The sequence below is a fragment of the Breznakia pachnodae genome, assembly GCF_030814225.1.
GTDB classification, from domain to species: domain Bacteria; phylum Bacillota_I; class Bacilli_A; order Erysipelotrichales; family Erysipelotrichaceae; genus Breznakia; species Breznakia pachnodae.
On sequence record NZ_JAUSUR010000006.1, the window covers coordinates 1 to 115,343 of the forward strand.

General features: G+C 33.4%; 98 protein-coding genes, 1 riboswitch and 1 other annotated feature (1 of these 100 running past the window's edge). Of the genes, 11 read left to right on the plus strand and 87 right to left on the minus strand.

Annotated features, from left to right (window positions below; all coding sequences use genetic code 11):
- Nucleotides 1–253: 253 nt before the first annotated feature.
- Nucleotides 254–700 (minus strand): Spx/MgsR family RNA polymerase-binding regulatory protein, encoded by a 447-nt coding sequence (locus J2S15_RS14635; RefSeq protein WP_307409621.1) that lies wholly within the window; start codon nt 698–700, stop codon nt 254–256.
- A gap of 208 nt (nt 701–908) precedes the next feature.
- Nucleotides 909–1,107 (plus strand) — a binding site (T-box leader).
- Between the two features lie 52 nt (nt 1,108–1,159).
- Between J2S15_RS14635 and trpS the strand changes: the two genes are divergently transcribed.
- The gene (gene trpS / locus J2S15_RS14640) at nt 1,160–2,149 is read left to right on the plus strand and encodes a tryptophan--tRNA ligase (RefSeq protein ID WP_307409623.1); all 990 of its coding nucleotides are present in this window, start codon (nt 1,160–1,162) and stop codon (nt 2,147–2,149) included.
- A gap of 21 nt (nt 2,150–2,170) precedes the next feature.
- On the opposite strand, the gene J2S15_RS14645 is transcribed toward trpS, so the two are convergent.
- The 12 genes from J2S15_RS14645 to J2S15_RS14700 all read right to left on the minus strand — a co-directional run bounded on the left by J2S15_RS14645 (nt 2,171) and on the right by J2S15_RS14700 (nt 12,343).
- Nucleotides 2,171–2,878: a DNA/RNA nuclease SfsA gene (locus tag J2S15_RS14645; RefSeq protein WP_307409625.1), complete on the minus strand. Its 708-nt coding sequence runs from the start codon at nt 2,876–2,878 to the stop codon at nt 2,171–2,173.
- A 56-nt stretch (nt 2,879–2,934) separates the two neighbouring features.
- Complete coding sequence (locus tag J2S15_RS14650; protein ID WP_307409627.1) at nt 2,935–3,738, minus strand: undecaprenyl-diphosphate phosphatase; 804 nt, start codon at nt 3,736–3,738, stop codon at nt 2,935–2,937.
- Between the two features lies 1 nt (nt 3,739).
- Nucleotides 3,740–5,053: a UDP-N-acetylmuramoyl-L-alanine--D-glutamate ligase gene (gene murD, locus J2S15_RS14655; RefSeq protein WP_307409629.1), complete on the minus strand. Its 1,314-nt coding sequence runs from the start codon at nt 5,051–5,053 to the stop codon at nt 3,740–3,742.
- A gap of 1 nt (nt 5,054) precedes the next feature.
- Nucleotides 5,055–6,017 (minus strand): phospho-N-acetylmuramoyl-pentapeptide-transferase, encoded by a 963-nt coding sequence (mraY, locus tag J2S15_RS14660; RefSeq protein WP_307409630.1) that lies wholly within the window; start codon nt 6,015–6,017, stop codon nt 5,055–5,057.
- A gap of 44 nt (nt 6,018–6,061) precedes the next feature.
- Nucleotides 6,062–8,290 carry a penicillin-binding protein gene (locus J2S15_RS14665; RefSeq protein WP_307409632.1) on the minus strand — a complete coding sequence of 743 codons (2,229 nt, stop codon included), beginning with the start codon at nt 8,288–8,290 and terminating at the stop codon, nt 6,062–6,064.
- Nucleotides 8,291–8,299: 9 nt separating this feature from the next.
- Entirely contained in the window at nt 8,300–8,599 is a 300-nt protein-coding gene (locus J2S15_RS14670; RefSeq protein ID WP_307409634.1) for a cell division protein FtsL, read from the minus strand.
- 6 nt (nt 8,600–8,605) lie between these two features.
- Nucleotides 8,606–9,538, minus strand: coding sequence for a 16S rRNA (cytosine(1402)-N(4))-methyltransferase RsmH (gene rsmH, locus J2S15_RS14675; protein ID WP_307409637.1), 933 nt, complete (start codon nt 9,536–9,538; stop codon nt 8,606–8,608).
- The gene (gene mraZ, locus J2S15_RS14680; protein WP_307409639.1) at nt 9,538–9,993 is read right to left on the minus strand and encodes a division/cell wall cluster transcriptional repressor MraZ; all 456 of its coding nucleotides are present in this window, start codon (nt 9,991–9,993) and stop codon (nt 9,538–9,540) included. The genes rsmH and mraZ overlap by 1 nt, the downstream gene beginning before the upstream one ends.
- A 164-nt stretch (nt 9,994–10,157) precedes the next feature.
- Nucleotides 10,158–10,499: a DUF6054 family protein gene (locus J2S15_RS14685; protein ID WP_307409641.1), complete on the minus strand. Its 342-nt coding sequence runs from the start codon at nt 10,497–10,499 to the stop codon at nt 10,158–10,160.
- A 66-nt stretch (nt 10,500–10,565) separates the two neighbouring features.
- Entirely contained in the window at nt 10,566–10,733 is a 168-nt protein-coding gene (rpmF, locus tag J2S15_RS14690; protein WP_307409643.1) for a 50S ribosomal protein L32, read from the minus strand.
- 11 nt (nt 10,734–10,744) lie between these two features.
- Nucleotides 10,745–11,266 carry a YceD family protein gene (locus tag J2S15_RS14695; RefSeq protein WP_307410091.1) on the minus strand — a complete coding sequence of 174 codons (522 nt, stop codon included), beginning with the start codon at nt 11,264–11,266 and terminating at the stop codon, nt 10,745–10,747.
- A 165-nt stretch (nt 11,267–11,431) separates the two neighbouring features.
- Entirely contained in the window at nt 11,432–12,343 is a 912-nt protein-coding gene (locus J2S15_RS14700) for a nucleotidyltransferase family protein (RefSeq protein ID WP_307409646.1), read from the minus strand.
- A gap of 72 nt (nt 12,344–12,415) precedes the next feature.
- Here J2S15_RS14700 and J2S15_RS14705 point away from each other — a divergent pair, with 72 nt between their 5' ends.
- A complete protein-coding gene (locus J2S15_RS14705) occupies nt 12,416–13,525 on the plus strand; it encodes a tRNA(Met) cytidine acetate ligase (protein WP_307409648.1) in 1,110 nt (369 codons plus the stop codon).
- Here J2S15_RS14705 and J2S15_RS14710 read toward each other — a convergent pair.
- The 3 genes from J2S15_RS14710 to J2S15_RS14720 form a co-directional block, all read right to left on the minus strand.
- Nucleotides 13,522–14,010: a GNAT family N-acetyltransferase gene (locus J2S15_RS14710; protein ID WP_307409650.1), complete on the minus strand. Its 489-nt coding sequence runs from the start codon at nt 14,008–14,010 to the stop codon at nt 13,522–13,524. The genes J2S15_RS14705 and J2S15_RS14710 overlap by 4 nt on opposite strands.
- A gap of 61 nt (nt 14,011–14,071) precedes the next feature.
- Nucleotides 14,072–14,410, minus strand: coding sequence for a nuclear transport factor 2 family protein (locus tag J2S15_RS14715; protein WP_307409653.1), 339 nt, complete (start codon nt 14,408–14,410; stop codon nt 14,072–14,074).
- Between the two features lie 115 nt (nt 14,411–14,525).
- Complete coding sequence (locus J2S15_RS14720) at nt 14,526–15,248, minus strand: YebC/PmpR family DNA-binding transcriptional regulator (protein ID WP_307409655.1); 723 nt, start codon at nt 15,246–15,248, stop codon at nt 14,526–14,528.
- 138 nt (nt 15,249–15,386) lie between these two features.
- On the opposite strand from J2S15_RS14720, the gene J2S15_RS14725 reads away from it, so the two are divergent.
- Nucleotides 15,387–16,457: a hypothetical protein gene (locus J2S15_RS14725; RefSeq protein ID WP_307409657.1), complete on the plus strand. Its 1,071-nt coding sequence runs from the start codon at nt 15,387–15,389 to the stop codon at nt 16,455–16,457.
- A 47-nt stretch (nt 16,458–16,504) separates the two neighbouring features.
- On the opposite strand, the gene nagA is transcribed toward J2S15_RS14725, so the two are convergent.
- From nagA to J2S15_RS14745, 4 genes are read right to left on the minus strand one after another with little or no spacing between them, the layout of a single operon-like run.
- Entirely contained in the window at nt 16,505–17,674 is a 1,170-nt protein-coding gene (gene nagA, locus J2S15_RS14730; RefSeq protein WP_307409659.1) for an N-acetylglucosamine-6-phosphate deacetylase, read from the minus strand.
- A 12-nt stretch (nt 17,675–17,686) separates the two neighbouring features.
- Complete coding sequence (gene uvrC / locus J2S15_RS14735; RefSeq protein WP_442319968.1) at nt 17,687–19,435, minus strand: excinuclease ABC subunit UvrC; 1,749 nt, start codon at nt 19,433–19,435, stop codon at nt 17,687–17,689.
- A gap of 8 nt (nt 19,436–19,443) precedes the next feature.
- A complete protein-coding gene (locus J2S15_RS14740; RefSeq protein ID WP_307409663.1) occupies nt 19,444–21,753 on the minus strand; it encodes an endonuclease MutS2 in 2,310 nt (769 codons plus the stop codon).
- Nucleotides 21,754–21,763: 10 nt separating this feature from the next.
- Nucleotides 21,764–22,366 (minus strand): CvpA family protein, encoded by a 603-nt coding sequence (locus J2S15_RS14745; RefSeq protein ID WP_307409665.1) that lies wholly within the window; start codon nt 22,364–22,366, stop codon nt 21,764–21,766.
- Between the two features lie 89 nt (nt 22,367–22,455).
- Between J2S15_RS14745 and rnhC the strand changes: the two genes are divergently transcribed.
- Nucleotides 22,456–23,361 carry a ribonuclease HIII gene (gene rnhC / locus J2S15_RS14750; RefSeq protein ID WP_307409667.1) on the plus strand — a complete coding sequence of 302 codons (906 nt, stop codon included), beginning with the start codon at nt 22,456–22,458 and terminating at the stop codon, nt 23,359–23,361.
- Between the two features lie 220 nt (nt 23,362–23,581).
- Here the strand turns inward: rnhC and J2S15_RS14755 are convergent, their stop codons facing one another.
- Both J2S15_RS14755 and J2S15_RS14760 read right to left on the minus strand, forming a co-directional pair.
- Complete coding sequence (locus J2S15_RS14755) at nt 23,582–24,616, minus strand: hypothetical protein (protein WP_307409669.1); 1,035 nt, start codon at nt 24,614–24,616, stop codon at nt 23,582–23,584.
- A 14-nt stretch (nt 24,617–24,630) separates the two neighbouring features.
- Entirely contained in the window at nt 24,631–28,194 is a 3,564-nt protein-coding gene (locus tag J2S15_RS14760) for a dockerin type I repeat-containing protein (RefSeq protein WP_307409671.1), read from the minus strand.
- 469 nt (nt 28,195–28,663) lie between these two features.
- On the opposite strand from J2S15_RS14760, the gene J2S15_RS14765 reads away from it, so the two are divergent.
- Nucleotides 28,664–29,650, plus strand: a complete 987-nt coding sequence (locus J2S15_RS14765; RefSeq protein WP_307409674.1) for a tyrosine-type recombinase/integrase — start codon at nt 28,664–28,666, stop codon at nt 29,648–29,650.
- On the opposite strand, the gene J2S15_RS14770 is transcribed toward J2S15_RS14765, so the two are convergent.
- The 15 genes from J2S15_RS14770 to J2S15_RS14840 all read right to left on the minus strand — a co-directional run bounded on the left by J2S15_RS14770 (nt 29,647) and on the right by J2S15_RS14840 (nt 47,933).
- Nucleotides 29,647–29,970 (minus strand): nitrous oxide-stimulated promoter family protein, encoded by a 324-nt coding sequence (locus J2S15_RS14770; protein WP_307409676.1) that lies wholly within the window; start codon nt 29,968–29,970, stop codon nt 29,647–29,649. The genes J2S15_RS14765 and J2S15_RS14770 overlap by 4 nt on opposite strands.
- Entirely contained in the window at nt 29,967–31,622 is a 1,656-nt protein-coding gene (locus J2S15_RS14775; RefSeq protein ID WP_307409677.1) for an amino acid ABC transporter ATP-binding/permease protein, read from the minus strand. The genes J2S15_RS14770 and J2S15_RS14775 overlap by 4 nt, the downstream gene beginning before the upstream one ends.
- A complete protein-coding gene (locus J2S15_RS14780; RefSeq protein ID WP_307409679.1) occupies nt 31,615–33,354 on the minus strand; it encodes an ABC transporter ATP-binding protein/permease in 1,740 nt (579 codons plus the stop codon). Before J2S15_RS14780 ends, J2S15_RS14775 begins: the two co-directional genes overlap by 8 nt.
- Nucleotides 33,344–33,733 (minus strand): YbaN family protein, encoded by a 390-nt coding sequence (locus tag J2S15_RS14785; RefSeq protein WP_307409681.1) that lies wholly within the window; start codon nt 33,731–33,733, stop codon nt 33,344–33,346. The genes J2S15_RS14780 and J2S15_RS14785 overlap by 11 nt, the downstream gene beginning before the upstream one ends.
- 90 nt (nt 33,734–33,823) lie before the next feature.
- Nucleotides 33,824–34,603 (minus strand): ABC transporter ATP-binding protein, encoded by a 780-nt coding sequence (locus J2S15_RS14790; protein ID WP_307409683.1) that lies wholly within the window; start codon nt 34,601–34,603, stop codon nt 33,824–33,826.
- Entirely contained in the window at nt 34,593–35,588 is a 996-nt protein-coding gene (locus J2S15_RS14795) for a FecCD family ABC transporter permease (protein WP_307409685.1), read from the minus strand. Before J2S15_RS14795 ends, J2S15_RS14790 begins: the two co-directional genes overlap by 11 nt.
- Complete coding sequence (gene isdE / locus J2S15_RS14800) at nt 35,575–36,429, minus strand: heme ABC transporter substrate-binding protein IsdE (RefSeq protein ID WP_307409687.1); 855 nt, start codon at nt 36,427–36,429, stop codon at nt 35,575–35,577. Before isdE ends, J2S15_RS14795 begins: the two co-directional genes overlap by 14 nt.
- Entirely contained in the window at nt 36,426–37,319 is an 894-nt protein-coding gene (locus tag J2S15_RS14805) for a heme-binding Shp domain-containing protein (protein ID WP_307409689.1), read from the minus strand. The genes isdE and J2S15_RS14805 overlap by 4 nt, the downstream gene beginning before the upstream one ends.
- Nucleotides 37,291–39,255: an NEAT domain-containing protein gene (locus J2S15_RS14810; RefSeq protein WP_307409691.1), complete on the minus strand. Its 1,965-nt coding sequence runs from the start codon at nt 39,253–39,255 to the stop codon at nt 37,291–37,293. The genes J2S15_RS14805 and J2S15_RS14810 overlap by 29 nt, the downstream gene beginning before the upstream one ends.
- Before the next feature lie 174 nt (nt 39,256–39,429).
- A complete protein-coding gene (locus J2S15_RS14815; protein WP_307409693.1) occupies nt 39,430–41,160 on the minus strand; it encodes an ABC transporter ATP-binding protein in 1,731 nt (576 codons plus the stop codon).
- Nucleotides 41,153–42,907: an ABC transporter ATP-binding protein gene (locus J2S15_RS14820; RefSeq protein WP_307409695.1), complete on the minus strand. Its 1,755-nt coding sequence runs from the start codon at nt 42,905–42,907 to the stop codon at nt 41,153–41,155. The genes J2S15_RS14815 and J2S15_RS14820 overlap by 8 nt, the downstream gene beginning before the upstream one ends.
- Nucleotides 42,908–42,962: 55 nt before the next feature.
- A complete protein-coding gene (locus J2S15_RS14825; protein ID WP_307409697.1) occupies nt 42,963–43,574 on the minus strand; it encodes a TetR/AcrR family transcriptional regulator in 612 nt (203 codons plus the stop codon).
- A gap of 122 nt (nt 43,575–43,696) precedes the next feature.
- The gene (locus J2S15_RS14830; protein ID WP_307409698.1) at nt 43,697–46,636 is read right to left on the minus strand and encodes a glycoside hydrolase family 3 N-terminal domain-containing protein; all 2,940 of its coding nucleotides are present in this window, start codon (nt 46,634–46,636) and stop codon (nt 43,697–43,699) included.
- Between the two features lie 363 nt (nt 46,637–46,999).
- Nucleotides 47,000–47,476 (minus strand): hypothetical protein, encoded by a 477-nt coding sequence (locus J2S15_RS14835; RefSeq protein WP_307409700.1) that lies wholly within the window; start codon nt 47,474–47,476, stop codon nt 47,000–47,002.
- A gap of 25 nt (nt 47,477–47,501) precedes the next feature.
- Nucleotides 47,502–47,933: a hypothetical protein gene (locus tag J2S15_RS14840; RefSeq protein WP_307409702.1), complete on the minus strand. Its 432-nt coding sequence runs from the start codon at nt 47,931–47,933 to the stop codon at nt 47,502–47,504.
- A gap of 38 nt (nt 47,934–47,971) precedes the next feature.
- Nucleotides 47,972–48,146, minus strand: a riboswitch (cobalamin riboswitch).
- A gap of 111 nt (nt 48,147–48,257) precedes the next feature.
- Between J2S15_RS14840 and J2S15_RS14845 the strand changes: the two genes are divergently transcribed.
- Nucleotides 48,258–48,956 carry a pirin family protein gene (locus J2S15_RS14845; protein WP_307409704.1) on the plus strand — a complete coding sequence of 233 codons (699 nt, stop codon included), beginning with the start codon at nt 48,258–48,260 and terminating at the stop codon, nt 48,954–48,956.
- Between the two features lie 32 nt (nt 48,957–48,988).
- Here J2S15_RS14845 and J2S15_RS14850 read toward each other — a convergent pair whose 3' ends face one another.
- The 6 genes from J2S15_RS14850 to J2S15_RS14875 form a co-directional block, all read right to left on the minus strand.
- Nucleotides 48,989–49,369: a MerR family transcriptional regulator gene (locus J2S15_RS14850; RefSeq protein WP_307409706.1), complete on the minus strand. Its 381-nt coding sequence runs from the start codon at nt 49,367–49,369 to the stop codon at nt 48,989–48,991.
- Nucleotides 49,370–49,371: 2 nt separating this feature from the next.
- Nucleotides 49,372–49,950 carry a histidine phosphatase family protein gene (locus J2S15_RS14855; RefSeq protein WP_307409708.1) on the minus strand — a complete coding sequence of 193 codons (579 nt, stop codon included), beginning with the start codon at nt 49,948–49,950 and terminating at the stop codon, nt 49,372–49,374.
- Between the two features lie 89 nt (nt 49,951–50,039).
- Nucleotides 50,040–52,010 (minus strand): BglG family transcription antiterminator, encoded by a 1,971-nt coding sequence (locus tag J2S15_RS14860; RefSeq protein WP_307409709.1) that lies wholly within the window; start codon nt 52,008–52,010, stop codon nt 50,040–50,042.
- Between the two features lie 70 nt (nt 52,011–52,080).
- Nucleotides 52,081–53,127: a PTS fructose transporter subunit IIC gene (locus tag J2S15_RS14865; protein ID WP_307409712.1), complete on the minus strand. Its 1,047-nt coding sequence runs from the start codon at nt 53,125–53,127 to the stop codon at nt 52,081–52,083.
- A 19-nt stretch (nt 53,128–53,146) separates the two neighbouring features.
- Nucleotides 53,147–53,455, minus strand: coding sequence for a PTS fructose transporter subunit IIB (locus J2S15_RS14870; RefSeq protein ID WP_307409714.1), 309 nt, complete (start codon nt 53,453–53,455; stop codon nt 53,147–53,149).
- Nucleotides 53,456–53,473: 18 nt separating this feature from the next.
- Complete coding sequence (locus J2S15_RS14875) at nt 53,474–53,911, minus strand: PTS sugar transporter subunit IIA (protein WP_307409716.1); 438 nt, start codon at nt 53,909–53,911, stop codon at nt 53,474–53,476.
- Nucleotides 53,912–54,159: 248 nt separating this feature from the next.
- On the opposite strand from J2S15_RS14875, the gene J2S15_RS14880 reads away from it, so the two are divergent.
- On the plus strand, nt 54,160–55,239 hold the full coding sequence (locus J2S15_RS14880; protein ID WP_307409718.1) for an NAD(P)H-dependent amine dehydrogenase family protein: 1,080 nt from the start codon (nt 54,160–54,162) through the stop codon (nt 55,237–55,239).
- Nucleotides 55,240–55,362: 123 nt separating this feature from the next.
- Nucleotides 55,363–56,532 carry an iron-containing alcohol dehydrogenase gene (locus tag J2S15_RS14885; protein ID WP_307409720.1) on the plus strand — a complete coding sequence of 390 codons (1,170 nt, stop codon included), beginning with the start codon at nt 55,363–55,365 and terminating at the stop codon, nt 56,530–56,532.
- A gap of 211 nt (nt 56,533–56,743) precedes the next feature.
- Here the strand turns inward: J2S15_RS14885 and J2S15_RS20390 are convergent, their stop codons facing one another.
- The 10 genes from J2S15_RS20390 to J2S15_RS14930 form a co-directional block, all read right to left on the minus strand.
- Nucleotides 56,744–56,926, minus strand: coding sequence for a DUF2461 family protein (locus J2S15_RS20390; protein WP_307410093.1), 183 nt, complete (start codon nt 56,924–56,926; stop codon nt 56,744–56,746).
- Nucleotides 56,927–56,990: 64 nt separating this feature from the next.
- Nucleotides 56,991–57,065 (minus strand): DUF2461 family protein, encoded by a 75-nt coding sequence (locus J2S15_RS20340; RefSeq protein WP_370872566.1) that lies wholly within the window; start codon nt 57,063–57,065, stop codon nt 56,991–56,993.
- 181 nt (nt 57,066–57,246) lie between these two features.
- A complete protein-coding gene (gene rhaD / locus J2S15_RS14895) occupies nt 57,247–58,026 on the minus strand; it encodes a rhamnulose-1-phosphate aldolase (protein WP_307409722.1) in 780 nt (259 codons plus the stop codon).
- Between the two features lie 40 nt (nt 58,027–58,066).
- Nucleotides 58,067–59,389, minus strand: a complete 1,323-nt coding sequence (gene rpoN, locus J2S15_RS14900) for an RNA polymerase factor sigma-54 (RefSeq protein ID WP_307409724.1) — start codon at nt 59,387–59,389, stop codon at nt 58,067–58,069.
- Between the two features lie 36 nt (nt 59,390–59,425).
- Nucleotides 59,426–60,460, minus strand: coding sequence for a zinc-dependent alcohol dehydrogenase (locus J2S15_RS14905; RefSeq protein WP_307409726.1), 1,035 nt, complete (start codon nt 60,458–60,460; stop codon nt 59,426–59,428).
- A complete protein-coding gene (gene dhaL, locus J2S15_RS14910) occupies nt 60,460–61,116 on the minus strand; it encodes a dihydroxyacetone kinase subunit DhaL (protein ID WP_307409728.1) in 657 nt (218 codons plus the stop codon). The genes J2S15_RS14905 and dhaL overlap by 1 nt, the downstream gene beginning before the upstream one ends.
- Nucleotides 61,117–61,119: 3 nt before the next feature.
- A complete protein-coding gene (gene dhaK, locus J2S15_RS14915; RefSeq protein WP_307409730.1) occupies nt 61,120–62,106 on the minus strand; it encodes a dihydroxyacetone kinase subunit DhaK in 987 nt (328 codons plus the stop codon).
- Complete coding sequence (locus J2S15_RS14920) at nt 62,087–62,317, minus strand: hypothetical protein (RefSeq protein WP_307409732.1); 231 nt, start codon at nt 62,315–62,317, stop codon at nt 62,087–62,089. The genes dhaK and J2S15_RS14920 overlap by 20 nt, the downstream gene beginning before the upstream one ends.
- Nucleotides 62,318–62,347: 30 nt before the next feature.
- A complete protein-coding gene (locus tag J2S15_RS14925) occupies nt 62,348–63,700 on the minus strand; it encodes a PTS galactitol transporter subunit IIC (RefSeq protein ID WP_307409734.1) in 1,353 nt (450 codons plus the stop codon).
- Nucleotides 63,701–63,712: 12 nt separating this feature from the next.
- On the minus strand, nt 63,713–64,003 hold the full coding sequence (locus tag J2S15_RS14930) for a PTS sugar transporter subunit IIB (protein ID WP_307409736.1): 291 nt from the start codon (nt 64,001–64,003) through the stop codon (nt 63,713–63,715).
- 262 nt (nt 64,004–64,265) lie between these two features.
- On the opposite strand from J2S15_RS14930, the gene J2S15_RS14935 reads away from it, so the two are divergent.
- Nucleotides 64,266–64,748 carry a PTS sugar transporter subunit IIA gene (locus J2S15_RS14935; protein WP_307409738.1) on the plus strand — a complete coding sequence of 161 codons (483 nt, stop codon included), beginning with the start codon at nt 64,266–64,268 and terminating at the stop codon, nt 64,746–64,748.
- A gap of 18 nt (nt 64,749–64,766) precedes the next feature.
- Nucleotides 64,767–67,565 (plus strand): sigma 54-interacting transcriptional regulator, encoded by a 2,799-nt coding sequence (locus J2S15_RS14940; protein ID WP_307409740.1) that lies wholly within the window; start codon nt 64,767–64,769, stop codon nt 67,563–67,565.
- A gap of 31 nt (nt 67,566–67,596) precedes the next feature.
- Here J2S15_RS14940 and J2S15_RS14945 read toward each other — a convergent pair whose 3' ends face one another.
- The 19 genes from J2S15_RS14945 to J2S15_RS15035 form a co-directional block, all read right to left on the minus strand.
- Nucleotides 67,597–68,478, minus strand: coding sequence for a hypothetical protein (locus tag J2S15_RS14945; protein WP_307409742.1), 882 nt, complete (start codon nt 68,476–68,478; stop codon nt 67,597–67,599).
- 17 nt (nt 68,479–68,495) lie between these two features.
- A complete protein-coding gene (locus J2S15_RS14950) occupies nt 68,496–69,041 on the minus strand; it encodes a DNA-3-methyladenine glycosylase I (RefSeq protein WP_307409744.1) in 546 nt (181 codons plus the stop codon).
- The gene (locus J2S15_RS14955) at nt 69,038–69,451 is read right to left on the minus strand and encodes a hypothetical protein (RefSeq protein WP_307409747.1); all 414 of its coding nucleotides are present in this window, start codon (nt 69,449–69,451) and stop codon (nt 69,038–69,040) included. The genes J2S15_RS14950 and J2S15_RS14955 overlap by 4 nt, the downstream gene beginning before the upstream one ends.
- Before the next feature lie 36 nt (nt 69,452–69,487).
- Nucleotides 69,488–70,048 (minus strand): YdeI/OmpD-associated family protein, encoded by a 561-nt coding sequence (locus J2S15_RS14960; protein ID WP_307409749.1) that lies wholly within the window; start codon nt 70,046–70,048, stop codon nt 69,488–69,490.
- Nucleotides 70,049–70,243: 195 nt separating this feature from the next.
- Nucleotides 70,244–70,567 (minus strand): DUF3916 domain-containing protein, encoded by a 324-nt coding sequence (locus J2S15_RS14965; RefSeq protein ID WP_307409750.1) that lies wholly within the window; start codon nt 70,565–70,567, stop codon nt 70,244–70,246.
- Nucleotides 70,568–70,844: 277 nt separating this feature from the next.
- Complete coding sequence (locus tag J2S15_RS14970) at nt 70,845–74,234, minus strand: DUF7927 domain-containing protein (RefSeq protein ID WP_307409752.1); 3,390 nt, start codon at nt 74,232–74,234, stop codon at nt 70,845–70,847.
- A 233-nt stretch (nt 74,235–74,467) separates the two neighbouring features.
- Nucleotides 74,468–75,169, minus strand: coding sequence for a hypothetical protein (locus J2S15_RS14975; RefSeq protein ID WP_307409754.1), 702 nt, complete (start codon nt 75,167–75,169; stop codon nt 74,468–74,470).
- Nucleotides 75,170–75,185: 16 nt separating this feature from the next.
- Nucleotides 75,186–76,463, minus strand: coding sequence for an RNA polymerase sigma factor (locus J2S15_RS14980; RefSeq protein ID WP_307409756.1), 1,278 nt, complete (start codon nt 76,461–76,463; stop codon nt 75,186–75,188).
- 394 nt (nt 76,464–76,857) lie between these two features.
- Complete coding sequence (locus tag J2S15_RS14985) at nt 76,858–78,276, minus strand: glycoside hydrolase family 1 protein (RefSeq protein ID WP_307409759.1); 1,419 nt, start codon at nt 78,274–78,276, stop codon at nt 76,858–76,860.
- A 16-nt stretch (nt 78,277–78,292) separates the two neighbouring features.
- The gene (locus tag J2S15_RS14990) at nt 78,293–79,669 is read right to left on the minus strand and encodes a M24 family metallopeptidase (RefSeq protein WP_307409761.1); all 1,377 of its coding nucleotides are present in this window, start codon (nt 79,667–79,669) and stop codon (nt 78,293–78,295) included.
- Between the two features lie 11 nt (nt 79,670–79,680).
- The gene (locus J2S15_RS14995; protein ID WP_307409762.1) at nt 79,681–81,129 is read right to left on the minus strand and encodes a M81 family metallopeptidase; all 1,449 of its coding nucleotides are present in this window, start codon (nt 81,127–81,129) and stop codon (nt 79,681–79,683) included.
- An 18-nt stretch (nt 81,130–81,147) separates the two neighbouring features.
- On the minus strand, nt 81,148–82,590 hold the full coding sequence (locus tag J2S15_RS15000; protein WP_307409764.1) for a M81 family metallopeptidase: 1,443 nt from the start codon (nt 82,588–82,590) through the stop codon (nt 81,148–81,150).
- A 68-nt stretch (nt 82,591–82,658) separates the two neighbouring features.
- Nucleotides 82,659–84,092: a PTS transporter subunit EIIC gene (locus J2S15_RS15005; protein WP_307409766.1), complete on the minus strand. Its 1,434-nt coding sequence runs from the start codon at nt 84,090–84,092 to the stop codon at nt 82,659–82,661.
- A gap of 265 nt (nt 84,093–84,357) precedes the next feature.
- The gene (locus tag J2S15_RS15010) at nt 84,358–85,191 is read right to left on the minus strand and encodes a PRD domain-containing protein (protein ID WP_307409768.1); all 834 of its coding nucleotides are present in this window, start codon (nt 85,189–85,191) and stop codon (nt 84,358–84,360) included.
- 20 nt (nt 85,192–85,211) lie between these two features.
- Nucleotides 85,212–85,658, minus strand: coding sequence for a PTS sugar transporter subunit IIA (locus J2S15_RS15015; protein ID WP_307409770.1), 447 nt, complete (start codon nt 85,656–85,658; stop codon nt 85,212–85,214).
- 180 nt (nt 85,659–85,838) lie between these two features.
- On the minus strand, nt 85,839–86,258 hold the full coding sequence (locus J2S15_RS15020) for a GNAT family N-acetyltransferase (protein ID WP_307409772.1): 420 nt from the start codon (nt 86,256–86,258) through the stop codon (nt 85,839–85,841).
- A gap of 56 nt (nt 86,259–86,314) precedes the next feature.
- The gene (locus J2S15_RS15025; protein ID WP_307409774.1) at nt 86,315–86,704 is read right to left on the minus strand and encodes a hypothetical protein; all 390 of its coding nucleotides are present in this window, start codon (nt 86,702–86,704) and stop codon (nt 86,315–86,317) included.
- A 115-nt stretch (nt 86,705–86,819) separates the two neighbouring features.
- A complete protein-coding gene (locus J2S15_RS15030) occupies nt 86,820–87,323 on the minus strand; it encodes a VOC family protein (protein ID WP_307409776.1) in 504 nt (167 codons plus the stop codon).
- A gap of 126 nt (nt 87,324–87,449) precedes the next feature.
- Nucleotides 87,450–87,872, minus strand: coding sequence for a hypothetical protein (locus tag J2S15_RS15035; RefSeq protein WP_307409778.1), 423 nt, complete (start codon nt 87,870–87,872; stop codon nt 87,450–87,452).
- 998 nt (nt 87,873–88,870) lie between these two features.
- Between J2S15_RS15035 and J2S15_RS15040 the strand changes: the two genes are divergently transcribed.
- The gene (locus J2S15_RS15040) at nt 88,871–89,905 is read left to right on the plus strand and encodes a hypothetical protein (protein ID WP_307409780.1); all 1,035 of its coding nucleotides are present in this window, start codon (nt 88,871–88,873) and stop codon (nt 89,903–89,905) included.
- Between the two features lie 302 nt (nt 89,906–90,207).
- Here J2S15_RS15040 and rlmD read toward each other — a convergent pair whose 3' ends face one another.
- The 15 genes from rlmD to J2S15_RS15115 all read right to left on the minus strand — a co-directional run.
- On the minus strand, nt 90,208–91,560 hold the full coding sequence (rlmD, locus tag J2S15_RS15045; protein WP_307409782.1) for a 23S rRNA (uracil(1939)-C(5))-methyltransferase RlmD: 1,353 nt from the start codon (nt 91,558–91,560) through the stop codon (nt 90,208–90,210).
- Nucleotides 91,535–92,152: an HAD family hydrolase gene (locus tag J2S15_RS15050; protein WP_307409784.1), complete on the minus strand. Its 618-nt coding sequence runs from the start codon at nt 92,150–92,152 to the stop codon at nt 91,535–91,537. The genes rlmD and J2S15_RS15050 overlap by 26 nt, the downstream gene beginning before the upstream one ends.
- 41 nt (nt 92,153–92,193) lie before the next feature.
- Nucleotides 92,194–92,778 (minus strand): TMEM175 family protein, encoded by a 585-nt coding sequence (locus tag J2S15_RS15055; RefSeq protein WP_307409786.1) that lies wholly within the window; start codon nt 92,776–92,778, stop codon nt 92,194–92,196.
- 91 nt (nt 92,779–92,869) lie between these two features.
- On the minus strand, nt 92,870–93,754 hold the full coding sequence (locus J2S15_RS15060) for an ROK family protein (RefSeq protein ID WP_307409788.1): 885 nt from the start codon (nt 93,752–93,754) through the stop codon (nt 92,870–92,872).
- 83 nt (nt 93,755–93,837) lie between these two features.
- Nucleotides 93,838–94,875, minus strand: coding sequence for a tyrosine-protein phosphatase (locus J2S15_RS15065; protein WP_307409790.1), 1,038 nt, complete (start codon nt 94,873–94,875; stop codon nt 93,838–93,840).
- 23 nt (nt 94,876–94,898) lie between these two features.
- On the minus strand, nt 94,899–96,197 hold the full coding sequence (locus J2S15_RS15070) for a PTS sugar transporter subunit IIC (protein WP_307409792.1): 1,299 nt from the start codon (nt 96,195–96,197) through the stop codon (nt 94,899–94,901).
- Nucleotides 96,198–96,213: 16 nt separating this feature from the next.
- Entirely contained in the window at nt 96,214–96,510 is a 297-nt protein-coding gene (locus J2S15_RS15075) for a PTS sugar transporter subunit IIB (RefSeq protein WP_307409794.1), read from the minus strand.
- Complete coding sequence (locus J2S15_RS15080; protein ID WP_307409796.1) at nt 96,510–96,839, minus strand: PTS lactose/cellobiose transporter subunit IIA; 330 nt, start codon at nt 96,837–96,839, stop codon at nt 96,510–96,512. Before J2S15_RS15080 ends, J2S15_RS15075 begins: the two co-directional genes overlap by 1 nt.
- Before the next feature lie 10 nt (nt 96,840–96,849).
- Entirely contained in the window at nt 96,850–98,757 is a 1,908-nt protein-coding gene (locus J2S15_RS15085; protein ID WP_307409799.1) for a BglG family transcription antiterminator, read from the minus strand.
- Between the two features lie 237 nt (nt 98,758–98,994).
- Complete coding sequence (locus J2S15_RS15090; protein ID WP_307409801.1) at nt 98,995–104,850, minus strand: alpha-N-acetylglucosaminidase TIM-barrel domain-containing protein; 5,856 nt, start codon at nt 104,848–104,850, stop codon at nt 98,995–98,997.
- Nucleotides 104,851–105,016: 166 nt separating this feature from the next.
- A complete protein-coding gene (locus J2S15_RS15095; RefSeq protein ID WP_307409803.1) occupies nt 105,017–106,531 on the minus strand; it encodes a response regulator transcription factor in 1,515 nt (504 codons plus the stop codon).
- Nucleotides 106,532–108,007 carry a histidine kinase gene (locus J2S15_RS15100; RefSeq protein ID WP_307409806.1) on the minus strand — a complete coding sequence of 492 codons (1,476 nt, stop codon included), beginning with the start codon at nt 108,005–108,007 and terminating at the stop codon, nt 106,532–106,534.
- Complete coding sequence (locus tag J2S15_RS15105) at nt 107,982–108,932, minus strand: substrate-binding domain-containing protein (protein WP_307409808.1); 951 nt, start codon at nt 108,930–108,932, stop codon at nt 107,982–107,984. The genes J2S15_RS15100 and J2S15_RS15105 overlap by 26 nt, the downstream gene beginning before the upstream one ends.
- 255 nt (nt 108,933–109,187) lie before the next feature.
- Entirely contained in the window at nt 109,188–111,836 is a 2,649-nt protein-coding gene (locus J2S15_RS15110; protein WP_307409810.1) for a prolyl oligopeptidase family serine peptidase, read from the minus strand.
- Nucleotides 111,837–112,032: 196 nt separating this feature from the next.
- A protein-coding gene (locus tag J2S15_RS15115) for an alpha-N-acetylglucosaminidase TIM-barrel domain-containing protein (RefSeq protein ID WP_307409813.1) crosses the window boundary here: on the minus strand, nt 112,033–115,343 show its 3' portion. The gene runs 2,173 nt beyond the window's last position; only the last 3,311 of its 5,484 coding nucleotides appear in the window; its start codon lies off the right edge, out of view; its stop codon occupies nt 112,033–112,035.

Genomic DNA, 115,343 nt, shown 5'->3' on the forward strand with positions numbered 1-115,343 from the left:
TCAAAGATCTACCTTGCACTGTTTTTCGACCAATGTCTTCCAACCGTGCCTGTTTATAATACCAAATCTTTACACCTTATGTCAACACTTTTTTTCATCTTTTTTATTTTCTTTTTTAAGACGTTTCTTAGCACTAACCTTCCAGTGGAAATCCTATTTATAATATCACATTCATAAAAATAATAAAAGGGTTATTTGCGAATTTTTTCACTTTTTTTCAAAAAAATAAAAAAGCGCCTAATTAAGCGCTTATTTATGCTGTTTTTTCGGTTGTTTCTTTCCTTAAAGAACCACATATTGGATAGTTCGGACATGATGGATTACAAGACTTATCTGCAAGTTCCCTTAATTCCTTAGGAACAAATGCTGTAATTTCATCATCGTCATACCCTACTAAGAAGTTATCTTTATTAATAATGATAGGTCGTTTCATAACCGAAGGGTTCGATTGAATGAAACTCACTACTTCTTTAATTGGCATATCCTCTAAATCCTTACCAAGTTCTTTAAACGGTTTTGACCGTGTACTTATAATATCTTCTGTACCATTTTCACTTCTGCTAAGTAAATACTTAATTTCATCTTCTTTTAATATAGTAGAGAAAATATTCTTTTCCACAAAATCTAAGTTCCTGTCTTTCAACCATTGTTTGGCTTTACGACAAGAAGCACAACCAGGTGAAGAATATAATATAATCATAAGACCCCTCGCTTTCCTTAAAGCATGATTCTATTATATATGATTTGTCAAATAAAGGAAACACACAAACACGAGAAAGTCCTTACATATTTTCATATAGGAATATATCAAATAAAATATACACCTTCCATTCCTTATATATAATGTCTTTCCCTTATATACATTTAATCTCTTTGCCTTTTATAAAGTTTGCGTTATAATATAAACTATAAAAGCAAAGAAGTAATAATAGTAAATATAGTAACTATGAAATCCAGAAATCTGTTGGTGGATGCAAAACAGACATAACCTATATTGAATTGGAATTATGGAGCTGACAAGATTGTCCGGTACATGCCGTTATTATGAAGTGACTCAGTTTGAGTAAGTCGGGTGGTACCGCGTTTGTTTTAATAAGCGTCCCAACATTATATATATTATATATGTTGGGGCTTTTTTATTTTCTAGGAGGAACGATATATGAAAAAATGCTTAAGTGGAATCAAACCAACAGGAAGATTAACATTAGGAAATTACATTGGCGCAATTCGTCAGTTTGTACAATTACAAGATGAATATGAAATGTATATCTTTATTGCAAATCTTCATGCAATTACAGAATTGCAGAATTCAAAAGATTTAAAACAGAATACCAAAGATTTAATTGCCCTTTATCTGGCATGTGGTCTTGACCCAGAAAAAGTTACATTATTCTTGCAAAGCGATGTACACGAACATGCGGAGCTTGGCTGGGTAATGACATGTAACTCTTATATGGGTGAATTAAGCAGAATGACACAATATAAGGATAAGCAACAGAAACAGGAAAAGAACATTACAGCTGGATTATTTACATACCCTGCTTTAATGGCTGCTGATATCTTATTATATGATGCAGATGTTGTTCCTGTAGGTGTGGATCAAAAGCAACACGTTGAGTTGTGTCGTAATCTTGCACAGCGTTTCAACAACGCTTTTGGCGAAACCTTCGTAGTGCCTGAACCAGTAGTACCAAAAGTAGGGGCTAAAATTATGGCACTACAAGACCCTACAAAGAAGATGTCAAAATCTGATGGCAATCCAAAGAGTTGTATTGACTTGTTAGATGAACCAGCAGTTGCACGCAAGAAGATTATGTCCGCTGTGACGGATTCTGTTGGTGTGATTCAATTTGACCCAGAAAACCAACCTGGCATTGCTAACTTACTTACAATTGAAAGTTCACTTACTGGTAAATCAATTGAAGAACTAGTAGCAGAATTTGATGGTAAGGGTTATGGCGATTTGAAAAAAGCTGTCGGGGAAACCGTGTTTAACTTCTTAACTGACTTACAGGCAAAATACAAAGAAATCGTTGCTAGTGACTTAATTCAAAAAACAGTAACTGATGGTGCTCAGAAAGCTAGTTATGTAGCAAGAAAGAAAGTAACCAAAGTAAAAAGAAAATTAGGTCTGGAATTATACAGATAGAGAATGCTATAACAGCATTCTCTATTTTTTATTATAGTTAAGTAAATAAACACCTTTTTCATCAATTCTAAAGTTAGCAATCCAAAACTGTACACCATTTTGTTTGGCATTATCTATAGAGTGAAGTACTTCTTCCCTTCTTGTGCTGTATACTCCAGGGAGAAACCCTTCACACTCATACATAAAGCAAGTAAGGATAACTGCACCTTTCCCTTTGCCAGCAACTTCACTCAATTGATTCATCTGCTTCAGTAATCTCTCGACTGAATTGAATGTGTTTCTCTTTTCATCTGATAACACTAATGATATCAATGGCATCTTCACTTCTAAATATGTATTATCAATCAAGAAATCAATTCTTGAATCTCCCAACATCTGTTCTCTCTTTATATGATTCTTGGTAATCATTTCAGAAAACAAATTTCTTCTTATACATATATCAACAATATCATTCATTCTATTCTGATTAATACCCAACCAAGTTTTATCCTTAGTAATAGCAATGGCTTCTACTGTATAGTTTGTCTTTCTATTTATATTATCTGAAACAGATAATAAACAAGGTAGATTTTCCAACACTATATTCCCCACTCTTCCAGTAGTAGGTATATGACAATCAATCAATTCATTATTGATTAACACTTCTACAATAAACCGATTTTTACGTTTAACTAAAATTGCCTCTGTTAGTGGTTTATCAAAAGTGATTACATTTACTTCATTTTTCATAAATCCATCTTACCATAAATATCATTGCAAATAAAAATACTGGATTGCTCCAGTACTTAAATGAATAATGTAATGATAATAATAATTCCTAAGATAATACGGTAGTAACCAAAAATCTTGAAATCGTGTTTGCGAATGTAACTTAATAAGAAACGAATCGCAATAATTGAAACAACAAATGATACAAACGTTCCAACTAATAACCAAATTACTTGAGTCATTGAGAAATTCAAACCAAACTTAATCAGTTTTAATAAACTGGCTCCTGCCATTACTGGTACTGCCAAGAAGAATGAAAATTCACTTGATACGGTACGTGAACATCCTAGGATTGTTCCTCCAATAATAGTAGAACCCGAACGTGATGTTCCTGGTACTAACGCAAGGACTTGGAAACATCCAATTCCTAATGCTGTTTTATAATCTAAATCTTCTAATCTTGAAATACGAACACGACGTTTCGTATTCTCTAATATAATAAATGCAATCCCATATACAATTAATGCAATCGCAATAACTAAGGTACCACTTAATACATCTTCTACAAGATCATCAAATAACACTCCAATGATTCCTGCTGGGATACATCCAATAATGATCTTTCCCCACAAGTTCCATGTTTCTTTTTTATTACTGATTGATTTGGTAGATAAGAATGGATTTAATCGTTTGAAATATAATACACATACTGCCAGGATCGAACCAAACTGTATAACTACTTTAAATACTTCGAAAAACTTTGGATCTCCTAGTGACAGAATTTGTTCAAATATAATTAAATGTCCTGTACTACTAATTGGTAACCATTCAGTAATACCCTGAATAATCCCAAGTACGATTACTTTTAATATTTCAATCATCTTATCTTCCTCCGTTTAAATATGAATATACATATTCTTTAAAGATTTTTCCTCTTTGTTCATATGATGTAAACTGATCATAACTTGCACAAGCTGGAGATAATAATATTACATCACCAGGCTTTGCCAATTGAACTGCTTTATCAAATGCTTCTTCCATTGTATCAAGTTCTTCAACATGACTAAAGATATTTTTAAATTCTTTTTTAGTTTCTCCAAAACTAAAGCAACACTTCACTCGATTATCATATGGCTTCAGAATATCAAATGATAACTTCTTATCATATCCTCCAGCTAATAAAATAATGTTTTTGTCAAAAGATTCTAATGCAGGAACAACTGCTTCTGCATTGGTTGCTTTGGAATCATTAAAGAAACGAATTCTATCTTTCTCACCTACATACTCTAATCGATGCTCAACCGATGTAAATTCATGCAGACCTATTTGTATCTCTTCTATAGAAACTCCAAGCAGATACGCCATACAGGCTGCTACCATCGAATTGGAGATATTGTGTTTACCAACCAATTTTAATGTCTTAATATCAAACAAATATGTATCTTTATAATATACAAGGTTATCTTTCAGATATAAATCTGCTTTTTTCTCTAAAGAATAATCAATAATTTTACAAGGAATATTCTTTGCATATTTCATGATTTCTTCATCATCTATATTTCTTAAAAAATAATCCTCTTGATCTGTATTCCTATAAATCTTCATTTTTGATTCATAATAAGCATCAAGATCTTTCATGTAATCCAAATGATCTGGTGCTAGATTTGTTACTACACTAACCTTTGGTTTAAATGATTCCATTCCTAATAACTGAAAGTTACTTAATTCCAACGCAATATTTGCATCCTCTTTTTCATGTTCCAATACAACTTCACTAAGAGGTATCCCAATATTTCCAGCAACATAAGAAGTTCCATGCTTTTTCAATAGTGCATATAATATAGAGACGGTTGTTGTTTTTCCATTCGTCCCAGTAATCGCTCCATAATGAAATTCTTTTGCGTACCAAGAAGCTACTTCAATTTCTGTATAAATCTTGCTTCCTTGTTTCACAAAATAATCAATAAAAGCAACTGTATATGGAATGCCTGGATTCTTTACAACAAACTCATAGTTTATTTCTTTTAAAGTATCAGGATGTCCTTCATCATATACTTTAACCCCAAGTGTTTCCAGTTCTTCTTTATTTGAAACAATACCAGAGTCTGTTAGATAAACTTCAAACCCTTTCTTTAGTAATAGTTTGCTAACTGCAGTTCCACTACGTGCACTACCAATGACAAGCACTGATTTCATCTTACATCACTCCAATCACATACCCAAGGATAGCCAATAATATTCCAATGATATAAAACATGATGACTACTTTTGTTTCCTTCATCCCACTCATTTCGAAGTGATGGTGAATCGGAGCCATCTTAAATACTCTTTTTCCTCTTGTTTTAAATGATATTACCTGAATCATTACTGATAATGTTTCAATCAAGAATAATCCACCAATAATAACAAGTAAGATTTCTTTCTTTAATACCAAAGCTACAGCTGCTAATAACCCACCTAAAGCAAGTGATCCAGTGTCACCCATAAAGATTTTAGCTGGATGCACATTAAAGCGCAGATAACCAAGTAATGATCCTAATACTGCAATTAATAACATTGCCAGTTCAATTTCATTATCAGTGATTGCAAATGCAATAAATGGCACAAGTGCAATACTAACTGTACCAGCACACAATCCATCCAATCCATCTGTTAAGTTCACTGCGTTACTTTCCGCAGTAAACATAATAAAGATTAATACAAAGTATAATGGTCCCAGTTCAATATATTCATCAATGATTGGAATCCATAGTGTTGTATCACCAACACTTTTATACATAAAGAAAAATAAAATCGCCAAGAAAGACTGCATTAAGAATTTTACTTTTGCTGGTAATCCATCATTCTTCTTTTTAACTACAATAATAAAATCATCAATAAATCCAATTAACGCATATCCTACATACGCCATAAGAACAATTAACATTTTCATATCTGTTAAAATCTTAGGACGCATAATACAACATAATAATACGGGAATCAGTACAAATACAATTCCACCCATCGTTGGTGTACCAGTTTTTTTCTGGTGAGAAGCAAGACCTTCTTCACGCTCTGTCTGCGAAAATTTAATTTTATGAAGATAAGGTATAAACACTGGCATGACGACCAGTGTAATTGCTAAACTTATACCAAATGACAATATGAGTGTAATATCCATATTAATTCCCCTTTTTTTGTAACGTTATAATACTACTCTAAATTCTATTTCAATTCAACTTCTAATTTCGAATCTTTGCCCAATACGGTGGATTCCCCAATGCTCTGGGTCTCTACTTTTCCACTGCCGTTATAGGTAACTTCTATACCTGCGAACTTCGCAAAGATAGCAACATCTTTCCTAGACCATCCACTCATATTTGGCATGGTGATATTTGTACCATCCGTCAATAGGAATACATTTTGTCCAGAAATGATTGTTGTATTTTCATCAGGAGATTGTGAAATAATACTGTTTCCATCTCCAATATAATTAACTTTTATATTATATCCTTCTAATTTTTGCTTTACATACTCAGTTGAGTGATTCACTAATGCTGGCATTTCATATTCAGCATAATCGGTTGTTGTTTCATTATTACTATTTGCTTGTTCATTTGCTGCATTATATTGATTCAATGAATTTAGCGCTTCCCTTACCACATCTTGAAAGTAAGATGTATCATAGTTTTTATATTGTTCAGATTCAAATGCATAATAAATAATGATTTGTGGATCATCAGCTGGTGCAGCTGCAAGAATCGAGTTAGTATAGTATTTTCCATACTTACCATCAGTAGATACCTCACCTGTACCTGTTTTCGCCATCATTGTAACATCTGTCATTTTGTAATGTTGCGCAGTACCATTAGGATCCGTAACAACACGTTCTAACAACCCCTGAAGTTCTTTTGCTGTTTCTGCACTAATTGGTTCTCCTACTTCTTCCGTTTGTCCTTGATACACTGTTTCCCCAGTATTTGGATCAACAATTTTTTCAACTACATAAGGTTTCAACATCGTTCCATCACCAAAAATGGCACTTGCTGCTTGCATCAATTGATATGTATTAATAGATGCACCTTGCCCAAATCCAAGTGTCGCTTTATCAATTGGGTACTCTGTATTCAAAGTACCTGCATTATCATCTACACCATACATGTCAACTTCATCAAATAATTTGAATTTATCTGTCAAATAACTAATTACAGTATCGACAGGAATTACATTAGAAATTAAAGAGATAATTGCAGAGTTTGTAGAATATATCAACCCTTCATCATAAGTAATAACCCCTCTATTTCTTTGCTCCGCATCATAGATAGGCGCATATGGTGAACCATCGTCCGCACCGATTCTTATAGGATTATTATTTTCATCAATCCCTATATAAGAAACTCCTGATTGGAATTCTGCCAATCCATCGTATAAACCCTCGTTCATAACTGCAGCATAAACAAACGCTTTCATAACAGACCCAACTTCAAATGTATGTGAACTAGGTAAATTCGCTTGGTTTGTCTCCATACCTTCACCTTCTTTTGTGTTCAAATCATAGGTTGGATAACCTGCCTGCGCCAGAATTTCTCCTGTCTTTGCATCCATAACTACCGCCCAAGCTTTAGTAGCATCATTTGTTTCCATTGTATTCTGCAAAGCTTTTTCCAGTGCTAACTGTGTATCTTTATCAAGTGTTAAATATACATCATTTCCATTCACTGGGCTACTAATAACTTTCTCTGTATTAGGCAAGCGATTATCATTTGCGTCCGTTTGATATACAATCTCTCCATTTGAACCAGTTAGTTCCTCATTGAATGTTGCCTCAAACCCTGATGCTCCTTCAAGATTTCCATCATCATCATACCTTGTATACCCAATTAACTGAGATGCAAATGTCCCTGAAGGATAAACTCTATTTGTGGATTTTGTAAATCCTAAACCAGGTAAATTTAATTCTTCAATTTGCTTTTTTTGATTAACAGATAAATTCTTTCCATACTTTCCTAACTCTGTTTGATAAGAACCTGCAGCTTTCGCATCATCTAATATTTTCTTAATGCCAGCAGCAGTGTCTGCAACCTTTGACTCATCTGTTTCAATGATAGCAGCCAACTGTTGACTAGTCGAATCAACATCAACTACATACACAGGAGTATCCCCTGCGTTTACACGTTCTTCACTAATATATGCATATAAATCATAGGACTCAATATCCTGTGCAATGATATCACCATTACGATCATAGATATAACCTCTATTCGCTATAACTGTTTGTTTAGTTTCCCCGGAACCCGCTTTTCTGCTTAGAATGTTTTCCCCACTTCGAAAGTGAACTCCTGTAACCATAGTAAAAAGGACATTCGTTACAACAAGTGCCACAGCAATGCCCATTACTATACCAATTCTATTAGATGTCTTAATTGACTTCTTTGGATTAATACGCTTCTTCATCTTATGCCTCTATTCTGTACCTGTTACTGAAACAATTTGCTCCTGTCTTACTGTCAAACCATGTTTTTCAGCAATCTCTAAAATTCGATCGCGACTATCTAATTGTTTTACTTCTAATGTTAAGTTTGCAACATCACTGTCAAGTAATTCAATGTCGTTTTCAATTTCACCTAATTGTGTTTGTTTCACAACGTTTTGAGAACGCAAGATGGTAACTGAACCAAAATAGCAAAGAATTGATATTACGAAAATTAGGGAAATAAGTCCCTCAATTCTTAATTTTCTTTTTTTCTTAACTATTTTAACCATACTTCGCTACCTTACCTTTCTCAATACTCGTAACTTGGCACTATGAGACCTTCTGTTCTCTGACAATTCTTCTTCATCCGCCAATATTGGTTTCCTTGTTATTTCTTCATAATCTTTCATTTCTATTTGATCAGGCAGAAGTGGTATTCTTTTATCTACTTTCTCCGCCCTTGAATACTTTTTAAATATGTCTTTCACAATACGATCTTCCAGTGAATGGAAGGTAATGACACTAACTCTTCCACCCACTGACAATCGTCTTATTCCAGCTTCTAGGACCATCTCTAACGCAGTAAGTTCATTGTTGACTTCAATACGTATTGCCTGGAAGGTTTTCTTCGCAGGATGTCCCTTTTTGTTCAGTACCTTTGCAGGTAATGCACTCTTTATAATTTCAACTAACTCAATCGTTGTTTCGATCGGTTTTGTTTCTCGGTATTTTTCAATCTTGCGAGCAATCTGCTTCGCAAACTTCTCTTCACCATAACGTGATATTACATATAACAATTGTTCAAATGGATATTCATTCACTAACTCATATGCACTGAACTCCTGTTCTTTGTTCATTCGCATATCCAGTCTGGCTTCATTTCGATAAGAGAATCCTCTATCGGCATCATCAAATTGTGGTGATGACACTCCAATATCCAGAAGCAATCCATCTATCTCTTGCACACCACGCGCATCAAGTTCTTTATCCAAGTCCTCAAACCCACTGTGGATTAATGTGAAGTTATCTCCAATTGCTTTTAATTTCTCAGTTGATTCATCTATTGCCTGCTGATCTTTATCAAATGCATATAGATGACCTTCTGGAATTCTTTTTAGTATTTCACTACTGTGACCTGCTCTACCTAGAGTTCCATCAACATAGATTCCATTCTGCTTGATATCCAATAACTCTATTGATTCTTCCAACAGGACTGAATAATGCTTCATTACAGTAAGAACTCTGTAAGTGATTCAGCAACTTCTTCAAAGTCATCACTGTGTTCATCGTTATATCCATCCCATTTTTCTTTTGACCAGATTTCAATGGTATTTCCTGTACCGATAACACAACACTCTTTAATTAAAGATGCTTCTTTAATCAGAACCGACGGAATCAAAATACGACCCTGACTATCAATTTCACATTCACTGGCTTTCGCCATCAGATTTCTACGATACAAACGTGCCTGACGATTTGTATTTGGAAGTAGTGCAAGTTGTTCAGAAAGTTTTGCCCATTGATCCATTGTATAGACGGTTAAACATCCATCCAGACCTTTAGCAACAATAATCTTTTCATCCAACTCTTCACGAAAACGAGCCGGGATAATGATACGGCCTTTTTTGTCGATATTATGCGCATATTCGCCAATGAAATTACGTAATGTCGCAACTTCAGCCATAAAAATCACCACTTTCTACCATTTTTCGCTACTTTTTACTACTTTCTACCACTATTATATATAAAATCAAGTCGTTTGCCTAGTGTTTTCAGCAAAAAATTTAAGAAAATAAAAAAAGACGATATAATCGCCTTTTCGTTTCAATATATTATTTGATTTATTTGTTAATCCACTTCTTTAAATCCTAGTGCTAATAACGTTCGTTCAGCATCATTTATAATATCGCTAACTGCCCCAAAAGAAATATTTAATATCCCTGTTCCAGCACCACCAGCAACTACAACTACATAAATCTGTTCCCCTTCTTTCACAATCGTATAGGTTGCAGAAGCAGTAGAGTTATTACGCATAAAGAATCGTTCAATCACAATTACTAATGTTTCCATTGTATCGCTCTTGCAATGAATAATTTCCTTCTCCCATGCATTATCAGTAAAGTACCTTTTTAATTCAATGAATAACGATTCTGAATCAGCACTGTTTATATTATATTTTCTTGACTCCATAACCATCCTCCTTTTCTTATTATTATCATACCACAAATAAAAAAAGCAGCGTCTATAGCTGCTTTCTTATTCAGTAATTTGTTTTCCGTTGTAATTACCACATTCACACATTCTGTGTGGACGAACGTATTCGCCACAAGCAGGACATTTTGTTAATGTTGGTCTTACTAGTTTATAGTGTGTTCTTCTTTTTGCTTTTCTATGCTTTGAACCACGTCTTTGTTGAACAGCCATAAATACCTCCTCTAATCTTCATCAATTTTAAACTCTTTTAGCTTAGCTAAACGAGGATCTACTTCATCTTTTTTTCTGCTTTGATAATCACTTTCTTTTATTACTTCCCATCCTTCACCTTTTGGATATTCCTTCAGTCCTTCTTTAACGACTTTTAATGGAACCTCCATCATGATTGTCTGGAAAATAATCGGCAAAAGTTCGACTACATCCCCTTTTGCTTCATGAACATCCTCATGATCATCTACTTTGCGAAATGCAAACAATTCTGTCGTCTCTGTTTCAAACGGATATACAACATCTTCGTTTGTTATTGCACAGGGTAGAATCATATCACCGCTAATCACTAAATCACAAGTAACCAAGTCACTTATTGATTCATAGCGAATCTTACCTTTGACGTTCACGTTTTTAAGGTCACGTAAGTGGTGATTTTTTTCAAATACCGTTTTTGGAAATGTAAGTTCTTCATCGAAAGATATTACATCCTTCTTCAAATTTAGTATTTCATTTTTTGACCATTTCAAGATCATCACCTCATTGCCTGCCTATTTATTATATTGAAAATGAATTGCAAAGTCAATAAAGAATCCATTAAATTCACGATATAAAAGCAGGTTCTTCCTATTCATAGAGATTTTATTTCCATTTTTCTTTCATACATATAGAAAGGTGTACTTTCATACACCTTTATCTGTCTATTTCCAAAGCGGAACTGGATACTTACCTTCATCAATTAATTTCTTGATTCCAGCTTGTACAACAGGCTTATCTTCCTGATATGTTACCCCATACCATTTGTCTTCACTTTGTAGTACTTGAACTTCAATTTTACTTTCACGCAACATCTTTCCAACTTCTTTTGGAATAAAGAATTCTGACTTCATTAAGTTTTTAGGAACTTCTGTTTCAAAGAACTTCACAAAGTCTTCTTTCATATATTGAATAAAGTTAGGTTTGAATCCCCACATGTTCATTGACACCAGACGGTTGTCAGCAAGTGGTAACCAAGTCATTCCTTCATCTTTACTATATTCAATTCCTTTTAAATGTTTTTCAATACGTGTCAGTTCATCTACGTTTGTCAGTTTCCCATCTTCAACTGTACACACACCACGAGCAACACTTCCGTTTTCACTTACTGTGTTTGCTAAGATGTAACCAACCATAGCATATTCGTTTTCATCTGTGCTGTTTACTAAGAAATCATGTAACTTTACAAATCCTTCTCTACCATAGTAATCATCAGCATTGATTACTGCGAATGGAGAATCGATAACATCTTCACAACATAACAAAGCATGTCCTGTTCCCCAAGGCTTTTCTCTACCTTCAGGAACTGAAAATCCTTCTGGAATACGATCGATGTCTTGGAATACATATTTCACTTCAAACTGTTTGCTAATTTTGTCTCCAATTGCTTCTTTAAAATCTTGTTCAATTTCTTTTTTAATAATAAATATTACTTCATTAAATCCGGCTTTAATTGCATCATAGACACTTAGTTCTAAAATAATCTCACCATTCGGTCCTATCTTATCAATTTGCTTTAAGCCACCGTAGCGGCTTCCCATACCTGCAGCCAATACTACTAAACTAGTTTTCTTCATACATACACCTCTCTTGTACTATTCTAGCATAAATTCGTTTCTATTTAAATCTATTTACAGTATAATAAAAACATGACAAGAAACATAAAAACAACAGGGATTGTGTGTGAGTATAATCCATTCCATAATGGACATATTTTACATATAAAAAAAACCAGAGAACTGACAGAACCGGATGTATTAATTTGTGTAATGAGTGGTAACTTTGTTCAGCGAGGCGAACCTGCGATTACAAATAAATGGGATCGTGCGACTGCTGCAATCAGACATGGAGTTGATTTGGTAGTAGAACTTCCTTTTATCTATGCAACGCAAAGTGCGGATGCATTTGCTCAAGGTTCAATTGAAACGCTAAAGTTACTGAAAGTAGATAACATTGTTTTCGGTAGTGAATCCAATAATATAAGGAAACTGGAAGAACTGCTTCATATTGATGATGATATCGCTTCTCTAAAAACGGAAGGCATCTCCAGTGCAAAGGCATATGAGCGTCTTTATGGCGAACTTCATCCCAATGATATTCTGGGACTTAACTATGTGAAACACGCACGTAACAACGATATAGAAGCTTATACCATACAACGAACAAACAGTTATCATAATCAAAACATGGAAGGCAGCATCAGTAGCGCTACAGCTATTCGTAATCAAATCTACAAGCATGAAGATTATGAGTATGGAACACCAATGAATAATTTAAATGATAACTTCAAAATGGAACATTACTATCCTTATATAAAGATGTTATTACTGACAACGCCAGCAAAAGAACTAAAAAAATCATTTCTAATGGATGAAGGAATTGAAAACAACTTAATAAAAAATTGTAAGATTGCAGACGCTTATGAAGAATTCTTAAATCTTTGTATTTCTAAACGATATACAAAATCAAGTATTCAAAGAACATTGGTTCATCTGATGAACCACACTTATAAGAATGATGCTGATTTTCTTCCTGAACTTAACCATGTTCGTATCCTAGCCTTTAATCAGAAAGGAAAAGATTACCTACATACATTAAAGGAAGATATTATTATTGCATCAAAGTTTAATCAGATACCTTCTCCATATAGAGAAATGGAATTAAAAGCAACGCAAGTATATTCATATCCGCTTTCTATTACCAAACAAAAAGAAATGGCTGCAACTGAGTTGCAACCACCTAGGTATATAAAAGACTAAACTAAATCAAACTTGTATAATGCCGTCAGGTATCCTTTACCTAAATCCACTATCTCCACAAGTTTAAATCCATTACGTTCATAATATGAACGTAATTTTTCTTTATGTTCACGAACATCCAGTTTCACACAAGACATCCCACGTTTTCTTCCAATATCTTTAAATGCATCTAATATGAAATCTGATGCCCCACTACCTCTTGCTTTATTAAGTACCATTACCTTATGAATATATAGTGCTTCTTTAGGTTTATCATTTAACCAATAAGTAGGATCATAATCAACTACACTAAAGCATCCAATTGCTTCATCATCTTTATAAACAATATAAAAATCTGAGATATCATAATCCTGAGACATGGTATCCCATGTTATTTCTTCGTCTTCCCATTGCTTTAATCCTTTTTCTGCTAACTCCTGTACCTTTAACTTATACAAAGTTTCAATACAAGAAATATCCTTATCCTGTGCTTGTTTTACAATCATATATTTACACTCCCAAAAGTATAAATATAATATCACAAACCAATATACCTAAACAAGATACTTATTCAAAAATAAACCATACATCTTGAATCAGATTATCTTTAAAGTAATAAATCGTTACGGCTTTGATCATCATCGTATCTGCTTCAGAGGTGAAAATTTGTTTATCAATTACCTTTTCTCCGATTGTTAATCTTTCTACTACATCTGAGTACAATTTTGGATAATCAAACTTTTCATTATAAAACGCTCTAATATTCTCCCTGCCCTCCATCAGTATTCTTCCTGTATCCAGACTATGAATCTTCACATCTGGCGCGAACGCAGAGACAAGTGCATCTACATCGTGACGGTTGTAATCATCAACATGATTTGAAATAAAGGTTTCTAAATCTACCATATGCATATCCTCCTTGATATTTATATTATATCAAAATTGTATAAATATAAAATAAGAAGTTTGTTAAATTTTCGTTTCTTTTCCAAAGAAAAAAGAGAAACCTTTACAGCTCCTCTTATAAATTCTCTACATTATGATATACATTTTGCACATCATCAACATCATCCAACAAGTTTAGAAGACGTTCAAATAAATCTTTATCATCTCCATCCAATGTTACATACTCATTTGGAATCATTGTAAGTTCCAACACATCAAATGTTACATCTGGAATTAATTTTTCAATTTCTTCTTTTGCTTTATTTAAATCTTGTGGTGCAGTTGTAATTGACATGTGGTCTTCTTCAACTTCAATTTCTTTTACATCAACATCAGCCATCAGCAGTGCTTCTAACATTGCATCTTCATCTGTATACGCAATTACAATTTGTCCAACACTTTCGTAGTTGAATGAAACTGATCCACTTACACCAATTTTAGCTTTTGATTTATTAAACGCTCCACGTAAGTCAGCAATTGTACGATTTGAGTTATCAGTTAAACATTCAATAACAACAGTAGCGTTTCCACCACTTCCAAATCCTTCATAAGTAGCACTCTGATAGTTTTCACCAGATCCGCCTTTTGCTTTTTCTATCGCTCTTTTAATTACATCTGCAGGAACTTGATTCGCTTTCGCTCTTTCAATTGTTTTCTTCAGATTAACATTCATCTCAGGATCCGGTTCACCACTTTTTGCAGCTACATAGATCTCTTTACCATATCTTGAATATACTTTTGCTTTAGCATTGGCTGTTTTCGCCATACTTGCTTTACGCACCTCAAATGCACGTCCCATATTTATCACCATCCAAATCCTTGTTTATTATACCAAAGAATAAAACATCCTACAATAATTATTCGAAACAGTTCTTCTTGTTGTGTCAGTATACAAAATAAGTTATGATATTTTTAAAGAGAAAGATTGAGGTGCAGTATGAGTTATTGCGAATATTGTAAGTGTAAAGTAAATGATGATGAAAAAGTGTGTTCACAGTGTGGAGCACCTGTTAAACATGATGAGAAAAACAAAACAACCAACTATTCAGCATTTGTACGTATGCATTCCACAACTAACAAAAGTAACGTAACCAGCACAGTTCAAAAGAAAACAGCTACGCCTAAACAAAGCCGAGCATTAACTTTTATCATTGTCATTATCATTATAAGTTTCGCTATGGTTTCGCTAATATCCAGTCAACAAAACAGCAGTAGCAAAACAACTAATTCTTCCTCTAATAATTTCAGCGATAAAAAACCCGAACGTTCTGATCACGAAGTAAACACTTTTTTCGAAGAAAGTGGCTATGTTGGCAGATATAAAATAAACAGTGATGGATCGAGTATATTTATTTACCAAAATGAAAAGGAAGCTACTTTCTATGGGTTATTTGAGACTAATAGCGATTCTTTTAGCGATACCTATGTAGCTGTTTACTTTTATGGTAACATTGAAGATTTCTCTACATCTTATATATTTGATATAAAAGATTCCGCAGAAAATAACTATACTGATGAAAAAGAAAACTGTAGTTTTGATATGAATGCTAATGCTGATTCCTATCTTAACTACAATACTGATAAAGTTAGTAGAGATAATTTAAAATCAAAACTTACAAATTGGTTATCAGACGAAAATATAAAAAGAAGACAAATTAGATCTACATTACATTTGTCAAAAGGCAACGAAAAAAGATCTATTAATTTGATTACATCTGCTCTTGACGAGAATGGTTATCAAACACAAATAACTAATGATTCTACTGTTGTTGTAACCAGTCCTCATGGAACTACTTTCACAATGTTATTGGATCCTTATGGTGCAACTAAAAGAATTCTTTATTCAAATACTGAAAAGAATATAAATAAGCAATATATATACTCCAGAAACAAAAAGAGTGAAGTTAACAAGGAAGCTGTAGCTGTAGCTAAGGAAGACGACTTCTTATGGATATGTTCTTCGGGTTACAAATACGGCAGTTACTACTACTTCATGCATCATGAATAAGAAAAGCAATTTAGTGATTTTATTATCTCACTAAATTGCTTTTTTCTTTAAAACACTTTTTTACCTTGAACATAAGTCATCTGATTATAATAGTCTTTATTCATAACACAGATATCAGCATCCTTACCTACTTCTAGTGTTCCTTTTACTTTATTTACTTTCGCTACTTTAGAAGGATTCACACTTGCCATTTGGACTAGCTCCTGTACGCTACAACCAGTCACTTCAGCCATCGTACGAACAATATAATCCAAACCAACAGCTGAACCAGCGCGTCTTCCTGTTTCTATTACCGTTACACTGTTTCCTTCTTTTATACAATGTTTACCACTAAATGTAAATTCACCATCTGGCAATCCTTTTCCTAACATTGCATCAGTTATTAAGACAATATTATCTGCGCCTTTACAACGATACGTCATAAGAATTACTTCAGGATCCACATGGAATCCATCAGCAATTAATTCTGCATATGCATCCTTATTAATAAATGCAGATGTTACAACACCCGGTTGACGATGCAGATGTTGAGACATAGCATTATATAAATGCGTAAATCCAACTGCTCCATGTTGGAATGCTTTTGTTGCTGTTTTACTATCGGCAGCACTATGGCCAATCATCATTGCAATATTACGTTTGGTACCATATTCAATAAACTCCATCATTCCATCTAACTCAGGTGCAATTGTCATAATCTTAATTCGGTTATCTGATGCTTCAATCATTTCATCTAATTCTTTATAAGAAGGAGCGCGTAAATGCTCTTCTACCATAATTGCTTTATACTCTCTACTTAAGTATGGACCTTCTGCATGAAGTCCCAGAAAATGAGCACCATCTACACAGTCTTCGACTTTTGCATATACATTCAGTACTTTTATCATTTCTTCATGAGACATTGTTGCTAATGATGCAACAAAACCAGTTACTCCATCTTTTGCTAGATTGCAAGAAGCCTGATTAATCGCTTCCTGAGATGCAATTTCAAAGTCTACCCCATCAGCACCATGAATATGAATATCAATTAGTCCAGGCATAATATAACTACCTTTTACATCTATAAACTCAACGTCCTTGTCCTGTTGGTAAACTTCAAACTTTGGATCGCCCTCTTTCATTACTTCAGCAATCACTTCACCATCAATTAATATTCCACCATCATATGCTGTTTTTCCGTCCACTACTACAACTCCATTGTATAAAAGTGTTTTCATAAGTACCTCCATTTAGTCTTCATGATGAATAACTTCTACAATACTTTGTGCAACCTTTAATGGTACAATTTCTGCAATTTCTTCAACACTTGCTTCTTTTAATCGTTTCATACTCTTAAAATGATTCCATACTTTACGTTTTCTAACGTTCCCCAATCCTGGAACTTCATCCAAGATTGATTTCGTTTGTGCTTTGGAACGTAATTTCTTATGATAGGTAATCGCAAAACGGTGAACCTCATCTTGCATCTGTGTTAGCAAAAAGAATAAAGGACTGTCTTTACGAATTGGAATAATATCACCATTGCGGTCCATTAAATTGCTTGTACGGTGACGATCATCCTTTACTAATCCACACAAGGTAATCTCAATTTCTAAAGCATCAAGAATTTCTCTTGCTGCATTGATTTGCGCCAAACCACCATCGACGACAAGTAAGTCATTCTCTGGTTTCTTTTCTTTTAATAGACGTAAGAAACGACGATAAATTACTTCTTTCATTGAATCAGTATCAGATACATACGTATCTAACTTATACATTCGATAATCTTTCTTTGATGGAACTCCATCTTTGAAGACAACCATACCTGAAACATTGAATGCCCCACTAATGTGTGAGTTATCATAAATTTCAATCGTATGAATTTCTTTTTTAAAGATTGAAGATAGTTCCTGCATTGCTTCCTGTTTACTGTCTTGTTTTCTTTTTACTAATTCAAATTTATCACGATGTGCTGTTTCCGCATTCTTCTCTACCAGTTCAACCAAGCGCAGTTTTTCTCCACGTTGTGGCTTTACTACCTTTGTATCCAGCACTTCACTTAAATCAGTTTTCACTTCCCTAGGAATCAATAATTCCTGAGGTAATGGATTCTTATTATAATATTGAAGAATAAAAGATATAAATGCATCTTCTTCATCTTCGTAAATTGGTGTAATTGATAAAGAACGTTCTAAAATTTTTCCATTTCTTAGAAAGAATCCCTGAATACATAAGTATCCTTTATCATAGTAATAGTTAAATACATCACGGTCTTTACGATCCTTAAACTCAACATGTTGGTTTGCGGCTACATGATGAATTGATTCAATCAACTGATGATATTCCTGCGCCTGCTCAAAATCAAGTTTATCACTTGCAGCCTGCATCTGTTGAGTCAATTGGCCAACTACTTTCTTTGTATCTCCTCGTAAGAAGCGTTTGATATCATTTGCCATCTTCTCGTAGATTGCAGGATCAATATCATTGATACAAGGTGCCAGACATTGTCCTAAGTGATAATACAGACACGCGCGATTTGGCATGTGCTTACATTTTCGCAGAGGATAAATTTTATTCAACAATCCTCTTGTCTGATGGGCAGCTCTTGCATCTGGGAATGGCCCAAAGTAATAAGCATTCTTATCCTTTATATTTCTAACGACTGTTAGTGTAGGCGCCCTACCTTTGGTTAATTTAATATATGGATAACTCTTATCATCCATAAACATAATATTGTATCTTGGCGTATACTCTTTAATCAGATTAATTTCCAGAAGGAGTGCTTCTTTTTCACTATCACAAACAATATATTCAAAGTCATCAATATTGCTTACTAACTTTGTTGTTTTATAGTCATGAGCACCACGAAAGTAGGAACGCACACGCGAGTTTAATCGCACTGCCTTCCCCACATAAATAATTGTTCCGTTTATATCCTTCATCAGATAACAACCTGGTTTTGCTGGTAACAGCTCCAGTTTGTCTTGAATCTTCTCCATATTTGCCACTAATTATTACCACCTTTTAATGTTACTACAGTTGCACCAACACCACCTTCATATCCTCCTCCAAGACGGAAATCCTTTACGTATTTCTGTTTCTTTAAGAATTCATGAATTGCAGAGCGAAGGGCTCCTGTACCACTACCATGGATGATTGTTACACTATACATCTTATGTAAGATTGCATTATCTAAATACTTCTGCACAACACTCAACGCTTCACTCACACGCATCCCAATCACATTACATTCCATCGTTGGTCTTGCAGTTGTTGTACTGGTAGAAACACTAGCTATCTTTTTCTTCTTTGGTCTTGTCATATGCGTTAAGTCACTAACTTTCACATTCATCCTCATACCATTTGTTGATATTGTTGCCTTGTTTCCTTTGATTGAGATAATCTCTCCCTGGTACTGTAATCCTTTTACTTTTACATAATCATTTACTTTAAATTCTTCTTCAATTATATCTTCTATTTCTTCTTCCTTTTGAACTTTCAGTTTTGAAAGCGTCTTGATATACTCATGTTCTTTTACTTCCTTCATTGAACGAAGTTCTTCAATCACTGTTTTCGCCTGTTCTCTGGCTTCTTCAATAATTTCATCAGCTTTATATCCTGCTTCTTTTAACTTACGCTCATATTCTTCCTGTTGTTTCTGTTCTTTTGTATGCAGTTTTTCTTGCTCTTGCTTCAATTGAACCTTTTCCTTTTGAAGATGATCCTGTTGTTCTAATAAACGCAAACGATCATTCTCCAGTTTTTCAATTAGTAAGCTTTGATCAGTTGTAGATTCTTCTTTTAACTGATATGCATACGTAAGAATTTCATCCTTTATATGATAACGCTTTGCAATTTCAAGTGCATTTGAATTGCCTGAAAATCCTTCCATATACTTATAGGTAGGAGTCATTGTTTCTAAATTAAATCCTACACTTGATAATAAAATACTATCTTGTGTCTTCGCATACTCTTTCACCTTTGAATAGTGAGTAGTTGCTACACTCATAATATCGTTCTTCTTTAGATAATCTAAAATTGCAATTGCCAGACATTCTCCTTCATTTGGATCAGTACCTGAACCAAGTTCATCCAGTAGTACTAATGAATGACTTGTTGCATGATCTAGAATATAAGATAACTTTGACAAGTGTGCTGAGAATGTAGATAGTGATTCTAGTATCGACTGGAAATCTCCTACATCAACATACACTTCATCAAACATTGGCAGAACTGCCTCTTCACAAGGCACTGGAAATCCACTCATACTCATAATCGTAAATAACCCGATTGTTTTTAAGGTAACTGTTTTCCCACCTGTATTAGATCCACTAATCAACAGATGTTGATATGGATCTTTAATTTCATATGTATTTGATACTACTTTTTCATCATCAATTAAAGGGTGTCTTGCATCCTTAAAATATAGATGTTTTTCATCCTTATTTAAAGATGTGTATACTGCTCCTTTTTGAAATGCCCATTTTGCTTGTGCAAAAAGAACATCCAACAAAGTTAGTGTTTCTAAGTTTGCGGCCATTTCATCTGTATGTGGAGCCAATGTGTTACATAACTCTCTTAGTATTTTTTCTACTTCATTTTTTTCATTTGCACGTAACGACTGTAAACGATTATTCAATACAAGCAATGCTTCAGGTTCAATATAAACTGCCTGACCACTTGCACTTTCATCATGAATAAATCCTTTCATCTTATGCTTATCTGCACTCTTAACAAGCAGTGTTGTACGATTGTTACGAGTCGCTGTAATATTATCCATTAAGATTCCACTGTACTGTGACATAATCTCACTTGTCTTCTTCGTGATTTCCTGTTCACAGTTACGAATATTTCTACGAATTGCTGCCAACTCAGGAGTTGCATCATCACGCACTTCATAACTTGCATTAATTTTCTTTTCAATTAATTCTTTTAATTTTCGATGATCACTTAAAGAGTCAATAAAGTCTGTAATAATTGGTGCATCAATTTCAATGCGTTTTTTATAGTTCAACATATTCTGATAACTTCCCATAAAGGTGGCTACATCATATAACTCTTGAGGTGTAATTACTTTCCCTCTGCCAATATCTTTGAACACACTATAAAAATCATGAATTCCCGCAAAAATCGGTGCTTCATGATGTTGAAACAATTTCAGTGCTTCTTTCCCTCTTTGTAAATCACGGTTTGCTTCTAAATACGCAAACTTTGGTAATTTCTCTACTATATCTTTTTGAGACAATGAAAAAGAACAATGCTTAGCAATGGTCGCTTTCACCTCATCAAAATCTAATCCTTCATACTTTTTTTCCATAATCTCTCCATTATAAATCTAGAAGTGAATCAAGATCAATTGGTTCTCCTTCTCTTATGCGATCAATATAATCAAAGGCCGATAATGCCGTACCAGCAATTGGGACATGCTGTTGAATCATATCTTTTATCGGTGTAATTCCACTGTTGTTCATTACTGCTTTTCCATTGCTAAAAATGGGACTAGCTAAAACAACAATCAAAACAATAACATATAAACATCCTTTTACCAAAGCTAATATACTTCCTAATACCTGGTTTAAAGTTCCTACCATTTTAATCTTGTTCATTTTACGAATCCAGACACGTAGTATCCGCAAAACTATATTGGTAATCAGAAACAACAATACAAACCAAATCACCCGATTTGCTAACGTTACAATCGTCTGATTTGCTATTGCAATACCAGTATCAATAACAGGTTTGTCAACTAAATAAAACTGACTTCCTAAGATATCTGATAAAAACCAAGCTACTAAAATACATATTAATAAGGAAGCGGTAATAATCGCTTCTAGTATCAATCCATTATGATATCCTTTCCACGCATAATAAACTAACATGGCTACAAAGAATATTGGTATAAAAATACTTAACTGCAAAGGAAATTCCATATGCCCACCTCTTTCTTTATTCTAAAGTAATTACTATGTTTATGCAACTTTGAAGATGAATTGTGATAAAATGATTGAGAGGTATTTTTATGACAATTACAAAAGTATATACAAGAGAAGAAATAAATAAATTATACCACTCTTTAGGGGCTGGTACGAAGTGTAAAACTCCACCTTATGCAATCTTTCAGATAAAAATGAGTGACTGTACAATTACTGCCTATGAATCCTTAAAAGTAGTATTCCAGGGAAATGGTGCAGAGTTCTACAGTGATATAGTCAAAGGAAAAGTAGCTACTAAGAAAACATCTTCTTCATCAAAGACTACAACTGCGAGTGTAAGTGAAGTATTTCCACAGGCAGGTAGTGATGAAGTAGGAACTGGGGATTACTTTGGACCAGTTGTTGTATGTGCAGCATATGTAGAAGAAAAAGATCGAGAACTGTTAATAAAATTAGGAATCAAAGATTCTAAACAAATCAAAGATCCAGAAATTTTAATGATTGCTCCTCAATTAATTGACCATTTAAAATATAGCATTCTGATTCTTGATAACTACAAATATAACCAAGTTCATGAAACAAACAATATGAATCAGATCAAAGCTAAATTACATAATCAGGCGTTTATCAATTTACAGAAGAAGTTTAATCTAAACCTTTCCACAATTTATGTGGATCAGTTTACACCTCCACCAAGTTACTTTCGTTATTTAAAAAATGAAAGCGAAGTAGTAAGAAATATTCATTTTGAAACCAAAGCTGAAGATAAATTTCTAAGTGTTGCCTGTGCATCTATTATTGCCCGTTATTATTTCTTAGATACATTAAAGAAAATGGATGAAAAGTATGACTTCACCTTCCCTAAAGGAGCAGGTGCTCATGTTGATGCAATTGCTAAACAGTTAGTAGAACAACATGGAAGAGATATATTATGGCAAGTTAGTAAATATCATTTTTCCAATACAGATCGAATCATAAACGAAGACGACTAAAATGAATCTAGTCGTCTTTCTTTTATAGCCCAGAAAAACTGCCGATTACTTATAATCAGCAGTTTTTCTAATACCCTCATTATAGTTGAGTATCCTTAATTTCACTGTGCACAAAGATTGATTACTTCATATTTTAATATTTGAAGGGCGGGAAAAATACGGAAGTACTTATCTATAGGGCGATATAGATGTTAGTGCTCTTTATGCACAATTTGTATTCTTATTTCTTTGAAAATCTAACTTTCTTTGTTGCTACAACTACACCTAGCATTGCGACTGCTAGTAATGATAATGCAGCTACGTTTGTTGTATCTCCTGTGTTTGGAGATGTAGATGCTTTTACTGTTGTATCTTTTTTACCAGTATCTGTTGTGTCAGCCGGTTTCGTTGGTTTAGTAGGTTCTACTGGATCTGTTGGATCAGTAGAGTCTGTAGATGGATTGCTCTTCACTACAGTTACAACTGCACTTGCTGATTTTGTTGTATCACTTACTGATGTTGCACTTACTGTTAGTGTTTCTGCTGTTTCATCTTCACCTACTGTTAGTTTTCCATCAGCATCAATTTTTGTATCTTCTGATGTCGCTCCACTAACTGCCCAAGTTACTCCAGCGTTTGTTGCATCATTTGCTACTGCTGCTGTGAATTGTTGTGTTTTACCAGCTTCTACTTTTGCTGTTGTTGGATCTACAGCTACACTTATTTCAGGTGTTGGTACAACTGGTTCTTCAAATCGTATAGTTGCTTCTGTAAAGTCAATTTCACTTGGCAACATTGGATTCCATGAACTATCATAGAATTCACTGTATACTCCTAATCCTAAATGTGTTAAATCTACATCTGTAAAGGTAAATCCTACTGTTGCAGATGTTGCAGTTCCTTCTGGTAATACATTTTTAAAGTTAAATGTAACTTCACATACTGCACCTGGATAGTTGATTTGTCCATGGTATTCTCTTGTTGTTCCTGTTGTTCCCCAGTCCGTCATAACCATGTTATTCGCTACTGGTGCTCCATCTAATGTCAGCAATGTTTCATCCCATGTGAACACTCCTGCTAAACCATTAATTTCTCCATCTGCTGTTGTAAATGTATATGTTACTGAGGTAGTATCTCCCCTTTGTGTTACTACTGTTTGTGTTCCTTCTGCAGTTCCTTTGTAAGTTGCTGCTGTTGTCGTTGCTGTTGTTGTTACTACAATTGCCATTACAACCATTACTAATGCAATTACTAATTTATTTAATTTTTTAAACATTATCTTCTCTCCTTTTAGTTACTTGGTTTTACTGCTTTAGAAATCATCTTTTGAATCACTGTTTTATCTGCAGTGTTAATTCTTCCATCGCCATTCATATCAGCTAAGAATTCTGTAAACTCATCATTGATTCCTAAATCATTCATATTTGGCGTTTTACTTGATGCATATTTTTGAATACGCATTGCATCTACTGTATTTATAATTCCATCTCTTGTAACATCACCTGGAACTACTACATAAATAGATGCAGTTGATGTATTATAAGCAGCTGTTAATTTTACTACTCCTGATTTTTTAGCAGTCACTTTATTTGAACCGTCTGCGATTGTTGCATAAGTGAAAGAATCTGAGAACCCTCCAGCACTTTCTACAGTCCATGTAACATTAGACAGTTCACTTGAAGTTAGTGTTGTACCATCTAATTCAATATTCAAATCGTAATAATTCTTATATCCAAATGGATACAAAATTGATGATTCACTTGTAGCACCTGTACGATAAATTACTACAATTCCATCGTCAGCACCAAAGTCATCTACTATTTTCAATTCCAGTGCTGCTGCACTTTCAACCACACCTTGGTATACAACGCTATCTAAATAATTGATAGTTGCAGTAATTGTTCCACTGGTATAATCATTCGCGCTATCACTACTCCATGCATATAGAGATGTATCTAATGCATCCCAACTGAATGTATATTCATTATCATGGAAACAACTAAGCAGAGGTACATTCATAGTATAGTCACCGTTTACATCAGTTGTTGCACGCATACGTTGAGTTCCATTGTCTTTTCCAACAATTGTTTCATTTGCTACATAAGTATCACTACCATCATAAATACCATTACTATTTGTATCTATAAATAGATTTCCACTTATTGTGTTATTTGCATATGGATAACCAATTCCTGGTAAGTCAATTACAGCATCTTTACCATTTACACTCACAATAGACGCTACTGCAGGAACTGAACTAGCTGTTGTCAGATCATTTGTGCTTAACCCTGTAGAAGCAGCATCTTTCCCTGCAAACGTAATCGCTCCATTATTATTGTCTACTAAGTATATAGCACTACCTGTGTAATCTGTTGTATCACTCACAACAGTCAATGGTTGTACTCCTGCAACTGCTGTAAATTCTTCATTTACTGAATCATACGTCAGTTCATTTGTAACTCTTTGACCACCTAACATTGAAGTATAAAAGTTATCTTCAATTGTTGCAGTTGGATCAACTGTATTTGCAAATGTTTCATAGTAACTTAATGTATCAGCTGCATCGTATTTCCCTGCACGACCTAGCACTGTATTTGCGTTTACAGTTGCATCACTTTCAATCTCCACTGTGAATGCTCCAGCTGCTGCATCACCAAGAGTTGCACTTGCTTTTGCACTATCTTTCACATACACAGCATTGTTACTTGCTTCACCAGCTACTTCAACCGCAAACCCTCCAGCCACACTACTTCCAGTCACCTGTTCTGCTGGTATAGCTGATGGATTTCGTATACTATCTGTATCTTCAGCGTGAGCACTCATTAATCCATCAATACGTACAATATTACCAGTTGCTTTTCCTACAGTAGTTAACCCACCAAAGAAACCTCCAACCATTGCTTTGTATTCTGCATTAACACTAATATCTCCACCGATATATACGAAATTATCTTTCACTGTTCGCTCACTAATGTTTGCTAACAATCCTGAACCATACGTCACATTACCACCATCTATATAAGAAAATCCATATGCTTCTGCAGAAGATGTTTCATCATCCGCAGCTGATGTTACTGTAATATCACCATGAAATTTAAGACTATTGTTTTCAGTAACCATCGATCTACCATAATATAATCCATAGAACTTCGCAGATCCATTTGCGCTTGTTACACTTATATCTCCATCAACTTCTACACTACTATTCTTGATAGTAGCTGGATAACTGATATCTCCAGTAGTCGTATTCACTGCATCCATAACGTAACTTCCATAGAAGTATGCCGCTCCCTTATTGGTATCTTGATCATTCTCAATGATCACATCTCCACCAATATAATAAGAATCATTATTTGAAGTGTTATTGATATTGTAGTTAAGGAAAATTGACGAAGTTGATGTATCAGCACCACTTGCCAGCTGTAAGCCACTTCGTTTCGAAACAACATCACCACTAATATTTACTGATATATTATCTGTAGAATATGTTTTAATAACTGGAGCTATCACACCAAGAACTACTGTTGATCCACCTCTACCTTGCGCTATTACATCTCCACCAACATTAACACTAATATCTTTATATTGAGGCGTAGTCATATCTCCAGCATAACTTGACCAGTCATTAGCACCAATCAGATGAACATTTCCACCTTCATCTACAGTTAATCCTGCACCACCTTCATCACCAATACGAGAAATTACGTCTCCACCAACATTCAATGTTGCGTTTTCAATTGATGATCCATGTGAGAAAAAGCCAAACACTCCATCATATACCAATCCATAACTAGAGCGAGACAATTCATAAGATTCAATATTTTCTTCAACATTTACTGTAATGTTTCTTACGTAATCCAATCCATTTCCTGGCTTAACCATAATATAATCTGCAAAACCCGAAACAACATTGGTTACATTATTAGGATTATTTGAAATAGCATAAATATTTTTTACATTGATTTCAACATTTTCTACACTCGTTCCACCTTGAATTGAGCGGGCAAAACCAACAACTGTAGATATCGTTCCTGCATCTGATTCTAAAGTATCTTTTGGTGTTCCAATCGTCCCTGCTGTAACTGAAATATTATTAACTGTTGTTTGTGTACCTGCTAACGCACCTACAGTATCTACAAATCCTGCAGCACGAACTCCAATAATCGATGCTCCTAATCCATGTGGATCTTTATTCGGTACAATATCATGATAGTTACCACTATCATCCTGTACTAGCACATGAATGTTATCCATTGATACCCCAGCTGCATCAATCGCAAATCCAGTTCCTTCAACATCCCCAGTATAATGTACTGTCAAATCTTTAAAGGTAATCGGAACTCGAGTATCATTAATACCATTGAAATAATGTTGTCCATTCAGTCTTGGAAATAATGACCTTGATGGTTCAGCGGTATCTACATTTACTTTAATTGTATAACCTCCACCATCAAAGCTTGATTGAAAACTTCCAATATAATACGGATTAGTTCCATATCCAACTGCAGGAACACAAATCGCTTTATCTAAATCAGAAGCATTAATATTCATATCTCTAGTTAAGATATATTCATTTCCTTCTTCAACTGCTTGTGTGTTCAAAAGAGTTATCAACTCTGTCTCATTATTAATATAGACAGGAGTTTCTCCTGCTCTGGACATTCTGCCCAGACCTTCATTTGGATCTAACTCTTTTCTTCCCTGATCTATATCGATTTCATCAATCGTCAGTTCATCAATTGTCTCATAGTTCCAATCTGTACTTTTTTCCTCCTCTCCTTTCACTGTAAGGTCCCCAGTAAAAATACAGGTTATCCCTAATAAAACAATCATAATTAGTTTTAATTTTTTCATAAATCCCTCCTGAAATTATGACTCCCTCTATGTACTAATCACACCTAATAGTCAGTAAAGGGATTGCTTCACTATTAAGTGTTTGGAAAGCATTTATTCAATCAAATTAATTTAAAAGAAAGATAATCCATGCTATACTTACAACGCATAAAATGTAGGTAGCATAGTAAGGTTCATAAATTATTTACATTTATGAATTGTTTTATTCAAAATACTGCAATTCTCCATTAAATATGCACAAAATGTTGTTTTGGCATATTGCTTTTTGCCTTTTTTGTGTGTATAATACACTCGTAAAGATATTTATTCTTTCAATCATAAGAAAAAGCAAAAATATATCATTAAATAAGTTCGTAAATGTAAATAATTTACGAACTTTTTTTGATTATTACGCAACTCCTTTTCACAGTTAGCTATAATAGAATGAATGAGTTATAAAAATATAACTCTAAATGAAGGGGGCTTAAAAATGAAAGAATCGATTAACAGAAACACAAATTATGTATTGTTTACTGAATATTGGTTAAAGAACTACAAGAAACTTCAACTGAAGGAAACAACGTATTCAATTTACCAGTATCGATGTGAGAAGTATGTATTTCCTTATTTTGATCGGTATAAAATAAAGGAAATCAATGTTTTTCATTTGCAGGAATTTGTAAATCATCTTTTAACACAGGGCAGAGAATTAAGTTCACAGACAATTTATGGAATTATTAACATTATGAAACAGTCACTGGAGTTCTGTAAGAGTATTGACATTATACCGAGCAATCCATGTGACAATGTAGTGATTCCCAAGCGGTTATATCGCAGAAAGGTTCTTGCGTTATCGTTTGAACAACAGCAACATTTAATCGAAGTATTACATCAGGGTTACAATGAAAAGAGTTTATGTGTAGAATTGGCTTTAGTTACAGGCATGAGAATTGGTGAGTTATGTGCATTAAAGTGGGAAAATGTCGATTTCATCAACAAAACAATTAAAGTAAGGGCAACAATTCAAAGAATAAAAACCAAGCATTCCACAAAAGTAATCGAGGTACTACCAAAGAATACAACTTCATATCGAAAGATACCAGTTACTGATGAATACTGTAAGCTTTTAAAAGATATAAAGCAGAAACAACAAAATTCACCTTATGTCTTTTCTAAAAATGCGCAGAAACCATTGGATGTAAGAACCATACAAAAGTATTTTAAAAAGGTATCGCAGAAAGCAGATATCTACAATGTAGGTTTTCACTCACTGCGGCATACGTTTGCGACAAGAGCATTAGAATCAGGGATGGATATTAAAACATTAAGTAGTTTATTAGGGCATAGTAATATCCAGACAACTTTGAACATTTATGTTCATACGCAAGACACCCAAAAGACAAAACAGATTGAACAACTGATGAATTATATACAGTTGTCACCATCTCAAATACAACAAAGGAGCGCTTCAAATTAGCGCTCCTTCTTATTTTTTATTGTATCCTTTACATGCGAAACCGCCAGTATCGGATGATGCAGTAACATTCTGGGTCCTGAAAACTTCATTACACTGCGAATCGCTTCACGTTTCTCTTTCTGATAACAATGCACCTTACAAGAGGAACAAAAAGTTTTTGTATCCTTAAATGGACATTTATCAATTCGCATTAGTGCATAATCAAGTAATTGTTTACAATCACTACACATTTCTTTCTGCTTATGATTTTTCTTACAATACAATTCAACCATAAACGTAATTGTTTTCTTTTCTTGCTTCGTTTTTGAATCTACACTCATGACGCCTTTACTGCCTTCACATCAATTACTTCATCAGCAATCTTCAGTGATGATGCGCGATGACTGACAAGCAGAACCGTTTTATCTTTCGTATGTTCTTTTACTGCTTTCATAATAATTGCTTCATTCAGACTATCCAGATTACTTGTTGGTTCATCCAACAATAATAAGTCTGTATCATGCAGAAACGCTCTTGCAATTCCCATACGTTGTTTCTGCCCACCTGACAATCTGGAACCAAGATTTCCTACATTCGTCTCATAACCTTCTTCTAACGTAGTTATAAACTCATGAATATTGGCTTTCTTACAAGCTTCAATAACTTCATCATCACTTGCTTCTGGTTTAGCTACCTTAATATTATTAAGAATTGTATCATTAAACAAATAGGTTTCCTGAGTTACATAACTTTCAATCTTACGAATTCCCGATGTACTCCATTCACGAATATCACTACCACTAATTGACACTGTTCCTTGTTGAGAATCAAAGAAGCGCATCAGCAATTTCAATAATGTTGATTTACCACTTCCACTCTTCCCTTTGATACCAATGATTTTATTCTTTGAGATTGAAAGACTAACATCTTTTAATACCGCTTCATCATCATAAGCAAACGTAACATTATCAACTGCAGCACCTTCATATGCTTTATTGACACCATCTTTTACTTCCTTAATTTGTGGTTCTTCTTCCAGTAAACTCAACACTCGCTCTCCACTTGCGAAGGTAACAACTAAGTTATTTGCAAGGTTAGATAATGCAGTAACTGGTCCAAATGAACTTGCCATTGCAACAGTTGCAATTAATACAACACCAAATGTTAGTTCTCCTTTTGTATATAACCAAGCAGATAAAGCAAACATTGAAAGCGTAAAGAACATAATCACAAAATCCGTTAATGCTTTTGATGTTCCTTCTGCTTTCTTTAGTTTCTTACTTACTTTATTATATTCCGTACTTTTATCAATCAGTTCTTCAATTCTTTCATTACTGCGTTGGAACTGCATAATTTCTTTCATACCATTTACACATTCCAAAACATAACTATTCAAAGAACCAAATTGCTCACGTTGTTCAAGTCCATCATCTTTTCCTACTTTCGAAGTATAGACAGGTAGAATCACTCCAACTACAATGTATGCAATTGCTGCTAATCCACCTAATAATGGATGAAAACTTGTAATATAGATAATCATAATAATTGAAACAATAATTGCAATTAATACTGGTGATATCGTATGAGCATAGAACACCTCTAACAACTCTACATCACTTGTAATCATTGAAACTAAGTTTCCTTTTTCTTTTGTTTCTAATTTTGCTGGTGCTAATTCACGCAACTTACGAAATACACGATCACGAATAATTGCCAATAACTTAAATGCAATATAGTGATTGGATGCCTGTTCTCCATAACGTAAGAATCCTCGCACTACACCACAAACTATTAAAATCGCAAACAATAACGTTAATCGTTCAGTATTAGAAGATAAAATATCTACAACTGCTTGTGCACCAAGTACACTAATCGAAATTGATGCTAAGAATCCCAGTACCCCTAAGATTACCGCAGCAAACATAACGAATATCATTGATTTTACTAAACCAATCAGACCCATTACAATCTTAATTCCACTTCTTCTACGCATGAGTTTCACCTCCTGTATAAGCTTCAAATGACATCTGTACATCATTCATTTCCTTATACAATCCAGATTGGCTATACAGTTGCTGATGGGTTCCCTGTTCAACAATCGCTCCATCTTTCATTACATAAATAATATCTGCATCATGAACATTTGCCAGACGATGAGAAATAAAGATAACAATTTTCTCTTTTGCAAGTTTGTGAATTACATTCACAATATCAAGTTCACTCTCTACATCAATATTTGAAGTAGCTTCATCAAATATATACACTGAAGAATCATGAAGAAGTGCACGAGCCAACGCCAGACGTTGTGCCTGACCTCCTGACAGGTTGCTTCCTTTTTCCATCAACTTTGTATGCAATCCATCCTGCGTTTTCAAATACTCCGACAGATTTACAATATCCAGTGCCTGCCACATTTCATCTTCGCTCGCTTTTGGATTTCCATCTAAAAGTGCAGAATACACCGTTCCTTTAAATAAATAATTATAGTCTTCTATTTTGGTAATTTGTTCATGCAGACTTGTGAAATCAATCGTATTCACTTCTTTACCATTTAATAAGATATTTCCTTTATACTCATCATACCCGCCAGTTAATAATGTTGATAATGTAGATTTACCACATCCGGATTCACCTACAAAAGCATATAATCCATTATCTTTAAACTCAACATTAATTCCTTTCAATACATCTTTCTTATCATCATAAGAATACACAAGTTCTTTCACTTCAACTGTTTTGATTTTATCATCTACATTATTTGTTCGCTTATCAGAAATTGGTGCATCTAAGAAACTAAATATTTTCTTGCTCGCTGCATTTCCATTCATTGCAATATGAAAGAACGAACCTAACAAACGTAATGGAATAAAAAATTCAGCTGATAACATAATCATCATAAATGTTTCACCAATTGTAATCTCATTATTATTGAATGCAATTAGCGAGAACACAATCCCTACAGCAGCTCCACCAAAGGCAACTAAGTCCATAATACTGATTGAGTTTAACTGCATTACCAATACCTTCATTGTTACTTTTCTAAAGTTCTCTGCTTCTTCATTCATTTTCTCTTGTTGTTCTTTATCGCTCTCATATATTTTTAGCGTAGTTAATCCACGAATATTATCTAAGAAGCGATCACCAAGATTTGCATACATTCCCCAGTACTTACTTAATAACTTCTTCGCAAACTTCTGTACCATCACAATTGACATTGGAATAATAGGTACACAGATAAACAATACAATTGCTGCCTTAAAACTAATTGTAGATAATACTATAAACAGTGTAAGTGGCGCTAATAAACTATAGAAGAACTGTGGCATATAGCGTCCAAAGTACGTTTCTAACTGATCAACACCTTCTACGGTTAACTGAACCAATTCAGCATTCTTTAGTTCTTTCTGATTCGTTCTATTTAGTAAAAATAACTTTTCAAATATTTGTTTTCTAAGATTCAACTTAATATCCTTTGATGCCAGATAAGACATTCTCGTCATTAACTTATCCATAACAAAACGAATAACTAAACATCCTGCTACAATTGCAAACGAAATTATAATTGTATCTTCTTTTAATACATCTGCATACAAGTCATTAAATATATTGGCAATAACCCCTATCAAGACAATCTGTGCCAACAAACTAATCCATTGGCACAGTACTTGATAATATATATATTTCTTGCTGTCAGCTGCACTTTGAAGCAACCGTTTATTTATCATAAACCGTTCCCTCTTCTCCTGCTTTAATTGTCTTGATTCTAAATATAAAATAATAATATTTAATGATCATCAAAACAATGATAGTTGCTCTTCCATAGATGTTATTCATCATGAAAAAGGCAATCATTAACATCGTACTGGCAAATGCCAGTAATGTCACTTTTGTCTTCAAAGTCATTGATCTGGTTTGAACAAAATCATGAATATGATTCTTATAGATACTTGTTCCCATAAACCAATCACGTGCTCTATCCGAACTACGAGTAAAGCAATATAAAGCTACCAATAAAAATGGTGTTGTTGGTAAGATTGGTAATACAATTCCAATACACCCGATAGCTGTCATAATCATTCCTAATACAAAGTAAACTACTTTCATAACTACCTCTCTTTTAGTTAGATTAAACTAACATATAAATGTTAACATTCACTAACTTTTGTGTCAATAATATAAAAATAAAATTCATTCTTATACTGTTAATACTACTTTTCTTCCTTCGTGTTCAAACAAAGCAAGTTTCTTTTGAAATGCAGATTCTAAATTCACATCATTGATTACACTTTCTGGTGTTCCCTGATGAATCTTATTGGAATCTTTTTCGAATAAGACAATTTCATCACTATAATGTACTGCCTGATTAATATCATGCAAAATCATAATAATTGTCTTTTGATATGTTTTATTTAATTCTTTGATTAACTTCAACACCTCAATCTGATAATGAATATCCAGATAGGTTGTTGGCTCATCAAATAAAATAATTTCGGTATCTTGAGCTAACGCCATTGCAATCCATACTCGTTGTTTTTGTCCTCCAGATAATTCAGAGAATCTTCGTTTCTTTAACGATAATAAATCACTGACCTGCAATGCCCATTCAATTTTTTCTAAATCTTCTTTAGAATTATTGGATTGTAATCCACGATGTGGAATCCGTCCATATCCAACAAGATCTTCTACACTAATATCGTCCGGTGCAGTATTTTGCTGGTGTACAATTGCAATCTTTTTCGCAAATTCCTTGCGACCATATTCACTATACCCTTGCCCATTTAGATACATCTCACCTTCATTCGGTGTCATGTGCTTATTAAGCAAATATAGTAAAGTTGTTTTTCCACATCCATTCGCTCCTAGAAAAGTAGTAATCTTCTTCTCTTTGATTGTGATTGTTAAATCATCAAGAACATATTCTTTATCATATTTAAAGCGAATATTCTTTATTTGTATTATATCTTTATTTTCCATACACATCATCACTCTTTTTCAATAAAATTATAAACAATGGTCCACCAACTAATGACATCAGTATCGCTGCAGATATCTCATACGGAGGCATAATTAATCTTCCAACTGTATCAGCCAACAAAAGTAGAAACGCTCCAAGTAACATGCTAAATGGAATCAGATGTTTATGGTTTGATCCTACACATAAGCGAGCAATATGTGGTGCAATTAATCCCAGAAATGAAATAACCCCTACAATCGCAGTGGAGATACTTGCCAGTAGTACAGAGATAAACATTAAGAAGATTCTTATTTTATTCACCTGTACCCCAAGTGATTGAATTGTTTTATCTTCTAATGCCATTAGATCACATGCCTTTACACTAAATAGTGACAATACGAATCCAATACAACTATAGAACACAATCATATTTACATCATTCCACGTTTTCAGTGTAATGTTTGCTTCCACAATACTAGCTACACCTGATTGTCCACTTCCAGAAAACAACTCAATTAATGCAGTGCAAACCGCATTAACAGCAATCCCTGTCAGAATCACTCGTAATGGTTTCATTCCTGATTTCCATGACAGAAGATATAAAATTACACTAGTAATCAGACCTCCAATAAAGGCAAAGATAGGAATCTGAAAATACATACCTGGAAATAAGGACGCAACAATCACTGTAGCCAGTGATGCTCCACTCGAGATTCCAATAATTGATGGATCCGCCAAAGGATTTCGTAATACTGCCTGAAGAATTACCCCGGCAACAGCTAGAGATGCACCCGCAAACATCGCAATAAAGACTCTTGGAAACCGTAAATCTACAATTGATGCAACATTGCGGTCATACTCCACAAACAATCCTTTAAATAATTCTATTGGTGTGACTTTAATTGAACCTGAATTGATTGCAATAAAGAATAAAGCAATCAGGGCAACTACAAGTAGTATCGTTAATAATTTCTTGTTTTTAATTAATCGCTTACTTGCTGCCATAGAATAATTCATCCAATACTTCTAATGCTTTCTGATAATTGAAATTTGCACTCATTCCAAAGTATTCATTATCTAAGTCATATACTTTGTTATTGGTTACTGCATCAAAATGCTGCCAAATTTCATTTGTAGAAAATTCTTCTTCAAACATTACCTGAACATCTTCTGGTTGTGCATGAGATGTTCTTAAAATAATATCCGGGCTCTTTTCCAACATATCTTCAACATTTACATTTATAAAATCTTCTTCACTTTCCCCTGTATAAACATTCTTTCCACCTGCTAATTCTACCAAACTACCTACATAACTATTTTCAGTTGCGACAACATAGGAACCAGGCAATCCCATAAGGATCAGAACACGTGGCCCTTCCCTATCTCCATTCTTTTCCTGATAGTCCTCCATATAAGTTTTGAAGTCATCTACCAATACTTGAGCTTCCTCTTCTTTTCCAATCAGTGCTCCCAATTCTTCAATTGATTTATACATTCCAGTAACACTTTTCAGGTTCATGAATGCTGCATCAATTTTTGAATTACTGTAACGTTCTTTTAAATCACCTTCTAAACTATTTGGTGATAAAATCAATGTCGGATTTAAAGTTGATATAATTTCCATATCTGGATTCATAGGCATTCCCACTTCATCCACTCCATCATATCGCTCTGGTAGTGTATATGTTTCTGATGTTGGAACCCCAACAACAGTATCCACTCCTAACTCATCTAAGATCTCTGCTATCGCTACTGAAGTAGTAACTATTCTTTCTTCACTTTGTTCTTCTTGACTGACGCATCCTGTGGTGAAAAGCAAGGCTGCCACTATTAACAACTTTTTCATTTTGCACCTCTAAACTTCTTTATATAAACAAAATAACCCAAACCAGCCAGACACACGACACCACCAAGAATAATTCCCCATGGCATACTACTACCGTTGCTTGTCTTTTCTTTCTTTTGATTTTCATAAATCGTCAAACCTTCAGCCTTTTCATATAATTCATCAAATGAACGAATCGAAATATCTTCAAGTTCTTTTTCTTCATCTTTTACTTCCGTTTCTGCATCAGCTGTTGTATTTTCAGCAGTTTGATTTTCAGCAGTTGAAGCATTACCACTAGTATCTTGTGTAACCTGTTGCTGTTGTGTTTGATCACTGGCTGTTGACTGAGATACCATTAACGCATTAAAAACACCGGTTCCTGGTGTCATCGATCCTGTATTTAGCTTTATAAAAAACTGGACTTCTCTTCCCATTGCATCAACATATAAAATAGGACTGATATATAAATCTACAGATACAACTTCAATACGATAATGATTAACTGTATCACCATCCATAGTACTTGTTCCTGTAACTGTTGCTGGTGCATATTGATATCCACCACCTGCAGAAGTTTGGATATTCATACTAACACTTGAAATGTTTGACATCTGTCCAATCCCAATTGTCACATATGTTTTCCCATTGACTTGTTCTACTAAAGCATATGTATCTACAATACTTGCACACATACTTTCTCCTAAACTGATATTAGAACCACCATCAGCAGTTTGTCCTGTTTCAGGATTCACATATGCTGTTGTTCGTGATACTAAATACGCTCCATCCTCTACTGCATATAAAGGTTTTGAGTGCAATGCTAATACACTGATTAGCATCACACCCAAAAGAGATATTTTTAAACAAGTCTTAAGAAACTTATTGTTTTTTTGCTCTAGCAGTAACATACATACCTGCCATTCCTGCCATTACTAGCATTGCTAATAGTAATGCAGAATTTGTAGTATCACCTGCTGCAACTGATGCAGATTGATTTGTTGCTGCTGGTGTTTTTGTATTACTTGTAGTTCCTGTGTTTCCTGTGTTACCAGAATCATCTGTAGCTCCAGGAGCAACACTTAAGTCTGTATCATCAGAAACTTTTTCCATTGCAGTGTAATCAATTTTTAGTCTTGCTGCAATATCTTGGTTCCCCATAAGTGCAACTTGTGGATTTACTAACACATCAAGATATTCATTCATGTGAGGAAGTACAAATGAGAAGCTTGTTGGATTTCCATCAGCATCTTTTGTTTCCACAACTGCATTTGTATAACTTCTTGCTAAACTAACAATTTTCAACTCCTGCAATGATGCAATGATTGTTCCAAATTGCATTTCCTGTGTATACATGTACATTGTAGCTTCACCATCTTCTACAACGATTCTTGCAGTTGGTAATACTGCTGAAGCGGCCATTGAAGCTTGATCTGCAGTAGCATGCCATAAAGCAACTGGCACTTCGTATACACCATCTTTTAATACATCAGCTTCAACAACAACTAATCCATCAATTGCTTCTTGTAAAGCAACAACTTGTGCATCAATCTCTGCTTGTGTAGAGTTTGCATTTGCTGAAACTGTTTCTGCAGCTGTAATAGCAGCCATTAATGTAGCAAAACTTTCTTCTGTGTATTCGCTTGAATCATATGCTTTAGCAGAACCAATTAATGCATTTAATTCTGTAAAGTCTAACACAGTAACTGCGCTATCCCATTCGATTTGAAGTTTTTGTCCAACTTCATGTCCATCTGGGAACATTGTTAAGAAATATGAAGGTGTTGGAACTGGCATGTAAGCCATTAATAATTCTTCTACTACTGTTCCTTCTTTGATTTCAATTGGGAACGTTACTGAAGTCGGGAATCCTTCTTCATCTAAGTCTCCATATAATGCTTCAAGATATACACCATCAGCATTCATAATTTTAAATGATTTCAAATATGCAGTTAAACCTGATTTACCTGCAGTTTTCGTTTGCAATGTCATAAGTGTTACACCGTTTGAATATGTTTCAACTACTCCTGTATATTCAACCCATGCATCTTCTTCCGTTGAAGCTACACTTGATGAGCTTAATTGAACAACATCTACTTCTTGTCTTTTTACTAACGTTGCACCTTCAGTAGAAGTGATACCAACTAACCCGCTAATCGCTTCTTGAAGCAATGTTGTTTGTTCATTTACTTCTGCTTGCGTTGCATCTGCATTTGCAAGTACAGTATTTGCATTTGTAATTGCAGTTTGTAATGCAGCATAACTTGCAGATGTATAATTAGCTTTATCATAACCATTAGCAGTAGTAACCAATGAAGTTAAAGTTGATTTGTTTGTTTCAATCAAATCTCCGTAATTAACTCGTACAATTGCAGTAGATGTTCTTCCTGAAGTTTCTAAAGATACATAGATATCTGTTTGGTTCTTTTCAGGAACTTTAAATTTAACAACTTCTGGTTTAGCTTCTGATGTAAAACTAGGAATAAATGTTGAAATAACCTCTGTATCCTTTGCATTAGCTACATCTGATGAAGCATCCTTATTTTCAAAATAAGAAACTTTATCTGTAACAGCTGGATAAGACATAATTACCGTTTCCTGAAAAGTAAGATATAAATACCACTCTCCGTTTTCAACTTTCAATTTTGCATCCGATTTCAATACATCAGCTGACATTGATAAATTTTCAGGGGCTGTCGCATTATATAACCCTACAGTTACATCGTATTCCCCTTCAGCGATTGTACCGGTATCATCAGCAGATACTTCTGTGGATGGTACTAATGTAGCCATCATAGCGAATGCTATCAACACATAGAATAATCTTCTCATTTTATTCATTCTCATGTTTCCTCCTTGAATAAATATTTGTTAGTTTAGACTAACATTTAAAGATTAACATATCATTTCACACAATTCAACCATAAGTTTGTTAAAGTTAACTTTTGTTATAATCACTTATAAAGAAGATATAAAAAGAGGAAAACTTTTATTATTTCTCCTCTTAATTCTATTTATGTATTATAGTTTCCAACCAATTGCTTGTTCTCTAACCTTGATGAAATCTGAATATATTCCTTTATTCTTCATCAATTCATCATGAGTTCCTCGCTGCACAATATGACCTTCATCCAGTACTAAAATCTGGTTTGCATTCTGTACTGTTTTCAATCTATGAGCAATCATAATGATTGTTTTATTTTTCGTTAATTCTTCAATTGCCATTTGTAATCTACTTTCATTTTCCGGATCAACATTTGCTGTTGCTTCATCCAAAATAATAATTGGTGCATCTTTTAAAATTGCACGTGCAATTGAGATTCTTTGTTTTTCTCCACCAGATACAGTAGCTCCACCCTCTCCAATGATTGTATCGTATCCTTCAGGTAACGCTTCAATAAAGTCATGACAGCAAGCTTTTTTAGCTGCTTCAATCACTTCTTCTTTAGTTGCATCTGGTTTACCAAAACGAATATTGTTAATTATTGAATCATTAAACAGATATACATTTTGGAACACCATACTGATATTAGCTAATAAACTATCTAAGGTGTATTTTTTCACATCATGTCCACCAATTGTAATTGATCCTTCATTCACATCCCAGAAACGAGCAATCAGATTACATAGTGTCGTTTTTCCACTTCCTGATGGTCCAACAATTGCTGTTGTTGTTTTCTCTGGAATAATAAAGCTTTCTTTTTGAATAATTACTTTATTGCCATATGCAAACTGTACATCTTTTCCTTCAATAGTAAATGATGTAGGCGTAATATCTTTACCATCAATATCGATTGTTGGACTTTGGTTGATTTCTTCAATCTTATCCATTCCGATATCAATTGAACGAAGTAATGCAGACATACTTCCCGCCTGCTCAATTTTAGAAAATACTAAGAATGATGCTACCATCATTAACATACAATTTTCTAATGTCATACTTCCATTCAAGTAAAATAATAAAGATGAAATGATGATAACTACACTTACAAATTTTAATACAGTAGACTGAACAAACATAAAAGGAATAAAAGCGAATTCCATGCTTACATTTTGATTCTCACAATGTTCAATTGCCCGATCAATTGTTTTGTTTGCATCATTGACTAAGTCGAATGCTCTAACAACCCCCATTCCTTGAACATATTCTAGAATTGCACCAACTAAACTGCGTTGTGCTTCTACCCGAATTGGTGAAGCTTTTGATGATTTCTTCTGCATCATCCTATTCACACATAAGAATAATAATACTCCTAATACTATGATAACACTCATACGCCAGTCCACAAATAAAATCATAATTGTAATAATTCCACCATGAATAAACCCATGCATTGTATTTTCCATAACCCTTGGTGCAATATTCTGCAGATCTTCCATCGTGTTGGTTAAGGTTGCTGTAATGGAACCTAAACTGTTGGCATTGAAGTAACCCATTGGCATATACTTCATACGTTCTCCAATTTCAATACGTTTGTCTGAACACATGTCAAAACTTGCTTCAATGTCATTCATTCTTGAGTTATGACCAAAGATGATAACTCCTACTATACTTACCAACATAATTCCTAAAGAAGTCCATACCGTTGTCATCGTAACTTCATTACGCACAACCGCTTGTAATACGATTGATAAGGCAACTAATTGTAAGGCTTGGAAGAACGAACTAATTACATTAACAAGCAAGGCTCTTTGTAAACGTTGTTTTTGTTTTCCTGCAAATGCAAAGAATTTTTTAATAGTACTAAACATTTGAAACCTCCTTATCCTTACTTTGAATGTGTGATAACCACATTGATTTATATAATTCATCACTCTTCAGTAATTCATCATGAGTTCCCTGTGCATGAATGTTTCCATTATCGACTACCACAATCTTATCTGAATCGGTAATTGTTGATAAACGATGAGCAATTACGATTAATGTTTTTCCATCAACCAATTTAGCCACTGCTCTTTGAATTACTGCTTCATTTTCTGGATCTGTATATGCTGTTGCTTCATCCAAAATAACAATCGGTGTATTTCTTAGCATTGCTCTGGCAATCGTAATTCGCTGACGTTCTCCACCTGACAAATGTCCTCCTGCTCCACCAACTATGGTTTGATAACCTTGTTCTAACGACATAATAAATTCATGACATCCTGAATCTTTGGCAATTTGAACAACTTCCTCATCACTTGCATCAGGATTTCCCATACGAATATTATTCATAATCGTATCATCAAATAAATAGTTATCTTGTGATACATAGGTCATTACATGGGAAAATTGTTTTAACGAAATATCTTTGATATCTTTATCACCAATTGATATAGAACCTGATGACACATCCCATAAGGATGCAATCAGCTTAGCAATGGTTGATTTCCCTCCACCACTTGGCCCAACAAAAGCAGTAACTGTATTCTTAGGAATTTCTAAGTTGATACCATGCAATACCTCACTATCACCATAACTGAAATGTACATCTTTTAATGAAATATCATAATCTGAAATTGTCGTTTCCTTTTCTGGACGAATTAGTTCAGGTTGATCAATTACTTCACAGATGTCTTTGACAATAGCTCCTATTTTTGCTAAATCATCAGTGTATCCCATTGCTGCTAATAATGGTCCCATAATACCAAGCGATAAGATCATAATCATAATAAATGAAGCTGATGTTAATGAGCCAGTCATGTAGAAGTAAGCACCTACTGGAAGTACTCCAACTAATACTGCTGGCCAGATTGCCATTCCCATTGCGAAATAAATTTGAACACTTCGCATCCAGTTAATTGAATAATTTGAATACGCGCGAACCACAGTTGTGAATCGTTTATAAGAAGTTGCTGACTGATTAAACGCTTTGATTACTTCAATCCCATTGATATACTCAACCGTTACTGCACTCATCTCTTTTTCTTTTTCAATCATACCTGCGTATTTTTCACCATATCCATTCATCATTCCCATATAACAGATGAATCCTACGGGTAAGGTAATTAGTGATACTAATGCCATACGCCAGTCAATCACAAACAAGTATATAACAATTGCAATTGGTACCAAGAAGTTAGATGTCATCTCTGGTACGACGTGAGCCAGTGTTGGTTCAATACTGTCAATCTTTTCAACCGTTGTATCTTTAAATTTTCCTGATGGTGTATCTAATATATACCCAAGAGGAACATTTGAAAGTTTCTTTACTACCTGGTAACGAATTACTGATATAACAGCGAATGTTGCCTTGTGCGAAATATAGGTTGATACATTATGAAATAATGATTTCCCTAGATATCCTACTCCAGCAATTAAACACTGTGTTACATAAAATGATACTTCTTTATTTCCATCCAATAATGCAACTAACATCTTGGAAACCATGAAGTATGGAATCAGTCCACATGCAACACCAATAATTGCAATGATAACTGATAATACATATCTTCCTTGAAATCCCTTTGTAAATTCCATCAATCTTGAAAATGATGAAGTTTCCTTTTCTCTATCCATATTGCCTCCTTAATTTGTTAGATAAAGCTAACTTGTTTCGTATTTTTAATGGGACTTATAGTCCCATAATTTCTTTCCATCCTGCGTAGAAAAACCGGCTTAAATCTCGTGTGTATACTTCTGCTTCTTCCTGTGTCATATCCCGTCTGACAATCTCAAACAGTGCATGGAAGAATGCATAGTTCATACTGTTCATAAGTTTCGTATCTGCTTCTTGTACTGGTTTACCTACATCTTTCATTGATTCAAAGAAACGCATCGTATATTTATACTCAATTTCCATTAACTGATCAATGTAGTCCTCATAACCAGAACCCTCACAATCATTAATAATAAGTTTAAATGCATCGAAATGTTCATAAATGTATTTAATATACCACATCATATGGTCTGTAGTATAATCTTCCATCGCTGAAGTTTTTTCATTTGGATTACTTTCATCAAACGTTTTCTGGTGCTCCTCATAACGATCTTTCAGATACATTACTGGCTCATCTACTAATGCTTCAAAGAGTTCTCTTTTCCCTTTAAAATATCCATAGAATGCACCTGTGGTAACACCTGCATTTTTAACAATTGTACGCAGAGAAGCATCACGAAAACCTTTCTTTAAAAACTCCTGTTTTCCCGATTCTAAAATACGTGTATAAGTTGTTTTATCAGTCATACAACCTCCTTATAACAGTGTTATATAACACTGTTATAATGCAATATTTTTATAGGAAAGTCAATAGCAACCGTGAAAAAAACCTATACGACATATTGCGTATAGGTTTGTAATATAAAGATTTATAGCATTCTTCTTTTCTTAAGGACAAGTCCTCCAGAAACGACAATTAATGCAAGAATTGATAGAATTGCAAGTCCACTAACATCTGTAGTGTCACCTGAATTCACTCCTGATCCTGCTGTTGCTGGTGCTGAAGTAACTGCTTTTTCAACACTACCAGTAACACTTACTGTAGCTGTTTCATCTTTTGATGTTGCTGTAAATGTAATTGTGTAATCTCCACCTGTTTCCCCTGCATCTTTTAGCGCTGCTAAGTTTGCTGCATCTACACTAATTGTGATGTCATCAGACTGTGCTGCTTTTGCTAATGAAGTAGTTGTCCAAGCTGCACTTACGTTTGCTTTTTCAATTAATAACTTGTCAGTTGCATCTTTTGCTTCTGCGTTTGTTAATTTAAAATTATCTGCTGTAATTGTAAGTGTTTTAATTTCTGTAGTTGGACGATTTGGATTGTATGTATCTACTCTTTCATCATCAATGATTCCAGACCAGTTAAGCCCAAATGCAAAGTCATAAGTATTCCCTTCACTGTCTTTATAGCATTCTAAATCATGTGCAACATCTTCATAGTTTGCTTCTACAGTATCCATGTTTGCAGGCATTTGCATTGGTAATAAACCATTTGGTTCATGACTACCATTGATTACTTCATAAACTGCCTTTTCACTTACTGAATAGTAAACTAAGATTGCATCTACATCTTCTTCAAACTCTTCAACAATTACGTTTGTACTAACGTTAATTGCTACAACTACAGGAATATCTTTTCCTGTTGCTTCAACTGCTGCTACAGCATTTTGTAGAGCTGTTAAGTCATATGCATTTGAAATATTTGAAGTAGCACCATAGTATGATCTGTTTTCTTGTGTTCCATCAGCATTTTTGTCCCCTGCAATTGATGTTGTTCTAACATTTTCACCATCTGCAGTATATGGACCATATTGTAATGATAATGGGTAATAAGATTTTGTACCATCTTCATTAATGATTTGTCCTGCTCTTGAGAAGTTTGATCCATTGTCCGGACTTCTCATTCCAACAATTACTTTATCCACACCAGTTAAATCCGGAGTAACATAGATTTCTTTTCCATTTGCATCCGTACTCTTTGTATCTGTAATCACTGTTCCATAGGTAGCTCTAGCAGTGTCAAGGTCCATTGTTGGTCCCCAAGTTGCATCACTTCCACCAAATAATGAAGTTGTTGCTTCAGTATACGTATATGGAATATATACTGTCATTTCACTTGGTTGTTTTTCATTTGAAGCAGCATCCTGAATTGTGTTATCAGCATTTTTTACCATTACAACTGAATCTAATTGTGCGCTGTATCCATCAGCCATTTTTTCTTCACTACCAGCGATTGCTTTTGATTCATCTAAATCAACATAAGGATTTTCAAATAATCCAAGTTGCATTGTTAATGTAATCAAACGTCTTCCACTTGTAGCGAATCTCTCTCTTGCCCAATCTTCACCTTTATTTTCAACCATCATTTCATAAGCACTATCTACTTCTGGTGTTTCCAGATTCACAATTGGTTTCGCATCATTGTTTCCACCAAACATATCTGTACCAGCCATTAGAATTTCATAATGACGTTGAGCTGAAGTTAATCCTTCTGCTCCCCATGCCATACCCATGAAACCACTTGGAGAACTTGTTACTCCCCAATCCGTACATACAACGCCATCATATCCATATGTATCTCTAATAATTGACATTTTTGAATAGTTATACGCAGAACCTACCATTTCACCCATAATTGAGTTACCATCTGATCCAATTCCGATTGAGTATGATGTCATAATCGCTGCTGCTTCATCTGTTCCACCAGTTAAATCAAGAGCTGATTGAAATGGTTTTAAATGTTCATCAAAGTTGTCACCAGGATAAACAGCATATTTACCAGAATCCATGTGTGACTCACGTCCACCTTCTCCTGCTCCATCTCCAGGGAAATGCTTAATCATTGTACTGATTGAACTACTTCCCCAACCAGAATCGCTACCATCAGCAGCATATGTTGATTGTGAACCATCTACATACGCTTGAGCCATATCACTTGATAATTGTGTATCTTCACCAAATGTACCACCATTACGTAGCCATCTTGGGTCAGTTGCTAAATCAATTTGTGGCCCTAAAGCAGTTGCAATACTTAATGCACGATACTCAGAACTTGTTGCTTTCGCAAAATTATACATGTGTGTTGTACTAAATGTAGCCGCCATACCTAAGTTTGATGGCCAACCAGAGATTTGATCTCCAGTAGAAGCACTTGAATACATATCACCAGAACCTGCTGTAGATCTAGGGTCAGATGCAAAGTTTACAGGTACATTAAATTCACTATCTTCAACATACGCCTGCATTGCATTCTTCCATCCTACTGCTTCGGTTACATTATTCCCAGATGAATCTGTAATATTTCTTACATAAGACGCATCCAGATAACCTTCTTGATCACTTGTTAAACCAGTTCCACCAGAATTCCCTTCATGAGAGCTAAATAACATCAATCCAGCAATTTGTTTAATTCCTTCATCCGTACTAGCTAATTCATTAGCTAAAGCAGTCGCTCTAGTATCAACGTCTAATCGCCAGTCTTCATAGGTATCAAGATTTCCATCTTTATCCATGTCCTTAAATGCATAAGTATACCCATCACTATCTGTAACTTCTATTATCCACTTATTACTATCTGCAGGTCCATCAGTATTGTGAAGAAGTGCAAGCACTGGCCCTCCATTTGGATTTGTAATGTAATCTACTTTTACTGTAGTTTCCGCTCCCTCTACAACTGTATACATATTTTTCGTTTCGATTGTATATTCAGTTATTTCAGCTGCTACTAAGGGTGTTGAAACACCTACTACAGATACTGCCGCTGCAGACGCAAGCATACCTTTAAAAACCTTTACATAATTTCTTTTCATTTTTTTCCTCTACTTTCATTTTCCTTTTTTACTTGTAATCTATGTAGAATTTTCCTCTTTTACTCTACACTTAGTTTTGCCCCTCCTAATAATGCATAAACTACAATCCCTGAAAGCTGAGGTTTGGCCAACTTAATGTCACCATCCAAAAATACTATACGTGTCTTTTTTCGATAATCATCCCTCCCTTTATTTATAAACATCAAACGATGTTGTAACCAACATAAAAATATAAAAAACCTATTTAGCGAATTACAAAAAGAATTCGTAAATAGGTTTAGCTTGTTTCCAATCACTATCCACCTTACTCACACATGTTAACATACCACATATATTTCTGCAAGCGGTTTCAAAAAAAGATATTTATAAATTATATTTCTTAGAAAGATCACCTAATAACTGATTTACCTTATTAAATAACACCAACATAATGATGTAATTAGCAATACAATGAATCAAATCAAAAGGAATTCCTTTAAGGAAATAAATCCATCCCATACGCAGAGAAACAATAAAATATGGGATAGAAAATAAGAAACCAAATACAAGACCAAAACCACCACTAAAGATAGCACAACGGTTTTCGTTTGTCAGAAAGTTTCTGAAATAATATACTGTAATACCTAGAAGTGACCACACAATAAAATACATTGGTGTCCACATTCCTACTCCATACAATACCATCTGTACTCCTGAAAATAGAACTGCAATACTAATAACTCCTTCTAAGCGAAAGTTTAGTGCATATACAATAAGTAAGAAACTAACCAGTTCTATATTTGGTAAAAAAGCAAGAAATTCCTTTGATACCACAAGAATAGCAGCACACATTGTATACATAATCCAGTTTCTCAACGTAAGCATATTAATAAGTTGCTTCAGCTAATTCAAATACAAATGCATCTCCATCTTTGATTTTCAAAGCATCTGCAGCATCACAAAAACCAGCGTCTACACATTGCTTATTATTGTCTGAACTGTAAATCCAGTATTTTGAAGTACTATCATCATTTGAGTATAATTTATCACTACCCATTCCAGTAATGAACATTCCATATCCAGAAGTCTCATACTCCAGCTTGATGTCTCCGTCTTTCTCCATTTCTATTAATAAATCACCTAGGGTTCCTGCATCAGTATCCACTGTTTCATCATACAATGTTTTATCATCTGCTTTGATAACGATTTGAATATCCTTATCCCCTTTATCCTGTCCCATCATTCGATAGGCAAAGATACCACCGATTACAACTACTAGTGCAATCAGCGCAACTACAATCTTCTTATTCTTATTCATTAACCTCTCTCTTTCCTCATCCCATCCCTAGGGGACAAATCAAACTTTTTCTGATGGCAGGTCTTCTGACTCGTGTTCATCCGCAATATCCCTTCCCATACATTTAGTACAGTGGTTTGATATCTTGTCACACCCACAGCTGCTAGGACAGTTAAGGCTTACCTTATTCCCTATTCTCATGTTTTATCATGCACCATCTTACAGTATTATAGCATCATCATTACATTAATTGAACAGTTTTATATTTGCCCTCCAGTTGCATATCGCTAGATTATTAGACAAATGGTGTTACAATCAAATTAGGATATGGAAGGAGGACTTTATATGATTAGAAAAATTGATCATAAGAATATGGGAAGAGGACAACATGGATGGTTAGACAGTCATTTTCATTTCTCATTTGCAGAGTATTACAACACAAAAAATATTAATTTTGGAGTATTAAGAGTATTAAACGATGACATTGTACAACCAAATCGAGGATTTGATCTTCACCCTCATCAAAACATGGAAATTATTTCTTATGTAGTAGATGGAGAATTGACTCACCAGGATAGTATGGGAAACAAGCATACTTTAAAACGTGGTGAAGTACAATACATGAGTGCAGGTACGGGTGTTTATCACAGTGAATATAACTTGGGTGATGAAAACTTAAGATTCCTGCAAATATGGATTTTCCCAGATAAGGAAGGCTATACACCAAATTATGGTGATTTCCGTTTTGAGTGGGAAGCTCGTAAGAATAAGTGGATGGAGATTGCGTCAAATGAAGATGACGACGCACCAATTACGATTCACCAAGATGTTCATGTATATGCATTAGAACTAGAAGCAGGTAAAGATATTGACTTTACGGTTGCTAATGGTCGTCAGGCATACCTGATCCAAATTGAAGGTAATTCACTTATCAATGATCAGTCTTTAGAAACCAGAGATGCATTAGAAAGTGTAGAAGAAGATTTACATATAAAAGCTGAATCAACATCTCACTTCTTAATAATTGAAATGGCAAAAGAATAAACATAAAGAAAGCATGATGCTCATTCGAGTCATCATGCTTTTTTCTTTCCTTGTTTCTTTTCCATTCGCTCTTCATAACCATTAATCTTAAAATCTAACCGGCCTAGTACTTCATTCATTTCTTCAATTTTATCAACTAATTTTCTGCGTTCCTCAATCAATAGTTTTTTTCGCTCTGCTACCGTGTCAATTCCCTGCTGATACAATGTTACATACTCAATTAATGACTCAATTGACAATCCTGCAGAGCGCATACATTTAATAAAATGTACCCACTCACAATCATCATCCGTATAACGTCGAATTCCACTCTTATTACGGTTCACAGGTGGAATCAAACCAATTCGCTCATAATAACGAAGGGTATCTTGAGTTATTTCATATTTTTGACTTACTTCTGTAATTGTTAGCATATTTATTCCTCCTCAAAATTATGATTGATTACTTCTACTAACTTAAATGTATCATGTTCATATTCAAATTTCAAAATACAGCAGTTCCTTAGTCGCTGTTTTTGTTCAATATCACTGGTATGTTCCCATGCTCGCATAAACTGGCGACAGGATGCTCCATGTGATACTACAAGAATATTATTACCTATAGCATGTTTCATAATATCAGCTACAGTATCAGCTACTCTTTCTCTTAATTCCAGTTCATCTTCTCCACCATACTGTACAAAGAAATCCTTATATGGAAGTGGTGGATTTAGATCTTCACTCTCTGCTTCAAATGTTCCAAAGTTCCATTCCTTTAAACCTTTATTTCTTTTATAAGGAATACTTGTAATTAACTCTAACGTATCACAAGCTCTTTCTGAAGTTGAAGAATAAGCATCTGTGAATTGTATTCCTTGTTCTCTAAAATACTTTCCAGCAACTTGTGCCTGTCTGATACCAAGATCAGTTAATGGTGAATCACACCAACCTTGTACTTTTCTTCTGACATTAAACAATGTTTGTCCATGTCTCATCATATATAATGTCTTTTTCATTTCATCCTCATTTCTTCTACATTCACACTATAACACTTGGAGTACACTCCAAGTCAATAAGAAAAATACTTGTTTCCAAGTATTTTCGTTTATTCTGTTTCAATAATGTGAATAACTTCATCAGCAGTTGTTACATCTTTTAATAATGTAATGTGTTTTTGAGAATCAATAAGCGAATATAAATCACGTAGCATGCTTTTCGTATGAGCAAGATCTTCCAGATTCGCAGCAATTAAAAAAATAATTTTTACTTTTTGTTTCCCCCATATCATTGGATGTTTTAACACAGTAATACCAATTGTTGGTGCTTTAACATATACTTCACTCCCATGAGGAATGGCCACCATATTTCCGATTTCAGTAGAACGGATGTGCTCTCTTTTATAAATTGATTCTTCAAATTCTTTGTCGACATAACCTTTGTCGCTCATCAACTGAGACATCTTATGAATTACTTCTTCTTTTGAGATTTCTTTCTCTTCAATAAAGATATTGTCATCATCAATGATTTCCAGGAGATGTTTAAATTCTCCTTCTTTTTCATACATAGAATTTTCAATTAGAAAATTATTAATTCCCTGAATATCAAATTCAGAAATAAAAGAAGTTACTTCCACTACTGGTTTTGAACATTCCAAAATTGGCACGGTTGATACTACCAGATCAATATCAGATAAATCCTTTGTTTTTAAACTGGAATATGGAATGGTATCAACAACCTTTACAGAGCTTACATAACGTTCAATTCGCTGTGCAATTAGTCTTGAAAAACCAATTCCTTCCGGACATACAATGATGACTCTTTTTTCTTCCACCGAACGTTCAATTGCAGCCTGAAAATGAATTGCCAGAAAGCCAATTTCATCATCGCTGATTGCATTCCATGAATCACCCATGATTTCAATTGCTAAGGTAATTACAGAAAACAATGCAGAGTATCTGGATTTAATTTCATTTACTAATGGATTATTAATCTGAATCTTATATTTCATTCGTTGCATCATTGGTACTACATGTACCAGAAGACTTAATTTTAACTCTTTGTCTTCATGCAAATCACAGTGAATTGAGTCTGATACAAATGCAATGATTTCATCAACAATATCAATATAATATTGGTCAATGGAATCTACATAATTATTATAATGAAGATAATCACTTTGGATTCCTGAACATACCAGATACTGATAAATGTAATTTATCTCAGCTGATGGTATTTTTATATGAAACTGATTACTTATTTTCTCTGCGATATGATTTGCAATATCTAACGTTTCCTTCTGATCAGGTAACGTATAGACAATATGCGATTCATCTACGGTATAGGTAGATCCTGCTTTTAAACGTTTGATAAGAATTGCAATATGCGTTACTAAATTCATATAAGATAAATCATTAATCTTATATCCCAGTTGTGCTTCTGCTTCTGTAATAATGGCTTCAATTTCTTCTAAGCCATCAAATTCAAATATATTCTGCAGACGATAGTAACTGGACAATTCTAGTCGACTATTGTTTTCTTCTAAATCTTTTTCTTCAATATCCAATTTTAAAAATTCATTTACAACATCACTTAATGCATGTCGTATTTCTTTTTCAGAACCTGAAATTCTTGTACCCTTATAATCTTTTATTAAATTTAAACCATAGTGTTCATTTAATTCCTGTTTAATTTTAGAAAGGTCACTTACAATTGAATTTTTTGATACATAAAACTCTTCTGAAAGTTTATTCAGAGAAGTACCATCACGATAATATAATAGTTTCGCTACAATTCGCATTCTTCGAATTTCTGCTGACATGATAGTTGAAGTCTTGCGCTGTGTAGTAAGTCCATGAAGAAGATCTTTCTTTTGAACATCACTGCCAATAATCTTTACCCCTACACTAGGCTTCTTATGTAACTGCATCTGTTTATTTTCCAGCATCTCCGCAATCACATTTAAATCATTATGAACCGTACTAACTGATACCTGAATGGTATCTGACAATGCTTTGATTGTCTGATACTGTTCCATGTTCAACAGCAAGTCCAACAACTGTTCCTGACGATTATTCAAAAGGTCTTCCTCCTTTCTCTACTATTACAACGAAAACGCCTTGTAAAGACGTTTATCTTATATTATTATCCTATTCGTTTGGCTTATGCTTTGTCAAATCTTTCTTCAAGAAATACATCAGCAATACGACGGTTAAGGAACCTATGATGACAGCCAATATATAAATAGGAGCATTTCCTACAACTGGAAGAACGATTAATCCTCCATGTGGTGCAGCATCCGTTGCACCACCTAAGCCTGCAATGATTGCACCTACTGATGATCCAATCATAATTGATGGAATTACTCGTAGTGGATCACTGGCTGCAAACGGTATTGCACCTTCCGTAATACCAATGGATCCCATTACAATCGCTGCCTTTCCAGCTTCCTGTTCTTCGCAAGAAAATCGGTTCTTCAAAAGAATTGATGATAATCCCATTCCAATTGGTGGAATACAAATAGCAACTCCTGCCATTCCCATCACACTCATATTGCCACTGGCAATTAATGCACTGGCAGTTCCAAATGCAACTTTATTCACAGGACCTCCCATATCAAAAGCAATCATACATCCAACTGCAATTGCTAGAATAACGGTTGAACCACTCGTAAGATTAGATAACATACTCTCCATAGAAGAAACTGCACCACCAAGTGGATATGCCAGTATATAAATATATGCTAATCCAACTAACAATGTTGTCACTAGTGGAATAATTAAAATTGACATAATTGGTTTGATTACTTTTGGTACCTTCCATTCTTTTACCCACTTCGCCAGATATCCTGCTACTATCCCTAAAATCATTCCTCCTAAGAAACCTGTCTTGATTTCAGCAGTGCCAAGTGGGTTATTCGCTAAATATCCAGCTGTTAACCCTGGAAGTAAACCTGGTCTTCCCGCAATTGAATAAGCAATATACCCTGCAAGTAAAGGAACCATAAAACTCATTGCAGCTTCACCTATGATATTGATGTTTTGCCACAATTCATTTGTTATAATCATTCCTTCTTCTCTTGCATCTGCAGTAGCCAGTGCGAACGCAATACAGATACCACCAACGGTAACCGCTGGAATCATATATGAGACACCACTCAGTAGATGTCGTTTCATCCCCTTCATAAATTGCTTCATACTAGTTCTCCTTATAATCCTATTTCACCAACTCTAACGCTTTATCAATTACTTCCTCCGTATTCGTAATGCAATCAGCAATATCAGCCTCATAGATTATTTTGTTTTCGAAGCGTTCCATTCCTTCTACAACCATTTCCACAGCCATAATTACTACATCTGCTTCATCAATTTCTCTTTGACTTAATTCTCTTTCAATCCCTATTGAACCTTGTGTTTCCACATGGCATCGATGCCCCTTTAATCTGGATTTCTTCTCTAAGGCTTCCTGTGCCATATAGGTATGAGCAATCCCTGTAGGGCAGGCAGTAACAGCTACAATTTTCATATCCTTTTTCTCCTTATGTTAACTTTCAATTAAGTGTAGTATATCATAGATTTCCTTCTCACTGTTTGATGTCAACAACGCACTACGAAAATCTTCATCCATCAGATTTCTTGCAATCTCTGCCAGAATTTTCAGATGAGTATCACTACGATTTTTCATTGGCACCCCAATCATAAATACCATCTGTACATCTAAATCATCCCACTTAAAGTCTTCCTTGGTTCTACTAAAGATAATGAATGGCTCATTTACACCATCGCTTTGCCCATGCGGTATTGCGACCAAACAACCAATAGCAGTAGTAAATTCTTCTTCTCTACTTAATACAGACTTCTCATATGCTTCAACATTATTCAGTTTTCCATGACTGTTTGCTAACTGTGATAACTCTTTAATAACCTGATACTTATCGCTGTATTCCTGGTTCAGACAAATGAACTCTCTTTCCACTAACATAGTATATTCCTCCTTTTTATCTATCTAAAGCATACCATTCACTATTTTTATTGCCTATACCAAAAGATTACAACAATCACCACTACAAGTTGTACAGTGTCTGTTTTTTACAACAATGACACACCTGTATATAGAAATCGTTCACTTCTTTTTACATCATCTTTTATTGTGGTAAACTGAACTTATGAAGCCTTAAAATAAAAGGCATAAGATGAGTCCATTGATTCAATAGAAAGTGAGGTAATGAAATGGAACGTAAAGTAAAAGCTGTACAGTATGGATGTGGAAAAATGAGTGTGTATCTAATGCGCTATTTGATGGAAAAAGGAGCAGATCTTGTTGCTGCGTTTGACATGAATCCAGCAGTCATTGGAAAAGACATTGGTGAAATCATTGGTGATGGTAAGACGTATAATGTGAAAGTCTCAGATGCAAAAGATTTTGATGCAATGTTGAAAGAATTAAAACCTGATGTATGTGTAGTTGCTACAAGAAGCACAATGGCAGATATCAAAGAATCATTTGAAATCTGTGCTCGTAATGGAGTAAATGCAATTAGTACTTGTGAAGAAGCAGTATACCCTCAAAATTCTTCACCTGCAATTACCAAAGAATTAGATGAACTTGCAAAACAAAACAATTGTACATTAACTGGTGTTGGTTATCCTGAAATGTACTGGGGTGTATTAATTAGTACACTTGCCAGTTCAATGCAAACAATTACAAAAATTGAAGGTTCTAGTAACTACAACGTTGAAGACTATGGTATTGCTTTAGCTGAAGGACATGGTGCTGGTTTCTCACTAGATAAATTTGAAAAAGAAATAGGTATATGTAACGACTGGTCTTCTGATGAAATTAAAGAAAAAGTAGAAAGTGGTGAATATGTACCAAGTTATATGTGGAATCAAAATGGTTGGTTATGTAGTAAGTTTGGTTTAACAATTACATCACAAACTCAAAAATGTATTCCTATCACGTATGATAAAGATTTAAAGTCAGATACATTAGGTGTAACAGTTAAGGCTGGTGATGCAATTGGGATGCGTGCAATTGTAACGACTACAACAGCAGAAGAAATTACATTAGAAACTGAAAATATCGGAAAAATCTATACACCTGAAGATTATGATGTGAATGACTGGACATTTCATGGTGAACCAGATACTTCCATTGTAGTGAATAAACCTGCTACTGTAGAATTAACTTGTTCAAACTTAGTAAGTCGTATTCCAGCATTAATTAATGCTACACCAGGATATGTTACTACTGATAAATTCCCTGAAGGTGAATACCTTGTTCGCCCTATGAATGAATACGTAAAATAATAAATTAAAATCTATAATCAGCAATGATTGTAGATTTTTTTTAAGTTAACTCTTGACCTAGAGTTAACTCTAAGTCGTATAATGAAATCAGCTTAAGTACAAAAAGCATAAAGGAGGATTCTTATGTTAGGAAATTTTAAGTATTCAAATCCAACAACACTATATTTTGGTGAAAACGCATTGGATTATTTAAAGGAAGAGTTATCGAATTATGGAAAGAATATCATGCTTGTATATGGTGGTGGTTCGATCAAGAAGAATGGAATCTATGATGATGTAGTAGCAATTCTTAAAGATAGTGGTAAAAATATCTTTGAAGATGCAGGTGTTATGCCGAATCCTACTGTTGAAAAATTATACGAAGGATGTAAGATTGCAAAAGATAACAATATCGATCTAATTCTATCTGTTGGTGGTGGTTCATGTTGTGACTACTCAAAAGCAGTATCGGTATCCGCTTATGCAGAGGATGATCCATGGGAAAAATACTTTGCAAGAATGGAAGAAGTAGACAATAAAATTATTCCTGTTGGATGTATTCTGACAATGGCAGGAACTGGTTCGGAAATGAATGGTGGTTCGGTTATTACCAACCCTGAAACAAAACAAAAGATTGGTCATGTGTTTGGTGAGAATGTATTCCCTAAATTCTCTATTCTAAATCCAACTTATACATATTCATTACCAAAGTATCAGATGGTAGCTGGATTCTTTGATATTATGTCTCATATCTTAGAACAATATTTCTCTGATTCTGATGACAATACTTCAGACTACATCATGGAAGGATTATTACGTTCACTGATTCACAGTTCTAGAATTGCAGTTGATAACCCTACAGATTATGATGCAAGAAGTAATATTATGTGGACAGCAACATGGGCATTAAACACATTGGTTGCCAAAGGTAAAACAACAGACTGGATGGTTCATATGATTGGTCAATCTATTGGCGCCTATACAGATGCAACGCATGGTATGACATTAGCAGCTGTATCAATGTCATATTATCGACTGATTATGCCTCATGGATTAGAAAAATTTAAACGCTATGCAATCAATGTATGGGATATTAATCCCGAAGGAAAAAGTGATGAACAAATCGCGAATGAAGGATTAGATGCAATGGAAGCATATATGAATGAACTTGGTCTGGTAATGGATGCAAAAGTTCTTGGTGTTACGGATAAGATGCTGGATGGAATTGCTGATGGTACCTTTATCTCAAGTGGTGGTTATAAAACATTAACTCATGAAGATATTGTAAACATCTTAAAAGAGAGTATGAAATAGTATTTGAGAAACTAAAAATGAGTTCAGTTAACTCATTTTTTTTATGGTCGTTTAGCATTTCAAATCCATCCAAAGTTTTATTTAGAAATTCATTAAAGGATTGCATTGTTTCAAAAACGTTTACTGATTTCTTTATAAAGTCATCAGACAATAACTCTTCATCACTTACAAAGAATTCAAGATACCAACTTTTATACTTCAAATATTCAGCCTAAGAATGTTCAGGATCATAAGTCTTCGGAGCATTCTTTAGTTTTGTTCCTTTTACTTCAAAGTTTTTTGTGAATTCAGGATTCGTAATTATCTTCTCCCATTCATCTCCATGGTCAACAATATAATCACGAATCATTGTAGTAGCATCATTGAACATATCCACAAATAAACCTTTACATATGAATGACTGTTTGGTTTAATGCAAATGAAATAACCTACTGGAATGGATAACTTCCTATTTTCTTCTATGTATTCTTTTTATGAGAATGATACCATTCTCGATTATTATTTGTTGTTAGTTCTTTTAAGTATGTAATTATTTTTTCATGTTATCTCCTCCAACATTACTTATAAATATGCATTACTTACTCTTTATACTATCGAACTATATTTATACTTTCTATCAGTTTATTTTGTATAAAAGCAAAAAGCACAGACTCTACTAGGTCTATGCTTTTGGACGTTATAATAATTTATGTTTTCTTGGTACTCTAAACTAAATTATAAATTAAAGTGTTTCTTTAGCTCTTGCACATTTTCATCACTCATTGAATTAATCAAATTTGATTTTACTGAAACATATACTTGGGCATTCTTATCTAATGTTTCAATTAAACCAATCGCATCATCAATTGATGATCCACTTGAGAAAATTCCATGAAATGGCCAAATAACAACTCTCTTCTTTTCCATTTTCTTGGCTGTAGCTGGACCAATTTCTCCTTCACCACAAACCATCCATGGTAATACTGATAATCCTTCTGGGAAAACCAGACAACATTCTGAATTCATTTTCCATAAAGTTTTTGTGAATTCATCTTCATCTAAATCATGAATCATTGTCATTGCATTGATATATGTTGGGTGACAATGCATAACAATCTTATTACTTATATCGTCACTTAATCGTGCACGATGACATAATACATGAGCTGGCAGTTCACTTGTCGGTCTGCCTTCCCCATTTCTTAGTCCCCATAGGATATCATAACTACCTTTATGAAATTGAATAATTCCTAAATCTTCTTCATATCGCTTTTTCATTGTGCGAAAGCATGCGCCTGATCTTGTGATTAGAAATGATTTCCCTTCTAACCCTTGGGTATCAAAATCAACTTCCACAGTTGTAAGAACTTCTGTATAGTCTTTTAATTTACTTAACTCTTCATCAGATAATAAGTAACTTATATTTCCTGCATGAAACTCTCCCCAACCTGCTTTCCAAAAATAATGACATGCTTCAACGATATCGTCCATAAAGTCAATATTTAAAATACTCATCATAAATTCCTTTCATTTGTAAGACGATAATTAGATATAATTATTCCCTTCTAACATTTGAAGATGGAATTGATAGTTCCTCTCGATACTTGCTTACACTTCTTCTGGATACTGGAAATCCTTCTTCCTTCAAGATTACTTGAATCTGTTGGTCGCTATAAGGATGTTGCTTGTCCTCAAGGCGAATAATTTCTTGTATCTCTTCCTTGATTAAATTTCTAGGAGCACTCACACTACCTTGTTTTGAATAGGTTCGAGGTACTAAGGTGCGTAAAGGATAAGTTCCAAAGTTACATTTAAAATATTTATCCTGTAATGCCCTGCTGATAGTAGAAGAATGCAAACCAGTCATTTCTTCTATATCAATTAATCGTAGTGGTTTCAGATTCCTTTTTTCTCCTGTCTTAAAGAATACATCCTGATATTCAACTAAAGCCGTAATAATCTTTTTCAGTGTAATACTTCTTCTTGTTGTACAGTACTGTAACCATTTAAAGTCCTGTAATTTCTTAGAAAGAAATTCTTTACTATATTTATCTAATTTCGTTTGTTTATATAGTTCTAAGCTATTTTCATTTATCTTTAACTTCTTTTCAAAACCAGAATTTAATTCAATAACTATTTCATCCTCTTCGCTTTCAATATAAGCATCTGGAATAATATATGTAGTTCTTTCATGAATCGCAAATCCATTCGCTGGAAGTGGATTCATCTCTTTAATAAGTGATACAGCAGTTTTCACTTCTTCAATCGAAACGTTTTCTGCTTTTGCAATATAAGAATAATTCTTTATTCCTACATACTCCAAATAAGATTCAATAATTAGTTTGACCAAGGAATTTGATTTATTATTATCTAATTGAAGTAATAAACACTCAATTAAATCTCTTGCACCTAATCCCTTTGGTTCTACACTTTGTAGAAGTTTTAGGTAATACATTCCTTCTTTGTCAGTTAAATCAAACAGGTTACAGACAACACTCATTTCTTCATTCAGATATCCTTTTGTATCCAGTGACTCCACTAGAAATGTAATTACTTGCAGATCGGTTGTAGTCTTGATATATTTTTCCAGTTGCATTTTCACATGACTTAGTAAATCAACTTCGTTTGTATCAGCAATATCAAACTCCTGCAAATCATTATTATGTTTTCTGCTTTTTTTGTAATCAACATCCTTCTCAACTAAATTAGTAGCCGAGTTTAAATGATCATCAACATCGGAAAAAGGATTGTCCAACAGACTGGTATCTATCAGTGTTTCCATTTCATGATAACCCATTTGTAACATATTCATTGAATGTATTAGTTTTGGCGAAAACTGTTGTTTCTGTTTTTGAATAACTTCTAGTTTTTGATTCATACGTATAGTATATTATAAATTTTCAATTACTGATGACTATTCAGGAAAAACAATGCAATTTTTAATTACTTTTCCACTTGCATGTTCCAGTATAGCTTTTTCAGTATCTTCAATTGGATATTCATTCTGAACAAAGTCATCCGCCGAAATTGCATTCATTTTTAACATTTCAAAAGCTGCATTTACATGTCTTGGTGTTGTATGGAACACCCCTTTTAATGTTAATTGTTCATAGTGAACCTTCGTAGTATCTACAGGTACTGTAAGTCCCTTTTTCGTTCCACCAAAGAACAACACTTCTCCTCCAGGTCTTGCCATATCCAGGGCAATTGACCATACTTCTGGTAACCCTGCTGCTTCAATTGCAGCATCTACTCCACGTTTATCTTCAGTTAAGTCTCTTACTGCCTGTGCCTGATCTTTTACATCCTTAATGTTGATTGTTTCAACAGCACCAAGTTTCTTCGCTAACTGTAATCTTTCATCTGATAAGTCACAAGCAATTACGCGTGCTCCTCTTAAATAACACATGCGAATAAACATTAATCCAATTGGACCACATCCATTTACACAAACAGTATCTCCAATATCAAAGTTTGTCATTTCTGTTCCATATAACGCGCAGGCAAGCGGTTCAAGTAGTGCTGCCTGTTTGTATGACATTCCTTCTGGAATCAAGAATGTATTTAATTCTACGATTTTTTTGGGAACTAATTGATATTCTGCATACGCTCCATTTTTGAACTGGTTTTGAATTAAATCAACACACATTGATTCTTGACCTTTTTTACAGTAGTAACATTTTCCACATGAAGCAGAATTATGAGCAACTACTTTATCTCCTACTTTAAATTTAGTGACACCTTCTCCAATTGCATGAACAACTCCTGCTGCTTCATGACCCATCGTAAATGGTGGTTCATAACGATAACCTCTTTTGTATGTTTTTACATCTGTACCACATGTTAGCGTTACAACATTCTTTATAACAATCTCACCTTTTGCTGGAGTAGGCACTTCTGCTTCTTCCACTCTTATATCTTCAGGTGCGTAAAATAAAATTCTTTTCATTACTTCGTTCCTCCTAGTTTATGTAATATATAATTTCCTAAACACTCCAATTGTAGAGCCATCGTTACTGCACCTGGATCTAAATGACCCACACCTTTATCTGTGCGATAGCTTGCTCTCCCCCTTGCAGCTTCCATATTCTTTGTATTTTCTGCGCCTTCTTTTGCGCCATTTATAAACATTTCAATAATATCTTTTTCGTCTTTATTTGCTTCCAACCCTTTGCGATAACATACCAGTGCATTGTACAGACTATCCACCATTGTCTTTTGTCCTGGCTGGGTTTTCCCACGCTCCATAATTGCTTTCAGCATTGCATCCAGCATTGTATACAAACTGTTGATTGTAAGATCATTTTCATTTTGTATTGCTTTTGCGGCTGCTACATAGCCACTTCCATATAATGCTCCTGATGAACCACCGATTGCAGAAAACATTGTCATACCGATTTTTTTTAATAAATCTGAAATATTTAATGTTTTTAAATCTTCACTCATTCCTGTGATTTTCTCAAATCCCATATATAGATTTGCCCAATGATCACCGTCTCCAGTTGTTGCATCAAGCTCTGTAATGTAATCTTTCTGACCACCAATTACTTCTTTGGTTTCCATCATATATGCAATATAATCATTTGTATCTAATTTAAAACTCATCGCTTACTCCTTTAGTGCTGAAGTATTACATGGCATTAATAACAATTCTTTTAGTTCATCATCCAGTTTTAGTAAACTACAAGATGCTCCAGCCATTTCAATCGCTGTCATATAATTACCAACATAATATTTTATTGGCTGTAATCCATGTTCCTTTAACTCATGGTCAATATCTGCTGCCAGAATATACAATTCCATCAGTGGGGTTCCACCTAACCCATTGACCATAACAGCAACCTCGCTATTATCCCCATAATCCATATCTTCAAGAATTCGGTTGACGATTAAGTTACTCACTTCTTTTGATGTTCCTAGCTTTGTTTTTATGATTCCTGGTTCACCATGAATCCCCATACCAACTTCCATTTTATTTTCTTCAATTGTAAAACCTGCCTTACCTACTGCAGGTATGGTGCATGATGAAAGCGAAACCCCGAAACTGCGAACATTTTGAATTGCTTTTTGAGCAACTCTTTTCACTTCCGCTAGACTAGCACCACTCTCTGCTTTTGCACCTGCAATTTTATGAACAAATACCGTACCTGCTATCCCTCTTCGACCAGTTGAATCATCACTGTCTTCTACTGCCACATCATCCTTCACAACAACATGATCAACTTCAATCCCTTCCTCTTTTGCCAATTCCTCAGCTATCTCAAAGTTCATAATATCACCAGCATAATTCTTAATAACAAGCAGTACACCTTCTTTAGCATCTGCCAGTTGAATTCCTCTAAGTACACGGTCTGGTGATGGTGATGCAAAGACATTTCCACTTACTGCGGCATCCAGCATTCCATATCCTACATATCCAGCATGTGCTGGTTCATGTCCACTTCCTCCACCGGAAACAACTCCAACTTTTCTGGTTTTATTTTTTCTTGAGATAACAGCACCCTCAACATCATAATCGACATCAGGGTTGGTAATTTCAATTCCCCTTAACATTTCCTCAACAACTTCATTTGGATTATTTAGCAGTTTTTTCATGTTTTCCTCCATTAGCAAAGTGTGCATTTGTAACCCCTTTATCCTGATAGAATTTAGGGATTGCTACTTCATCGTTTCGCTTCTTCAATATAGCTGTGACAAGTGCACATACACCTGCCAGCAGCCAATTATTTGTTATAAACGATAATACTAATGACAGAGAAACAAGAAGAACTCCGACATACCACACAATATTTCTAAATTTATTCATGTTTACACTCCCATCTTAGTAATCGTACTATTATTCAGAATCTAATCCTAAACGTTTTTTTGCTTCTTTTTCTTCTTTCTTCATTGATTTGAAATAGAATACTGCCAGTACAGCAATTGCTCCACAAGCTACCATTCCAAAGATGTTACCATTACCGGCTTCAAATAAAGCCCATCTGATTTCTGCAATATCCATTCCCCACCAAGTGATTTGACCAGCTGCTAATGTTGTTCCTGACTTAACTGCAAGTTCGGTAAGCATTGGTGCGATTGCTGATGCTGACCAACATAAGATTGGTACCCATAAGTAAGAAATAATAAGCATCTTCAATAAGTTTCCTTTACATGCTAAGAATGCTGCCGCACATACACATACGTTCATTAGATTACCAAATGGAAGCGTAGAGTTTCCTGGTAATACTAATGCACATACAAGTGCTACTGGAATTGTTAAGATAATTGCAACCCAGATTTCAGGGTTTCCAGCTAAGATTGGCCAGTCTAATCCAATAACCAAATCTTTGTTTGGAAAACGTCTCTTCATAAATGCATTTGCTGCATCTGAAATTGGTGTTAATGCTGTCATAAACAGTTTTGATACCATTGGAAATAACGTTAGTGCAGTTCCCGCCTGTACCCCTAATAATAAGGAAGCTTGTCCTTGACCAGCTACTAATCCAATAATGGTACCAATAATAAATCCTAATACATGATTTTCACCAAATACTCCAATTTTATTTCTGATGGTAGCTGCATTCCAGTTTGTATGAGAAGGTAAAATTTTATCTAATACACGACTCATTGGATAGAAAACAATATTACTCAAGAACATTGGATGAGGAATACCAACTCCTGGGATTCCAGTTAATTCACGTACTTGATATTTTGTTGAATCTGAGTTCTTTAGTTCTAATATAATTTGTATAACAGCTACAACAAATCCAATAATTACATTTCCAGTAACAGTAGTAATCAAAAATGCAGTAAATACTTTATTACCAACATTCCACATATCTACATTTAAGGTATCTGTTGTTCCAGTAGCAATCATAATTAAGTTAATTACAATCTGTACGGGAAACATCAGGAAGGCATATTGCCACTGCCAGGCTAATCCAAGTGCTGGTGCCCAACCCATATCTAATGCAGTTAATTCAATTCCTGAGTTTTCAACAAATGCCTGAGCTGCTACACCGACTGTATCACCCATAAATGAAATGATCAGGTTAATACCAATAAATGCAACTCCCATTGTTAATGCAGCCGAGAATGCTTTTCCTGGCTTCAATCCTACGATAATCCCTATAATTAATAATACGATTGGCAGAAACACTGCTGCCCCTAAATCTAATAATGATTGAAAAACATCACTCAAAATTTCCATTTCTAGTTCCTCCTATTTGATTAACTCTATAATTTTTTCAATTGTTTCATCTCTTCCTACACCTGTTAATAATGGAATCCCACTTACTACAGGTATCTCATATTCTTCAACTACACCAACTACTGGAGTGATTGATACATATACATCAGCGTTCTTAATAAACATATCCAATGATTTAATATCTACTGCTTCTGCCTTTGCTAATGAGCTCAAACCTTGTTCTTCTAATGCATTATTAATTTTAGTAGCAACTGTAGCAGAAGTTGCAATTCCTCCTCCACAAGCAACAATTATTGTTTTCATGTGACCTCCTTTCTTGACACATATGAATTCTTTTGTCATTTACTTATAAAGCAATATTCTTGCCAACAAATGATTCCTTCATATTTCATGCGTCTTTTCGGTCTTTATATACACTATTCTATACAGTAATCTATTTTTAATCTACTATTTCCAAAAGATTGTAGGAAATGCTAAAATGTTATTATAAACAGTAGCATTCTCAGTAGTTTCCATATTTGGCATAAATTTTGCTTTACTATTAGGTAGGAGGTATATTTAGTCTATGAATGAATATAAAATTGAGGATCTATTATTTGAAGAATTAATCTTAATGGATCAAGAAGCGAGTGATTATGAGGATTTAATCACACAGATTGGAGAATTGGCATTTGAGAAGGGATATGTAGATAAAGAATTCTCAAAAGCTGTTATTGAAAGAGAAAAACTATATCCTACTGGTCTACCAACAAATAAAGTAAAAGTTGCTATACCACATGCGATGGTACGTGATAATGTTAAGAAGTCAGCAATTATTATCTCTAAATTAAAAAAGCCTGTGCTTTTTAAGGAAATGGGAAGTTCTACAGATAGTTTTATTCCCGTTGACATTGTCTTTTTGTTAGCCGTTAATGGATCAAAAGATCAGTTAACCATTCTTCAGAAGTTAGTAGGAATGTTTTCAGATGATGATGCTATGGTAAAGTTGAATGATATGAAAACTGCAAGCGATACGATAGGAGTATTAAAAGAAATCTTATCTCAGTAGTTACAAGGAGGAATTATTATGTCTGAAAAAGAAATTTTCAGTTATATCGAACAAGTTCTAACTAAAAATTATATAGAAGATAGGATTAAAGAAAATGAAATTTTTGGTATTGCTGCTAAAGAAATCGCTGAACATTTTAATCAATACCGATCAAATATCAGTGCCGTTCTTAATAAAAGTGTAAAAGACCAGAAGTTAATAAAGATTGAAAGTCGCCCTGTACTTTTTTTACCTATAAAAATATTAAAGGGTGTTTTTAATGTAGAACCAACAAAAGGTATTTATTCAGTTGAAGAATTCAAACAAGAGTTCTACAATATGAAAAGTAATACCAATGAACCTTTTGAATTACTGGTCGGTTATGATGGAAGTCAGACTACACAGGTACAACAGGCGCAATCCGCTATTCTTTATCCCCCTAATGGATTGCATACCCTAATCACAGGAGAAAGTGGTACAGGGAAAACCTTATTCGCAAGAACTATGTATTCTTATGGGAAAACAACAAAGAAAAAAGCAGAGGATGAGTATCCATTTGTTGAATTTAACTGTGCGGATTATTACCATAATCCACAACTGTTATTGTCACAGTTATTTGGTCATATCCGTGGTGCGTTTACAGGGGCTACTCAGGAAACAGTTGGATTAGTAGAAAAAGCAAATGGTGGAATTTTATTTCTTGATGAAATTCACCGACTTCCTCCCGAAGGACAGGAACTACTATTCTACTTAATGGATACAGGTCAGTATCGTAAACTAGGAGAAGCCAATTCTATTCGCAAGGCCAGTGTATTAATTATTGGAGCAACTACAGAAGATCCCAATGATGTATTACTTAAGACCTTTAAGCGAAGAATACCTTTATCAATTCAGTTACCTGCATATCGTGAACGTCCTCTGAAGGAACGTTTGGAGATTATTGAACGATTATTTATAAAAGAAGCAATTGTTACCCAACGTACTTATATTATTGAGTCAGATATCGTAAAAGCATTAGCAACATTTGACTTCCCTGGTAACATTGGTCAGTTAGCCTCAGAAATAAAAATTCTATGTGCTCGTTCTTTCTTAGAAAATCAAAGTCAGGAGTCTTATGAAATTAACATTCCTTATGATTTCTTAGCAAACAACATTAAGAAGTCCTACGAGAAAAAGTCAAAGAGTAATGATGATTTTCGTAAAGAACTTGCAAAGTATAATTTTGATATGATTATAAGTCCATCAAATACAATTCAATATCAAGAAGATAAGATTCTAGATGAAAAATCATATAAGAATTTAATCAAAGAAATCAACATCTATTCCAAACAAGGATTATCCAGTAAACAGCTGGCAGAGAAAATGAATGCCACAGTTACTGACTATTACAATGATGTTTTAGACCGTATGTATTTTAAGGGAGTCAACAAAGAAGAAATCTATAAAATTGTAGATCAGGAGATTGTTGACTTTTCAATCGAAATCATGAAAGAAATTCATGAAGATTTAAATGTCAATATTACTCAGCAACATATCTTAGTTCTTGCATTTCATTTGAAGTTTTTAATTGATCGAGTAAAGAATAAAAATCAAGTAAATACAACTATTGAAAAAGAAACAACAGATGAAACCCTTGTTGATAATATTATTGATCGAATTGAACAAGAATTTAAAATTCAATTACCAAGTGATGAGCGAAACTTCTTTCAGTTGCTATTAAAAAACATGGCAAATGAAAATATATCTACACGTCCAGAATTATACATTTTGGCTCATGGTAATACTGCAACAAGTCTTGCTGACGTATGTAATCGATTATTGAATACAAACTATGTAAACGCAATTGATGCTCCTTTGTCTCAAGATATAGAAAAAAGTTATGAGCAATTCTTATCTGAAGTTAAAAAATCACAACCTAAAAATGGAGTTATGATTCTGGCAGATATGGGTTCATTACTAAACTTTGGAAAACGAATGAGTGAAGAAACTGGTATTGCCAGTCATACGATTCCAAATGTAACTACTGCTCTTGCATTAGACTTAGCTCATATTATGTTGAATCGTAATGAACATGTAGATTTGATTTATAATGAATACTTAATAAAAAATAAAAGTGTTCCTGCCAGTGAGAAAAGTAAAAAAGAACCTGCAATTTTATCCGCATGTTCTTCAGGTAAAGGAACAAGTGTTGCCTTTCAATCAACGATAGAAGATATTCTAAAACAAAATGATTTAGATTTTATATCTGTATTCTCAATCAATAATGCAGACCTTCAAAATAAAGCAGACAGTTATCAGGAAATCTTAAATAATTACAATATTATTGCAGTTGTAGGAAATGTACACATCAATACGGATGTTCCATTCTTTCATATCTCAAGTATTGTATCTAAAGAAAAAGAAAGTCAGTTTATTGAATTTATTAAAAACTCAAATACTGGGTATCCAAGTGAAAATGTTAATCATGAACATAGTGATTATGATGATGTTATTCATTTCTTAGAGAAACATGTAATGTATGTGAATCCAGTAGCTGCAGTAAAAACATCATCAAAGTTTGTAGATTCTTTATTTAAAGAGTTTAAGCCATCTGAAAAGAAAAGTAATTCTTTACGAATGTCATTAATCATTCACTTAGGATTTATGATTGAAAGAATCATTGTAGATAGAAGAATTCAATATGAAGATAAGCAAATATTTATCAAAGATAATCTAGAAAGTTTTAATATTATTAGAAATTTAATCTCTGTTATTGAAAATGCATTTGAGATTGAAATTCATGATGATGAAATTTGTTATATTATTGTTACTCTTGAAGCAAAGGAAATGCAGGAATAAACTAAAAAGGAAAAGTTCAACTTTTCTTTTTTTATACTACATTTGCTTTCCATTCATTATACAACATAGCCATAGGCTCTTTGCTCGCATAATTCTTATCTAGGTCCTCGTTAAATATCTTATACCAATAGTCTTCCATACCTTTATAATTTATCGATATTTCATTATTTTCAAACTCTATTGTAATTACATGACTAGGATGTTCTTCCCTTTGAATAATTGCAGTATACGCATGTAAGATGGTTAAATGGAGATAATAATCATCTTTATCAATTAGTTCCACATTATCTATCCATCCATTACTTTCAGAATAATATAAAAAACGAACTTGAAGAAAATAGCGATCATAATGCAAATAAATCTTCAATCTATCAAACGGCTCATCTACCATCTTTCTAATTAATGGAATTAGTGATTCATATGAATACTCTATTTCACCAATCCATTTTTTTATTCTCTCACTCACTGGATAATAATCTTTACTAACTTCGAAAGAAAAAGTCTCCACAAAAGAAGATAATTTCCAATGGTAATATCTATATATCTGATAAATATGACATCCCACTGTATCATCAACGCCTCTATCTTCTGAATCACTAATTGTATTTTCTATCCATAATTCTTGAAGAAATTCCTTAAGTTTATTACAACCATCTTCGTTATTTCCATAACATCTTGAAAGTACACTCCATCCATTAATAGATGCAGAATGAGCAATTGATACAGATTCCTTGTAAAACAACCATTTTTGCATAGGATAATTAAAGTTTGTTTCAAGTTTATTATCTGGGCTTAATCCTGCATGATAAGTAAAACCTGAAAAAAAGTTTCCAACATAATCTAAACGATTTTTCCCCACATACAAACCTGGTCTCTCCAATACTGCAAAAAGTATCTCCTGTTCTTTATTCATAATCCCTCCAATTTTCCCTACTTAAACTCACAAGAATTTAAATGATCATTTACCAACCCCATTGCTTGCATATATGCATAACAAATTGTTGGTCCAACAAACTTGAATCCTCTTTTTCTTAATGACTTACTAAGCGTTTCTGCTTCCTTAGAAACAACAGGCAAGTCCTCTGTTTTCTCTATGCTATTTACGATTGGATTATTATCTACAAACTCCCATAGATATTTACTGAAACTACCATATTCTTTTTGAACATCCAAAAAGCAATCTGCATTAATTTTCAATGCCTGTAATTTTAAACGATGACGAATTACACCTTCGTTTTTCATCAGTTGTTCGACTTTATCTTCATCATAATCCTTTAATATCATAGGATCAAAATTATCAAATGCTTTTCTCATTGTTTCTCTTCTTTTTAATACAATATCCCATGATAATCCAGCCTGCATACCTTCTAGTATTAAAAACTCAAATAATATCTTATCATCATAAACTGGTTTCCCCCACTCTTTATCATGGTATTCAATATTTAACTCATTTGATGGCCAATCACATCTTTTCATAACCATTTTCTCCTCTTTTTCTTATTTAATCGTTTTATTTCTTTATAAAATATCTTTATTATTATAGAAAAATCGTCTTCATTTACTCGTCTATCTATATCGCTTACAAAATAATGTGATGAATCATCAATCATTAATAAAGCATAGGTAAAAATCTCATTGTTTTTCCATATTAAGTAAAGAGTAAATGTACTGTTATCTTCATCTAGAAGAATTTGTTTAAACTCTTCATAAGAATAATCAGGTTTTATTGCATTTGTTTCTATCCCCATTTGCTTCATTTTATCAAAAAGCTGTTCTTCCGTTATTGAGAAGTCACAATTACTGTCTATATTTCTCTCACAATAGATATAAGGTAATAGGTTAGATACATCATCTACTCTGGAATCATATCTTTTTAATTCAAACATATTAAATCCTTTCCGATATTAACTTTGAGGTTTCATCTACATTGGTTTTAGATTTTTATTTAAACGATCTACCATCCAAGCCAAACGTTTTTCTCTACCAGCATCTGTTTTCGCATCAAAATACGCTCGTGTGTAGGTTTTCTTAACTGATGGTGACATTGCCATAAAGTTTGTGTAAGCTAGCTCATATGCCTTTAATATCTCTGCTACAGCATCAATATGTTCTTCACCTAATGTAGCTGCTTTTGGTGCATCCCATTGTCCATTCTTTTTGGCATCTGCTATTTTGGCTTTTCCATGTTCAGTAACCAATCCTTGATCAAGAAGTTTTTGAACCAACTTCTTATTTTTTTCAGACCACTTACTATTTGCAGTGCGACGTGCAAAATATTTCTTATACTTTGTATCATCAAGGCTTTGCATTTGTCCATCAATCCAGCCAAAGCATAACGCTTCCTCTAATGCATCATTTGCACTTAAAGTTTTAGGACCACCCTTTTTTCCAAACAATAGCCATACTCCATCACTTGTTTCTCCATTCTTCATTAACCATTCATGAAATACTTCTCTACTCGCAAATTCTAAAATATCACTCATATATCTTTCCTCCTTTTTATTTTAATCTTAATTAGGATATTCTCCATAAAACCATAAATCACATTCAAATACTTCATCATCTATTATCTTCTCATGATAACAACTTTCATATAATGAAGTTTCTATATTACGCCCTTTACTAAATGAATACTCTTGTTTTATAGGCTTCCAAAATTGTTCAGGACCATTTCGGTTCTAAAAAGAATTATAGTATTCTTCATCATAAAAGATAATAATCTGCGAACTCCAATAATAAGGAACTGATATCACTGCAACAATCTTACAAAATGATAAATCTTTAGGCTTCTTAGAAATAAATGATTCTGTTTTCCTTAGCCATTCTCTACAAAATGCTGTTTTTACTTTTTCACTTGTTTTATTACTTTCAATAAACATACTGCTTGGAACATGAAAATGTTCATAACGATCATCTGTTTCCAGAAAAGGGGTGAACTCATTTATATGTTTCAACATTCCATTTAACCTACGTCCCTGACCTCGTTGTTTTTTCTTATCCAATCATCTTCTCCTTATGTAAATTCCATTCGTCTATTTAGTATAAGTATAACAGGTTTTATAGTAAGAAAAAAAGAAGCAAATAGAAACGATGTTCTACTTGCCTCTTTTTTCGTTTATCGCTCCAATACTACAATGAATGCATTTTGTATTAGAGCGCTCTCTCGTGCATAAAGATTGTTATCTATAGGTGAGGGCGAGTCACTACAAGATTACTTAAGTTTACCGTTTGTTGAAGGGCGGGAACAACTTGTCTTTATGCTCTTTATGCACATATCCTTTACTCAGCTTTCTTTCTTCTTATCGCTGTAAAGACCAAGGTTGCTGACATACCCAACATTACCAATAATAACGTAATATTTGTATTGTCTCCTGTATTGACTACTGATGTAGAATTTGCATTGTTTCCTGTTGTACCAGGAGCCAATCCTGCATGTTTTTCTACTACAGTATGTGTAACTTCATTTGAGTTGATAGTTTTATTACCTATACTCATTTGTGCTACGTTCCTAATTTTATTATTATCAAACTTTGCAATTTGACTTACTCTCACTCTAAAACTTACAACAACTGATTTACCTTTCTCAATTTTACCAATTGTCCATTCTAACTTTCCATTATTGTTTATTTTACCTGCAGCTGGATCAGATGCATACATACTGCTTGTATCCAATTCCATACCTGAAGTTAATGTATCACTAATTACAACATTCTTTAATGTTGTATCGCCTGTATTCTTTACTTCAATAAAGTAAGTAATATAATCTCCTCGTTTCACTTGTGTTCCTGAACCAGGATTACTAGTCTTTGTGATTGTATAACTTGTTGTATCATCTACGACTGGAGGATTCACAATTGGTGGAGTAACCGTACCATCTTTTTTCACAGTATGAATTACTTCATTTGAATTTGTTATTTTTCCACTTACCTCCATCTGTGCAATATTAGTTACTTTATTTGTTGAAATCGTTGCCGTTTCACTAACCTTTACTTTGAATGTTAATGTGATTGTTTCACCTTTTGCAACTTCATTAATCTTCCATGTTAATACACTATTCGTATTTGACATAGCAACACCTGCTTTGGATGTTGTCATACTATTTTCTTCAAAGACTACACCTGCATCTAATATATCTGTTACATCTACATTCTTTAATACTGTATCCCCAGTATTTTTAACTTCAATTGAATATGTTAGTGTATCTCCTCGTTTTACTTCACTACCTGATACTGGATTACTTGATTTTTTGATTGTATAAGATGTTGTTGGAGTTACTGGATCTTCTTTTTTTACGGTATGTTTTACTTCATTTGAATTTTTTGAGTCACTACCAACTTCCATCTTTGCAGTATTTTTAATTGTATCGTTTGTAATCGTAGCAGTATCACTTACCTTTACTTTAAATGTTAACGTAACAGTTTCGTTTTTGGCTACTTCATCAATTACCCACTCTAATGTTCCATTATTATTAGTTTTTGTAACAGTAGCTTTTGAAGCAGTCATACTGTTTTCTTCATAAACAACACCAGCATCTAATACATCACTTACCTTCACATTCTGCAATACTGTATCACCAGTGTTTTTCACAGCAATCGAGTATGTAATTGTATCTCCTCGTTCAACCTCAGTTCCTGTACCTGGGTTACTTGTTTTCGTAATTGTATACGAAGTAACAGGTGTGGGAACTGGATCCCATTGTGCATACAAATCTACATTTCTGGCTGGCATTAAAAATGTTTCTCCGCCATCATAATTTGTACTTGTACCATTTGCCAGTAAATTCCATCCATCAAATGTATGATCAGCTAATGTTAGGTTTGTACTATTTCCTTCTACAGTTACTGTATCATTTTCAAGATAAGATTTTGTAACTGGAGGAGTACCAACCCCACCATTTGCATGATAAGTTACTTTATAAATCACTGCTTCCTGTGTACCAACATAGTTTACATCATAGTTATTCAATGAATGTCCAACTGGAATACTCAATGTCTTATGTTGAACATCTGGATATTGTGCTGTATCTAATGGATCTGGTATATAAGCAATTGATGCAGTATTTCCATCATACACGGTATCACTACTTACTTTTATTTGTGAATGATCTCGAGAATGAATTCCACCACCATGCCCATTAGGTGCATGATTATCAATTATGTTAGTATCTCCTGTAATCTCTAAATCACAGAACTCGGCAGTATAGTAGATACCACCTCCTCCTGATTTCAAGTCACCAGAATCTATTCCATTTGCATAGTTTTTACTGATTGTTCCACCTTCAATATACACTTTTGTATATCCTGCATATGCATCAATCCCAATTACATAAACACCACCACCATTATAGCTTGCAGTATTTTCCGTAATTAAACTATTACCCTTAATCGTTGCAGTTACTCCTTGGCTAATATAAAGACCTCCTGCAGTAGCTGCAGTATTTCCTTTTACTACTGCATTATCTTGCATAACAAATGTATTATAGTTAGAGATGTATCCACCTCCTCCTGTACCAGAAGCTGCATTATTCAAGATACTACTATTATCTTTTAATATTGTTGCCGCATCGACTATGCTCAACCCTGCTCCTGAGTTTGCCTGATTATTATAGATAGATGCATTACCTTCCATTGTAAATGTACCACTTTCATTTCCTGCAATATAAACTCCTCCTGCAGAACTAGTAGCAGTATTATGATGAACGGTTGCTGAATCTTTCATCACAAAATTATTTATTTTTGAAGAAATTGTATAGGTATATACACCTGCACCTCCACCATTTATTGAACTTGTACCAGCAGTGTTATATGCTACTTCACTTGTTCCACCCATTGTGAACGTTGATCCTTCCCCTGCATATACTCCTCCACCAGCGTAATCTGAATGGTTAGCATAGCTGATATCAGTTCCACCAATCAAACCACCATTCATTGTAAATGTAGATTCTTCAGTGTAAATTCCTCCACCACGATATTCTCCGATATTCCCATAAATATGACCATCATTCATTATGAAAGTCCCTCTTCCAATATTTATACCACCACCGCGGCTACCTACGTTATTTCTTATTATTCCTCCATTCATCGTGAACGAACCATTGCTTTCAACACGGATTCCTCCTCCACCATAAGACTCATGCTCATTATTTTGGATGATTCCATCATTCATTATTACAGTTCCACTTTTGGCATAGATGGCACCTCCTCCACCTACTCCAAAAGAAAATACAGTACTATAACAGTTTTGAATAATGGAACCAGTGTTCAATACTAGTTTACCTGATGAACCATCAACCATTACACCACCAACAGTTGAACCACCATCAAGAATTACATTATTCAATGTTAATGTTCCTCTCGTATTAAAGTGTCTTCCTGTTCCAGAGTGTGTGATTGTATATGCTTGCCCGCTTGTAGAGCGAAGTACTACATTTTCATTCGCATAAATTGTAAGTGTACTATCTAATTCAATATTTGCACTTAATTCAATAATGAATTCTCTATTTGTAGGTGCATCATAAATTGCATCTTCCAACTCAGTTAGGGTTCCTACAATTCTGTCTGCTGGAGCTAGTTCCTCTCCCTTTATTTGATTATTTGTAGCAATTGCCCCTGCACTAATAAATGAAATGCTCATTAATGCGATTACTACAATCTTATATAGTTTCTTCATATCTTTTTTAATCCTTTCTTTGCTTTTTAACCTGCCCATGTAGAGTAATTATGCTCTACGTCATATCAAAGTTTTAAATTCATATCTCCATCTTTCGCCCTCCTAACAAATACTGAAGAAAGTGTTTATAGATAAACCCTTCAAACTATCATCTGTCAACAACACGGATACTCTTAAATTCATAAAAGTTCATTTTTGATGAAAATATTTAAATTTATTTTTGTGGATTATGATTATACTCTTTTTGTTTTTCTTTTTTTGAAGTAAAAAAATAACATCGTCACTAAAAACGTTAATATATAGACAGCAATCAGTAATAACCAATTAGTTGATTCTTCCCGATGCTCTTCCTGAAGAACTTTTACCTCTTCTAAGTTTACTGAGTATTCCTCTGCATTTTTTGCTTTTATATCTACTTTATCAACATTTTTACTTTTTTCAGTTTTTCTTGTTAGATCCATTTCTACTTTTTTTTCTACTTTATCTTCTTTATAAATAGCAATAACATTCATTGGACCAGCAACGATATCAATTCCCTGCCAATATTCAAATAGCATATCCTTTATATATGGAGCATCCATATGTGGTGTTATCTCTCCATAAGGAATTTCAATTGAATAGATTAGTTCATTATTGACGTAATAGTTTACTGGATAAAGAATAGGAACATAAATTGCATAATAGTTTTCTGACTCTAATGCCTTAAATGTTTTAATATATTCTCCACTGCCATCTTTCTCTGTATTAAAACCATAAAAATTATAACCTCCCTTAGATATGGTAGGAATCTCAATATCCTCCCCCTCATCTATATGATTGGTTACAATCAGCTGCCCGTTTTCATCATAGAAGTTAATTTCAACTTCTTCTGCATGAATGATATCAATAGGTAAAATAAACAATATTAAAAGAAGTAGCCCACTCCCTCTTTTCATCATATTCCTCCTTGCTTTATTCGCTTATATTAATGGTATACTCACTGACATTCCCTACGTTGTCATAAACATAGATACTCAAAGAACCATCAAACTCACCACTTACACTGCCATCTGGTGAAATTGGATATGATGTTTCATTATAAAGTACATAGGATGAATCGTAGTCTACACCTGAGTTATCGTCACTAATATCTAAAGATAATCCATCTTCCCTGTATTCTTTTAAATTAGCTACTGGTGCTTCTCGATCAATTGAGTTAATGGTAATTTCATAAGACTCATCATCTCCTGCAATTACTTTATAAGTATCATTTTCATCTGCATGAAATAATAATTTCTTATCTTCAATACTAACTTCAATTTCTTCTGCCCCCTTTAGTACTATAATATCTTTCTGTTCGATATTTTTATTCAATAGTACCTGCACCTCTACTATATTGTTGGTAAGTTTATTCTGATATACAATCTGATCTACAATATCTGAATCTGATTTAATAGCAGTATAGGTTCCCAATGTTATCGCTGTAGCCACTAATACAGATGCGATTACCTGTTTTGAAAATAAAGCTGCAACATTCCCTGCAGTAACTGATGAAGATACTGTTGCCTGTGTAATATTTGCCAATACATTACTTACTTGGGTACTACTCATCTGAGCGTAAAATGCCTGTTCTCTGAACACTTCAATAATCAGAGGTGACAAGCCAATTGACATATATTTTTCTGGACTAATACCTTTCTCATCTAACTTTATTTTTAAGTCTTCTTTTATTTTTTTTAATCTGGTTTTTACTGTACCTTCAGGTATTTTTAATACATCTGATATTTCTTTGATTTTTAATTCATCAAAATAGTACAGCATTGCTACACTTTGAAAACGAGTCCCTAACTCTTCCATTACTTCTTTAATCTCATCGAGTGCTTCATTCTCCTCAAATATTTCAACTTGAGTTTTTCCTTTGTATTTCACATTACTTACTTCCTGTACATCATCTAAATTCTTAAATCGATTCTCTTTTCGATGATACAACAAGATACAGCTGTAACAGGTTTTAAACAACCATGTCTGAAATGACTCCGGATCACGCAACTGTTTTATTTTATCAATCATTCGAATAAACGTTTCCTGAACCACTTCTTCTGCCCCTGAGTGATTCCGTGTATAAGAATAACTAAAACAATACAGTCGGTTTCGATAATGTTCATAAATCTTATTAAAGGCACTCATGTCTTTAGGATTCTTCATATATTGAACAATTATCTCTGTATCAATTCTTTTATGCGCATTCATTTTATATGCCCTCCGTTGTAATGCTAGATACTTTGAAATCAAAAAAAGTTCATTATACAGCAATTTTGTATAATAAATTTTTTAGAATTCTTCCATTATGTTTAAATATCCAATATCTAGTCTTTTCTTTTTACTTTACTTACTTCCCATTCTTGCCCAAAATTATTGTACTTTCTTTCTCTTTCACCCCATATCTTTTTCATACCCACTTATATTAGTTGTAATTAAATCCCATTTCGTTCATTTTTTCTTTCCACTTTTATTCTACCTTAATTATAAAGACAATTGAAATAGAACTTCGTTCCCTTTTTTTAGTTTTATTTTTGGATACAAAAAGAACTATAACCTTTTAGATTACAGTTCTTAGCTTATAAAAATAATTCTTATATCTAAATTATCTACCTTCCTTTTCGTAGAAATTATGAATCAACTCTTTAAACCAATAATAACTCTTTTTAGGAATACGTGGTAACTTTGGATCATCGAAATCAATTCTTACAAATCCATAACGTTTTTCATATCCATTGACCCAACTATATACATCCATTGTTGACCATGCATAGTATCCACAAACATTACATCCATCTTCTCGTGCTTTCAACATATAATCAATATATCCCTGCATCATATCGATTCGTTCATCATCTTCCACATATCCATTTACATCTGCATTCTCATACATCCCATGACCATTCTCGGTAATATATACAGGAATATCACCATAAAGGTCTTTAATTTCCATTAGCGCATTGTAAATACATTTTGGATAGATTTCACGTCCCCATAAGTTACGTTTTGTATTTGCATCATCTGTTGTTTCAAACCAGTTTTTGATACGAATCCCTTCTTTTGATTTGGAACCTTTTCCTTTATTGTTATGAAATACTTCAGTTTCACCCTCCGTATAGTCAGTTAAATAAACTCGATTGTATACATTAAGTCCCAAATAATCGATTTTACCATTAGCGAAATCAATTGCATCTTCAAATTTAATAAATGATGTATCAATATCATTTTCTCTAAGCATTGGGATTAAAGCACCTGGAATTCTACCAGTAATTGATGTTTCCAATACTAGGTCTGTATAAAATAAATCAGCCATCATTTTTATTTTTTGCGGTTCCTTGGTTCCAGGAGCAATTTCAGCATTACTGCTGTCATGAACAATTGCAATTTTACCCTTCAGTTCCATATCATGAAATGCTTTTACCGCTTTGGCACTTGCTAGGATTTCATGATAGAGCACACGATAAAAGCGATCGAAATCAACTTTATGATTTGGTGGATAGTTTCCTACCATATTGGTACAATATGCATAATATCTGGGTTCGTTGATTGTTGACCATAAATTCACTCGATCACCAAATGCTTTAAAACAAACTTTAGCGTATTCAACAAATGCATCAACAGTTTCACGATTTCCAAATCCATCTTTCTTCGCTATTGTTTCAGGTAAATCATAATGAAACAAAGTGACATTAGGCTCTACTCCTTTTTCAAAACAGTAATCAATTACACGGTTATAGAAATCAATCCCTTTTTGGTTCACTTCACCAACTCCATTTGGAATAATCCGTGTCCATGCAATCGAAAAGCGATACGTATTCTGTCCCCCTTCAACCATCATATCAATGTCTTCTTTATAACGATGATAGAAATCACAGGCTACATCCCCAGTAGCTCCATTGATGTTTAATGGGCTTTCATGAGAGAATACATCCCATTCACCTACACCTTTTCCATCTGCATCCCATCCACCTTCACACTGGTATGCAGCAGTAGCACTTCCCCATAAAAATTTATCTTTATTCATTGTTTCCTCACTTTCATTATTTAACAACTACAAATGCACTGTCCTTATCCAATAAATATGGAGTTAAGTAAGCAGTAGCAATACTTGTTGGTAATACTTCTTCACTGATTGCAATTCCTAATTCATGAATCATATAATTTCTTCTTGCTTCAAATCGTTTCCACATATCTGGATAATTATTTTGTATTTCTGTTCTTAACTTCTCATCTGCAAGAACAACCCCACTTTCACAACTTACCCCACCATATCCTTTTACAGAAGGAATAATATCAATTTGAAATAACATTCCACTTGATATTTTCTCCATTGACTCCGGATACACAGGTGATGATAGCCATTCTTCATCGGCACATAAATGTCCAGGATTCAGACTCCATCCATATGTTGCTTTTGGTAATACGGATTCAATTTTGTCATACAGTTCTTTTCCATTCATTCCTATTCTAATCGTTTCTAACCATGTTACAACTGCATTAAAATAAGGCTTTGCAACTTTATCAAGATAGTCCTGTTCGCCTTCTGGTAACTGATTTCGACTCGCTACAGCATAACCTCCACGACTTTGAAGTCCACCTTTATAACCTGTTGTAATTGATATTTTATCACCTAGTTCAACTTTTTTAAGACTTGGATACATATTTGCTTTTACAAATCTTTCACCACTTGCCATAATCGTTACAACACTATGACGTTGTCCATATTGTTCTAGTTTTGATGCAATTTCCATTTCACTTTTTCCAACTTCAAAAGCATCTAATGTATCCAATATACAGTTTCCTGCTAGAGTTGCACCAAACTCATAGTGAGCAATTTCATTTGCATTGTTTGTGTTACGTGCTCCATTTTCTCCAATAAATAAATATGCACCATTTACAAAGTCAGCATTTGGACAAGTTTCTTTTAATGCTTCCATTACGAAATATGGAATATCAAATATTTTATTCTCATTTTCTACTGTATTTGTGAATTTCTTCCATCCAATAATTCCAATTTTCTTTGCCTGATTGATATTACATTGCGATAAAATCTGACTCACTGTTTTATCAGTATCCATTGGTTGATCGGGTAAAGAGAAATGTGGCATATGTACTGCTTTCACATCGATTCTAGCTTTTGATGCTTTATTTAAATTTTCATTTCCTAATACCATATAAGCATCTCCACTTACATGTAATACAAGCATTGCTTCTTCAAATCTTGGTAAAAAGCCACATAAGTATTCAAAATTAGAACCATGTTCCAAATCAGCATATACAATAATTACATCAAGATTATCCTGCTTCATTCCTTTTAATATTTTTTCTTTTCGTTGTTGTATTGTTTCATCACTCAGTAATACTGGTTGAATGTCCATTTCTTTTTTAGGACGTTGTACTTTTTTTAATTCAATCATCTTTCCACCTCTTAAATATTATCGATTGGGAACATTGGGCGCATAATCAGTTTAAAATCTAATGCTGATGTATCTTGAAGTGTTGCACCTTTAGTCAGTGACATAATGCAAAGTTTTCCAGCATCAAGTAACTCTGGATGAATATATCCTTGCTTTACAACCAGAATATCATAATCATCTAGTGTGCAGCCACATGCTTCAATCTGATGGATTTCAACAAATGAATGATTGTTTTCAGTAACTACAATATCAATTGGGCAGTTAGTTACTGACACTCTAACCAATCCTCCATAATCTCCATCTTCTCCATACATGAAAGTTCCCTCTTGTCTTCCTTTCATTTTAACACAGACTTGTAAATCAATTGGTGTAGATAGTTCATCCAAATTCATTCCCAGATTAATATTCACGTTATCACCAATCTCGCTTCTCATTAACTGATTATAAGTTTTTGCATCATGAATCGATGCAACCAATACTTTTTTCTTAAGATCATTTACTTCTAACAACTGCTTTAAAACAAATGTGTTGGCTCCCATAGAACCTGAAGTTACATTATCACCTGAATCAGATATAACAACTGGTCTCCCATCAAATTCCAACGCCATCTGCAATGCTTCATCTGGTTGTTTGGTAATTCCTGTATAATGAAACTCATAACGTTTATCAAAGATAAATTTTGCTAATTCATCTGCTTTCTCATTTGCATACTCACGATATTTATCATCACTCGGAACCACTACAATTCCACAACCTGCAACTGCTGTATCATGACGAATATACCCAACATGCCAAGATGCACTTAATATACGCTCGTCCTCTTCCATTTCATCCATAAACTTATTAAATGAACGCACAGGTTCATCAGCAGATACCGTCTGTTCTCCACCTAGTATCAAAGGTAATTTTCGATACACTGGTGTCATGCTTCTTCGATTACGAACTAGGTTAACTAATTCACGACAAACAAATTGTACTGTCTCTGGTATGTCCGTATGTGGTGCTTCACGAAACGAACGAATAATGTTTACATTCTCTACATATTCTTTACTAAGGTTCCCATGCGGATCACAAGAGACCCCTATTGGCATATATGGGCCAACAATCTTTCTTACTTCCTTTACCAGATGATGTTCACCTGAACCACCTTCCAAATCTTCTATTTCGCTTGCACCATGTAAATGCAGATAAACTGCATCAATTTCATTACGATACTTCTTTAGTGCATCTAATATTCTATTCTCAATATAAGCAAATGCTTTTCTTTTCATTACACCACTACATCCCACATCCGCACAGATGACAGGAATAAGTTCAATATCTTCATCATCAAATACATCACCTAACTGCATATGAGTAAGGGCATCATCACCATAAGAAATCGCTGCATTTTCTAAATCGCTCATCATTGGGACATTAGCATTTGCTTCTAAAACAAATTTTGAAACTAATATTTTCATGCTATCTCCTTCCTGTCATTATATTTTATCGATTGGATACATTGGTCGTTTAATTCGTTTAAATTTAATTGATGCAGTATCTTGTGGAGTAGCACCATCAGTTAATGCCATTACACTTTCTTTTGCTATTGCTTTTAATTCAGGGAATATATATCCCTGTTTCACAACCACAATATCGTAATCATTCAAATCGATTCCAATCTTATCAAACTGATTGATTTCACATAAAGCCCAATTTGAGTTCGCTATCACCACATCAATAGTTGTTCCTACAATATTCACTACAACACATTGACCAAAAATTGACTGCGGATCATGCATCATAAAACCATACAAATCACCTTTACTTTTAATTCTTACAGTTACTTCAATTGCTTTACTTAACTCATCATAACCAACACCAATAGCTGTAGTTACTTCGCTACCTACTGGCTTCAACTCTAGTTCTCCGTATGTCTTATCATCATTAATGGATGCAAATAACACACTTTTATCTGAGCCTTTATGTTTTAAAACTTCACTTAACAAATACGTATTCCAACCAGTTGCACCAGAAGTTACATTATCACCTGAGTCGGTTATAAAGAACGGTTTTTCATTAAACTCATAAGCATAGTTTAATGCTTCTAATGGTTTCATCGTTGTTCCTGTATAATGAAACTCATGACGCTTATTCCAAACATAATCATACAGTTCATCAAGTTTCTTAGTTGCATACTCTACATATTTATCATCTGTTGGTACAACTACAACACCACATCCTGCAACATCACAATCATGTCTTAAATATCCAACATGCCATGATGCACTCATAATTCTTTCATCTTTCTCTATTTCATTCAGATACTGATTAATTGAATACACTGGTTCATCTGCAGATACACTTTGTTCTCCACCCAGTATCAGTGGTAGTTTCCTATAAAGTGAATGTACGGGTCTTCGATTTTTTAAAATATCACATAACATCTGTGCCACAATATTCATTGTTTCATCAGCATCAATATGTGGTGATTCACGATAACTTCGAATTACCTGCGTTGAGCGCACATACGTTTCTTCAAGATTTCCATGAGGATCACACACTACTGCAATTGGCATATAAGGGCCTACCAATTTACGAACTTCTTTTAGTATATGATGATCACCAGATCCAATCTCTTCCACTTCACTCGCACCATGTAGCATCAAGAAAATACCATCAATCTCATGGATATGTTTCTTTATTTCTTTTATTAAATAGGACTCGATATAGTTAAAACTTTTTTTATCAACTACACCAGAAGCTCCTGCATTCGCATATATAGAAGGAATCAATTCGATTTCATTATGATTGAAGGTTTCCTTTATTCTCATTTTCTTTATACATTCATCACCAAAGCTAATATCATAATCTTTGATTTCACATAAATTTGGTATATTTGCATTTGATTCAGTGACAAATTCTCCAACTAAAACTTTCATATTTTTTGTCCTCTCTGTCTATTTAACAAACAAGTAGAGACTCCTTTTATAAAGGAGTCTCTACAACATTAACTAGCTGTAACTGTGTCTCCTACTACTTCAGTTTCTTCATCACTAACATCAACTTTTTCTGTTCTCTTTAAAATTACAGTTGTCGCAATAAAAGATACTACAATAGATATCGCACAAACGACCCAGAACAAGATAAAGTTACCCATACTTCCATCTTCAGGAAGGAAGAATAATGCAGTCAACAGACCTGGACAACCTCCAACTACATAGTTCTGAAGTCCAAAAATTCCAGCTACTAATCCACCAGTGACTGCACCCATGGCAACACCGATTAGACATTTCGGACGCATAATCAAAGAACCATAAAATGCTGGTTCTGTAACACCACAAAGAGCAGTAACACCAAACGATGAAATCAGACCCTTTTGTTTCTTATTTTTAATATGTAAAGCAACTGCAAGTGCTGCAGCACCAATACATAAGTTTGATACCAGACCTGTAACCATAACCCAGTTATCAGCACCTGTTGTTGCAATTGATTCGATCATTATAACCGTAACGGCTTTATCAAGACCAAGCATAACCATGTATGGATAAAGCGCTGCAATTACAGGTACTGCTAACCAACCAGCAAAGCCCATAAACGCTTCCATAGAGTTTCCTACTGCACCACTAAGTTCAGTACCAATTGGTCCTAAGATAATTAATGTTACAGGAACTACAATTGCCATAGTTAATAATGGCTTTAAGAAAAAGACAAACATTTCTGGAATAATTTTGGCAAGTAATTTATTTACGAAGTACATGAAAACCACACCAAATACAATTGGCATTACACTACTTTCATAACCTACTGCTGGTACAGCGATACCAAAGAAATCTAATCCCTCAACACCACTAATTGAACCACTGACAAGTACAGCCCCTAAGAAGGCACCCATGATTGGTTCCATTTTCAACTTGCTTGCTAATGTATATCCAATCCATACAGGCAGCATCGAGAATCCTGCACTGAAAATTGCTAACATGATTTGTGCAGTTCCTGATTCTACCCCAACTCCCATATAGTTTACTAATAGATTCTTAATCGCTAAGATTAATCCACCAGTAATTAATGCAGGGATGATAGGCATGAACACACCTGTAGCAAAGTTACCAAATACATTTATATAATATGAAAAATTCTTTACCTCTGGTTCTTCATTATCATCCTTAGATGCATTATTTGCATGTTCTGACGGATTGTAACCAGATACTTCCAAGAAGTCAGTATAGGCTTCTTGGACAGTTGGTCCAATGATTAGTTGAACTTGTCCACCTTTTTCAACTACCCCCATAACTCCTTCAGCTTTTTTAATAGCTTCTAAATCTACTTTCGTTTTTTTATAGAAGTGAATTCTTAGGCGTGTGGCACATCTTTCTACGAATTTAATATTATCTAAACCACCAACACCTGCTAACACTTCTTTTGACATTTCTACATATTTCATTTTTATTTCCTCCTCAATAATTAATCAAAAACTATTAAGAGGTTTGGCCAGCCTCACTGTAACCATCCAATATGTTTTGTTCCATACCTAGTGTAATGGTCTGGATAGCCATTACAACCCTTTCTACTAATTTTTCATTTCATTGAACAATTTATATACTGTTTTTCGCTTGTTTCAATGTATAATAACGTACCCTATTAAACATATATTAGTATTTGATAAATTAGTAAAACAAATATTAATAAAATACGTTTATTATCTATATCTACTGATCTGTTAGTCTTCCTAAATGGAACAACAAATACATTTTTTCATCATCACTAGTTACATAACCATAATTCTTTTCAACATACTCAACAATTTCATTTACACAATCCATCTGTTTTGGAAGTTGATCTTTCGTTGCTTCAAGCAGAGTATAATTCAGTGCACTATTTTGTTCAAAGTGTTCTTGATTAATTACTCTTTGAACAAAAAATCGACAATGTGTCATGAAACGATCATAGTTATAATTATTCTCAATATCAATATTGAATCGATTTTTAACAATACTCGTTATCTTTTCCAAAATTGAAGTAATTGTATACATCTCCATCATATTATCTTCAAACTGAGAATTAACAATATGAAGAGTAATAAAATTTGCTTCATCATCACTAAGCGGAATTTTAAAGTAATCTCTTAACATATCTACTGCATGTAATGCTAATTTAAACTCCTCTTTATATAACGTTTTAACATTCAACAATAAAGTCATATCAAAATCAATTCCCATTTTAATTCTTTCAATTGAATTTACAATATGGTCCGTCAGTGTGATATAAATACTATCATTGATTTTCTTATCACTATTTGCTTTTATATATGCAATAATCTCTTCTGAAATAATTACATAGTCAAGTGGAATATCCTGAATTAGTTCTCCAAATCGAGGACTAGTATCTTTTTTTAATTCAAACCTTTTCTCTACCTTACTCCTATCTATCACATCACCCTTTTTCAATCCATAGGCAACCCCTTTTCCAGCAAGAATAACTTCATTATCATTCTCGTCAACCGCCATAACAATATTATTGTTATAAACCTTCTTTGTAAACATACTTGGCTACCTCCTTAAAATTACTCAATATTTAATATTGGATCTCCTACTTTAACTTCAACATCTTCAGTATCATTTATTAACTTCACCTTCTTATTTAAGATAATGATTGGCACAACCTTTTCTAACCCTTTGGTTAAAATCATTGCCCAATTGATATTTGTAAGTAGATCTCCTTTTTTCACTTTGTCACCCACATGCACTTTCGTACTAAATGGTTTTCCTTCCAGATTCATTGTATCGATACCAATATGAATCAGTACCTCTGTATCACATTCTGTTTTTATAGCAATTGCATGTTGCGTCTCATAAATAAGTGTTACTTCACCATCAATTGGTGAAACAAAATCATCCTCACTTGGTACAACCGCAATTCCATCACCTAACATTTTCTGCGCGAACATCTCATCGTTCACCTTTTCAAGTTTAATAACATTTCCATTTACTGGACTACATAAAGTTTCCATTCTTTACCTCCTTCAAATTCTATATTGCTTTTTTACGACAAAAAAAGCAAACACCATCAAACCAATTTAAAAATTGGATGATAGGCCTTGCTTTTTATTACTGGATAAAAATCACAACCCTAACAATCTATCTTTAATTTTAGGATACCTTAGAGTGTAAGCGTTGTCAATATCTTTTTTTTACAATTCTTTTATCAGAAATATTTCCAGCGGTTGTTTCACTTGTGGCAAATCCATCACAAGACATCCATTGTCTTTATAACCTAATTTACGATAAAAATGTTGTGCTTCTTCATCTGCTTGGGTAGAAGTCATAACAACTCCATAACCCAAATTACGCATCTCATTTTCCCAAAACAACATTGCCTCTTTACCAAAACCTTTACCTTGATATGACTCATCTAAATGAATCATTGTAAGAAATGGAAGATTATCCCAAAATAAATTATATCGCATAATTCCAATAGGTTTATGATCATCATAAATGATGTATGCTCTATTCTCATTCACTTTTAAATAATATTCTTTTTCAGACATATGAGCATCTAAAGTAAACCAAAAATTAGTATCTTCTTTTGTAGCATATTTTATTGAAATCATAATTTTGTCCTTTCGTTCATTACATATTCTTAATAGTATTTCATATTTAATAATTGTTATTGATTACCTTCTACAACAATAATATCAGCCCACTGCATTTGTTGTTCAATCCATTGCACAAATGTATTAAAAAATAATAATTCATCTTCATTTTCAATAGATAACATATCGTTTTTAATGAGTTTAATAATATCTTTCCAATCATCTATACCTATCCAGTTATCCCAACAGACGTCAAAAGAAGATTGTTCTTCTCCATTTGTTGGATCAAGTAAGGGAAAAACATTATTAAAGTATGGTAGCAGTTTATTGTAATCCGATAAGTATATACGAAGATAGTTTTCAGGATGCCATTCTTCCCAACGAATATCTTTGCCAGTATTTTTACAAGGTAAAAAATCTAAACGTATTTTTTCTTTTGGTGTACTATTCCATAATAAATCCATAATAACCTCACTATATATACTATATCATGATACACAATAAATTATTTGTTCTCTTCCATTTTAAAAATGAGTATTTCAAATAATTGAAATACTCATAATTGTCCTATAAAACTATTTATTGCCAAAGTTCACAAATAACCACTTCGTTACCATCAATATCATTTAAGCGAACTTCATATGTTCCCCAATCATATCTAACAGGTTCTCCCATTGAAACACCTTTTTTCTTTAAATATTCAATTGTAGAATCAAGATCATCGCTCTGAAATACAAAAGATTGATATCCTGTAGGTGTAGCATCAAACCTTGTACAATCCCATATACAAATGGTAGGTGCGTTTTCTATAAACCCAAGATAAACTCCATTTGATTCATCATCGTCAGTTCTAATAAGTGGTATTTCTAATGTCTTGGTATAAAATTCAACTAGTTCTTTCGCTTGCTTCGAAAAAATGTTTGTACAACAAAATCCTGTTATCATTTCCTTACCTCCTAATGTTTTCATTTCTAATTTACCATAATTAAAAATAAATTCATATGATTTTAATGCCCCCATTAACTCTATATGTAATATCTCTTGTAATTTTAATACCCCTTCTTCATCACTGCTTTTATACATTGAACATCCAGAAATCAAATAAACTAATATTACATTGCCTTATTCGTTTTACTTACATATACATATAGATTTCCATTCATATATTCTTCAAGAAAATCATTATAGTCTGCTAGACGACCCCATAATCTACCCTATTATCCATCTACAAAACCTTATAAAATCATCCATCGTTATCCCCATTTCAGATAATTCTTTCTCCGCATAATTTATTGCTGTTTCACTTATCACATAGTTTTCCCTGTCTTTTTCATAGATTGCACCGCAGTCTGCCACATCATATTCATTGTTGTAGTACACAATTGATTTAAGTCCATTATTATGGTTATCTGCATAAGCAGTAAAAACTATATCTCCCTCATTCTTATATATATGTACATATGCAGTCTCACTATCATCATAGCTTTTTGATTCGTATTTCCAATCATTATTATCAAGAATTTCCTTAACAACTTCTATGTCTATCTCATTATTTCTCGATTCATTTGAGTTTTTGCATCCACCAAGTAATACGATGATTGTAATAAACAAAACCTTTGTTATTCTTGCCATGTTAGTTCCCCCTGTCCTTATTTTAAAAAAATAAAAATCTTGTATAATTTTCGTAATTTCACTATTATTATATATTCTATTATATTATTTGTATAGCAACTACTTCTCTATTATCATATATAATATTGATTATTTGATTTCTAGGTTACATGAGTTTTCTGTATTGAATGTGTTTAGCATTTTTCTTTCAACCTTTATACTGCTCGGTTGGTTCATAAATTTTTGCAATTTAATAGGATTCAAAATGTTTATCACTAAATAAATAAGCTTAATTCAACCAACGGATACCTAGGCATCAAAATTAATCATTAATAAGAGCGGATGTATGATTTATAAAGAATTTTAAAAAAGTCCACTAATCATAATGATTAAAAGATGTTGGGTATTCTCTAGTTGAATTAAGCCAATAAATATATAATTTCTTTCTTCATATCTCGATTAATCAAAATAGATGATATTACTATAGCAATTATCCTTATACATAATGAAGTAACTATACCTACATATATCAAGAGAGGATTAGAATCAATTCCTGTTTTATCATAATCAACTACTGCTTCTACTTGTTTGTTTACACTATAATCCAAATTAAAATAATTAGACTCTTGTTGTGAGGCATCTTTATCTACTAGATATAAGCTAATGCTAATATTATCAAACTAAAATAACAAATAAGAAAAAGAGATTAATCTAATTCTTAAACTATATTCTATTGTTAAAGTTAAGAAACATGACTAAAAATAATAGTAAAACGGAATTGAAAACGTAACGATTTCTTTACGTTACTATATAAGATATCATTCCAACTATCACAAGATTAACTGATAGTATAGCGAACGAAAGAATAGAAAATATCTTAAAAGCGCACATTAATTACAAATAATTATTTAATCATTATTTGTGTCACTTTAGACATTTATTATTGATATCTTATGTTTAATCAATATAATTAAGTTTATAAATAATTAATATGTTTTATTTATACAAAAGGAGAAAGCATGAAAAGAATTATCATTTGTATTTTTTGTTTCATTCTAGCAGGGTGTGAATTAGAAAATAAAAGTTTAACCCATAAAGAAGTAAAAAATAGACTAGAGGAAAATTATAATTTATATTTTACTTTTTCACAAAATCCTAATGCTTCTATTAATTTAGATAACGAATGTTTTTCTAGCAATTTAAAAGATACTACTTGTCCTAGAGCATTAAAAATTCCTGAATTTAAATATGGTGGAACGATAAACCTTCTTGACAAAGAAAGTAACAATGAAATACAAGCTGTATTCAGCATAAATAATAAGGAGAATATCAGTTTTTTGAACTTTATTTTTTTCGAAGATAATAATACGTATATTTATTTGAATGAAATTAAGACAGGAAAAAAATATATTCAAATATATAATGATTCCACACAATGTACTTATTATTTAGATGAAAATGAAAATAAAGATAAATGTAATGATAGTCAAATTGATAAAGCAAAGGAAATTTCTAATGAAGTTAATAATATATTAGTTTCATTAGAAATTACTGTTGATGATTTAAAGCTATATTTTGAACAGACTGCAGATGAAGAATTTAACAATATAGAAAAATTATATTCAAACATCTATGAAAAACAAGAACTTTCTACCGAAGAAATTGAAATGATATTACTTGAAAATAATTATAAAATAGTTAAGGAAAATAATGAAATTCGAGTTTATAATGAAGAAAATCAAGAAAGTTATATAGGGATTTATAAAAATAATGAATTAATAAAAGTGAAAATAGACGATTTAAAACATCAAGATTATGATACAAAAGAAATGGAATTATTTATATTTCCTGACTATTCAATTAAAAGTATTGAAGCCTCAAAAAAAGAAAAAAAATGTGAATATGATTATATCACTTTTACAAGTAATGATTATTGCACGAGTGAACAAGAAGGTAAATCAAATACATTGTATCTCACTTTTCAAACCAATACAGAGAATATTGGGTTAAGAAAAGAAGAAATTGTTAAATATTTTTTAAATAACACACCATAAAAATGCTTCATTACTGAGTACAAATTTGGGGTTTAAACAAAACACGGTGCGTACCCCACCTTTTTATATCTTTATAGGGGACTACTAAACCCCATTAGATTGGAGCACCATAGATAATCCTCTAATTATTCTATTTCGTTACAGCCCCATAATTATTTTATTTGCTTATTTAGTTTGTGTTTCCAATAACTATCTCTAGCCTAACAGAAACATTAAAATAGTCTTTAATCACTTTTTTACTTCATTTGCATCCACTCTTATAAACTCACAATGCTTGTAAAAGTGCTTAAAATAAAGGATTTCTAATTGTTCTTCCTTTGTAGCAAAACAACACTCTCAACATGTGTTGTTCTTGGAAACATATCATATAAGTATATATCTTTAAAATGATATTGTTTTGATAAATGTTTTAAATCTCTCATTTGTGTTTCTGGATTACAAGAAATATATACAATTTGCTTCGGTTGTAGTTTTAATAATGAATCTAAGAATTTCTCATCACTACCATCACGAGCTGGATCCATAATTACTACATCTATCTTTGCCTTTTTATAAGCAAGTTTCTGCATATAATTCCCTGCATCATCATTCACAAATTCTACATTATGAATATCATTTACTTCTTTATTAACATTTGCATCTCTAACTGCATTTTCGTTTAGTTCCACACCAATTACCTTCTTTACTTTAGAAGCAACTGATAAGGTAATTGTTCCTATACCACAATAAGTATCAACAACTGTTTCATCACCATTTAACTTTAATAACGATAATGCTTTATCATATAGTTTTTCACATTGGCTATGATTAATTTGATAGAAAGATTTTGAAGATATCTTAAACTTATGGCCACTTAGGTCATCATAGATAATACCTCTACCATAAATATTTATTTCTTCATCACCCAATACAACACTTGTTTGACGACTGTTGATGTTTTGAACAATCGTTTCCACATTTTCATTTACTTTTAAAAGTTCCTGAACAAATTTCTTTTTACCTCTAAATTCTTTAGTTGCAGTTACTAAGGTAACCATAAACTTTTTCTCTTGATTTTCTCTCACTAGAATATGACGAAGAAAACCATATTTCGTATTTTCATCATAAATATCTAAACGACATTTCTTGACAACCATCTTTAAATCTTTAATTAATTTATTCGTTTCTTTATCATGTAATAAACAATTATCAATATTTACAATATGATGAGTAAATGGTTCATAAAAACCAGCTACCATCTCATTTTTACGATTTTTTGAAAACGATAGTATTAGTTTATTACGATAACTATAAGGAACATCCATACCTTCACAGTTGTGAACATTTAGCTTTAAACGATTCTGACTAACTAACTGTTTAATTTCCTGTGTCTTTTGTTTCAATTCAAATGGATACAACATATGTAAGTAATTACAACTTCCACATTTTTGAAAATAAGGACACTTTACTTTAGTACGAATACTTGATGGTTTTACAACCCTTAGTAATTCAGCTAGATATCCTTCTTTTAATTTTCTGGTAATAATTACTTCTACCTGTTCTCCCTGCAATACATATTTCACAAATACTTTATTTTTCTGATAAGTGAAGACTCCTAAACCATTACTTTGAACCTGTTCAATTTCCCCACTAATCTTTTGTTTTTTCTTCAACATTTTGATCCTCTTCTATCACTTCATATAATTCTTTTAATGCTTTATCTTCATCAACTACTTGGATTCCATACATCCCTAGTGCTTTTGCACTTTCTACATTATCTTTTAGATCATCTAAGAATACACTTTCGTGTGGTTTTAAATGATAATTATCTAATAATATCTGATATATTTTTTTATCTGGTTTAATATAATTCACATCACATGATAAAACATAACCATCTACCTGATCAAACAAATCATAACGCTTTTTGATATAATCAGCAGCATCACATGATAAATTGGATAACAAATAAATATGATATCCTTTTTCATACAATGATTTAATATGTTTCATCGTTTTTCTTTGTGTTAGTACTTCCGTCCATCTTGAAAGTATCTCTTCAATCTGTGGTTGATATTCTGGTTTTTCTCTAATCAGTATATCCTTCACTTCACTTAATGACTTCGTCCCTAAATCATATTCCTTCCAATAAGGTGAATGAAATATATGATAACAAACTTCATCTCCACATTCTACATTACTGAAATAAATAGCTGGTTTAAAATCCAACAATACATTTCCTATATCAAATATTATATTTTTTATCATAGACAACCTCTCTGCCTTATTATAACAAAGAACAGGAGCAATTACTCCTGTTCTTCGTTAAATATTTTCTCAATTCTTTTTTCTGGAATGATCCAAGGAATCAATCCAATGATATAAAAGATAAGAATACTGATTGGTGCAAATATCCCAATTACTATACCAACTGTATTAATTGATAATGTAAGTCTTAATTTCATATATCCATCATGCGCTCTCGCAATCTTGGAATCTGGTCCATTTGCCTTCTTCAATTCATGTAATAATATTGCATAAGAAATATCAGCCATCATCAATACAACACCATAAGTAACCTCTGGGGCTAATTCAAATAAGTTTCCATCCACCCACTGTGTCACAAAAGGAATCAGTGACAGAAAGAAAATAAAGAGAAAGTTTGCCCATAGTACTCGTCCATTGATTACTTTCGCAATCTGAAATAAGTGATGATGATTGTTCCAGTAGATTGCCAAAGAAACAAAACTTAAAATATATACTAGAAAACTATAGCGCAGTTCCCATAATCCAGCAAATGTAGCTGCTTTTGGTGGCTCTAGCCCTAGTATTAAAATTGTCATAATAATTGCTATTACTGCATCTGTAAATGCTTCTAATCTTGTTTTTGTCATATCCTATCCATCCTATAGATATAATTATAAGACAGATTCTTCAAAGTGCAATTGATATGAAACAGAAACTATTATTAAAGAAAAAAGCAGACTATATCGTCTTGCTTTTGTTTTCTGCGTATAATACTGCTCCTAAGATATTTGCATTGTTATTGAATTTACAACGTTCAATTCTAGTTGTAGCTAAATGAATCATTCCTGCTTTTAAAGAATCAAATGTAGTACGTACTTTTTCAATAAACCAATCTTCTTCAGAGATTCCTCCACCGATACAAATAACTTCAGGATTATAGAATAAGATGATTGTATATAATGAATGACAGATATTCTGACACCATTCTTCGATCGCCTCTACTGCAACTGCTTCTTTATTATGATATCGTTCGCAAATATCTTTTCCATCAATTAATAACTCTCCAGATTTTGCTTCATAGATTTGTGTTAGTGCCTGCATTGAAGAATATTCCGTCATCTGTTTCGCTTCTTTTCCCTGATAGTGAACAGGCAATTGCGAAAACTCACCAGCCATACCATCAACTCCATTAATCACTCCGTTTGCATCACAAACACAACCACCAATTCCAGTTCCAATAATGAAGTAAACACTTGAAGATGCACCTTTCCCATTTCCTTTTTGTAGTTCCCAATATCCTGCTGCTTTTGCATCATTTAATACAAAGGTTTGTAGTTTTGTACGTTTTGTTAGTTCTTCAATAATATTTGTCTTATACATAATCTGAACATTCACTGCAGCTCTAGATTTCACATAACCTTCATCATTAATTACACCAGGTGCACTTACTGCAATCAGCTCAACTTCATCAAGGTTAATGTCTTCACAAATATAATTATAAAACTCTTCTACACTTTGACATAAATACGTAGGTTTCTTCCACTGCTTTGTAATTTCATATTCTTTATTTACATATGCATACTTTATATAGCTCCCACCAATATCAATACCTAAATAACTCATAATCGCTCTCCTTTTTTACTATTATATCATATACATATATAAGCTTACCGTAAGAAAAAGAGCTTTCGCTCTTAATCTAATTATTAATATAAATACATTTCCTGAAGTTTTTTCATATCCGCTTCAGTTACCCCAATATGTTCTTTCAAATAGGTTGGAATATTTCCAGATAACTTTTTCATTTCATCCCATGCAGCTTCGATATAAATCATTTTTGTCTGCATAAGACCTGAAAGATATTCTAAGACAACTTTATCATCTGTAAACTGATGATATTCATCCATGCGTTTTTCATTACGTGCTGCCATGTATTGTTTTGTCAACATGTAATCATATTCGATATCTTCAATCGATACCCCTAATGCAAGTAACATCAGCATTGCTCCAAATCCTGTACGGTCTTTTCCACCTTTACAGTGTTGCAGTAATGGTGCACTTGTTTCATCGCTCAACAGTTTCATTAGCTTTGTATATTGCTTGTTTGAATACTCACCATGAACGATTTCACGCATCTGTAAAGCCATTTCATCCAGTCTTTGGTTCAACTCTCTAACGCCTTCTTCACTTTGTGCCATTTGCACCAAGCTTTCTATTTTCTTCCTGTCATCTACAATGTTCCCACTAGCAAGGGCTGCCGTATGTGCATTAGGACTTAAGTTCACAAATTCTGCTCCCTTAATTGGTTTATCCTTAGCTGCCTGCCACTCACCATCTCCTCTAAAATCAACAATCGTTTTAATTCCTATTCCCTCTAAGAATGCAATATCGCGATCGCTTAGTTTGTTTAAGGCATCTGAGCGAAACAATTGTCCCCACTTCACTCGTTTACCTTCTGCTCCTTTATATCCACCTAAATCACGACAATTGAATGTCCCATCAAGTGGTAATAAGCGAGTAGCTATTTTCTTTTCCTTATCAGCAAATGTATAAGTATAATACATCCGCTGATCAAGTGTCATAGGTTTGAATTGTAATTTGTCACCTGTGATTTCTGCTATGGGAGTTTTACCATCAATTGTAAATGATGGATCATCACTCTCATATATCTTAACCCTGTCTTCTTGTTTGATTTCATTATCTTTTAAGACAAGCCATTCACCTTCTAAATATAACTCTTCCATAAGATATAACTCTTCCATAAGTTTTATGCTGCACTTGCTGCTGCTTGTTCTTCAAGCATTCTTTCTTGTTCAGCTTCTTGAGCACATTTTTGTTTGTCTAGCATCTTGAAGAATGGTAAGTATAAAACAAAGATTGCTACCATTTGTAGAAGTTGAATAACAGCACCTTGCCATCCACCAGCTAATAATCCACTGATAATTGGAGGCATACTCCAAGGCAGGTTAATTGCTGCAGGAGCCAAGAATCCAATTTGACATGCACCAAAGTAAATCAATACTGAAATTACTGGAGCAAGTGACATTGGAATAAGAATCGTTGGATTTAATACCATTGGAATACCAAACTTCATTGGTTCTGAGATTCCAAAGAATCCAGGTACGATTGCCACTTTTCCCACTGCTTTTAATTGCTTACTCTTCGGCATAATTAATAGCATCGCTGATAATACTAAATGTCTAGGACCTTTATAGATATTAAGTGCATAGTAGTTTAATGTGTTAGGCGCTGCCATACCATTTGCTACTGCTTGTGTATTTTCGATTGCTGGTGCCATCCAAAGTGCACTTGTTACAGCTCCGGTAACATTACTTCCATGAATTCCAAAGAACCAGAAGAACTCACCTAATAATACAATTAAACACATTGTCCAGATTGAAGAACCCAATCCTTCAAGTGGTGCCTGTAATACTGAATAGATAAATGTATGCATATCTCCTGCACTTGTGAAAGAGAATAATGCATTCACACAAATAAAGATTCCTGATACAAAGATTACTGGGAACAATGATTCAAATGCTCCAGATATTGCTGGTGGAACACTTGCAGGCATTTTCACCTTTGGTCCATGATCTGTAAATATACTGAATAAGTAAGTAGCGACCATACCAACAATCATTGCAACGAACATTCCTCTAGAACCTAGATAGGTTGTTGTAAATACTGATACTTCTGCTTCACCAATTAACGCTAAGGTCATTGGTGTAACCACAAAGAATGATACAACTGCAGTTAACACTGCATCCAGTTGACTCTTCTTTAATAAACGTGACATTTCAAATGCCATAACTACTACAACATAGATTGAAATAATATCATTTGTCATTGTAGAACCAAGTTGCAAGAACTTAGAAATCCCTATGTTTGTAATAAATTCTGTATATGGATCCCATGGTAAACTAATCAATAATGTACATACAGATCCAACCATTGTAACTGGTAATAGTCTAGCCATACCAGCAGCAACTGTTTTTACTACTAAATTGTTTGAAAACTTAACTACTCCTTTATTTAGGGTAGTTCCAAAGCTTTTTAAATTAGCCATTTTTCTATATCTCCTTTTATTTCACTTTATCTAACACAAAATTAAGCACTGCTTCTCCATTCATTGTTCCATAATCCATAGAATCAATTACAAATACTGGAAAACTTAATTCATTACTTAAATCTTCTTCTCTATGTCCGATTTGTGGACCAAGAAGTAATACATTTGAATCTAGATGATCATTGATGTTTTCTTCAGCAACAGCAAGTATCTCTACATCCATTCCCTTATTTTTCGCCGCTTCCTGCATTTTTTGTACCAGCATGCTTGTTGAGAATCCCCCAGCACAAGCAAGTAATATCTTATTAACCATTACGCTTCCTCCTTTCTGTCTTCTAATCGGTTATTGATTTCTTCAGTAAATGCAATCATTTCATTTACCATATCCTTAATAGCCATCGCCGTCATTAAGTGATCTTGCGCATGAACCATTAACAATGTCACTTCCTGTTTATCCCCTCGTACCTCCTTTTGAATCATCTCCGTTTGTGCTTTATGAGCTAAGGTAAGTGATTCACTTGCTTCTTTCATTAACTTCTTTGCTTCTTCAAAATTGTATTCTCTAGCTCTTTTAAATGCGATTAAGCTTTTCGATCTTGCATCACCTGCATTTAAAATAATACTCATAATCATTTCTTCCATACGTTTCTCCTTACCATATCTCTTTCACGTGTACTTTAAATTCTTTAAATGATTTCGATTGATACAGAAGATCAACCGCCCTGGTATCACTCATTACTTTCATAATGAATTCACTTATTTCCTGATGTAAAAACAAATGTTTTTCTCGTATATTCAACATGAAGATACACCGCACATCCCGATTCTCATAACGAATTGGATGCTTCATTATAATTACCCCAATGCTGTCAATATTTGCATTCTGATGCATACTGTGAGGTCCCGCAACACCATTGTCATAAACCGTTGTAAATCGCTTTTCTCTCACAATCAGTGACTCAGGAAAATCCTCATTGGCATATCCTCGTTCTACCATTTTCTTACTATATTTACTTAATATTTCTAAATAATCATTTCCATCTTCATAAAAGAAGATATCCTCATAAAACAATCGATCCAAACTCGGTACTTTTTCACTGGCATCAGCCATTTGAAACAACACCTTGCTTTTCAGTTTTCGTAAGTATTGTTCGCTTAATACCTCCGGTATCAGAATTGTCAGTTTGTCATATTCTTCACTTAAGGGAAGCGTCGATAATATCAAATCAATTTCTTCTACATGAAACTCCAACTTTGCAGAGTATGGTTTAATCATTACTCTTGCATTTGGAAAGATACTTTGTACCTGCAGGTTTAATAACTGCAAATTACTTCGTAATGTATCACTCACAATAACAATATGACGAACATTCTCTAATAACTTCTGATTGTTTCGCTCATGGTGAGTGGCAAAATGTAATGCCAGATATCCAATCTCATCTCTTGATAATTTATATTTTCTAAGTTCTTTATGATGTTCAATAAACCGCAGACTTACCAGAAATGAATTGGTATACTGTGCAGATATTGATCCAACTAAGGAACTGCTTAATTCTAATCCAAAAGTTACTCTCAGTAATAATGGATATACATGAAGTAATAAACTTTCTTTTAATAATTCATCACCACTAAACTGAGTCGCATATTCTTTATCTATCTTTTCAAGAGCACAATTAATGCTCTTTCTTAATTCTTGTTTTTGCTCTTCTGGAATCTCATTGGAAGTTACTTTCCCAAAGATTTGTGATGCCAGTAAATCAATTTCCTGTTTTTGAATTTCCACATCGTAATTAGCTGAAATAAAATCTGATAATTCCTGTGCCAGTTGATAACTCTGTTTTCCAATCAAATCCTTATTCACCTGTACATCATGAATTTCATTTTTCTGCGATATTCGATACATCAGTACTCGAAGATGAATCATAATTGATTCAACCGCATTAGCACTCATCACAATTTCATAATCATGAAGAAGTTCTTCAAACTTCTTCTTTACATCATCAAACTGTAATTCCTTAGTAAATTCGAAGTACTCAATAGAATCCAATTGATGATCAATAATGTTCGTCATAATCTTAGAAAGTATTTTACGAACCGATACTTCTTCACCAATCATCTTGATTCCATAATGTGGTTTTGAAACAAGTTCAAGATTATATCCTGCAATCGTCTCTTTCATTACTTCAATATCTGAAATAATTGTATTTCTACTGACATCCAATATCTCCGCAATTTCATTGATTGTAATATAACTCTTATTCTGTAACAACAAAGATATTATTACCGATACCCGATATTCTTTATTTCCAGAAATATCGACTTCTGTTTCCTGTATATAGTCTTTGAAATTATCAAATTTACTTTCATCATCAACCTGCAGATAGTATCCCTGCTTAATAATTGTTTTGATATGAAATCCATTGGTTGTTTCATAATTTCGTAAATCAGATAGTAACTGCCTGATTTTTCTATCAGATACATTGAATTCATTCTTCATCATTTCAATCGAAACAATGTCATAATTTAAAAACATATCTAATAAATATTTTATGTTTGTCAAAGTACTTCTCCTTTCTGAGTTCATTTTCTCATTATGAACTTTCTTAGAACAGTCAAAATCATGCAAACTCTTTCTGCACGTTTTAGATTAATTCCTTTTCTGCACTTTTCTTTTGCACAATTCAAATTATACAATACTTCACTTTTAGCGAAGACATTTCTATGATTTCATGAAAACCCCAAAAATTGCAATAAAAAAAATGACATAAAACTATGTCATTTTTCTTCGTGTGGTCAGTTAAGACTTCTTACTACGCTTTCTTAACTGTTGTCCAATTACAATCAAACTTAGCAATGCCATGGCACAAAGCATTTCTAAATTATGATAGTCACCTGAATCAACCGATTTTTTGTCTTCTATTTTTTCGCCTTTGTTGTCTTCTGTTGGTTTCACACTTGAAGCACTTTTCTTAAGATTATCTTTTGCTTTTTTTAGCTCTGCAAGTTGCGTATCTATTTCCGGTTGCGTTGCGTTTTCGTCACTTAAGACTTCTTTCGCACGAATCAATACTTCCTGAAGTTGTTTCCAACTACTTGCTGTGTAATCTGCTTCTTTTAAGTTCTCCACTTCTGAAATCAACTGTTCCAACGCCTTACTATCAGTTGCTTCACCTTGGATTCTATTCAGTGCATTCATTGCATTTGTTAATGCAGCTACTGCACTATCCACCTCTGTTTGTGTAGCATTTGCATTACTACTGATTTGTTTTGCATTTGCCAGTTCTTTAGCAAACACATCCCAACTATCCTTAGTGTATGCTGCTTCTACTTTTGCTTCAGCATCTGTAATTACTGCATTTAATGCACTTACATCTGCTTTTTTCACCAATTGGTCTTTCACTTGTTGAAGTGTAGCTAATGCTGTATCCACTTCTCCTTGTGTTGCATTTACATCACCCACTAATGCTTTTGCATCTGCCAATGGTTCTTTTAATGCTTTCCAACTATTTGGTGTAAATTCTTTTTCGTCTAAATCATCTACTGTTTTAATAAGGTCATTTAATGAAGTTATATCAGCACGTTTTGCTAGTTTATCTACTACTCCTTGTAATGAAGTAAGTGCTGTATTCACATCTTCCTGACTTGCATTTTTATCAGCTGCAACTTCTTTGGCTTTCGCTAATGGTTCTTTTAACGTTTTCCAGCTATTTGGTGTATATTGTTCTTCTTTTAATGCAATAACTTCATCTATAAGTGTATTTAAATCTGTAACGTTTGCACGTTTCGCCAACTTATCCACTACTCCTTGAAGTGTAGCTAAAGCATCATCTACGTCTGCTTGTGTAGCATCATCATCGCTAAGAACACTGTTTGCTGTTGTAAGTGGAGCTTTTAATGTAGCCCAGCTGTTTGGTGTATAATCCGCTTCTTTTAAAGCGGCTACATCATCCACCAATGTCTGAAGATCATCTTTATTAACATCCACATGCAATGTACCAAATACTTGCAATTCACGAACACCGTAAGTCATACGTTTTCCATCGCCACCAACTTTGATATTTGTAGTTGCTATTTTAATATACCTTACAGTTGTATTTTCAACATAATATGTATCTTCTTTTTTATTAGGAAGATTTTCGGTTTTCTTTTCTCCCAACAAAACCATATCTTTTTCTGTTAATCCCCCATAGATTTCATACTGGTACCAAGTGGTAGAATTATCAAATTCTAACTTGATTTCATCAATATCATAGTTATCTTTTAAATCAATCAATGCCCATCCTGGTGTGATTGGATCATGTTGATAAGCTTCTCCTGTTGGACTTAGTCTTCCAGAATTCCACGCAGTTGAAGATTCACCATCTATTAGATTTTTTGAGTTTCCTGAAGGATCGTTATGAGCTGTAATGGTTTTAGTAAGTGCTACATTTGTACGTCCTGTTAAATCTAAAGTGGTCAAATAATCATATACACTCCAATAAATGTTATTTACTTCATCAGGCGCTGCCTCATTTTCAACTGCATCAGAAGCCTCTTCCAACATTTTGATTAGCTTTTCAAGCAGATTTGATGAATTAGGATCAAGAACTAAACCTTTAATTGTTTCAACTAAACTTGATAACTGGCTAAGTTCAGGTAACATACGTTCTCCATATGCTCTGATTTCCTTAATTCTTATTTCCGTTTTTGACTCATCATCTAAGTGTTTTGAATCTTTGATACCAACAACTTTTATATATCTTGCACTTACATTACTCAGAGTGATTACATCACCAGTGTCTTCGTGCAACTCATTCGTTGTTTTCTCTGCTATTTTATTCCAGTTTTCACCATCTGCACTACCATATACTTCATATAGATAATATGTATCATCTGTATTATCAAAAGCAATATTGATTTTAGAAAGTTGGAATTCAGCAACCAAATTCACGATTACTTCTGGTTTGCTTACTTTTCCATCTTTGGTTGTTGCAGCTGCGCTAAGTACTGTATCTACATCACCATCATTTGTCTGATATGCTTTCCCAGTAACTTTCCCTATTGCGTCAATTGGTTTCTCTAATGCAATATTACCAGCATTAGGATCCAATCCTTCTGTTAAAGAGCAATTTGCAATTACTTTATCAACAACTGCTTTTACTTCTTCTGGCGAATCTTTTGGATCACGTGTATATGTCTGTTCTCCCATTACCCATTGCCAGTAAATATCAAAGTATCCTCCAACACTAATTTCACTAACAGGAGTACCATCCGTTAGATTTTTCTCTATTTTATCCAGATATACACTCCAGTTATATTTGTATACATCTGTAAAGATACCCTCATAGTTTCTCCATCCATAATCCTTTAGTTTACTATGTCCTGCGCGAGACCCCCATGTGGTAATTAATGTTTTCGCATTCATCTCAAATGTATCTTTTGAGAAATCATCATAGTTCGCTGCTAAATCAGTTGCCTTTCCAATCCATTCTCCTCCAAGTTGTTCTTTTTGGGTTGCTTGAATCTCATTCACAATATCTAATGTTGCAAGGAAATCTTCTTTCGCTACTTTAAAGTCTTCCAGCGAACCCGCATTTTTTGCTTTTAATACATCGTTATAAGAAAGAACCGCATAATTACTTGCTACCTGTCTCATAATCTCTGTCATATCATAACGATAACTTTCACTGTCTTTGAACTTATCATAATCTTCTGCTAACAATTTTAATGCTGTCTCCAGTTTATCTGCACCATAAGGAATATCTTGTGTTCCGTATGCCTGTGGTGTTTTATTCTTTGTACCAAATACTTCATTAGTATAGCGAACACCATGGTTATAGTTACTAGTTCGCATTGTTTTCCATGCTAATTTCGCATTTTCTGACGTTCCTCCATACCTTCGCTCAATATATTTGTCAAGCCATTTATCTAGACTGAAATCTTCATCAGCCCATGCCAAATCGAAAATCAGATCATACATCACTGGATTATCATAAGTTGCTTCAGAAATAATTCCAATTCCCTGCATATGATTTGATGTCTTTTGTGCATTTAAGATATCTTCAACCATCACATCCATTTGTCCATTCATTGATGGATTTCCACCAAAATTGGCTAATAAACACCAAGCCCAGCTTGTTCCATTGAATTCTTTTGAATCTAAAGTAGTACTTCCATATTTGGTTGTATTATATTTTGTCCATGACTTGATTGGATATTTAATTAAATCAACAATCAGTACATGGTCTTCACGATATTCACCCATTCCATTTAATAAAGCATTGGTTGGATTACTTTGCCATCCTTGAACGACCCATACTGCTTTATCATCATATTTTAATAGTGATTCCAGCACTTCCTTAGAAATAATGTCATCTGTTAAATTAGATGGACGTTTTCCACCTTCATGGAATGGATCAACTGCATAATAATCACTAGTTGCACCATATACATATTCTTGTGCTTTATAGAACTGTTCTGCATATTCATCATATTCTGCTGAATCTGTTGCAATCATATCTGGTCTGGCAAATCCATTCCAGTCACCTTGTTTGATTACTTGAACATCTGGCTGATATTCATTAAAGTTTGTTGGAACCATCCCTGCGTATCCTTGCAGTACGGTTTGCATTCCTAATGAATTTTTCCAACGTTGGCTACTTCTAGCAAGTTCCATACGGTCCTTTACATAACCATCAGGAACTGGACCACCAAACGATTCCATATTATCCATAAACTGCCATGCATAATAAGAAGGTCCTGTTAGCCAGTCTTTTGCATCATCATAACTATAGCCATAATTCATCAAGAAGATAATCCATGTTGCTTCCTGACCTGCAAGATCCAATACAACATTCACTCCATTTAATGCCAGCCAGTCATTTTCTCTTTGCCACTCTTCTTCGCCAAAGAATGCAAATGTATAACTAAGGGTACAGTAGTTAAACGCATATCTTACCTGATATGGAGTTTCCTTACGTACTGTTGTACCAATTGGTACAATTGCATCTGGCATTTTCGTTTGCATTGTCTGTTCGGAAATGTGTACGTTTACATAATTCTTAAAGTAGTAGTTAAGTCCTGTTGTTAGTGAAAGACCTTCATTTCCTTTGATATGAATTTTCCCACCTTGATCACTTAACTCATAATAATCATTTTCACTTCCTGTATCTGCAATTTCAAATGTAAACCAATCACGATACTCTGCTCCAATTGTACGATCAATAATTCCATATACATTATTGATTGTTTCATCATTACTAATTGGTGCTGCATAAGATGTATCATTGTATGCCTGTACGCCTAAGATTTCTTCTAATGATCCATCTCTTAGCGTATCCGTATTTGTATTTGTTTTTGTTCCATATGCTTTTATTTCAGAAAGGTAAGCCTTGCTGTCGCCTTCTGTATACTCCATATAAACGCGAATAATACGATAAGACTCTGGTGTGTCAAATGTAATTGTATCACCCTCTGCAGTACCTGCTAGAGCTTCTCTGCGTTGGTACAAACGATCATAGGTATTCCCATCATTACTACCATAAACTGTATAGTAGGTTTTCTTACCTATTGGTGTATATAATTGTAGCTTTGTAAGATCATAGGTATCCATTAAATCAATATCTACATATGCTGGAAAGAATACTCCAGACCATGTAGTTGATGCATCGCCATCATTTACTCTTTCTACTAGACTTTTAGAAAGATTGGTACGAGCTGGTTTCTTATATGCAATATTGTCAGCATCATTTGGATCTGTTAGTTTTTCAAGTGACTGATATGCAGCTCTTAATGAACGATACGCATTACGAATTGCTGTGATATCATCACTATTTCCATCAATTAGAGAATTTGCCAAATCTAAATTACTCTTAAATGTTGCATAGCTTTCTTCTGTATACTCAGTTTCAACAGCCGTTGACACTTCATCAACCAATGTTTTTAAGCTTGCCAGATTAATTCCTTCACTAGAAGCAATTATCTTTGGTTGTTTGCCTTCTAAACTAGTTTCTTTACAGTGAATTAAGATAGAAGTATCTGCAGAAGTCTTAGCAGTTACAAAAACAGTTATTTCTGTCTCTCCAGCTGCTACTAATTCTTCAACTTTAGGTGTTATATCTCTAACAATTTGTTTTTCTTCAGGTGTCTTGTTTTCATATTCATATCCTTTATCAATATGAAAAGTAAACAACTCATTCGTATTGTCACGAGAAATTGATTCTGGTTTTGTATTCCATGTAATTGACTCCTCACTCCAACTAGTATCTGTTGTATAACGGAATGTATAATCTTGATCTGATGCATTATAATTCGCATTCTTAAATAGATTGAACTCAAATTCAAATTTATCTAAATTATTTGCTTCAATTTCTTCTTTCGTTGGTAAGTCAAATTTCATGAGCCCTATAATTTCATCAGAGCCGTAGTGTTTTGAATTTATTACTCTGTATCCAAGGCCTTCGTACTGTGCACCATGAGCCTTTGTTATATTCTCAAAATTATAAATTGTAGTAGCTTTACTTTTCCTAACAAACGCATCTTCTTTTACTACATATTCAATCGGTTCATTTTCATCTGCATACACACTCAATGATTCATCATTAGAGAATGTAAAAACCGAAGAAAGTAGTAAAAATGACATTATGATTTTACCTATTCTGAATTTCTTATCCATGTTGTTCTCCTTTTCTTTTCACCAACAAAATATATTTAAAAGAATTCTCACTCACCACCTCCACTTTTCAAACTGTATCCCTATCATATACGTTGATTATAATTTATAAGTTTTGGTAAAATATTGTCATTATTAGTAAAATGTTGGCAACTAGAAATTGCGTACTCTATAGATTGTTTTCTTCCATCAGTTGTTCTGCATACTCTTTAGGTGAGTACCCTGTTAACTTTTTAAATACTTTTCCAAAGTAACTTTGACTTTGAAAACCTAATACTGAAGATATTTCTTTAATTTTTTTATCATCTTTTAACATCTCTTTAGCCTTTTCAATTCTTATCTCCATAACTAAATCCGTGAAGTTTTTTGATAAATTTGTATTTAAAAGTCTACTGACATAAAAAGGACTCACCCCTAAGTAATCAGCAACATTATTCAATGTTATTGGTTTATTATAATTCAATGAAATATAATACAATGCCTTCTTTGTAAGTTTGTTAGATCCCATAAGTTCCTCCGATTCCAAATGTACTGTAAATACATGCATCAGATCTAAGAGTTTTTCATGTAAATTCTCATATGGATTTTCATAATTAATTGTCATATAATATTCTTTTTTATCTAGTGTCAATTTAAATTTTTTATTAAATGCAATCAATAATTTATCATTAAACTCTTCAAGCAAACGAATGATTTTTTTTCGTTCAAAATATAGTAAATATAAATAGAAACGGTTTACTTCCTTCTCAATAGCTTTTTTATCATTCCGCAAAAAATCTGCAATTAATTGATCACAAACCTCATCGATATCATAGTTAGTTGTAGGATTAATTACCATTTTTTGTTGAGTCTGAAGATTGATTTGTTTTCCAATTGCATCAACAGCCTCTAAATAAGCATTATGAAAGTTTTCACAGCGATCATGAACCTTGCTTATACCCACATATTTATAGTCTAAGTTATATTCATGGATTAGATTATTCATTACTTTAATATCTGCTTCATTTGATACAGTTGAACCAACTATAAATAAAATATATAGTCCATAATAATTATCATACATACTGTTATAACCTAATTCTTCAAAACGATCTGCAAGTTCTTTAATCATTTTCAAGTGAACAAATTCATTTTTGGCGACAATGCACATACAACTGATTGGGCGCATGTTTAAAAGTAGAAATAATTTCTTTAACTCTGTTATTTCTTTGTTTTGAACGATACTATGAACACAGTCACTTTTAATTATTGGCTTTATCTCCTCTATCTTACTTACCAGTTGACTTGCCTGACGTTTTTCGCTTGCTTTGCTTTTTCTCATATCAATGATTTGTAAGAGCATATTATGAAGTGTATCCCCTGTTACTGGTTTTAAAATAAAGTCTTGTACACCTAAACGAATAGCTTCTTGTGCATACTCAAAATAATTGTAAGAAGTAAGAATTAAAAAGATTGCTTCGTTTCTAATCTGTTTCATCATTCGAATTGTATCTAATCCATTAATTCCAGGCAAATTAATATCACTTAATACAATATCTATTTTATGTTTCTTATATAACTTTAATCCCTCATAGCCATTTTCAACACTGTACACTTCTAAAGTATCTTTAAATTTTTCACATATCAGCGTTGCTAATGCTTCTCGTTCAATAACTTCATCTTCAACTATTAGTAATTTATACATTTAGTCCACCTCCAAATAGATGTCTATAATTGCTTCAAAACCACAATCTGGATAACTATTAAACGAAACCTCTGCTTTCTTTCCATAAAACATTTTTACTCTTTGTAATACATTGTATAACCCTAAACTTGCTCGATGCTCTTGCTCACTAAAATCATTCAGTAAAATTTTCTCCAAAGCATCTGTATCAATCCCTTTCCCATTATCGCTTACGCTGATTAAAACATGTTGATTCTTATATTCAAACCTAATAATAACCTCTCCATCATCAATTACTTCCTGTAATCCATGTTTGACTGCATTTTCCACCAGTGGTTGAACAATAAGACCAGGAACTTGGATGTTTGGTAAATTGTCATCTATAACTAGTTCAAAATTAATTCGCTTGTTAAACCTTAAATCTTGAATATAAATATAATTTTTAATAGCATCAATTTCACTATATAAACTACTTGTTTTATTTAACTTATCTAATCCATACCTTAATAAATCACAAGTTTTACTTACCATACTGCTAGTCAATGTTGCATCTTCTGCACATGATGTTTTATATATCATATTCAATGTATTAAATAAAAAATGAGGATTGATTTGATTCTGCAATAGTTTCAGTTCACTCTGCGCCAACAATTCATCTTTTTTTAAACTTTCGTTTTCTTTTTCTAGTAAGCGATTTCTTAACTCTGATTTTTCTTTTTCATTCACAACATTCTGTTTTACATCAACTGCCATATCATCAAGCGCATTACACAATACTTCCATTTCGCTAGAAGTATTCGATATTTCACTTAAGTCATAATCTCCATTACGAATTTGCTTGATATTCTTTAGAAGTGAATAAATTGGATCAGTAATTGATTTTACAGTTCTTATCGAATAGAAAATAATCCAACCGATTGCCAATAAAGCAATTATAATCGAAACAGTTAATACAAATTTTTCATTGTCTGCAATGTTTCCTCGATCCATCTTCATTTGGGTTGTAAGATATTCATAATAGGTTGAGCTTGTCTTGTTAATTAATTCATACTGTTTAAGGAAATTATTATAATATGTTAAATATTCTCCCTGATTATTTCCTCTGACATCAATTGTTCCTTGTGCTGCTCCCTGATATGATTCCACCATATTATTCAATAACACAAATCGCCAATAAAAATCTGAATCTGTCTGCTTCTCTAGTTTTTTAGCATAATCCTTTGTTGCTTTAATATGCGTATTATATGTATCAAGATCTGCCTCATTATCAGTATAAAGATAGCTTTTTAAACTATTATGAGATTGTTGCAGACTATTATAAAACTCACTTAAATCATCATACATCTGTATTGTTTTGGTATACATATTATTGGTAGTCTGGTTCAAAACATAATAAAGAGTGATGAATCCTACTACAACAATTATTAAAATTGCATTGAGTCGAAAAAATTTCTTGCGAAAGCTTGATTTTTTACTTATTTTTTTCATCTTGTTCATTTAAGTATTCTTCCACGTTCTCTTGATTAATCATCTTTAACTGTACGCTTTTCTTTTTTTCGCTCTCAACTTTTCCATTATTCAAGTAATCGTATAGCATTGCTACAGAATCATATCCATAGTTATAAAATGAAGTGATAACACTTCCATCAATTTTTCCATCAGCAATCCCATCAATGGTCTGCGACATATTATCAACACCATAAATTAAAATATCGTCTCGAATTCCCATTGCCTGTGCTACCTCACCACAAGAGATTGCAGATTCACCAGCAAAATTGATTGCAACATCTACATCTGCTTCCTGAAGTGTATATTCCCATTCCCGTTTTGCTCTTACCGAATCTGACTTAGACTCTGTAATTTTCACAATTTCAAATCCTCCAGGGTGTTTTTCAAATACCTTTTTTAATTCTTCAATTTGTTGGGTTGCAATTTCAAAATCAATTTCAGCAACCTGAATTGCAACACTCAAATACTCGTCTTTTCCAATTTGACGTTCAACATCTTCAAGAAATAACTCCGCCTGATCACTAAAGTTTTTTCCATAGTATAAATAACGTTCACTATCCTCCATATCAGAATCAACTAATACCACTGGTATATCACTACTATTTGCCTTGTTGATAATTTCAGGTGAAACAACTCCTTGAGTAATAATTGCATCAGCATGTTGTGCAATTGCTACATCCATTACCTCTTCCATTGCTTCGGTATCAATTGTTGTTGGGCCAATCCAATCACATTTTAATTCATAATCATTACAAGCATCCATAAATCCAACTTTTGCATCTAACCATATTTCATGCTCACTTAGAGGTGTTGCAAACACAAAATATGAAAACTCTTCTTTTTTAGTAGTTGTTTCACTGTCGCTGGAACAAGCCGAAAGTATCAATACTACTATCAGTATAACTTTTTTCATATGTCCTCCCTCAATTTAATGACCTCTCTCAATTTAATTATATAACATAAGCATTATATTTATAAGTTGTTAATCTTTTTTGCTTGCCCTCTTTAATTTTATTATATAGATATTTGGATAGTAATATCTTATCTTTATTGGTAAAATGTTGCACTTTTAACAAGATAATAAGAAATAGTTGAGTTTATCAGTAAAATAAATAAAAGCATATCAACCTTTCCGTTCATATGCTCTTAATTATATTTGTGTACTTTCTTATCTGCTATTAACTCTTTTCATTCTATATGATAGATATCCTAAACTAATAATTATCATTCCTATTAATATTGATATATTTGTAGTATCACCAGTTTTGATTCCAACATCACCAATGGAAGCATTGGAACTATCACTTTTATTAGGCACTTTTGTAGAATCAACTACTATATCAGCCTTCTTTCTTACTAACTGATTATGTGCTTCTTGAAGAGTTTGGATGGAATCATCCACTTCTTCTTGAGTTAAATCTTCTTTTTTTAATACTTCTCTTGCCTTATCTAATTCAGATTGTAACAGATTCCAGCTCTCTTTTGTGTACTCTGATTCTATTAGACTTGATAATTCATTAACTAACTCATCTAGTTTTACTTTATCTACTTTATCTACTTTATCTACTTTATCTGCATTTTGTAGCACTAAAGAATCATTTGCATTTATTAATGTTGTTAAGGCTTCTTCAACTTGTTTTTGTGTTGCGTTCGCATCATTCGCAATTGTTTGAGCCACTCTTAAAGCTTCTTCAAATGTTGTCCAACTGATAGGAGTGTAGTCACTCTCTACTTTGTTTGAAATATCATTTAATAAGTTAACCAAATCTTTTATATTTGCTCTTTTTACTAATAAATCATTTGCTGATTGTAAATCTGCTTTTGCAGTGTTAACAGCAGTTTGACTTGCATTTTTATCAACTAATACTTCTTTAGCATTTGCCAGAGATTTATTTAATACAGTCCAACTATTTGGTGTATAATCAATTTCATGTAAGGCCGTTACAACATCAATAAGCGCTTTTAACTCGCTTGTATTTGAACGTTTGTCTAATTTGTCAATTGCGCTCTGCAACATAATTATCGCTTCATTAACATCATCTTGTGAAACATTACTGTCGTTTAATACGTCATTTGCTGCCTTTAATTGATTCATCAGTATATTCCAACTATTAGGAGTATACTCTATTTCATCTAACTTTTCTATATCATCAACCAAGACTTGAAGATTTGTTTTATCAACTAATCGATCTGATAATTTCTGAGAAAATAACCAATCAATAAGTCCGTCTTCAGAAGCAGCTTGATTCCATATGATATGATCTGCATCTGTGTATGTAGTAAATTTAATTTTCTCGCCACCAGCTTCAATAATTGCATTGTACATCGTTTCAGTTCCGCTGTAAGGCACTACATTGTCCTTTGTTCCATGAAATGTCCAAATTGGAATATCTTTCAAAATATCCGCTTTATTTTCATCACCACTTCCACAAATAGCAACTGCTGCTGCAAACACATCACTATGCCTTGTGATTAAATCCCATGTTCCAAATCCTCCCATAGATAAACCAAATGCATAGATTCGATCATCATCAGTATTGTATTCACTTTGTATATTACCTAGTATATTCATTACTGACTTTAACTGCACCTCAGAAACTTCATCACTGTTGTAGCAGCCTTTCGTCCAATCCGTTTCAACCCATCTTTTTCCTGTTGGACACTGTGGTGCAATGACAATTGCTTCCTTTACACCATCTTGTGTATTGAATAATGGTTGAATTGCATTTTTCAATTGTGATTCATTATTATTTCCTCTTTCTCCAGCACCATGCAAAAATACAATTACAGGATATTCCTTTGTTGAATCATAATTTTCTGGGACATATAGTCTATAAGGCATTTCATCCTCACTTCCATCGTTGTAAATTCTTTTTTCCATATCCTCATAAACGTTCACATGTTTAATCTCTAACGACTCAAATGCGCTTTGAAGTAAATGATAGTATTTTTGTATTTTTACTAAATCTTTACTATTCTCATTTATTAATTCATTTGCTAAAATCAGGTTTTCTTTTACTATCTTATAACTATCTTTAGTGTAGTTATCTATGGATAAATCTGATACCTTTTCAACTAATGATTTCAGACTATCCAAATCAATTCCCTCATTTGATGCAACAATCTTTGCTTTTTTATTCTCCGCTTGCGATTCTTTACTATGTATCATCAATCCAGTATTTGCAGAATATTTTGCAGTAATAAAAATTGTTAGTTCACTCTCACCACTATCTACAAGGTCTATTATAGTAGAGGATATATCTCTTTTAAGATGTTTCTCTGCGTCATCTTTGAATTCATACTCATCTCCTTGATCAATATAAAATGTAAATATTTCATTCGTATTATCACGTGATATTGAAGAAGGTTTTGTATTCCAAGTTATTGTAGTTTCATCCCAACTTGTATCGGTTGTATAATGAAAAACATAACCTTGGTTTGCAACTGTGTAATTTAAATTTTTGAATACATCCAATTCAAGTGTGAATGTATCTAAATTGTTTGTTTCAATTTCCTCCTTAGTTGGTAAATCAAATTTCATTACACTTATGATTTCATCATTTCCACTATATCTGGTATTTAATACTCTATATCCTTTTCCTTCATATTCTTTTCCATGAGCTGCAGTTATATCTTCATAATTATATTTATTATTTGCTCTACTCCCATTTCGTACAAAAGCATCTTCTTTTACTATATACTCAATAGTGTTTTCTTCTGCAGAAACCATAAACTCAGATGTATTAGTATTCATAAAAACTGAAAACAATAAAAATGCTGAAATACAAATATTTATAATCTTATTTCTCTTTTTCATAAAGTTCTCCTTTTCTTTGTATTAACTTCTCATCTAATTTTTATTTTTTCCACCTCCCAATCGTTTCAATCAGATACTTAAATATAGTTTTATTATATTTACATTGTCTTAGTGATATCTTGCTATAATTGGTAAATTATTAACTTTAAACATAAAAAGAAGACTGTCCAAACTGAACAATCTTCATTTTTGAGTTTTATTTTCTTATACTGTTTTTCTTCTTTCTATATACGATATAACCCATACTTAATACTAACATTCCTAACAATAGCGATAAATTCGTAGTATCTCCTGTATCAGTGCCACTTATACTTTCATTCTCTGAAGCACTGTCATTTGTCTTAGGATCATTTGCTGGGTTTCCATTATCACCAGGTTTTGGTTTTTCTGTAGGTGATGATTTCACTTTCAAGTCTTTAATTGCTTTTGACAACTCATTATATGCATTATCTATTTCTTCTTGACTTGATGCAGTTTCTACTGCTGTTTTTGCATTTTCTAAAGCTTTATTCAAAACATCAACACTTTCTGTAGTATATTTGCTAAGATCTATTTTCGATACACTATTGATTAAATCATTAAGTTTTACTGTATCCAATTCGCTTGGTTTATTAACTTCTAGTTCATCAATGGCACCTTGTAGTTCTTTTGTCATGTCATCTACTTCTTTTTGTGTAGGTGTTCCTTTTACTAATTCCTCAGCTTTATTAATAGCTGTAAGCAGTTTATTTGCACTCTCCTCTGTATAATTATTCAAATCAAATGATTTCGCTACAGTAATTGTTTCTTCAAGCTTCGTAAGATCTACTAACGTTTTTTCAACTAAAGCATCTTTCGCATCACTTAACTTATCATATGCGACATCTACTTCACTTTGTAACACATCTTCTTGTTTTATGATTGATTTAGCTTCATCTAAAGATGTTTCTAACACTTGCCAACTTTCTTGAGTATATGCATCCTTATCAAGTTTAGAAATTTCATCTATTAATTTTTCTAAAGATTCTGTATTAGCTTTTTCATATAGTGAACCATATACTTCCAATTCACGTATTCCATAAGAAGCTCTCTTTCCATCACTACCAACTGTAATATCTGTTGGTACTACTTTGATATATCTTATATTTCTTTTTTCTAATAAGTAATTGTCTTCTTTATCGTTTGGCAAGTTCTCAGTTGTCTTTTCACTATATTTATCCCATTTTTCTCCATCTTTACTCACATAGATTTCATACTTATACCAAAGACTACCAGATGGGAATTTTAATCTGATTTCTTCAATATTGTAATCACCCTCTAAGTCAATAATTGCCCAACCTGGAACAATTGGATCATGTTGATATGGTTTTCCTGTAGGACTCAATCTTCCTGCATTCCATCCCGTTCCAATATCACCGTCATTGATTTTTGTAGGTTCTCCTGCAGTTCCATTGTGAGCTTCCACAGGTTTATTAAGTGCTAGATTCACCATACCATTTAAATCTAATGATACTAAATGATCATATAAATTCCAATAGACAGAATTGAGATCATCTGGTCCAGCACCTTGTTCAATAGCATCTTCTGCATTTTGAATTAACTTCTCTAGTTGTTCTATTTGTGATGATGAATTTGAATTTAAATTTAATTCTTCTATTGCATTTATAAATCTGGTTAATTGCTCTGCATCCGGTAACGTTCGTTCTCCATAAACTCTAAGTTCTTTTATACTTATTTCCATCTTTTCTTCATTATCTAAATGTTTAGAATCTTTTGTACCTACAACTTTAACAAATCTAGCCATGTCATTATTTACTGTAATTATATCTCCAGATTCACTATGCAATTCTTCTGAAGTTTTTTCACCAATTTTGGTCCAGTCTTTGCCATTCGTACTTATATAAACTTCATAATTATAATATCTATCTTCAATATCATTAAATACAATGTTTACTTTTGATAATTGAAATTCTGCAACTAAATCAACAATAACTTCAGGTTTTACTACCTTGTCTTTTTCTTTAGTTGCACTAACTGTTATTGATGTATCCGTATTTCCATCTGTTGCAAATCTAGATTTTCCAGTAATTTTCTTTGAATTCACATCCACTGGTTTATTAAGAGCTAAGTTTCCTGCATCTGGACTTAATCCTTCTGTTATTGAACAGTTTTCAATTACCATATCAACGACAGCTCTCACTTCTTCTGGTGAATCTTTTGCAGTTCTTGAATACTCTTGATCACCCAGCACCCATTTCCATTCATAATCAAAATGATAACGTTGACTTCTTGGTTCAGTAGTAGTGCCATTTGCTAAATCATTCTCAACTAAATTTACATATTCTTCCCAGTGGTGTTTATGTAAATCTAAGAACATTCCTTCATAATTACGCCATCCATACTCTTTTAAACCAGCATTTGGATTTGTACCCCATGTTGTAATTAATGTTTTTGCATTTATTTTAAATAGGTCTTTTGAGAAGTCATCATAGTCAGCTACCCGATCTGTAGCTTTTCCAATCCATTCTCCTGCAAGTTGATCTTTATCAGTTGCCTGCACTTCATTTAGTACATCAAATGCTTTTAAGAACTTCTCTTTTTCGGCACTGTAAGCTTCTAAAGAACCATTGTTTTTTGCAGTAATTAAATTATTGTTTGATAATACTGCATAATTACTTACATGTTGTCGCATAATTTCTCTTAAGTCATACAGATAGCACTCGCTATCTTTAAATTTATCATAATCTTCAGCAAGCAATTTAAATGCAGTTTCCAATTTATCAGCACCATAACTTATATTTTTAGTACTTTGGAACTGTGGACGACTATTTTTCAAACCAAATATTTCTTCTGTATGTCTCACTCCATGGTTATAGTTTGAGTCTTTCATCATTTGCCATGCTAATCGAGCATTTTCACTAATGCCACCATAACGTCTTTCTATATAACCATTTAGCCATTGGTTTAAATCAAAATCTTCATCCGCCCAAGCTAAATCAAATATCAAGTCATAAAGAACAGGATTATCATATGTTCCTTCTGAGATAATTCCAATTCCTTTCATATGTTTACTTTCTTTTTGAGCCTTTAAGACATCATCTACCATAACTTGCATTTGTCCATTCATTGTTGGGTTACCACCAAAGTTTCCTAACAGACACCAAGCCCAGTCGGTTCCATTGAATTCTTTTGAATCAAGCGTAGTGCTTCCATATTTCGTTCTATCATATTTTGTCCATGATTTTAAAGGATATTTAATTAAATCGACAATTAGTACATGATCATTTCGATATTCGCCCATTCCTTTTAATAATCCATTTGTAGGATTACTTTGCCATGCTTGAACAACCCAAACTGCATCTTTATCATATTTCAGTAATGATTCCAATACTTCTTTCGATACTGTTTCATCACTCAATCCCTCTGGTCTTGTACCACCTTCATGATATGGATCCACTGCATAATAATCACTTGTATCACCATATACAAATTCTTGAGCTGCATAAAATTTTTCTGCATATTCATCAT

What these genes read in the sequence shown, in the direction of transcription:
- J2S15_RS15080 (WP_307409796.1), bottom strand. Translation starts at nt 96,839, where the DNA reads ATGGAAGAAATGATTATGAGTATTATTTTAAATGCAGGTGATGCAAGA.
- J2S15_RS14940 (WP_307409740.1), top strand. Translation starts at nt 64,767, where the DNA reads ATGTCTGAAAAAGAAATTTTCAGTTATATCGAACAAGTTCTAACTAAA.
- J2S15_RS14810 (WP_307409691.1), bottom strand. Translation starts at nt 39,255, where the DNA reads ATGAGAATGAATAAAATGAGAAGATTATTCTATGTGTTGATAGCATTC.
- trpS (WP_307409623.1), top strand. Translation starts at nt 1,160, where the DNA reads ATGAAAAAATGCTTAAGTGGAATCAAACCAACAGGAAGATTAACATTA.
- J2S15_RS14785 (WP_307409681.1), bottom strand. Translation starts at nt 33,733, where the DNA reads ATGAAAGTAGTTTACTTTGTATTAGGAATGATTATGACAGCTATCGGG.
- J2S15_RS14930 (WP_307409736.1), bottom strand. Translation starts at nt 64,003, where the DNA reads ATGAAAACAATAATTGTTGCTTGTGGAGGAGGAATTGCAACTTCTGCT.
- J2S15_RS14880 (WP_307409718.1), top strand. Translation starts at nt 54,160, where the DNA reads ATGGAACGTAAAGTAAAAGCTGTACAGTATGGATGTGGAAAAATGAGT.
- J2S15_RS15005 (WP_307409766.1), bottom strand. Translation starts at nt 84,092, where the DNA reads ATGAAATATGTAGAAATGTCAAAAGAAGTGTTAGCAGGTGTTGGTGGT.
- uvrC (WP_442319968.1), bottom strand. Translation starts at nt 19,435, where the DNA reads ATGGAGAAGATTCAAGACAAACTGGAGCTGTTACCAGCAAAACCAGGT.
- J2S15_RS15110 (WP_307409810.1), bottom strand. Translation starts at nt 111,836, where the DNA reads ATGAAAAAGAGAAATAAGATTATAAATATTTGTATTTCAGCATTTTTA.
- rpmF (WP_307409643.1), bottom strand. Translation starts at nt 10,733, where the DNA reads ATGGCTGTTCAACAAAGACGTGGTTCAAAGCATAGAAAAGCAAAAAGA.
- rlmD (WP_307409782.1), bottom strand. Translation starts at nt 91,560, where the DNA reads ATGTTGAAGAAAAAACAAAAGATTAGTGGGGAAATTGAACAGGTTCAA.
- J2S15_RS14700 (WP_307409646.1), bottom strand. Translation starts at nt 12,343, where the DNA reads ATGAAGAAAACTAGTTTAGTAGTATTGGCTGCAGGTATGGGAAGCCGC.
- J2S15_RS14825 (WP_307409697.1), bottom strand. Translation starts at nt 43,574, where the DNA reads ATGACTGATAAAACAACTTATACACGTATTTTAGAATCGGGAAAACAG.
- J2S15_RS15065 (WP_307409790.1), bottom strand. Translation starts at nt 94,875, where the DNA reads ATGGAAGAGTTATATTTAGAAGGTGAATGGCTTGTCTTAAAAGATAAT.
- J2S15_RS14645 (WP_307409625.1), bottom strand. Translation starts at nt 2,878, where the DNA reads ATGAAAAATGAAGTAAATGTAATCACTTTTGATAAACCACTAACAGAG.
- J2S15_RS15055 (WP_307409786.1), bottom strand. Translation starts at nt 92,778, where the DNA reads ATGACAAAAACAAGATTAGAAGCATTTACAGATGCAGTAATAGCAATT.
- J2S15_RS15000 (WP_307409764.1), bottom strand. Translation starts at nt 82,590, where the DNA reads ATGAAAGTTTTAGTTGGAGAATTTGTCACTGAATCAAATGCAAATATA.
- rpoN (WP_307409724.1), bottom strand. Translation starts at nt 59,389, where the DNA reads ATGAATCAAAAACTAGAAGTTATTCAAAAACAGAAACAACAGTTTTCG.
- J2S15_RS14945 (WP_307409742.1), bottom strand. Translation starts at nt 68,478, where the DNA reads ATGAATAAAGAACAGGAGATACTTTTTGCAGTATTGGAGAGACCAGGT.
- J2S15_RS14980 (WP_307409756.1), bottom strand. Translation starts at nt 76,463, where the DNA reads ATGAATGCGCATAAAAGAATTGATACAGAGATAATTGTTCAATATATG.
- J2S15_RS14780 (WP_307409679.1), bottom strand. Translation starts at nt 33,354, where the DNA reads ATGATAAATAAACGGTTGCTTCAAAGTGCAGCTGACAGCAAGAAATAT.
- J2S15_RS14905 (WP_307409726.1), bottom strand. Translation starts at nt 60,460, where the DNA reads ATGAAAAGAATTTTATTTTACGCACCTGAAGATATAAGAGTGGAAGAA.
- J2S15_RS15030 (WP_307409776.1), bottom strand. Translation starts at nt 87,323, where the DNA reads ATGTATAAAAGCAGTGATGAAGAAGGGGTATTAAAATTACAAGAGATA.
- J2S15_RS15050 (WP_307409784.1), bottom strand. Translation starts at nt 92,152, where the DNA reads ATGATAAAAAATATAATATTTGATATAGGAAATGTATTGTTGGATTTT.
- murD (WP_307409629.1), bottom strand. Translation starts at nt 5,053, where the DNA reads ATGAAATCAGTGCTTGTCATTGGTAGTGCACGTAGTGGAACTGCAGTT.
- J2S15_RS15105 (WP_307409808.1), bottom strand. Translation starts at nt 108,932, where the DNA reads ATGAAAAAAGTTATACTGATAGTAGTATTGATACTTTCGGCTTGTTCC.
- J2S15_RS14795 (WP_307409685.1), bottom strand. Translation starts at nt 35,588, where the DNA reads ATGGCAGCAAGTAAGCGATTAATTAAAAACAAGAAATTATTAACGATA.
- J2S15_RS14765 (WP_307409674.1), top strand. Translation starts at nt 28,664, where the DNA reads ATGAAAGAATCGATTAACAGAAACACAAATTATGTATTGTTTACTGAA.
- J2S15_RS15090 (WP_307409801.1), bottom strand. Translation starts at nt 104,850, where the DNA reads ATGGATAAGAAATTCAGAATAGGTAAAATCATAATGTCATTTTTACTA.
- J2S15_RS14635 (WP_307409621.1), bottom strand. Translation starts at nt 700, where the DNA reads ATGATTATATTATATTCTTCACCTGGTTGTGCTTCTTGTCGTAAAGCC.
- J2S15_RS15035 (WP_307409778.1), bottom strand. Translation starts at nt 87,872, where the DNA reads ATGGCAAGAATAACAAAGGTTTTGTTTATTACAATCATCGTATTACTT.
- J2S15_RS14835 (WP_307409700.1), bottom strand. Translation starts at nt 47,476, where the DNA reads ATGTATACAATGTGTGCTGCTATTCTTGTGGTATCAAAGGAATTTCTT.
- J2S15_RS14790 (WP_307409683.1), bottom strand. Translation starts at nt 34,603, where the DNA reads ATGGAAAATAAAGATATAATACAAATAAAGAATATTCGCTTTAAATAT.
- J2S15_RS14850 (WP_307409706.1), bottom strand. Translation starts at nt 49,369, where the DNA reads ATGCTAACAATTACAGAAGTAAGTCAAAAATATGAAATAACTCAAGAT.
- J2S15_RS15100 (WP_307409806.1), bottom strand. Translation starts at nt 108,007, where the DNA reads ATGAACAAGATGAAAAAAATAAGTAAAAAATCAAGCTTTCGCAAGAAA.
- J2S15_RS14840 (WP_307409702.1), bottom strand. Translation starts at nt 47,933, where the DNA reads ATGAATAAGAATAAGAAGATTGTAGTTGCGCTGATTGCACTAGTAGTT.
- J2S15_RS14820 (WP_307409695.1), bottom strand. Translation starts at nt 42,907, where the DNA reads ATGGATAGAGAAAAGGAAACTTCATCATTTTCAAGATTGATGGAATTT.
- J2S15_RS15020 (WP_307409772.1), bottom strand. Translation starts at nt 86,258, where the DNA reads ATGATTTCAATAAAATATGCTACAAAAGAAGATACTAATTTTTGGTTT.
- J2S15_RS15070 (WP_307409792.1), bottom strand. Translation starts at nt 96,197, where the DNA reads ATGGCTAATTTAAAAAGCTTTGGAACTACCCTAAATAAAGGAGTAGTT.
- J2S15_RS14995 (WP_307409762.1), bottom strand. Translation starts at nt 81,129, where the DNA reads ATGAAAATATTAGTTTCAAAATTTGTTTTAGAAGCAAATGCTAATGTC.
- dhaL (WP_307409728.1), bottom strand. Translation starts at nt 61,116, where the DNA reads ATGAGTTTTAAATTAGATACAAATGATTATATTGCATATATGATGGAA.
- J2S15_RS14705 (WP_307409648.1), top strand. Translation starts at nt 12,416, where the DNA reads ATGACAAGAAACATAAAAACAACAGGGATTGTGTGTGAGTATAATCCA.
- J2S15_RS14685 (WP_307409641.1), bottom strand. Translation starts at nt 10,499, where the DNA reads ATGGAGTCAAGAAAATATAATATAAACAGTGCTGATTCAGAATCGTTA.
- J2S15_RS14845 (WP_307409704.1), top strand. Translation starts at nt 48,258, where the DNA reads ATGATTAGAAAAATTGATCATAAGAATATGGGAAGAGGACAACATGGA.
- isdE (WP_307409687.1), bottom strand. Translation starts at nt 36,429, where the DNA reads ATGAAAAAGTTGTTAATAGTGGCAGCCTTGCTTTTCACCACAGGATGC.
- J2S15_RS14670 (WP_307409634.1), bottom strand. Translation starts at nt 8,599, where the DNA reads ATGGTTAAAATAGTTAAGAAAAAAAGAAAATTAAGAATTGAGGGACTT.
- mraY (WP_307409630.1), bottom strand. Translation starts at nt 6,017, where the DNA reads ATGGATATTACACTCATATTGTCATTTGGTATAAGTTTAGCAATTACA.
- nagA (WP_307409659.1), bottom strand. Translation starts at nt 17,674, where the DNA reads ATGAAAACACTTTTATACAATGGAGTTGTAGTAGTGGACGGAAAAACA.
- J2S15_RS14715 (WP_307409653.1), bottom strand. Translation starts at nt 14,410, where the DNA reads ATGGTAGATTTAGAAACCTTTATTTCAAATCATGTTGATGATTACAAC.
- J2S15_RS14710 (WP_307409650.1), bottom strand. Translation starts at nt 14,010, where the DNA reads ATGATTGTAAAACAAGCACAGGATAAGGATATTTCTTGTATTGAAACT.
- J2S15_RS14815 (WP_307409693.1), bottom strand. Translation starts at nt 41,160, where the DNA reads ATGTTTAGTACTATTAAAAAATTCTTTGCATTTGCAGGAAAACAAAAA.
- J2S15_RS14960 (WP_307409749.1), bottom strand. Translation starts at nt 70,048, where the DNA reads ATGAGTGATATTTTAGAATTTGCGAGTAGAGAAGTATTTCATGAATGG.
- J2S15_RS14985 (WP_307409759.1), bottom strand. Translation starts at nt 78,276, where the DNA reads ATGAATAAAGATAAATTTTTATGGGGAAGTGCTACTGCTGCATACCAG.
- J2S15_RS15060 (WP_307409788.1), bottom strand. Translation starts at nt 93,754, where the DNA reads ATGAGTTATTTAGGTATTGATATTGGTGGGAGCTATATAAAGTATGCA.
- rsmH (WP_307409637.1), bottom strand. Translation starts at nt 9,538, where the DNA reads ATGAAGCATTATTCAGTCCTGTTGGAAGAATCAATAGAGTTATTGGAT.
- J2S15_RS14975 (WP_307409754.1), bottom strand. Translation starts at nt 75,169, where the DNA reads ATGAAAAGAGGGAGTGGGCTACTTCTTTTAATATTGTTTATTTTACCT.
- rhaD (WP_307409722.1), bottom strand. Translation starts at nt 58,026, where the DNA reads ATGAGTATTTTAAATATTGACTTTATGGACGATATCGTTGAAGCATGT.
- J2S15_RS15095 (WP_307409803.1), bottom strand. Translation starts at nt 106,531, where the DNA reads ATGTATAAATTACTAATAGTTGAAGATGAAGTTATTGAACGAGAAGCA.
- J2S15_RS14775 (WP_307409677.1), bottom strand. Translation starts at nt 31,622, where the DNA reads ATGCGTAGAAGAAGTGGAATTAAGATTGTAATGGGTCTGATTGGTTTA.
- J2S15_RS15075 (WP_307409794.1), bottom strand. Translation starts at nt 96,510, where the DNA reads ATGGTTAATAAGATATTACTTGCTTGTGCTGGGGGATTCTCAACAAGC.
- J2S15_RS15025 (WP_307409774.1), bottom strand. Translation starts at nt 86,704, where the DNA reads ATGGATTTATTATGGAATAGTACACCAAAAGAAAAAATACGTTTAGAT.
- mraZ (WP_307409639.1), bottom strand. Translation starts at nt 9,993, where the DNA reads ATGGCTGAAGTTGCGACATTACGTAATTTCATTGGCGAATATGCGCAT.
- J2S15_RS14950 (WP_307409744.1), bottom strand. Translation starts at nt 69,041, where the DNA reads ATGAAAAGATGTGATTGGCCATCAAATGAGTTAAATATTGAATACCAT.
- J2S15_RS14805 (WP_307409689.1), bottom strand. Translation starts at nt 37,319, where the DNA reads ATGTTACTGCTAGAGCAAAAAAACAATAAGTTTCTTAAGACTTGTTTA.
- dhaK (WP_307409730.1), bottom strand. Translation starts at nt 62,106, where the DNA reads ATGAAAAAACTGCTAAATAATCCAAATGAAGTTGTTGAGGAAATGTTA.
- J2S15_RS15015 (WP_307409770.1), bottom strand. Translation starts at nt 85,658, where the DNA reads ATGGAAACTTTATGTAGTCCAGTAAATGGAAATGTTATTAAACTTGAA.
- J2S15_RS14740 (WP_307409663.1), bottom strand. Translation starts at nt 21,753, where the DNA reads ATGGAAAAAAAGTATGAAGGATTAGATTTTGATGAGGTGAAAGCGACC.
- J2S15_RS14695 (WP_307410091.1), bottom strand. Translation starts at nt 11,266, where the DNA reads ATGATCTTGAAATGGTCAAAAAATGAAATACTAAATTTGAAGAAGGAT.
- J2S15_RS15010 (WP_307409768.1), bottom strand. Translation starts at nt 85,191, where the DNA reads ATGTTTACAAAGAAGGTTTATAACAATAATATTGTTATGGCGGTTGAC.
- J2S15_RS14720 (WP_307409655.1), bottom strand. Translation starts at nt 15,248, where the DNA reads ATGGGACGTGCATTTGAGGTGCGTAAAGCAAGTATGGCGAAAACAGCC.
- J2S15_RS14925 (WP_307409734.1), bottom strand. Translation starts at nt 63,700, where the DNA reads ATGGAAATTTTGAGTGATGTTTTTCAATCATTATTAGATTTAGGGGCA.
- J2S15_RS14830 (WP_307409698.1), bottom strand. Translation starts at nt 46,636, where the DNA reads ATGAAAAGAAATTATGTAAAGGTTTTTAAAGGTATGCTTGCGTCTGCA.
- J2S15_RS15040 (WP_307409780.1), top strand. Translation starts at nt 88,871, where the DNA reads ATGAAAAGAATTATCATTTGTATTTTTTGTTTCATTCTAGCAGGGTGT.
- J2S15_RS14990 (WP_307409761.1), bottom strand. Translation starts at nt 79,669, where the DNA reads ATGATTGAATTAAAAAAAGTACAACGTCCTAAAAAAGAAATGGACATT.
- J2S15_RS14650 (WP_307409627.1), bottom strand. Translation starts at nt 3,738, where the DNA reads ATGATTGAAATATTAAAAGTAATCGTACTTGGGATTATTCAGGGTATT.
- J2S15_RS14760 (WP_307409671.1), bottom strand. Translation starts at nt 28,194, where the DNA reads ATGAAAAAATTAAAACTAATTATGATTGTTTTATTAGGGATAACCTGT.
- J2S15_RS14875 (WP_307409716.1), bottom strand. Translation starts at nt 53,911, where the DNA reads ATGTTAGTGGAAAGAGAGTTCATTTGTCTGAACCAGGAATACAGCGAT.
- J2S15_RS14920 (WP_307409732.1), bottom strand. Translation starts at nt 62,317, where the DNA reads ATGAATAAATTTAGAAATATTGTGTGGTATGTCGGAGTTCTTCTTGTT.
- J2S15_RS14885 (WP_307409720.1), top strand. Translation starts at nt 55,363, where the DNA reads ATGTTAGGAAATTTTAAGTATTCAAATCCAACAACACTATATTTTGGT.
- rnhC (WP_307409667.1), top strand. Translation starts at nt 22,456, where the DNA reads ATGACAATTACAAAAGTATATACAAGAGAAGAAATAAATAAATTATAC.
- J2S15_RS14955 (WP_307409747.1), bottom strand. Translation starts at nt 69,451, where the DNA reads ATGTTTGAATTAAAAAGATATGATTCCAGAGTAGATGATGTATCTAAC.
- J2S15_RS14725 (WP_307409657.1), top strand. Translation starts at nt 15,387, where the DNA reads ATGAGTTATTGCGAATATTGTAAGTGTAAAGTAAATGATGATGAAAAA.
- J2S15_RS14855 (WP_307409708.1), bottom strand. Translation starts at nt 49,950, where the DNA reads ATGAAAAAGACATTATATATGATGAGACATGGACAAACATTGTTTAAT.
- J2S15_RS14970 (WP_307409752.1), bottom strand. Translation starts at nt 74,234, where the DNA reads ATGAAGAAACTATATAAGATTGTAGTAATCGCATTAATGAGCATTTCA.
- J2S15_RS14935 (WP_307409738.1), top strand. Translation starts at nt 64,266, where the DNA reads ATGAATGAATATAAAATTGAGGATCTATTATTTGAAGAATTAATCTTA.
- J2S15_RS14665 (WP_307409632.1), bottom strand. Translation starts at nt 8,290, where the DNA reads ATGAAGAAGCGTATTAATCCAAAGAAGTCAATTAAGACATCTAATAGA.
- J2S15_RS14745 (WP_307409665.1), bottom strand. Translation starts at nt 22,366, where the DNA reads ATGGAATTTCCTTTGCAGTTAAGTATTTTTATACCAATATTCTTTGTA.
- J2S15_RS14870 (WP_307409714.1), bottom strand. Translation starts at nt 53,455, where the DNA reads ATGAAAATTGTAGCTGTTACTGCCTGCCCTACAGGGATTGCTCATACC.
- J2S15_RS14770 (WP_307409676.1), bottom strand. Translation starts at nt 29,970, where the DNA reads ATGAGTGTAGATTCAAAAACGAAGCAAGAAAAGAAAACAATTACGTTT.
- J2S15_RS14865 (WP_307409712.1), bottom strand. Translation starts at nt 53,127, where the DNA reads ATGAAGCAATTTATGAAGGGGATGAAACGACATCTACTGAGTGGTGTC.
- J2S15_RS14755 (WP_307409669.1), bottom strand. Translation starts at nt 24,616, where the DNA reads ATGTTTAAAAAATTAAATAAATTAGTAATTGCATTAGTAATGGTTGTA.